Annotated in this window: 107 protein-coding genes and 1 pseudogene (1 of these 108 only partly in view); 70 read left to right on the forward strand and 38 right to left on the reverse strand. The window is 70.2% G+C overall.

Annotated elements, in window-relative coordinates:
• The 3 genes from NVS89_RS07430 to NVS89_RS07440 all read left to right on the forward strand — a co-directional run.
• Positions 1-409: the 3' portion of an NUDIX hydrolase gene (locus tag NVS89_RS07430; RefSeq protein WP_258731966.1), read on the forward strand. The gene continues 35 nt to the left of window position 1, outside the view; only the last 409 of its 444 coding nucleotides appear in the window; its start codon lies off the left edge, out of view; its stop codon occupies positions 407-409.
• A 42-nt stretch (positions 410-451) separates the two neighbouring features.
• On the forward strand, positions 452-904 hold the full coding sequence (locus NVS89_RS07435) for a TIGR02301 family protein (protein WP_258731967.1): 453 nt from the start codon (positions 452-454) through the stop codon (positions 902-904).
• A 141-nt stretch (positions 905-1,045) separates the two neighbouring features.
• A complete protein-coding gene (locus NVS89_RS07440; protein ID WP_258731968.1) occupies positions 1,046-1,318 on the forward strand; it encodes a hypothetical protein in 273 nt (90 codons plus the stop codon).
• Between the two features lie 201 nt (positions 1,319-1,519).
• Here NVS89_RS07440 and rpsU read toward each other — a convergent pair whose 3' ends face one another.
• From rpsU to NVS89_RS07500, 11 genes are all read right to left on the reverse strand, one after another.
• Positions 1,520-1,753 carry a 30S ribosomal protein S21 gene (rpsU, locus tag NVS89_RS07445; RefSeq protein ID WP_144341544.1) on the reverse strand — a complete coding sequence of 78 codons (234 nt, stop codon included), beginning with the start codon at positions 1,751-1,753 and terminating at the stop codon, positions 1,520-1,522.
• 201 nt (positions 1,754-1,954) lie between these two features.
• The gene (locus NVS89_RS22980; RefSeq protein WP_374114536.1) at positions 1,955-2,575 is read right to left on the reverse strand and encodes a DUF1330 domain-containing protein; all 621 of its coding nucleotides are present in this window, start codon (positions 2,573-2,575) and stop codon (positions 1,955-1,957) included.
• Positions 2,576-2,594: 19 nt separating this feature from the next.
• A complete protein-coding gene (pyrF, locus tag NVS89_RS07460; RefSeq protein WP_258731969.1) occupies positions 2,595-3,311 on the reverse strand; it encodes an orotidine-5'-phosphate decarboxylase in 717 nt (238 codons plus the stop codon).
• 34 nt (positions 3,312-3,345) lie between these two features.
• Positions 3,346-3,927, reverse strand: a complete 582-nt coding sequence (locus NVS89_RS07465) for an NADPH-dependent FMN reductase (protein WP_258731970.1) — start codon at positions 3,925-3,927, stop codon at positions 3,346-3,348.
• Between the two features lie 122 nt (positions 3,928-4,049).
• Positions 4,050-4,664, reverse strand: a complete 615-nt coding sequence (locus tag NVS89_RS07470; RefSeq protein ID WP_258731971.1) for a class I SAM-dependent methyltransferase — start codon at positions 4,662-4,664, stop codon at positions 4,050-4,052.
• Positions 4,665-4,845: 181 nt separating this feature from the next.
• Positions 4,846-5,985 carry a molecular chaperone DnaJ gene (gene dnaJ, locus NVS89_RS07475; protein ID WP_258731972.1) on the reverse strand — a complete coding sequence of 380 codons (1,140 nt, stop codon included), beginning with the start codon at positions 5,983-5,985 and terminating at the stop codon, positions 4,846-4,848.
• 188 nt (positions 5,986-6,173) lie between these two features.
• Complete coding sequence (gene dnaK / locus NVS89_RS07480) at positions 6,174-8,072, reverse strand: molecular chaperone DnaK (protein WP_258731973.1); 1,899 nt, start codon at positions 8,070-8,072, stop codon at positions 6,174-6,176.
• A 226-nt stretch (positions 8,073-8,298) separates the two neighbouring features.
• The gene (locus tag NVS89_RS07485) at positions 8,299-9,531 is read right to left on the reverse strand and encodes an HlyD family secretion protein (RefSeq protein WP_258731974.1); all 1,233 of its coding nucleotides are present in this window, start codon (positions 9,529-9,531) and stop codon (positions 8,299-8,301) included.
• 2 nt (positions 9,532-9,533) lie between these two features.
• The gene (locus NVS89_RS07490) at positions 9,534-9,941 is read right to left on the reverse strand and encodes a hypothetical protein (RefSeq protein WP_258731975.1); all 408 of its coding nucleotides are present in this window, start codon (positions 9,939-9,941) and stop codon (positions 9,534-9,536) included.
• A 126-nt stretch (positions 9,942-10,067) separates the two neighbouring features.
• Entirely contained in the window at positions 10,068-10,991 is a 924-nt protein-coding gene (locus NVS89_RS07495; RefSeq protein WP_258731976.1) for a sugar phosphate isomerase/epimerase family protein, read from the reverse strand.
• 161 nt (positions 10,992-11,152) lie between these two features.
• On the reverse strand, positions 11,153-11,539 hold the full coding sequence (locus NVS89_RS07500) for a VOC family protein (RefSeq protein ID WP_258731977.1): 387 nt from the start codon (positions 11,537-11,539) through the stop codon (positions 11,153-11,155).
• A 214-nt stretch (positions 11,540-11,753) separates the two neighbouring features.
• Between NVS89_RS07500 and NVS89_RS07505 the strand changes: the two genes are divergently transcribed.
• From NVS89_RS07505 to NVS89_RS07515, 3 genes are all read left to right on the forward strand, one after another.
• Positions 11,754-12,443 (forward strand): glutathione S-transferase family protein, encoded by a 690-nt coding sequence (locus tag NVS89_RS07505; RefSeq protein ID WP_258731978.1) that lies wholly within the window; start codon positions 11,754-11,756, stop codon positions 12,441-12,443.
• On the forward strand, positions 12,419-13,579 hold the full coding sequence (gene queG, locus NVS89_RS07510; protein ID WP_258731979.1) for a tRNA epoxyqueuosine(34) reductase QueG: 1,161 nt from the start codon (positions 12,419-12,421) through the stop codon (positions 13,577-13,579). The genes NVS89_RS07505 and queG overlap by 25 nt, the downstream gene beginning before the upstream one ends.
• An 85-nt stretch (positions 13,580-13,664) precedes the next feature.
• Positions 13,665-14,534 carry an NAD-dependent epimerase/dehydratase family protein gene (locus tag NVS89_RS07515; protein ID WP_258731980.1) on the forward strand — a complete coding sequence of 290 codons (870 nt, stop codon included), beginning with the start codon at positions 13,665-13,667 and terminating at the stop codon, positions 14,532-14,534.
• Here the strand turns inward: NVS89_RS07515 and NVS89_RS07520 are convergent.
• Positions 14,531-15,238, reverse strand: a complete 708-nt coding sequence (locus NVS89_RS07520) for a TetR/AcrR family transcriptional regulator (protein WP_258731981.1) — start codon at positions 15,236-15,238, stop codon at positions 14,531-14,533. The genes NVS89_RS07515 and NVS89_RS07520 overlap by 4 nt on opposite strands.
• 634 nt (positions 15,239-15,872) lie before the next feature.
• Here NVS89_RS07520 and NVS89_RS07525 point away from each other — a divergent pair.
• Positions 15,873-17,750: a potassium transporter Kup gene (locus NVS89_RS07525; RefSeq protein ID WP_258731982.1), complete on the forward strand. Its 1,878-nt coding sequence runs from the start codon at positions 15,873-15,875 to the stop codon at positions 17,748-17,750.
• 263 nt (positions 17,751-18,013) lie between these two features.
• Complete coding sequence (locus NVS89_RS07530; RefSeq protein WP_258731983.1) at positions 18,014-19,135, forward strand: putative bifunctional lysylphosphatidylglycerol flippase/synthetase; 1,122 nt, start codon at positions 18,014-18,016, stop codon at positions 19,133-19,135.
• 51 nt (positions 19,136-19,186) lie between these two features.
• Here NVS89_RS07530 and NVS89_RS07535 read toward each other — a convergent pair whose 3' ends face one another.
• Positions 19,187-19,876 carry a hypothetical protein gene (locus NVS89_RS07535; protein ID WP_258731984.1) on the reverse strand — a complete coding sequence of 230 codons (690 nt, stop codon included), beginning with the start codon at positions 19,874-19,876 and terminating at the stop codon, positions 19,187-19,189.
• A 4-nt stretch (positions 19,877-19,880) separates the two neighbouring features.
• Entirely contained in the window at positions 19,881-20,915 is a 1,035-nt protein-coding gene (gene ppk2, locus NVS89_RS07540; protein ID WP_374114537.1) for a polyphosphate kinase 2, read from the reverse strand.
• A gap of 184 nt (positions 20,916-21,099) precedes the next feature.
• Here ppk2 and NVS89_RS07545 point away from each other — a divergent pair, with 184 nt between their 5' ends.
• The 7 genes from NVS89_RS07545 (at position 21,100) to phoB (ending at position 27,989) form a co-directional block, all read left to right on the forward strand.
• Positions 21,100-22,416 (forward strand): ATP-binding protein, encoded by a 1,317-nt coding sequence (locus tag NVS89_RS07545; RefSeq protein ID WP_258731986.1) that lies wholly within the window; start codon positions 21,100-21,102, stop codon positions 22,414-22,416.
• Between the two features lie 156 nt (positions 22,417-22,572).
• Positions 22,573-23,613 (forward strand): phosphate ABC transporter substrate-binding protein PstS, encoded by a 1,041-nt coding sequence (gene pstS, locus NVS89_RS07550; RefSeq protein ID WP_258731987.1) that lies wholly within the window; start codon positions 22,573-22,575, stop codon positions 23,611-23,613.
• A gap of 250 nt (positions 23,614-23,863) precedes the next feature.
• Positions 23,864-24,841: a phosphate ABC transporter permease subunit PstC gene (gene pstC, locus NVS89_RS07555; protein ID WP_258731988.1), complete on the forward strand. Its 978-nt coding sequence runs from the start codon at positions 23,864-23,866 to the stop codon at positions 24,839-24,841.
• A 12-nt stretch (positions 24,842-24,853) separates the two neighbouring features.
• Positions 24,854-25,687, forward strand: a complete 834-nt coding sequence (gene pstA, locus NVS89_RS07560; RefSeq protein ID WP_258731989.1) for a phosphate ABC transporter permease PstA — start codon at positions 24,854-24,856, stop codon at positions 25,685-25,687.
• Between the two features lie 8 nt (positions 25,688-25,695).
• Positions 25,696-26,517 (forward strand): phosphate ABC transporter ATP-binding protein PstB, encoded by an 822-nt coding sequence (gene pstB / locus NVS89_RS07565; RefSeq protein WP_258731990.1) that lies wholly within the window; start codon positions 25,696-25,698, stop codon positions 26,515-26,517.
• Positions 26,518-26,539: 22 nt separating this feature from the next.
• Positions 26,540-27,253: a phosphate signaling complex protein PhoU gene (gene phoU / locus NVS89_RS07570; protein WP_258731991.1), complete on the forward strand. Its 714-nt coding sequence runs from the start codon at positions 26,540-26,542 to the stop codon at positions 27,251-27,253.
• 34 nt (positions 27,254-27,287) lie between these two features.
• Positions 27,288-27,989, forward strand: coding sequence for a phosphate regulon transcriptional regulator PhoB (phoB, locus tag NVS89_RS07575; RefSeq protein ID WP_258731993.1), 702 nt, complete (start codon positions 27,288-27,290; stop codon positions 27,987-27,989).
• Positions 27,990-28,037: 48 nt separating this feature from the next.
• On the opposite strand, the gene NVS89_RS07580 is transcribed toward phoB, so the two are convergent.
• The gene (locus NVS89_RS07580; RefSeq protein WP_258731994.1) at positions 28,038-28,802 is read right to left on the reverse strand and encodes an SDR family oxidoreductase; all 765 of its coding nucleotides are present in this window, start codon (positions 28,800-28,802) and stop codon (positions 28,038-28,040) included.
• A gap of 136 nt (positions 28,803-28,938) precedes the next feature.
• Between NVS89_RS07580 and NVS89_RS07585 the strand changes: the two genes are divergently transcribed.
• A complete protein-coding gene (locus NVS89_RS07585; protein WP_258731996.1) occupies positions 28,939-29,835 on the forward strand; it encodes a LysR family transcriptional regulator in 897 nt (298 codons plus the stop codon).
• Positions 29,836-29,850: 15 nt separating this feature from the next.
• Here the strand turns inward: NVS89_RS07585 and NVS89_RS07590 are convergent, their stop codons facing one another.
• Positions 29,851-31,212, reverse strand: a complete 1,362-nt coding sequence (locus tag NVS89_RS07590) for a polyhydroxyalkanoate depolymerase (RefSeq protein WP_309486526.1) — start codon at positions 31,210-31,212, stop codon at positions 29,851-29,853.
• A 256-nt stretch (positions 31,213-31,468) separates the two neighbouring features.
• Here NVS89_RS07590 and NVS89_RS07595 point away from each other — a divergent pair, with 256 nt between their 5' ends.
• Positions 31,469-32,860 (forward strand): ActS/PrrB/RegB family redox-sensitive histidine kinase, encoded by a 1,392-nt coding sequence (locus NVS89_RS07595; protein ID WP_258731997.1) that lies wholly within the window; start codon positions 31,469-31,471, stop codon positions 32,858-32,860.
• Positions 32,861-32,979: 119 nt separating this feature from the next.
• Positions 32,980-33,528, forward strand: coding sequence for an ActR/PrrA/RegA family redox response regulator transcription factor (locus tag NVS89_RS07600; protein ID WP_258731998.1), 549 nt, complete (start codon positions 32,980-32,982; stop codon positions 33,526-33,528).
• Positions 33,529-33,615: 87 nt separating this feature from the next.
• Here NVS89_RS07600 and NVS89_RS07605 read toward each other — a convergent pair whose 3' ends face one another.
• Positions 33,616-34,458, reverse strand: coding sequence for a class I SAM-dependent methyltransferase (locus tag NVS89_RS07605; protein ID WP_258731999.1), 843 nt, complete (start codon positions 34,456-34,458; stop codon positions 33,616-33,618).
• A 234-nt stretch (positions 34,459-34,692) separates the two neighbouring features.
• Positions 34,693-35,691 carry an adenosine kinase gene (locus NVS89_RS07610; protein ID WP_258732000.1) on the reverse strand — a complete coding sequence of 333 codons (999 nt, stop codon included), beginning with the start codon at positions 35,689-35,691 and terminating at the stop codon, positions 34,693-34,695.
• A 178-nt stretch (positions 35,692-35,869) separates the two neighbouring features.
• Between NVS89_RS07610 and murJ the strand changes: the two genes are divergently transcribed.
• The 20 genes from murJ (at position 35,870) to NVS89_RS07710 (ending at position 55,520) form a co-directional block, all read left to right on the forward strand.
• Positions 35,870-37,414 (forward strand): murein biosynthesis integral membrane protein MurJ, encoded by a 1,545-nt coding sequence (gene murJ / locus NVS89_RS07615; RefSeq protein ID WP_258732001.1) that lies wholly within the window; start codon positions 35,870-35,872, stop codon positions 37,412-37,414.
• A gap of 131 nt (positions 37,415-37,545) precedes the next feature.
• Complete coding sequence (gene trpS / locus NVS89_RS07620; protein WP_258732002.1) at positions 37,546-38,604, forward strand: tryptophan--tRNA ligase; 1,059 nt, start codon at positions 37,546-37,548, stop codon at positions 38,602-38,604.
• Between the two features lie 132 nt (positions 38,605-38,736).
• Positions 38,737-39,234: a universal stress protein gene (locus NVS89_RS07625; protein ID WP_258732003.1), complete on the forward strand. Its 498-nt coding sequence runs from the start codon at positions 38,737-38,739 to the stop codon at positions 39,232-39,234.
• Between the two features lie 108 nt (positions 39,235-39,342).
• The gene (locus tag NVS89_RS07630; RefSeq protein WP_258732004.1) at positions 39,343-40,296 is read left to right on the forward strand and encodes a glutathione S-transferase family protein; all 954 of its coding nucleotides are present in this window, start codon (positions 39,343-39,345) and stop codon (positions 40,294-40,296) included.
• A 134-nt stretch (positions 40,297-40,430) separates the two neighbouring features.
• A complete protein-coding gene (locus tag NVS89_RS07635; RefSeq protein ID WP_258732005.1) occupies positions 40,431-40,985 on the forward strand; it encodes a NifU family protein in 555 nt (184 codons plus the stop codon).
• Between the two features lie 103 nt (positions 40,986-41,088).
• On the forward strand, positions 41,089-41,772 hold the full coding sequence (gene tsaB, locus NVS89_RS07640) for a tRNA (adenosine(37)-N6)-threonylcarbamoyltransferase complex dimerization subunit type 1 TsaB (RefSeq protein ID WP_258732006.1): 684 nt from the start codon (positions 41,089-41,091) through the stop codon (positions 41,770-41,772).
• Positions 41,773-41,796: 24 nt separating this feature from the next.
• On the forward strand, positions 41,797-42,291 hold the full coding sequence (locus NVS89_RS07645; protein WP_258732007.1) for a GNAT family N-acetyltransferase: 495 nt from the start codon (positions 41,797-41,799) through the stop codon (positions 42,289-42,291).
• Positions 42,292-42,383: 92 nt separating this feature from the next.
• Positions 42,384-42,812, forward strand: a complete 429-nt coding sequence (locus NVS89_RS07650; RefSeq protein WP_258732008.1) for a Fur family transcriptional regulator — start codon at positions 42,384-42,386, stop codon at positions 42,810-42,812.
• 4 nt (positions 42,813-42,816) lie between these two features.
• Positions 42,817-43,596 (forward strand): lyso-ornithine lipid O-acyltransferase, encoded by a 780-nt coding sequence (gene olsA, locus NVS89_RS07655; protein ID WP_258732009.1) that lies wholly within the window; start codon positions 42,817-42,819, stop codon positions 43,594-43,596.
• Positions 43,597-43,860: 264 nt separating this feature from the next.
• The gene (gene miaB, locus NVS89_RS07660) at positions 43,861-45,285 is read left to right on the forward strand and encodes a tRNA (N6-isopentenyl adenosine(37)-C2)-methylthiotransferase MiaB (protein WP_258732010.1); all 1,425 of its coding nucleotides are present in this window, start codon (positions 43,861-43,863) and stop codon (positions 45,283-45,285) included.
• 131 nt (positions 45,286-45,416) lie between these two features.
• Positions 45,417-46,469 (forward strand): PhoH family protein, encoded by a 1,053-nt coding sequence (locus tag NVS89_RS07665; RefSeq protein WP_258732361.1) that lies wholly within the window; start codon positions 45,417-45,419, stop codon positions 46,467-46,469.
• A complete protein-coding gene (ybeY, locus tag NVS89_RS07670; RefSeq protein WP_258732011.1) occupies positions 46,466-46,984 on the forward strand; it encodes an rRNA maturation RNase YbeY in 519 nt (172 codons plus the stop codon). The genes NVS89_RS07665 and ybeY overlap by 4 nt, the downstream gene beginning before the upstream one ends.
• A 5-nt stretch (positions 46,985-46,989) precedes the next feature.
• Positions 46,990-48,282, forward strand: coding sequence for a hemolysin family protein (locus NVS89_RS07675; protein WP_258732012.1), 1,293 nt, complete (start codon positions 46,990-46,992; stop codon positions 48,280-48,282).
• A gap of 18 nt (positions 48,283-48,300) precedes the next feature.
• A complete protein-coding gene (lnt, locus tag NVS89_RS07680; protein ID WP_258732014.1) occupies positions 48,301-49,896 on the forward strand; it encodes an apolipoprotein N-acyltransferase in 1,596 nt (531 codons plus the stop codon).
• A 112-nt stretch (positions 49,897-50,008) separates the two neighbouring features.
• Complete coding sequence (locus NVS89_RS07685; RefSeq protein ID WP_258732362.1) at positions 50,009-50,419, forward strand: helix-turn-helix domain-containing protein; 411 nt, start codon at positions 50,009-50,011, stop codon at positions 50,417-50,419.
• Positions 50,420-50,552: 133 nt separating this feature from the next.
• Positions 50,553-51,746: a methionine adenosyltransferase gene (gene metK, locus NVS89_RS07690; protein WP_258732015.1), complete on the forward strand. Its 1,194-nt coding sequence runs from the start codon at positions 50,553-50,555 to the stop codon at positions 51,744-51,746.
• Between the two features lie 83 nt (positions 51,747-51,829).
• Positions 51,830-52,615, forward strand: a complete 786-nt coding sequence (gene trmB / locus NVS89_RS07695; protein ID WP_258732016.1) for a tRNA (guanine(46)-N(7))-methyltransferase TrmB — start codon at positions 51,830-51,832, stop codon at positions 52,613-52,615.
• 107 nt (positions 52,616-52,722) lie between these two features.
• A complete protein-coding gene (locus NVS89_RS07700) occupies positions 52,723-53,070 on the forward strand; it encodes a hypothetical protein (RefSeq protein WP_258732017.1) in 348 nt (115 codons plus the stop codon).
• Positions 53,070-53,543, forward strand: coding sequence for a phage holin family protein (locus tag NVS89_RS07705; RefSeq protein WP_258732018.1), 474 nt, complete (start codon positions 53,070-53,072; stop codon positions 53,541-53,543). The genes NVS89_RS07700 and NVS89_RS07705 overlap by 1 nt, the downstream gene beginning before the upstream one ends.
• A gap of 198 nt (positions 53,544-53,741) precedes the next feature.
• Positions 53,742-55,520 (forward strand): tetratricopeptide repeat protein, encoded by a 1,779-nt coding sequence (locus NVS89_RS07710; RefSeq protein ID WP_374114547.1) that lies wholly within the window; start codon positions 53,742-53,744, stop codon positions 55,518-55,520.
• A 33-nt stretch (positions 55,521-55,553) separates the two neighbouring features.
• On the opposite strand, the gene NVS89_RS07715 is transcribed toward NVS89_RS07710, so the two are convergent.
• The 3 genes from NVS89_RS07715 to NVS89_RS07725 form a co-directional block, all read right to left on the reverse strand.
• Positions 55,554-55,979, reverse strand: a complete 426-nt coding sequence (locus NVS89_RS07715; protein WP_258732020.1) for a DoxX family protein — start codon at positions 55,977-55,979, stop codon at positions 55,554-55,556.
• Positions 55,980-56,175: 196 nt separating this feature from the next.
• Entirely contained in the window at positions 56,176-56,649 is a 474-nt protein-coding gene (locus NVS89_RS07720; RefSeq protein ID WP_258732021.1) for a hypothetical protein, read from the reverse strand.
• Between the two features lie 192 nt (positions 56,650-56,841).
• Positions 56,842-58,068: an MFS transporter gene (locus tag NVS89_RS07725; RefSeq protein ID WP_258732022.1), complete on the reverse strand. Its 1,227-nt coding sequence runs from the start codon at positions 58,066-58,068 to the stop codon at positions 56,842-56,844.
• 320 nt (positions 58,069-58,388) lie between these two features.
• Here NVS89_RS07725 and NVS89_RS07730 point away from each other — a divergent pair, with 320 nt between their 5' ends.
• The gene (locus NVS89_RS07730) at positions 58,389-59,066 is read left to right on the forward strand and encodes a L,D-transpeptidase (protein ID WP_258732023.1); all 678 of its coding nucleotides are present in this window, start codon (positions 58,389-58,391) and stop codon (positions 59,064-59,066) included.
• A 10-nt stretch (positions 59,067-59,076) separates the two neighbouring features.
• Here NVS89_RS07730 and NVS89_RS07735 read toward each other — a convergent pair whose 3' ends face one another.
• Genes NVS89_RS07735 through ygfZ form a run of 4 tightly spaced genes read right to left on the reverse strand, consistent with a single transcriptional unit; the run spans position 59,077 to position 61,822 of the window.
• Positions 59,077-59,583 carry a tyrosine phosphatase family protein gene (locus tag NVS89_RS07735; protein WP_258732024.1) on the reverse strand — a complete coding sequence of 169 codons (507 nt, stop codon included), beginning with the start codon at positions 59,581-59,583 and terminating at the stop codon, positions 59,077-59,079.
• A 13-nt stretch (positions 59,584-59,596) separates the two neighbouring features.
• Positions 59,597-60,304: a YfbR-like 5'-deoxynucleotidase gene (locus NVS89_RS07740; RefSeq protein ID WP_374114538.1), complete on the reverse strand. Its 708-nt coding sequence runs from the start codon at positions 60,302-60,304 to the stop codon at positions 59,597-59,599.
• A 10-nt stretch (positions 60,305-60,314) separates the two neighbouring features.
• Positions 60,315-60,974 (reverse strand): DNA-3-methyladenine glycosylase I, encoded by a 660-nt coding sequence (locus tag NVS89_RS07745; protein ID WP_258732026.1) that lies wholly within the window; start codon positions 60,972-60,974, stop codon positions 60,315-60,317.
• Complete coding sequence (gene ygfZ, locus NVS89_RS07750; protein ID WP_258732027.1) at positions 60,971-61,822, reverse strand: CAF17-like 4Fe-4S cluster assembly/insertion protein YgfZ; 852 nt, start codon at positions 61,820-61,822, stop codon at positions 60,971-60,973. Before ygfZ ends, NVS89_RS07745 begins: the two co-directional genes overlap by 4 nt.
• A gap of 254 nt (positions 61,823-62,076) precedes the next feature.
• Between ygfZ and NVS89_RS07755 the strand changes: the two genes are divergently transcribed.
• On the forward strand, positions 62,077-62,487 hold the full coding sequence (locus tag NVS89_RS07755) for an Ohr family peroxiredoxin (RefSeq protein ID WP_258732028.1): 411 nt from the start codon (positions 62,077-62,079) through the stop codon (positions 62,485-62,487).
• A gap of 56 nt (positions 62,488-62,543) precedes the next feature.
• Here NVS89_RS07755 and polA read toward each other — a convergent pair whose 3' ends face one another.
• Positions 62,544-65,486: a DNA polymerase I gene (gene polA, locus NVS89_RS07760; protein ID WP_258732029.1), complete on the reverse strand. Its 2,943-nt coding sequence runs from the start codon at positions 65,484-65,486 to the stop codon at positions 62,544-62,546.
• 126 nt (positions 65,487-65,612) lie between these two features.
• On the opposite strand from polA, the gene truA reads away from it, so the two are divergent.
• The gene (gene truA, locus NVS89_RS07765; protein ID WP_258732030.1) at positions 65,613-66,365 is read left to right on the forward strand and encodes a tRNA pseudouridine(38-40) synthase TruA; all 753 of its coding nucleotides are present in this window, start codon (positions 65,613-65,615) and stop codon (positions 66,363-66,365) included.
• Here the strand turns inward: truA and NVS89_RS07770 are convergent.
• Together NVS89_RS07770 and NVS89_RS07775 are read right to left on the reverse strand one after the other, a co-directional pair.
• On the reverse strand, positions 66,362-67,735 hold the full coding sequence (locus NVS89_RS07770; protein ID WP_258732031.1) for a dihydroorotase: 1,374 nt from the start codon (positions 67,733-67,735) through the stop codon (positions 66,362-66,364). The two genes, truA and NVS89_RS07770, sit on opposite strands and share 4 nt — an antisense overlap.
• Before the next feature lie 72 nt (positions 67,736-67,807).
• The gene (locus NVS89_RS07775; protein WP_258732032.1) at positions 67,808-68,851 is read right to left on the reverse strand and encodes a sensor histidine kinase; all 1,044 of its coding nucleotides are present in this window, start codon (positions 68,849-68,851) and stop codon (positions 67,808-67,810) included.
• 260 nt (positions 68,852-69,111) lie between these two features.
• Here NVS89_RS07775 and NVS89_RS07780 point away from each other — a divergent pair, with 260 nt between their 5' ends.
• From NVS89_RS07780 to NVS89_RS07790, 3 genes are all read left to right on the forward strand, one after another.
• A complete protein-coding gene (locus NVS89_RS07780; RefSeq protein WP_258732033.1) occupies positions 69,112-69,930 on the forward strand; it encodes a Crp/Fnr family transcriptional regulator in 819 nt (272 codons plus the stop codon).
• Positions 69,931-70,047: 117 nt separating this feature from the next.
• Positions 70,048-70,950, forward strand: a complete 903-nt coding sequence (locus NVS89_RS07785; RefSeq protein WP_258732034.1) for a TIGR01459 family HAD-type hydrolase — start codon at positions 70,048-70,050, stop codon at positions 70,948-70,950.
• 110 nt (positions 70,951-71,060) lie between these two features.
• The gene (locus tag NVS89_RS07790; protein ID WP_258732035.1) at positions 71,061-72,011 is read left to right on the forward strand and encodes a bifunctional riboflavin kinase/FAD synthetase; all 951 of its coding nucleotides are present in this window, start codon (positions 71,061-71,063) and stop codon (positions 72,009-72,011) included.
• A gap of 73 nt (positions 72,012-72,084) precedes the next feature.
• Here the strand turns inward: NVS89_RS07790 and NVS89_RS07795 are convergent, their stop codons facing one another.
• Complete coding sequence (locus tag NVS89_RS07795; protein WP_258732037.1) at positions 72,085-72,489, reverse strand: GFA family protein; 405 nt, start codon at positions 72,487-72,489, stop codon at positions 72,085-72,087.
• Between the two features lie 929 nt (positions 72,490-73,418).
• Here NVS89_RS07795 and ileS point away from each other — a divergent pair.
• The 6 genes from ileS to NVS89_RS07825 all read left to right on the forward strand — a co-directional run bounded on the left by ileS (position 73,419) and on the right by NVS89_RS07825 (position 82,620).
• Complete coding sequence (gene ileS, locus NVS89_RS07800; RefSeq protein ID WP_258732038.1) at positions 73,419-76,493, forward strand: isoleucine--tRNA ligase; 3,075 nt, start codon at positions 73,419-73,421, stop codon at positions 76,491-76,493.
• Between the two features lie 88 nt (positions 76,494-76,581).
• Positions 76,582-77,070, forward strand: coding sequence for a signal peptidase II (gene lspA / locus NVS89_RS07805; protein ID WP_258732039.1), 489 nt, complete (start codon positions 76,582-76,584; stop codon positions 77,068-77,070).
• Positions 77,071-77,181: 111 nt separating this feature from the next.
• A complete protein-coding gene (locus NVS89_RS07810; protein WP_258732041.1) occupies positions 77,182-77,847 on the forward strand; it encodes a hypothetical protein in 666 nt (221 codons plus the stop codon).
• A gap of 732 nt (positions 77,848-78,579) precedes the next feature.
• A complete protein-coding gene (locus tag NVS89_RS07815; RefSeq protein ID WP_258732042.1) occupies positions 78,580-80,013 on the forward strand; it encodes a M16 family metallopeptidase in 1,434 nt (477 codons plus the stop codon).
• 83 nt (positions 80,014-80,096) lie between these two features.
• Entirely contained in the window at positions 80,097-81,401 is a 1,305-nt protein-coding gene (locus NVS89_RS07820; RefSeq protein WP_258732043.1) for a M16 family metallopeptidase, read from the forward strand.
• Between the two features lie 265 nt (positions 81,402-81,666).
• Complete coding sequence (locus tag NVS89_RS07825; protein WP_258732044.1) at positions 81,667-82,620, forward strand: hypothetical protein; 954 nt, start codon at positions 81,667-81,669, stop codon at positions 82,618-82,620.
• 130 nt (positions 82,621-82,750) lie between these two features.
• On the opposite strand, the gene NVS89_RS07830 is transcribed toward NVS89_RS07825, so the two are convergent.
• Positions 82,751-84,094, reverse strand: coding sequence for a DUF3422 family protein (locus NVS89_RS07830; protein ID WP_374114539.1), 1,344 nt, complete (start codon positions 84,092-84,094; stop codon positions 82,751-82,753).
• A 354-nt stretch (positions 84,095-84,448) separates the two neighbouring features.
• On the opposite strand from NVS89_RS07830, the gene NVS89_RS07835 reads away from it, so the two are divergent.
• On the forward strand, positions 84,449-85,156 hold the full coding sequence (locus NVS89_RS07835; RefSeq protein WP_258732045.1) for an alpha/beta hydrolase family protein: 708 nt from the start codon (positions 84,449-84,451) through the stop codon (positions 85,154-85,156).
• 97 nt (positions 85,157-85,253) lie between these two features.
• Here the strand turns inward: NVS89_RS07835 and NVS89_RS07840 are convergent, their stop codons facing one another.
• On the reverse strand, positions 85,254-85,661 hold the full coding sequence (locus tag NVS89_RS07840; protein WP_258732046.1) for a hypothetical protein: 408 nt from the start codon (positions 85,659-85,661) through the stop codon (positions 85,254-85,256).
• A gap of 266 nt (positions 85,662-85,927) precedes the next feature.
• Here NVS89_RS07840 and NVS89_RS07845 point away from each other — a divergent pair, with 266 nt between their 5' ends.
• The 5 genes from NVS89_RS07845 (at position 85,928) to NVS89_RS07865 (ending at position 92,502) form a co-directional block, all read left to right on the forward strand.
• Positions 85,928-87,424, forward strand: coding sequence for an FAD-linked oxidase C-terminal domain-containing protein (locus tag NVS89_RS07845; protein ID WP_258732047.1), 1,497 nt, complete (start codon positions 85,928-85,930; stop codon positions 87,422-87,424).
• A gap of 9 nt (positions 87,425-87,433) precedes the next feature.
• Positions 87,434-88,849 carry an 8-oxoguanine deaminase gene (locus NVS89_RS07850; protein ID WP_258732048.1) on the forward strand — a complete coding sequence of 472 codons (1,416 nt, stop codon included), beginning with the start codon at positions 87,434-87,436 and terminating at the stop codon, positions 88,847-88,849.
• Positions 88,850-88,856: 7 nt separating this feature from the next.
• Positions 88,857-90,104 carry an FAD-binding protein gene (locus NVS89_RS07855; RefSeq protein ID WP_258732049.1) on the forward strand — a complete coding sequence of 416 codons (1,248 nt, stop codon included), beginning with the start codon at positions 88,857-88,859 and terminating at the stop codon, positions 90,102-90,104.
• A gap of 3 nt (positions 90,105-90,107) precedes the next feature.
• Positions 90,108-91,427 (forward strand): glycolate oxidase subunit GlcF, encoded by a 1,320-nt coding sequence (glcF, locus tag NVS89_RS07860; protein ID WP_258732050.1) that lies wholly within the window; start codon positions 90,108-90,110, stop codon positions 91,425-91,427.
• A 64-nt stretch (positions 91,428-91,491) separates the two neighbouring features.
• Positions 91,492-92,502, forward strand: a complete 1,011-nt coding sequence (locus NVS89_RS07865) for an asparaginase (RefSeq protein WP_258732052.1) — start codon at positions 91,492-91,494, stop codon at positions 92,500-92,502.
• A 138-nt stretch (positions 92,503-92,640) separates the two neighbouring features.
• On the opposite strand, the gene NVS89_RS07870 is transcribed toward NVS89_RS07865, so the two are convergent.
• From NVS89_RS07870 to NVS89_RS07880, 3 genes are all read right to left on the reverse strand, one after another.
• Positions 92,641-93,246 (reverse strand): GNAT family N-acetyltransferase, encoded by a 606-nt coding sequence (locus NVS89_RS07870; RefSeq protein WP_374114548.1) that lies wholly within the window; start codon positions 93,244-93,246, stop codon positions 92,641-92,643.
• A gap of 182 nt (positions 93,247-93,428) precedes the next feature.
• Positions 93,429-94,559: a type III PLP-dependent enzyme gene (locus tag NVS89_RS07875; protein WP_258732053.1), complete on the reverse strand. Its 1,131-nt coding sequence runs from the start codon at positions 94,557-94,559 to the stop codon at positions 93,429-93,431.
• 661 nt (positions 94,560-95,220) lie between these two features.
• On the reverse strand, positions 95,221-95,460 hold the full coding sequence (locus NVS89_RS07880; protein WP_163074999.1) for a hypothetical protein: 240 nt from the start codon (positions 95,458-95,460) through the stop codon (positions 95,221-95,223).
• Between the two features lie 92 nt (positions 95,461-95,552).
• On the opposite strand from NVS89_RS07880, the gene NVS89_RS07885 reads away from it, so the two are divergent.
• The 8 genes from NVS89_RS07885 to lhpI all read left to right on the forward strand — a co-directional run bounded on the left by NVS89_RS07885 (position 95,553) and on the right by lhpI (position 102,810).
• Positions 95,553-97,163, forward strand: coding sequence for a gamma-glutamyltransferase family protein (locus NVS89_RS07885; RefSeq protein WP_258732055.1), 1,611 nt, complete (start codon positions 95,553-95,555; stop codon positions 97,161-97,163).
• A 44-nt stretch (positions 97,164-97,207) separates the two neighbouring features.
• A complete protein-coding gene (locus NVS89_RS07890; protein ID WP_258732056.1) occupies positions 97,208-98,401 on the forward strand; it encodes an alpha-D-ribose 1-methylphosphonate 5-triphosphate diphosphatase in 1,194 nt (397 codons plus the stop codon).
• A 38-nt stretch (positions 98,402-98,439) separates the two neighbouring features.
• Positions 98,440-99,132, forward strand: a complete 693-nt coding sequence (locus NVS89_RS07895) for a DUF1045 domain-containing protein (RefSeq protein WP_258732057.1) — start codon at positions 98,440-98,442, stop codon at positions 99,130-99,132.
• 17 nt (positions 99,133-99,149) lie between these two features.
• The gene (locus NVS89_RS07900; RefSeq protein WP_258732058.1) at positions 99,150-99,809 is read left to right on the forward strand and encodes a DapH/DapD/GlmU-related protein; all 660 of its coding nucleotides are present in this window, start codon (positions 99,150-99,152) and stop codon (positions 99,807-99,809) included.
• A 138-nt stretch (positions 99,810-99,947) separates the two neighbouring features.
• The gene (gene sppA / locus NVS89_RS07905) at positions 99,948-100,922 is read left to right on the forward strand and encodes a signal peptide peptidase SppA (protein ID WP_258732059.1); all 975 of its coding nucleotides are present in this window, start codon (positions 99,948-99,950) and stop codon (positions 100,920-100,922) included.
• Between the two features lie 81 nt (positions 100,923-101,003).
• Complete coding sequence (gene ihfB, locus NVS89_RS07910; RefSeq protein WP_258732060.1) at positions 101,004-101,297, forward strand: integration host factor subunit beta; 294 nt, start codon at positions 101,004-101,006, stop codon at positions 101,295-101,297.
• A gap of 64 nt (positions 101,298-101,361) precedes the next feature.
• A complete protein-coding gene (locus tag NVS89_RS07915) occupies positions 101,362-101,769 on the forward strand; it encodes a lipopolysaccharide assembly protein LapA domain-containing protein (protein ID WP_258732061.1) in 408 nt (135 codons plus the stop codon).
• Between the two features lie 69 nt (positions 101,770-101,838).
• On the forward strand, positions 101,839-102,810 hold the full coding sequence (gene lhpI, locus NVS89_RS07920) for a bifunctional Delta(1)-pyrroline-2-carboxylate/Delta(1)-piperideine-2-carboxylate reductase (protein ID WP_258732062.1): 972 nt from the start codon (positions 101,839-101,841) through the stop codon (positions 102,808-102,810).
• Between the two features lie 99 nt (positions 102,811-102,909).
• Here lhpI and cysW read toward each other — a convergent pair whose 3' ends face one another.
• On the reverse strand, positions 102,910-103,713 hold the full coding sequence (gene cysW, locus NVS89_RS07925; RefSeq protein WP_258732368.1) for a sulfate ABC transporter permease subunit CysW: 804 nt from the start codon (positions 103,711-103,713) through the stop codon (positions 102,910-102,912).
• A 158-nt stretch (positions 103,714-103,871) separates the two neighbouring features.
• Positions 103,872-104,693 carry a sulfate ABC transporter permease subunit CysT gene (gene cysT / locus NVS89_RS07930; protein WP_258732063.1) on the reverse strand — a complete coding sequence of 274 codons (822 nt, stop codon included), beginning with the start codon at positions 104,691-104,693 and terminating at the stop codon, positions 103,872-103,874.
• Positions 104,694-104,910: 217 nt separating this feature from the next.
• On the opposite strand from cysT, the gene NVS89_RS07935 reads away from it, so the two are divergent.
• A complete protein-coding gene (locus NVS89_RS07935) occupies positions 104,911-105,309 on the forward strand; it encodes a VOC family protein (RefSeq protein ID WP_258732369.1) in 399 nt (132 codons plus the stop codon).
• Positions 105,310-105,340: 31 nt separating this feature from the next.
• On the opposite strand, the gene cysP is transcribed toward NVS89_RS07935, so the two are convergent.
• Entirely contained in the window at positions 105,341-106,384 is a 1,044-nt protein-coding gene (gene cysP / locus NVS89_RS07940; protein WP_374114540.1) for a thiosulfate ABC transporter substrate-binding protein CysP, read from the reverse strand.
• 341 nt (positions 106,385-106,725) lie between these two features.
• Here cysP and NVS89_RS07945 point away from each other — a divergent pair.
• From NVS89_RS07945 to NVS89_RS07965, 5 genes and pseudogenes are all read left to right on the forward strand, one after another.
• A pseudogene (locus tag NVS89_RS07945) lies at positions 106,726-107,370 on the forward strand (phosphoribosylanthranilate isomerase); the annotation flags it as partial.
• A 108-nt stretch (positions 107,371-107,478) separates the two neighbouring features.
• Positions 107,479-108,711, forward strand: a complete 1,233-nt coding sequence (gene trpB / locus NVS89_RS07950; RefSeq protein WP_258732371.1) for a tryptophan synthase subunit beta — start codon at positions 107,479-107,481, stop codon at positions 108,709-108,711.
• On the forward strand, positions 108,708-109,547 hold the full coding sequence (gene trpA, locus NVS89_RS07955; RefSeq protein ID WP_258732064.1) for a tryptophan synthase subunit alpha: 840 nt from the start codon (positions 108,708-108,710) through the stop codon (positions 109,545-109,547). The genes trpB and trpA overlap by 4 nt, the downstream gene beginning before the upstream one ends.
• A gap of 136 nt (positions 109,548-109,683) precedes the next feature.
• On the forward strand, positions 109,684-110,646 hold the full coding sequence (gene accD, locus NVS89_RS07960) for an acetyl-CoA carboxylase, carboxyltransferase subunit beta (RefSeq protein WP_258732065.1): 963 nt from the start codon (positions 109,684-109,686) through the stop codon (positions 110,644-110,646).
• A gap of 13 nt (positions 110,647-110,659) precedes the next feature.
• Positions 110,660-112,003, forward strand: a complete 1,344-nt coding sequence (locus NVS89_RS07965) for a bifunctional folylpolyglutamate synthase/dihydrofolate synthase (protein ID WP_258732066.1) — start codon at positions 110,660-110,662, stop codon at positions 112,001-112,003.
• Between the two features lie 149 nt (positions 112,004-112,152).
• Here NVS89_RS07965 and infC read toward each other — a convergent pair whose 3' ends face one another.
• Positions 112,153-112,677, reverse strand: coding sequence for a translation initiation factor IF-3 (infC, locus tag NVS89_RS07970; protein WP_258732067.1), 525 nt, complete (start codon positions 112,675-112,677; stop codon positions 112,153-112,155).
• Positions 112,678-112,786: the final 109 nt, after the last annotated feature.

Consider the following 112,786-nt stretch of genomic DNA (forward strand, 5'->3'; position numbering starts at 1 on the left):
CGCCGTGTTCCGCGACGGGCGCGTGCTGCTGGCGCGGCGCGGCCAGCGTCCCTCGCTCGGGCTGTGGACGCTGCCGGGCGGGCGCGTCGAGCCGGGCGAGACGCTGGCGCAGGCCGCCATGCGCGAGGTGATGGAGGAGGTGGGCGTCGCCTGCGCCATTCTTGGCGTGGCCGGTGCGGTCGACGTGATCCGGCACGACGCGGCGGGCGGGCTGAGCGCGCATTACGTGGTGGTCAGCCACGCCGCGCGCTGGGTCTCCGGCGAGCCGGCGACCGGGCCGGAGGCGGCCGAGATCGGCTGGTTCGCGCCCGATGCGCTGCCGGACGACGTCACGCCCGGTCTCGCGGGCATCGTCGAGGCGGCCCATGCCCTCGCCATCGCCGACGACGCGCCCGACGCGCTCGGCTGAACCGGCCTTGACGACGCCCCGATGGGAGACCACCAATCGCTCATGACCGCCTTCCTCCCCTCACCGCTTCGGCTCGGCCCTTCCCCGCACGCGGCGCGGGTCGCGCTCGGCGCGGCACTGGCGCTCGGCTTGGTGCTCGGCCTGACGCTCGCGGGCGCGCCGGCGCGGGCCCAGACGACGGAAGGCGCGCCGCCGCCCTATGAGGGCGACCTTCTGCGGCTGTCGGAGATCCTCGGCGCGCTGCACTATATTCGCCCGCTCTGCGGCGCGGTGGAGCCGACCCGCTGGCGCGACGAGATGGCCGGAATCCTCAATTCCGAGCACCCGTCCGACGGGCGGCGCAGCCAGCTCATCGCCGCCTTCAACCGCGGCTATGAGAGCTACAAGCAGGTCTACCGGAGCTGCACGCCCTCGGCCGAGCTCGCCAGCCAGCGCTATCTGGAGGCGGGCGCGAAGCTCTCGCGCGACATCGCCGCGCGGTACGGGAGCAACTGACGGCAAAAAGCATGCGACGCAATGGCGCTCGCCCCATTTTTGCCTCACCATGTTAACCGTCCTTCAATTCTTGGGCGGAACGGCGCGGCTGGCGTGCTAGTGTCCCCCTAGATCATGTCACCGCCGCGCGGAGGAAACATTTTGTCCCAGCTTCCCGAGACGCATGACATCGATGAGAAGGCCGATCAGGCCCATGAGGACGCGCGGCACGCCGCGCTCGCCTATCTCGATGAAGCGTGGAACGAGGCGGTCTATGACGGCCTCGACGAAGACTGCCTGGCCCAGGCCGCCCTCTTCACCGCGATCCGCTCGCTGGTCGCCACCTATGGCGAGGACGCCGCCGCCGAATTCGCCGAGCGGCTGGCCGTGCGCATCCGCGCGGGCGAATACACGGTGCCCTTCAACCGCCAGTGAGCGGCGACGCCTTCTTCCCGCGCCTCTGAACCCGAACCAGCCGGCTGCCGCGAGCAGCCGTGTCTTGGCTCGTCTGGCCCGTCGGCGGTAGAGCCGGGGCTTCGCGGGCTGGCCCGGAACGACAAAAAGCGCGGCGACATCGGTCACCGCGCCTTGCGTCTCGTCAGATGAAGCGAAGCCCCGCGATGCGGGGCCGCAGGCTCAGCGGCCGGCCGGCTTCGGCTTCGAGGGAAGCAGACCTTCGCGCTGGGCGCGCTTGCGCGCCAGCTTGCGGGCGCGGCGGATGGCCTCGGCCTCCTCGCGGGCGCGCTTCTCGGACGGCTTCTCGTAGTGGCCGCGCAGCTTCATCTCGCGGAAAATGCCTTCGCGCTGCATCTTCTTCTTCAGCGCCTTGAGCGCCTGATCGACATTGTTGTCCCGAACGAGAACCTGCACGTTGCTTCCTCTTCGTGCCTTCGCTTGCGCGCATGCGTTGAATGTAAGGAGACCGGAAGCGGGCGTCACACGGGCGTGGCACCACGGGCCGACGGTCAAGGTGGCGCACTTAGCAGACCGCGCCAGACTTGTCCACATGGAGTCCGGCGCAGCGCCGCGCGTCGCTGCGAATCAGCGCCGATTCCGTTGCCTCAGGCGCCGTCAGCCGCCCTGGATGACGATCGCCTCGGCGACCGCCGACCTGGAGCGGAAGGCGAAGGCCTTCTGGTACTCGGGCGAACGGTAGCAGGCGAGCGCGGTCTCGTAGTCCTCGAAGGCGAGCACCACGTTGCGCGAGCGCGCCGGCCCGTGCACCGCCTCGTGCCGCCCGCCGCGCACCAGGAACCAGCCGCGATAGGCCTCGATCGCGACCGCGTCGGCGGCGATATAGGATTTGTACGTCTCCGGATCGTGCACGTCGATGCGCATGATCCAGTAGGCGGCAGCCGGCCCTTCCGCCGGGCCGTCGACGACGCCCGCCGCCGGCTGGTCGCCCTCATAGCCCTCGATCACCAGATGGTCCCCCTCGGAGGAGGCGAGCCGGTGCGCGTAGACGGCCTGATATTCGGGCGAATGGAAGCAGGCGAGCGCGGTCTCGTAGTCCTTGAACTCGACCACCACGTTGCGGGAGCGTGAGGTGCCTTCCACCGCCTCGAAGGCCCCGCCGCGGGTCAGGAACCGCCCGCCATGGGCGGCGATGGCCCCGTTGGCGCCCTCGATATAGGGCTTGTAGCCTTCGGCGTCGGTGACATCGAGCCGGCTGATCCAGTAGCCCTTGGCCATTTCGCACCTTTCTCACATGTCAGGAAGCGGCGAGCGCGGCGGCGATCTCCGCCTGCACCGCCCGCGCGGCGGCGGCGGGGTCGCGCGCGGCGACGATCGGCCGGCCGACGACGAGATGGTCGGCGCCGGCCCGGATCGCTTCGGAGGGGGTGGCGACCCGCTTCTGGTCGCCCGCCGAGGCGCCGTGCGGGCGTACGCCCGGCGTGACGATGGCGCGCTTCGGCCCCAGCGCCGCGCGCACCGAGGCGGCGTCGGTCGGGGCGCAGACGATGCCGTCGACGCCGATCTCGCGCGCCTGCGCCACCCGCGCGGCGACCGTGGCGTCGACGCCCTGGGCGTACCCGGCCTCCACGAGGTCGGCCTCGTCATAGGAGGTGAGCACGGTCACGGCGAGGATGCGCAGCGGGCTCGCGCCCTTGCCTTCCATCGCCGCCCGCATGGTCTGGGGATAGGCGTGGACGGTGGCGAAGCTGGCGCCGAGCGCGGCGAGGCTCGCCACCCCGCGCGCCACCGTGTTGCCGATGTCGTGCAGCTTGAAGTCGATGAACACCTTCTTGCCGTCGGCGATCAGCTCGCGGGCGAAGCCGAGGCCGCCGGCGAAGCCGAGTTCGTAGCCGATCTTGTAGAAGGTCGCGGCCTCGCCGATACGCGAGACGACGCTTTCCGCCGCCCCCACCGAGGGAAGGTCGAGCGCGACGATCAGCCGGTCGCGAGGGTCGGGGGCTGGCGCGCTCATCGCTCACGGCTCATCGTTCGAGGCTTCCTGCGACTCAGACGCGCAGACCCGCCCTGAGCGCCGCCTGCTCGATAAGCGCCCGAAGCGTCCCGCGCAACCTTTCCTGCGCGCGCTCGTCCTTGAGGTCGCCGTTCTCGGCGAAGGCCTGAGAGGCGCCGGCGACCATGGCCTGCTCGGCCAGCACCAGCGCGCCGAGGCCGAGCGCCAGCACCTGGCGCAGCATCATCGAGGCGCGATAGCCGCCGAGCGCGCCCGGCGAGGTGGAGCCGATGCAGAACACCGGCTTGCGGAACGGGTCGCCCTCGCCCTTGACGCGGCTGGTCCAGTCGATGGCGTTCTTCAGCAGCGGCGGTACGGCGGCGTTGTATTCGGGCGTCGCGATGAATACGCCGTCGGCGCTGAGAAGCTGCTCGCGCAGCAGCCGGGCGGCCTCGGGCGGGCCCTCGGCCGCCTCGTGGTCGCCGTCATAGATCGGCATCGGATAGTCGGCGAGCGAGATCAGCACCGGCTCGCATTCGAGCAGGGCGAGTTCCTTCGCCGCCAGCGCGGCAAGGCTCGCCGAATAGGAACCGGTGCGGATCGATCCGGCGAAGGTCAGGATCCTCGGGGGGCGCATGCGGGTCTCCGTGGGTGGCGCGGTCGCTCGGCTCCGCGGCGGGACGGGCCCCGCTGGACAGGTCCCGCACCGCGGAACCTCGTCACTCTAGGGCCGGGCGCGTATGGCCGCCAGCCGGCCGATCAGGCGGCGACCGCCTCGGCCTGGCGCGAGCGGTACACCCAGACCCGCGCGGGCGGCAGGTTGGCCCAGATGCGCTGGCTGCGATGGGCGTCGAGATGGCCGGCCTCGAGCGGCACCGGCGACACCACGGCATAGGTGAACTGGATGAAGGGCGCGCGCGGGCGCGAGAGCTCGAACGCCTGGCCGAGCAATTGGTGGCGCTCATGTACCGGGCGAGTGAACAGCGGCAGGCTGGAGACCACGGCGACCGCCGGCTTGCCGAGGGCGCCGTTGAGCGTGCCCTTCATGTCGTAGGCGTCGCCGCGAATGACCGTCGCCGCCGGAAAGCGCACCTTCAGCAGCTTGCAGAATTCCGGGTTGTACTCGATCAGCACCAGCCGCTCGGGCGCGATGCCCCGCGCCAGCAGCGCCGAGGTGACCGGGCCGGTGCCGGGCCCGAGTTCGATGACCGGGCCATCGGAATGGGGATCCACATAGCCCGCCATGGTCCGCGCCAGCGCCCGGCCCGAGGGCGACACCGCTCCGGTTCGTAGCGGGTTCTGCAGCCAGGACTGGAAGAAGCGGACTTCGTCGGGACGCGACTTGGAACAATCGGAGGCGGGACGATGCAACATACCACGTGGATTCCAGTGAGCCGGATGGACCTGTGTCGAGCCGGAATGCAGGTCGAGAGACTCGGTGACCCTAATGATCTTGGCGAGCGATGTTAAGACCCGGTCGTGACGACCCGATTACGATACGACAACATGACGATCACAGGACCGGCCGGCCGGGATTACCCGCGGCCCCGCCCCGCTAGTCGGTATCCCCCGCGAAGAAATCCTTTACCTTGGCGAAGAACCCGTTTGCCTCGGGGTGGGTTTCCTTCGAACATTCGGCGTCGAACTCGGCCAGCAGCTCGCGCTGGCGGCGCGTCAGGTTCTGCGGCGTCTCGACCACCACCTGCACATACATGTCGCCGCGGTTGCGCGTGCGCAGCACCGGCATGCCGCGGCCGGACAGGCGGAAGCGCCGGCTGGACTGGGTGCCCTCGGGAACCTTCACCTTGGTGGTGTCGCCCTCGATGGTCGGCACTTCGGTGGCGCCGCCGAGCGCGGCCGTCACCATGGAGATCGGCACACGGCAGAACAGGTCGGCGCCGTCGCGCTGGAAGAATTCGTGCGGGGCGATCGACAGGAAGATGTAGAGATCGCCCGGCGGGCCGCCGCGCAGCCCCGCCTCGCCCTCATTGCCGAGGCGGATGCGCGTGCCGTCCTCCACGCCCGGCGGGATCGCCACCTGGAGCGTGCGCTCCTTGGTGGTGCGGCCGGCGCCGGCGCAGGCCGGGCAGGGCTCGTCGATCACCTGGCCGCGGCCCTGGCAGCTCGGGCAGGTGCGCTCCAGCGTGAAGAAGCCCTGCGCCTGGCGGATGCGGCCCGAGCCCTGGCAGGTGCGGCAGGTGGTCGGCTGGGTGCCGGGCTTGGCGCCCGAGCCCGAGCAGGTCTCGCAGACGATGGTGGTCGGCAGGTGGATGGTGGCGTCCTTGCCGTTGAACGCATCCTCCAGCGTGATCTCCATGTTGTAGCGCAGGTCCGCCCCGCGCTCGCGGCCACGGCCCCCGCCGCCGCCCCCGCGCCGGCCGCCCATGCCGAACAGGTCGTCGAAGATGTCGGAGAAGGTGGAGGCGAAATCCGCGCCGAAGCCGGGACCGGCGCCGCCGCCCATGCCGCCATCGAAGGCCTGGTGGCCGAAGCGGTCATAGGCGGCGCGCTTCTGCGGGTCCTTGAGGACGTCGTAGGCCTCGCTGATCTCCTTGAAGCGCGATTCCGCATCCGAATTGTCGGGATTGCGGTCCGGGTGCCACTTCATGGCAAGCTTGCGATAGGAGCTCTTCAGCTCGCCGTCGGAGCAGGTCTTGGTGACCTCGAGGATTTCGTAATAGTCGCGCTTCGACATGGGTAGTTGGGCCGCCCAACGTTCGCAACCGGCTTTACCCCGCGCAGGAAGCGCGGGCACACGGTCAAGGCAGGCGGATCATGCAGGATTCCTGCCGCCACGGGCGGCGTTTCACGCATCGATCCACAATGCCGAATGAATTTCGCCCCCGGGACGGTTCCCGGGGGCGCACTGAACTCAGAAGCCGGTCAGGCCGACTTCTTCTTGTCGTCGTCGACCTCGGTGAACTCGGCGTCCACCACGTCGTCCTTCGGCGCCTCGCCGGCACCGGCGCCCTCGCCCTGCTGGGAGGCGTACATCGCCTCGCCGAGCTTGAGGGACGCCTGCGCCAGGGCGTTGGTCTTGGCGTTGATCGCCTCGGCGTCGTCACCCTCGATGGCGCTCTTGAGCTCGGCAAGCGCCGTCTCGATCGCGCTCTTCTCGGCCTCGCCGACCTTGTCGCCATGCTCGGCGAGGGCCTTCTCGGTCGAGTGCACCAGCGCCTCGGCGTGGTTCTTCGCCTCGACGGCGGCACGACGCTTCTTGTCTTCCTCGGCGTGCGCCTCGGCGTCCTTCACCATCTTGTCGATGTCGGAGTCGGAAAGGCCGCCCGAAGCCTGGATGCGGATCTGCTGCTCCTTGCCCGTGCCCTTGTCCTTGGCCGACACGTTGACGATGCCGTTGGCGTCGATGTCGAAGGCAACCTCGATCTGCGGCACGCCGCGCGGCGCCGGCGGAATGCCGACGAGGTCGAACTGGCCGAGGATCTTGTTGTCCGCCGCCATCTCGCGCTCGCCCTGGAAGACGCGGATCGTGACCGCGGTCTGCCCGTCCTCGGCGGTGGAGAAGGTCTGGCTCTTCTTGGTCGGGATGGTGGTGTTGCGGTCGATCAGGCGCGTGAACACGCCGCCCAGCGTCTCGATGCCGAGCGAGAGCGGGGTCACGTCGAGCAGCAGCACGTCCTTCACGTCGCCCTGCAGCACGCCGGCCTGGATCGCGGCGCCGATGGCGACCACCTCGTCCGGGTTGACGCCCTTGTGGGGCTCCTTGCCGAAGAACTGCTTCACCGCCTCCTGCACCTTCGGCATGCGGGTCATGCCGCCGACCAGCACCACCTCGTCGATCTGACCGGCCGAGAGGCCCGCATCCTTGAGCGCCTTCTTGCAGGGCTCGACGGTGCGCTGGATCAGGTCATCAACCAGCGCCTCGAACTTGGCGCGGGTGAGCTTCATCGTCAGATGCTTCGGACCCGAGGCATCGGCGGTGATGAAGGGCAGGTTGATCTCGGTCTGGGTCGCGCTCGACAGCTCGATCTTGGCCTTCTCCGCCGCCTCCTTCAGGCGCTGGAGGGCGAGCTTGTCGTTGCGCAGGTCGATGCCCTGCTCCTTCTTGAACTCGTCGGCGAGGTAGTTGACGAGCCGCATGTCGAAGTCTTCACCGCCGAGAAACGTGTCGCCGTTGGTGGACTTCACCTCGAACACGCCGTCGCCGATCTCGAGGATCGAGACGTCGAAGGTGCCGCCGCCGAGGTCGTAGACCGCGATCGTGCCGGCCGACTTCTTGTCGAGGCCGTAGGCGAGCGCGGCCGCGGTCGGCTCGTTGATGATGCGCAGCACCTCGAGGCCGGCGATCCGGCCCGCGTCCTTGGTGGCCTGGCGCTGGGCGTCGTTGAAGTAGGCCGGGACGGTGATGACCGCCTTGTCGACCTTGGCGCCGAGATAGGCCTCCGCGGTCTCCTTCATCTTCTGCAGCGTGAAGGCGGAGATCTGCGAGGGCGAATATTTCTTGCCGTCCGCCTCGAGCCAGGCGTCGCCATTGTCACCCTTCACGATCGAATAGGGGACGAGCTTCTTGTCCTTCTCGATGATCGGGTCTTCGTAGCGGCGGCCGATGAGGCGCTTGACCGCGAAGAAGGTGCGCTCGGGATTGGTCACCGCCTGGCGCTTGGCCGGCTGGCCGACCAGACGCTCGCCGTCCTCGGTAAAGGCGACGATGGACGGGGTGGTACGCGCCCCTTCCGCGTTCTCGATCACCTTCGGCGAGGTGCCTTCCATGACGGCGACGCAGGAATTGGTCGTGCCGAGGTCGATGCCGATGACTTTAGACATATTGTTTCTCCTTCCGGCAGGCCGGCCGGACCTTATTGAAGCACCCGGAGAGACGTGGCTGAGCTTTCACCGCACCGCGCCCCCGGACCGGCCCCCAAACAATAGGGTACGACGCTATCCGCGCCGTTCGTCGCCGATATAGGGGGCACCCGTTTCCGCCGCAAGAAGGAGCGTGCGGTTTAAGGCGGCACTCCGCAACGGCGCGCCCGCTCCCGCTCCTCGCCCCTCAATGCCCGCCGAAGACGAGGATCTGGATCGGCAGGATGACCGCCTGCAGCCGCAGCAGCAGCGCGTGCACCAGCGCCACCGCGTCGACCGCGTGGAGATAGACCGCCGTCAGCCCGCTCACCTCGCCCGAGGCGATGCGCTCGTGGTTGCTCGAATAGGCATTGGCGATGCAGCTCGAGCCCGGCGGCACGCCGTCGAGCCCGCCCTGGTAGAGCGGATCGAGGAACACGGTGATGGTGCCCGGCCGCGCGGTCTGCTGCGCGTCCTGGAGCTGGTCGGCGGCGCGCAGCTGGCCGGCGGCGATCGCGTCCTGCACGCTCGTCACCACCATCGGGATGACCACCAGCGGCTTCGACAGGCACACCGCCTCGGCGACCATGCCGACCTTCATCACCTGGGCCTCGATCTGCCCGAAGCCGGCGACGAGCTGCTCGCGGCCCGCCCCGTCGGGGATGAGGACGCCAGCCGGGCGCAGCATCGGATTGACGACGTCGCCGACCCTCAGCGTGAACTGCTCGATGCGGCCCGCCGTGCCGGCCCGCACGAGCGTCTTACCAAGTGCGACCTCGGCCTCGGCGAGGGCGGATTCGGCGCTCGCCTTCTGCGCCGGCAGCAGCACGTTGGCGCGCGCCTCCGCCGCCTCGCGGGCGGCCTGCGCCGCCTTCACGCCGCCCTCGCGCCCGTCGACCACCACCTGAAGGCGTTCGATCTCGCGGGCCGAGACCACGCCGGCATTGCGCCGCTGCAGCTCCTGCTTGGTGTCGAGCTCGTCCTGCGCCTGCTGAAGCGCCTTCTGCGCCTGCTGCACCTGGCCGTCGGCGGCGGCGATGTCGGCCCGGGCGGTGACCATCGCCGCGTCGGTCTCGGCGATGCGGCGCCGGGCGGTCTCGGCCTGGGCCTTCTGGGTCGCGTTGTCGAGCTCGAAGATCGGGTCACCCGCATTCACGTGGTCGCTCTTGCCCACGAACACCTTCGCGACCCGCCCGCCGGTCTCGGGCAGGATGGGGACGGTGCGGAAATAGGCGGTGACGTTGCTGGTCGCGGGGTGGTTGTAGAAGATGACCGTGATCAGAGCGATGGTGAGCATCAGGCACGCGGTGATGCCCCAGCGCAGCTCGTACCAGACCGAATAGAGCGTGATCTCGCGCCCGAACCGCTTGCCCTGCCCGTAGCGCCGGTAGAGGTAGTCGGGAAAGACGGTGACCAGAGAGCACAGCAGCAGTTCGAGCATGGCTAGCCCCCGGCCTGCCGGTCGCGGTCCGCCGGCTCACCGCCCGCCATCCGCTCGGCGGCGACCGCTATGCGCCGCAGCGGGCTGGCGAGATCGGGAATGTCGATGAAGGCGAGCAGCAGCGCCGCCACCCAAAACAGGTGGATGTGGGTGAACAGCGCCAGCAGGCAGAGGACGGCGACGATCTCCATCTGCAGCTTCTGCGACTTGTGGGCCATGCGCTCGGGCAGCGAGTGCAGGGCGAGGAACAGCACGCCCGCCAGCAGCACCACGATTATCAGCGTCGCGATCGCCACCCAGAGCAGCACGTCGGGGCTGCCCGGAGCGGTGATGAAAAAGGGCAGGTGCTCCACGGCGACGGGATGCTGGGCAAGCGTTTGGCCGGCGATCGCCTGTGCGGAAGGTTCCATGCGCTCCCCCGATCGCGACGCCCCTCAAAGAGGCGCCTTTACTTGCCGCGCATGAGCTATGGACCCGCGCCCTCACACTGTCAAAGCCGCTCCGTCCGACCGCAGCTGCGGGCGGGCGGCAGCGTGTCAGACCGGTTCGGCAGCGGGGCGGAAGCGGGCGGCGAGGCCCTTCAGCACCCCGACCTGATCCCGAAGCTCGCGCCAGTGGCGCGGGTCGAGCTCCATCACCGCGACCGCGCCGGGCGCCGGCTGCACCGCCTGCACCACCGCGTCCCAGTCGATGCCGCCCCAGCCGATCGGCAGATGCAGGTCGCCCTCGCCGAACGCCACCGCCTCGGCGGGCTGATAGGTCCACAGCGCGCTCGGCATGCCGAAGGAATCGTGCAGGTGGAAATGCGCCACATGCGGGCCGAGCGCGGCGATCTCAGCCAGCGGGTCAAGCCGCGCATCGGCGCAGCGCAGATAGGCGTGGCTGACGTCGAGCGTCGCCTTCACCGCGTCGTGCTCGATCGCGGCGAGCTCGCCCGCGAGCTTGGAGGGCGTCGCGGTTTCGCGGGCGCCTGCGAAGCGGAAGATGTTCTCCACGCACAGCCGGACGCCGAGCGGCGCCGCCCGCTCGCCGGCCCGGGCCAGCGCGTCGCGCTGGCGCGAATAGGCGACCTCGATGTCGTCGCCCGGATCGGTGACGAAGCCGGTGTGCATGACGAGATGCTGCGCGCCGAGAGCGGCGGCGATCTCGATATTGGCTTCCAGCACCTTCTCGTGGCGCGGCAGGCGCTCGGGAATGTCCATCAGGTTGATGGCGAGCGTGCCGTGGACCGAATAGGCGAGGCTGTGGCCCTCCAGCGCCCGGACGAGGTCCGCGACGCGCTCGTTCAGCAGGCGGCCGCCGACGATGAGATGCCAGGCATAGACCGGCAGCTCCACCAGATCGACGCCGAGGCCCTCCGCTTCGTCGAGGGCGGCGCCGATATCGTCGAATTCGGGGCTGCCTTCGCGAATGGCGTAGCCGCTGGCGCGGATCGGGGAGACCGGGATGTGCATCTGCATCGATCAGCTCTTCCTGAAACCGGGGTGGAAACGGACGCCGCGACTCACGGCCCCGCCTTATGCGCGCGATTTATGGCACGCGGATTACAATTCGGCCGAATCCGATGCCGTACCAATCGTTTAGGGCGATGACGGCGCCGCCGGACATGCCTGCCGATGGGTCACATCTGCGGCGAAATCCACCCCGTGACGGCCCCTTCCGTATCGCTCACGACCGCGATCCGGCCGACGCCCGGCACGTCGAAGGCCGGGCGCAGCGCCTCGCCGCCCGCCGCTACCGCCTTTTCCAGACGCGCGTCGACGTCATCGACCGCGATATAGGAGAACCAGTGCGCGGGAAGCGACCCGAACGCCGGCCCGGCCAGCGGGAACAGCCCGGCGACGCGGGTTTCGCCGAGCCAGGCGATGAAGTAGGCGCCGCCGTCCTCCATCGGCATCGGCTCGAAGCGCCAGCCGAGCGTGGCGCTGTAGAAGGCCATGGCCTTCTCCGGGTCGCGCGAGTTCAGTTCGTTCCAGACGAAGACGCCGTGCTGGGGCGTGGCTGCCATGACACCCTCCTCGAGGCGATGGTTCGGCGGGGGCCGCTCGCAGTGATCCTCGCCTTAACGATCAGGAAAGGATAGCGCGCGGAATCTGCCATCGAGCGCCGCCACGGCAAAAGCCCGGCGCCATGAAGGCGCCCCGATGGCTTGCGATGTGGCATGAACCCTTCTAGACCCATGCATCAGGCCGCCCGGCGACGGCCACGGTAACCTCCCGAAAATGCAGCTTTATCATCATCCTTTCTGTGCTCATTCGCGGCTCGTACGCCTCGCTTTCGGCGAGATGGGCATCGAACATCTCCTGATCGAAGAGCGTGTCTGGGAGCGTCGGCCCGAATTCCTGACGCTGGATCCTGCCGGCACCACGCCGGTGCTGGTGGAAGACGACGGTTTCGTCATACCGGGCATCGACGTCATCACCGAATATATCGACGAGACCCGCGGCGCGGTGCTGGGCGATCGCCGCCTGCTGCCGACCGACAGCCTGGGCCGGGTCGAGGTCCGCCGGCTGGCCGGCTGGTTCAACCACAAGTTCTTCGCCGAGGTCTCCGAGCCGCTGATCCGCGAGAAGGTCTACAAGCGCTACATGCCGCGCGAACTCGGCGGCGGGCCGCCCGACATGGCGGTGATCCGCGCCGCGCGCTCGAATATCCGCTACCATATGCACTATATCGGCTGGCTGCTGAAGGCGCGGAACTGGCTGGCGGGCGACCGCATGAGCTACGCCGACCTCGCTGCCGCCGCGCATATCTCCTGCGTCGACTATCTGGGCGACGTGCCATGGGAAGAGGACGAGGGAGCGAAGATCTGGTACGCGCGCATCAAGTCGCGACCCGCCTTCCGGCCCCTGCTGGCGCTGACCATGGCGGGCATGCCCCCGGCCCCGTGCTACGCGGACCTCGACTTCTAGAGCCGGCGGCGGCGAAGGCGTTCCTGTTCGAGCTTGCCCGCGCCGAAGGCTTCGACGCGATGGGCGTGGCGGCGCCCGGCGCCATCCCGCAGGCCGGCCCGCGGCTGCGGCAATGGATCGCCGAGGGCGCCCATGGCGACATGGACTGGATGCCCGAGACCGCCGAGCGCCGCGCCGCGCCCGGCAATCTGTGGCCCGAGATAAGCTCCGTGGTCATGCTCGGCCTCAATTACGGGCCGGACGAGGACCCGCGCACCGCGCTCGCGCACCAGAGCGCGGGTACCGTCTCGGTCTATGCCCGCGGCGACGACTATCACGAATTGATCAAGGGCAAGATGAAGCGCATCTGCTCGCGCTTCGTCGCCCGCACCGGCGGGCCGGAAGCCGTGCGGGTGAAGGTGTTCGTCGACACCGCGCCGCTGATGGAGAAGCCGCTCGCGGAGGCCGCCGGGCTCGGCTGGCAGGGCAAGCACACAAACCTCGTCTCGCGCGAGCGCGGCTCCTGGCTGCTGCTCGGCGCCATCGCCACCGATCTCGCCCTGCCGCCCGACGCGTCGGGCGACGACCATTGCGGCTCCTGCCGCGCCTGCCTCGACGCATGCCCGACGCAGGCCTTTCCCGCGCCGTACCGGATCGACGCGCGACGCTGCATCTCCTACCTCACCATCGAGCACAGGGGCCCGATCCCGGTCGAGCTGCGCCCGCTGATGGGCAACCGGATCTATGGCTGCGACGACTGCCTCGCCGCCTGCCCCTGGAACAAGTTCGCCGCGCTGGGGCGCGAAGCCCGCCTTGCCGCCCGCGAGGAGAACCGCGCGCCCCCGCTCGCCGAGCTGGCCCGGCTCGACGACACCCGCTTCCGCGCCCGCTTCACAAAGAGCCCGATCAAGCGCACCGGGCGCACGCGCTTCCTGCGCAACGTGCTGATCGCCATCGGCAATTCGGCGGACGCCCGGCTCGCCCCGGAGGCCGAGCGCCTGCTCGCCGACGAGGCGCCGCTGGTGCGCGGGGCGGCGGTGTGGGCGCTCTCGAAGCTGCTGCCGCCCGCCGAAGTTGCCCGGCTCGCGATGCTCCACGCGAGCGAGCCCGATGCCGGGGTGCGCGAGGAGTGGCGGCTCGCTAGACTGGCCGCATGAGACAGCCCAGGTCCCACCGCATCGATCGGCGCCGTGCCGCGGCGTCGCCGGCTGCCACCTTGCCGACCTCGACCAAGGCGCCGGCATGACCACGCTGCTGTGCCTCGGCCTCGGCTATTGCGCCCGCCATTTCATCGCCCGCCACGGCCGGCGCTTCACCCGCATCGTCGGCACCAACCGGACCGGCGCGCCCCATCCCGGCGTGGAGGTCCTGCGCTTTGACGGCGGCACGGCCGACCCGGCGCTGCTCGCCGCCGCCGGCGCCGCCGATATGGTGCTGGTCTCCGCCGCGCCGGGCGAGGACGGCGACCCCTTCCTCGGCGCGCTCGGCACCGCGCTGATCGCCGCCGGGCGGCGCGGGGCGATCGTGTATCTTTCCACCATCGGGGTCTATGGCGACCGTGGCGGTGCCTGGGTCGACGAGAGCGCGAGGCCGCAGGCCAGCGCGCCGCGCACCGTGCGCCGCGTCGAGACCGAGGCGGGCTGGCGCACGCTCGGCGAACTGGCCGGACGGCCGGTGGCGGTGCTGCGGCTTGGCGGCATCTACGGGCCGGGCAGAAACCCGCTGCGGGACGTCGCCGCCGGCACCGCGCGCTGCATCGAGCGCGAGGGGCAGGCATTCAATCGCATCCATGTCGACGACATCGCCGACGCGATCGATGCCGCCCTCGCGACCGGCCATGACGGCACCGTCAACGTGGTGGACGACGAGCCCTCGCCCTCCTGCGCGCCGGTGCGCTTCGCGGCGGAGCTGCTCGGGCGGCCCGCGCCCGAGGCGGAGCCCTATGAGGAGGCGGCCCGAACCATGTCGGCGATGGCGCGCTCCTTCTGGGCCGACAACCGGCGGGTGAGGAACGATCGCCTGCATGCCCTGCTCGGGCACGGCCTCGCCCATCCGAGCTATCGCGAGGGGCTCACGGCGCTGTTCGCTGCCGGGGAGGGCCGCGCGTCCTAAGGAAGCGGCGCGAAGGCGCGCAGGAAGGACGAGACGGTGTGGCCGACGACCCGGTCGATGCAGGCGGCATCCGGCCGAGGGGCGCCGCCGAACAGCATCGACGTCACGATCATGGAATGGCAGCCGATAATGAACTGCCAGGCGGCCAACTCGACATCGTCTATCTCGAGCTCGCCGCGCTCCATCTTGACGCGGAGCCAAGCCGACAGCCGCTCGACCGCCGCCTGCTGCCCGGCCGAGATGAACTCGCGGCCGATATCGGGCAGCTTCTCCACCGTGCCGAGCACCATGCGCACCGTCGCCAGATGCTCCGGCTGGACCATGGCCTCGACATAGAGATGGCCGATGCGGGTGAGGGCGTCGCCCACCTCGTCATTCTCGTCGAGCACGAAGAAGCGTTCGGCGACCTGCCCGCAGGCCTCGCCCACCATGGCGCCGAACAGCTCTTCCTTGGAGGGGAAATAGAGATAGAGCGTGCCCTTGGAGACGCCGGCGGCGCGGGCAATCTCGCCCATGCTGGCGCCGTCGAAGCCGCTGGAGAGGAAGACGTCCCGCGCCCCGTTCAGGATCTGCCGGCGCTTTTCCGGGCTCGACCCGGCGTGGCCCGCCTCGAGCGAAGCGAGGCGCCGTCCTTCATCCCGCGCGACCGCAAGTCCCTGCAGGGAGCAGACGGGTTCGGTATCGGCGAGGCGGCGGCGGGCCATGAGGCGAACATCATCCATACACGACAGAAGCTGGCCGCGATGCACGAACCGCGTGCGGCGATGTGTTCGTTTCATCGCGTAACGCCCCAACATGGCACGCTCGATCGGGTTCCCCAAGTCCCCGAGATAAAAAATGACCAAACCGTTCGGTTTTTATTGCGCCGCGTCCAATGGGGCCCTATAGATCACTCACCTGCGGTGATGCTGTGGAGGTTCCCGCAAACCTCCACTGGGCCATGCCGATAGGCGAGGGAGGAGGGTTATTCCGCCCCCCAAATCCTCCTCCCTCATCTTCTTCCCCGATCGGCGTGGCACCGGCAGTGCCCGCGCCTCGGGCGAGCGGACCACCTCTCCCCGGAACCGACCCCTTCCGCATCCCATAGGCGCCCGCGGCCGCGGGCGCCCTGCACGCCTGCGCATGCATGGCCGGGCGGCGCAGGAGCCCGTCTCTGTGCGAGAGGGCGCGAACGGGTCTTGGCACTAACGGGTCTTGGCGCGAGCGGCAGGGCAGAGTATTGCTCGCTTTCCGGACATCAGGCGCGCGTGCTTCCCATTTCCATGCCCCGACACGGTCCCAGTCCCCGCCGGGGCAGATATCGCCCGACCCATATTGCGGCGCGGAAGGTAGCCCTGCATGGCTGAACCCAGACCCGCCCGCGCCCTGCCCTTCGCCGCCGAGACCGCCGCACTGGGCGTGGTGTTCGGCGATATTGGCACCAGCCCGCTCTACGCCTTCAAGCAGGGCCTGCTGGCGGCGAGCGGCACCGGCAGCCTCGATTCGAACGTGTTCGGCCTGCTCTCGCTGATCACCTGGGCGGTGATCCTGTCGGTCACCATCAAATACGTCATGCTCGTGCTGCGGGCCGACAACGACGGCGAAGGCGGCATCCTCGCGCTGGTGACGCTGCTCGACCTGCACCGCAGCGCCACCGGCCGGCGCCTTCTGCTGCTGGCAGCCGGCCTCGTCGGCGGCGCCATGCTGATCGGCGACGGCGTGCTGACGCCGGCGATCTCGGTGCTCTCGGCGATCGAGGGTCTCGAGGTGATCGCCCCGCCGCTCGACCACTGGATCGTCGCCGTGACCGTGCTGGTGATCCTGATGGTGTTCGTCTCGCAGCGGGCCGGCACGGACCGGATCGGCGCCTTCTACGGCCCGGTCATGCTGATATGGTTCGCCACCCTCGCCGGCCTTGGCATCTACGGCATCGCGCAGGCGCCCCAGGTGCTGTTCGCGCTCGATCCGCGCCATGGCATCGCGCTTGTGGTGCTGCATCCGGGGCTTGCTGGCGCGGTGCTCGGCGCGACCTTCCTCGCCATCACTGGCGGCGAGGCGCTCTATGCCGATCTCGGCCATTTCGGACGGCCGGTCATCACCCGCGCCTGGCTGTTCGTCGCCATGCCGGCGCTGCTGCTGAACTATTTCGGGCAGGGCGCGGACGTGCTGATCCACCGCGAGGCGGTGCGCAACCCGTTCTACGACCTCTCGCCCGACCCGATCGACGTGCCTCTGCTGATCCTCGCCACCGCCGCGACGGTGATCGCCTCGCAGGCGATCATCACCGGCGTGTTCTCGCTCGCCAAGCAGGCGATCGAGCTCGGCTACCTGCCGCCGATGCGCATCCGCTACACCAGCGAGCACAACGACCAGCACATCTATATCGGCCGGCTCAACTGGATCATGATGCTCGCCTGCGCCGCCATCGTGGTGTCGTTCGGCTCGTCGGATCGGCTCGCCTCGGCCTATGGCATCGCGGTGGCGATGGCCATGGTGGCGACCACCATCCTGTTCATCGCCTATGTGCGGCGGAGCTGGCAGTGGCCGGTGCCGGCGCTGGTCGCCCTCGCCTGCGGGCTGTTCGCCATCGACCTGCCCTTCGCCGTCGCCAACCTCACCAAGCTGCCGGACGGCGGCTGGCTGCCGGTGGGCATCGCCGCCATCGTGCTCGTCATCATGGTGTCCTGGCGGCGTGGGCTCGAAGGGCTCGGCCTGCAGCAGCGCCGCTTCACCGAGCCGCTGGACGACTTCGTCGCCCGCGGGCGCCCGTCCGCCTGCGCCATCAGCCCGCGCACGGCGATCTTCCTCTCGCGCGGCGGGGCGGTGACGCCGGTGGCGCTGGGGCGGCTTTCGGACCTGCTCAACGTGCAGTTCAGCCGGTCGGTGATCGTCTCGGTGTGGATCGCCGCACGTCCGCGCGTGCCGGTCGACGAGCGGGTGCGCGTGCTCACCCTCGATCCCGTCCATGTGCGGGTCGACGTGCGCTTCGGCTACATGCAGCAAATCGACGTGCCCTCGGTACTCGGCCCCGCGCTCTATGCTCAAGGCATCGACCCGGACGAGGCGGTCTATGTCATCGGCCACGAGCGGGTGATCCCGCCCGACGGCATCGGCGGGGTGCGCGACGCGCTCGCGCATCTGTTCGCCTTCCTCGCCCGCAACGCCGAGCGCTCGGTCGACCGCTTCGGCCTGCCGCGCCCGCGTACCATCGAGATCGGCTATCCGGTGCGGCTGTGAGCGGGGCGGGGTGGAATCCTCCGGCCGCCCGCCGCCACCGCCCGATCACGCCCTTGCGAGCGTTACGGCAATGTCACGTCGGCGCCTCTATCTGGGAACACAAGCCACGGCGCGAGACGTCGCCGGCGATACGGGCGAGGCCATCCCTCCTGCGGTTTTGCGGCCCGCCGGGCCGATATGCGGTTCCGAAAGGCTTCGAGGTCTGCTAGGCGTCGCTGCGCATGGCCGAGGGAGGCGGTGGAAGGTATGATGGTGAAGGTGTGATGAAGGGGCTGAAAGCGATCACCGGCTGGCTGCGTGCGCATGTCGGCTGGCATACGCTCGGCCTGTTCGCGAGCCTCGTCATCATCGCGATCGCGGCGGTCGTGCTCTACGAGATGCTGCGCAACATCCATCCCGGCCAGGTGCTCGACGCGCTGACGGGAACGGACCCGTGGCGCGTGGGGCTGGCGGCGCTGTTCGTCGCCGCGGCCTATTTCACCCTCACCTTCTACGACTGGTTCGCGCTGCGCTCGATCGAACGGCCGGACATTCCCTACCGCGTCGCCGCGCTCGCCTCCTTCACCTCCTATTCGGTCGGCCACAATGTCGGCTTCTCGGCCTTCACCGGCGGCACGGTGCGCTACCGCATCTATTCGGCGCACGGGCTCGGGGCGATCGAGGTGGCCAAGCTGTGCTTCGTCACCGGCCTGACCTTCTGGCTCGGCAACATCGCCATTCTCGGGCTCGGCATCACCATCGAGCCCTGGGCCGCGAGCGCCGTCGACCAGCTGCCGCCCTGGATCAACCGCTTCATCGGCATCGCCCTGCTGGCGGGCCTCGCCGGCTATGTGTTCTGGGTCGGGCTGAAGCCGCGCCGGATCGGCGTCGGCGAGGGGCACTGGGCGGTCACCCTGCCGGGCTCGAAGCTGACGCTGATGCAGATCGCCATCGGCATCATCGACCTCACCTGCTGCGCGGCGGCGATGTATGTGCTGATGCCGCAGACGCCCTTCATCGACCCGATCGCGCTCGGCGTGGTGTTCATCTCCGCGACGCTGCTCGGCTTCGCCAGCCACGCGCCCGGCGGGCTCGGCGTGTTCGACGCCGCCATGCTGGTCGCGCTGCCGCAGTTCGAGAAGGAGGCGCTGCTCGGCGCGCTGCTGTTGCTGCGCCTGCTCTATTATGTGACGCCCTTCGCCATCGCGCTCATCATCCTCGGCATCCGCGAGTTCCTAGTGAACCGCGCCCACCGCCGCGCCCTTGGGATGGAGACGGCCGAGACGGCGGGCTCGCCCTACGAGGCGGGCAAGGCCGAGCTCGCGAGCGGAAGCACGCCGGTCGCCGCCGACCCGAGTTCGCCGGCCGAGCCCGAACTTCCGCCCCGCCGCCGCGCCACGGGCTGACGGACGGCCGATTCGGCGCGGCCTCTCGGCCCGAACGGCGGCCGGGATCGTTCAGGGCGACAGGCCGCCACCCGGCACCATGTCCTGCAGGCTGGGCGGCACACGCTGCACACGCACGCCCTCCGGCACGTCGAACGCCGCGGGATCCTGCGGCCCGCGCTCGAGTTCCGTCGCCTCGAATGCCACTTTGAGGCCCTGCCGCGTGGTGGCCTGTACCCGCAGGGGAATGCCGTCCACGGTGAAGCAGGCCTGCACCGGCGTGCCGAGATCCGGATCGGTTCCGCGCCAGACCTCGCACGGCTCGGTACTGACGGTGTCGAAGCCGATGCGCCGGCTGTCCGCCGGCATGGAGACGAATCTAAACTCCGGCGGCAGGTCCATTTCGAACGCCACGCTTCCCATGCCCGGCAGGTCGGGCAGCACGATGATCGTGTGCGCCTCGGGATCGACCAGGCCGACCATAATCCTCTCGGCGCCGTGGAAGATCTCGACGCGCAGATGCCCGTCCCGATAGGCGAACGTCGCCTCGCCCTTCGGCGTCACCGTACCGCGCACGGAAAAATCGGAGGACGGCAAGGGCGGGCGTTCGTCCGGCGCGGAACGCTCCCGCGCCGGCGGCTTCGGCTTGGATACCTGCTGCGCCAGCGCGCCGGACGATACGGCGCCTCCAACCAGGGCGACAACCGCAATGCCCGCCATCCCCCTTGCGAGGACGCCGGGCCGACCGTTCGTGATGTTCATGATGCTACCGGGCCGCACGACCATTGGCGGCCGCCGGCCGCGTGACCTGATCCAGGAAACGATGGCCGTCAAGCACGATGGCCGGGTCCGGCACGCCGACGACCTTGTCGTCGCGCCCCGCATAGGGAAGCTGGGCCAGCACACGCCTTATGGCGCCGAGGCGGGCGCGCATCTTGTCGTTGGCCAGGACGACCGTCCATGGCGTGCTCGCAGTGTGGCTCGCCTCGATCATCGCGTTGCGGGCGGTCGAGATCGCGCCCCAGCGCGCGGGCGCGGACAGGTCGACGGGCGAGAGCTTCCAGCGCTTCAGCGGGTCCTTGTGGCGCTCATGCAGGCGCTTGAGCTGCATCTCGCGGCCGATGTCGAGCCAGATCTTGAACAGGCGGATGCCGTCGTCGACCAGCATCTTCTCGAACACCGGCACCTGGTCGAGGAACTGCGTCGTCTGCTGCGGGGCGCAGAAGCCCATCACCGGCTCGACCACGGCCCGGTTGTACCAGGAGCGGTCGAACATCACGATCTCGCCGCGATAGGGAAGATGGGCCACGTAGCGCTGGAAGTACCACTGCGCCGATTCGACGTCGGTGGGCTTGTCGAGCGCCACCACCCGCACATAGCGCGGGTTGAGATGCTGGACGAAGCGGTGGATGGTGCCGCCCTTGCCGGCCGCGTCGCGTCCCTCGAACACGATGACGATCCGCTCGCGCGCGCTCTTCACCCATTCCTGCAGCTTCAGGAGCTCGATCTGCAGCTCGCGCAGCTCCTTCTGGTAGAGCTTGCGCTTGGGACGGTCGGTGTAGGGATAGTCGCCGCTGCCATAGGCGCGCGAAGAAATCACCGCCGCCAGCGGCTCGTCGACCGAGAAGGCGGCAAGCGCCTTGGCAAGTTCGCGATCGTCGTCGCCGGACGAGTCCACGGGTGCGGACTTCACCCCGGACGAGGCAACCTTCTTGGCTGAAGAGGAACCCTTCGAAGACCTTTTAGCTGGCGTTTTTCCCGCAGATTTCTTGACCGACGACTTGTCCGGCTTCTTCGTCATATGGAAGCCTCTCATACGTAACATAAGGAAGATAAGGTACGTTCCTTGAGTCTTCCCTGGATTCGCGGCACGCAAGCCCCATCTCGATCTCGCGCCGTGTGCAGGAAGCATAGCGAATAAGACGCCGAATGGCACGGTGGCTGGCAACAGCCGGCAACAAACATTTGCAGGAAGCGGTCCGGCGATGGCCCCGGTGGAGACGACCTACCCTGAAGAGACGCTGCGCCAGAGGCTCGCCGGTGCGCGGTGGATTCTTGCCGTCGCCGCGGCCGGCCTCGCCGCGACGGTGTGGGCCGACATGCTGGCGCCGCTGCCGGCCGCGGCCATCGGCCTCGCCATCCTCGCGGCCGCCGCGCTGCCGGCCTCGCGCCGCCCGCTGGTGGTGATCGCAAGCGCCCGCCGGGGCGAGCCGAGCCCGGTGCGGCTCGGCGTCGAGGAACGACTCACGGCGCTGGTGCGAGCCCTTCCCGAGGCCGCGCTGCTGCTCGACCCGCGCGGCACCGTGCTGGTCGCCAACGCCCGCGCCATCGGCATCGCCGCCAGCGTCCGGGTCGGCGACCCGGTCTCCTTCGCGGTGCGCGTGCCCGAGGTGCTGGAGGCGATCCGCGCCGCCACCCGCGACGGCGTCCCGCACCGGATCGAATTCGCCGAGCGGGTGCCGATCGACCGTTGGCTGCGCGCCGACATCGTGCCCATCCGCTCCGGCGACGGGCGCGAGGGCAAAGCCACCGAGGCGCTGCTGGTCAGCTTCGTCGACCTGACGCAGCAGCGGCGCGTCGAGCAGATGCGGGTGGACTTCATCGCCAATGCCAGCCACGAGCTGCGCACCCCGCTGGCCTCGCTCTCCGGCTTCATCGAGACGCTGCAGGGGCCGGCCAGGAACGACGCGCATGCGCGCGAGCGCTTCCTCAAGATCATGGGCGAGCAGGCGCGGCGCATGTCGCGGCTGATCGAAGACCTGCTCTCGCTCTCGCGCATCGAGCTCAATGCCCATGTCATGCCGGAAGCGGCAGTCGACCTCGTCGCCGTGGTCGGCCATGTGCGCGACACGCTGAGCCCGCTCGGGCACGAGCGCGGCGTGGAGATCGGCTTCGCCAACTCGGTCGGCCCGGTGACGGTGCGCGGCGACCGGGACGAGCTGATCCGGCTGTTCGAGAACCTGGTCGAGAACGCGATGAAGTATGGCGGCTCCGGCGGGCGGGTGGAAATCTCGATCGGCCGCGCCGAGAACGACGTGGTGGTGGGCGTGCGCGACTTCGGCCCCGGCATCGCGCCCGAACACGTGCCACGCCTCACCGAACGCTTCTACCGGGTCGACACCGCCCATTCGCGCGAGCAGGGCGGCACTGGGCTGGGGCTCGCCATCGTCAAGCACATCGTCGCGCGCCACCGCGGCCGGCTCGGTATCGAGAGCACGCCGGGCGAAGGCGCGACATTCTCCGTCCGGCTTTCCGGGCAGTTTCATCAGGACGAAAAAAGCGACGTCGGAACAGCGGCTTAAGGTGTCATCAAGACGTCATTCCGACGTCATAGAACCTTGGTGCCGGGGCGATAGAAGTCCCCCTGTACACTTTAATCCGCTGCCCCTCCGGCCAACAACGCGCCCCGTTTTCTCGTATGCGGGTGCGGCCGGTCTCCCGATCCAAGGAGAAGACCTTTGAAACTCACCCATATCCTCAGCGCCGCCGCGCTGTCGTTCGCGTTTTCCGGCGCCGCCTACGCCACCGACATCAACGGCGCCGGCGCCTCCTTCCCCGCTCCGGTCTATCAGGCCTGGGCCGCGGCCTATAAGGAGAAGACCGGTAACGGGATGAACTACCAGTCGATCGGCTCGGGCGGCGGCCAGAACCAGATCGTCAACCGCACGGTCGACTTCGGCGCCTCCGACGCCCCGATGGCCGACGACAAGCTCGCCAGCAACAACCTGCTGCAGTTCCCGACCGTGATCGGCTCCGTCGTCCCGACCGTCAACCTCGACGGCATCGGCGACGGCCAGCTCACGCTCTCCGGTGCGGTGCTCGCCGACATCTACCAGGGCAAGATCACCAAGTGGAACGACGAGAAGATCGCCGCCCTCAACAAGGGCGTGAAGCTTCCCGACACCGCGATCGTGCCGATCTATCGTTCGGACAGCTCGGGCACCTCCTTCGTGTTCACCTCCTACCTGTCCGCCGTCAGCCCGGACTGGAAGTCCAACGTCGGTGCCGCCACCTCGGTGCAGTGGCCGGCCGGCGCGGGCGCCAAGGGCAATGAGGGCGTTTCGGGCATGGTGAAGAACACCAAGGGCGCCATCGGCTACGTCGAGTTCGTCTATGCGGCCGCCAACAGCCTGCCGACCACCAACCTGGTCAACAAGGCCGGCAAGGTCGTGAAGCCCTCCGTCCCCGCCTTCATGGACGCCGCTGCCGCGGCCGACTGGGCCGGCGCGAAGAACTTCGCCGCCTCGATGATCGACACCGCCGGCGACAGCGCCTGGCCGATCGTCTCCGCCACCTACATCCTGCTGCCGAAGAACCCGAACAACGCCGACCAGTCGGCCGCCGTCATCAAGTTCTTCGACTGGGCCTACACCGCCGACGGCGACGCCATCGCCGAGAAGCTGCACTACATCCCGCTGCCGGACTCGGTCGTCGCCAACATCAAGAAGGCGTGGTCGAGCGAGGTCAAGGTCGACGGCAAGGCCGTCTGGACCAACTGATCGGGTCCGTCTTCCGCTTCCGCCGGAAGACCTCGAACAAAGCGGGGCGGCCGTTACGGCGGCCGCCCCTTCTCGTCTGCGCCTCTTCTCGTCTCCGCCCCCGGCCTGTAGCCTGACGGCGAGCCGGCATGGGCGAGTGCCGCGCAGACCCATTGACAAACACCGACGCCGAGCCCTGAAAGCCACGCCCTGAAACGCCGACCCGCGGGCCGCGACGCCGCGGGGAAGACGGGTCCGAGGATCACACGACATGGACGCCACTCTCAGTGGAACCGAGGCGACCACCGCCCTGAAAGCCGCGCACAAGCCGACCGGCCGCATCAGCGATCCCATCTTCGTCGGCATCCTGTGGGGCTGCGGACTGCTGGTTCTGCTGCTGCTCGGCCTGATCATCGCCATGCTGTTCGAGGGCGGGCTGCCGGCGCTGCGCGAATTCGGCATCTCCTTCCTCTGGTCGACGAGCTGGAACCCGGTCACCGAGAAGTTCGGCGCCGGCGTCATGGTGTTCGGCACCGTGTTCAGCGCCGTGATCGCGGTCATCGTCGCGCTGCCGCTCTCCTTCGGCATCGCCTTCTTCCTCACCGAGATCGCCGCCGGCCCGCTGCGCCGCCCGATCGGGGTGGCGATCCAGCTCCTCGCCGCGATCCCCTCGATCATCTACGGCATGTGGGGCTTCTTCATCGTCGTGCCGCTGATCGCCGCCTATGTGCAGCCGCCCCTCATCGAGTGGCTCGGCCCGATCCCGCTGCTCGGCGCGCTGTTCCAGGGCCCGCCGCTGGGCGCGGGCATGCTGACCGCCGGCCTGATCCTGGCGCTGATGATCCTTCCCTTCATCACCGCCATGTTCGTCGAAGTGCTGGAATCGGTGCCCCCGATGCTGAAGGAATCCGCCTACGGCGTCGGCGCCACGACCTATGAGGTCTATCGCAACGTCTCCGTCCCCTATGGCCGCACGGCCATGGTCGGCGCGGTCATGCTGGGCCTCGGCCGCGCGCTGGGCGAGACCATGGCGGTGACCTTCGTCATCGGCAATGCGACCCGCATGTCGGCCTCGCTGTTCGCACCGGGCGCGACCATCGCCTCCACCATCGCCAACGAGTTCCCCGAAGCCTCCATCGGCTCGCTCAAGCTGCAGTCGCTGATGCAGCTCGGCTTCATCCTGTTCGTCATCTCCTTCATCGTGCTTGCGCTGTCGCGCATGCTGGTCCGCTCGAAGCTCGAGGGCTGAGGAAGACAGATCATGGCATCTCTCGCCCGTCGCCGCGCCACCGACTACACGGTCAAGGCCCTCTCCACCGGCTTCGCCGCGCTCTCGCTCGTGCTGCTGGCCTGGATCCTGTGGACCCTGCTGGCGCGCGGCCTTCCCGCGCTCGGCCCGCATGTCTTCACCCGCATCACCCTGCCCCCGGGCGCCGGCGGCGGCCTGCTCAACGCCATCGTCGGCTCGCTGATCCAGATCGGCGTGGCGCTCATCATCGGCACCCCGATCGGGCTGATGTGCGGCACCTTCCTCGCCGAGAACGGGCGCAACACGCAGGTCGGCAGCGCGGTGCGCTTCGTCAATGACGTGCTGCTCTCTGCCCCCTCGATCCTGATCGGCCTGTTCGTTTACCAGCTCCTGGTGGTGCCCTTCGGCGGCTTCTCCGGCTGGGCGGGCTCGATCGCCCTCGCCATCCTGGTGATCCCGGTGGTCGTGCGCACCACCGAGGACATGCTGAACCTGGTGCCGATCGGCCTGCGCGAGGCGGCCTTCGCACTCGGCGCGCCGCAGTGGAAGGTGGTGACGATGATCACCTGGCGCGCGGCGCGCGCGGGCATCGTGACCGGCATCCTGCTATCGCTGGCGCGCGCCGCCGGCGAGACCGCGCCGCTGCTGTTCACCTCGCTCGGCAATAATGGCTGGTCGGTCAGCCTCGACGCGCCGATGGCCTCGCTGCCGATCGCGATCTACCAGTACGCCGCCTCGCCCTTCGAGGACTGGGTCGCCCTGGCCTGGGCGGGTGCCCTGCTGATCACCGCCGGGGTTCTGGCCCTGAACGTCGTTTCCCGCCTTGTCCTGGCGAAGATGAAGTGAGACGAACCATGAATTTCGCACCCGAGACGTCGATCGACATCGCCTCCGCCGTCAACCGCGCGACCGCGCCGTCGGCCGAGCCCAAGCTCAAGGTGGACAAGCTCAACTTCTACTATGGCGACAACCACGCGCTGAAGAACATCAATTTCGAGATCCCCGAGAAGCGCGTCACCGCGATGATCGGACCCTCGGGCTGCGGCAAGTCCACGCTGCTGCGCATCTTCAACCGCATGTACCAGCTCTATCCGGGCCAGCGCGCGGAAGGGAACATCTGGTTCGACGGCGTCGACCTGCTCGGCAAGGACCTCGATTCCACCGTGGTGCGTTCGCGCATCGGCATGGTGTTCCAGAAGCCGACCCCGTTCCCGATGTCGATCTACGACAACATCGCCTTCGGCGTGAAGCTGCACGAGAGCCTGAACAAGGCGCAGATGGACGAGCGCGTCGAGTGGTGCCTGCGCAAGGCCGCGATCTGGGACGAAACCAAGGACCGCCTGCACACTTCCGCGCTCGGCATGTCGGGCGGCCAGCAGCAGCGTCTGTGCATCGCCCGCACCATCGCGGTGCGCCCGGAAGTGATCCTGCTCGACGAGCCGACCTCGGCGCTCGACCCGATCTCCACCTCGAAGATCGAGGACCTGATCGACGAGCTGAAGCAGGAATTCACCATCGTCATCGTCACCCACAACATGCAGCAGGCGGCGCGCTGCGCCGACATCACCTCCTTCTTCTATCTGGGCGAGCTGATCGAGGTCGCCGCGTCCAACGAAATCTTCACCAATCCGCGCGAAGCGCGCACCCGCGACTACATCACCGGCCGCTTCGGCTGAACTGGCGGCGGAGGATCATCCCATGACCGAACATATCGTCTCCTCCTTCGACAGCGACCTGAAGGACCTCTCGCGGCGCGTGGTCGAGATGGGCGGGCAGGCCGAGCGCCTGGTCGCCGATTCGGTCATGGCGCTGGTGAAGCGCGACACCGAGCTGGCGCAGAAGGTGATCGTGCTCGACGGGCCGATCGACCTGCTGCAGCGCGAGATCGAGGAGAAGGCCATCCTCACCATCGCCCGCCGCCAGCCGCTCGCCATCGACCTGCGCGAGATCGTCGCCGCGATGCGCATCGCCAATGACATCGAGCGCATCGGCGACCTCGCCAAGAACACCGCCAAGCGGGTGCTGGCGCTGACCGGCGAGTTCCACCCGCAGAAGCTGGTGCGCGGCGTCGAGCACATGTCCGGCATGGTGCTCGAGCAGCTCAAGAGCGTGCTCGATTCCTACGCCAGCCGCGACGACGCGCGCGCCCTAGAGGTGTGGAAGCGCGATGGCGAGGTCGACATCCTGTACACCTCGCTGTTCCGCGAGCTCCTCACCTACATGATGGAAGACCCGCGCAATATCTCGCTGTGCACGCATCTGCTGTTCTGCGCCAAGAACATCGAGCGCATCGGCGACCACGCCACCAACATCGCCGAGACGGTGCACTACCTCTCCACCGGCCAGCTGCTCGCCGACGAGCGGCCCAAGCAGGATACCAGCAGCCTGACGACGGTCCCGTTCCCGGCCTGAGGCGGGCGGCGACCGTCCTCAACCGAGAAAAGCAATGCCGACCAACATCCTGATCGTCGAGGACGAGGAGCCGCTGACCCTGCTCCTGCGTTACAACCTCGAGTCTGAAGGCTATGCGGTGGAGAGCGTCGCCCGGGGCGACGAGGCGGAGACGAGGCTGAGGGAAAGCGTCCCCGACCTCGTCATCCTCGACTGGATGCTGCCGGGGCTTTCCGGCATCGAGCTGTGCCGGCGCCTGCGGGCGCGCCCCGAGACGGAGCGCATGCCGGTGCTAATGCTCACCGCGCGCGGCGAGGAGGCCGAGCGTGTGCGCGGCCTCGCCACCGGCGCCGACGACTACGTGGTGAAGCCGTTCTCGGTGCCGGAGCTGGTGGCGCGGGTCCGCGCGCTGCTCCGCCGAGCCAAGCCGGACCATATCTCCACCTTGTTGCGGGCCGGTGACATCGAGCTCGACCGCGAGACCAAGCGCGTGCATCGCGGCGGGCGGGAGCTGCATCTCGGGCCGACCGAGTTCCGGCTGCTCGAATTCCTGATGCAGTCCCCGGGGCGGGTCTATTCGCGCGAGCAGCTGCTCGACGGGGTGTGGGGCCAGGACGTCTATATCGACGAGCGCACCGTGGACGTCCACGTCGGCCGCCTGCGCAAGGCGCTCAACCGCCCGCGCCAGCCCGACCCCATCCGCACCGTGCGCGGCTCCGGCTATTCCTTCAACGAGATGTTCGCCCGCGCGCACTGACGGGCGGGCGAACATCGGAAGGCGGACGAACGGCCCGCCTCTCCCGCCTCAGGTGCGGGTGATCGACAGCCCGCCATCGACGAGGTGGGCGGTGCCGGTGACGAAGGACGAATCGTCCGAGGCGAGATAGAGCACCGAGCGCGCCAGCTCCTCCGGCGCGCCCACGCGCTTCAGCGCGTGCAGGCCGGTGAGGAAGGCCTTCGCCTCCGGCGTGTCGTTGGCCTCGCGATACATCTCCGTCTCCACCGCGCCGGGGAGCACCGCGTTCACCCGGATGCCCTGTGGACCGAATTCGGCGGCGAGGGTCTGTGTAAGGCCGATCAGCCCCGCCTTCGAGGCGGCATAGGCGGCGAGGCCCGGGAAGGCGGCGGTGTAGCCGACGAAGGTGGAGGTGAAGATCACCGAGCCGCCGCCGGTCTTCAGCATCTCGGCGATCTGGTGCTTGGCGCCGAAGAAGGAACCGGTGAGGTTCACCGCCAGAGCGTCGTTCCAGCCTGCCGCCGAAACGCCGGTGCTGGGCCCCTTCTCGCCGAGCGTGCCGGCATTGTTGAAGGCGACGTCGAGCCTGCCGAAGCGCTCGACCGCCAGCGCGACCAGCGCCTTGGCATAGTCCTCAGAGCTGACGTCGCCCGCCAGCGCCACGGCCTCGCCGCCCTTGCCGGCGATCTCGGCGACGAGCGCGTCGAGCTCGCCCTTGCGGCGCGCGCCGACCACGACCTTCGCGCCTTCCTGCGCGAACAGCAGCGCGGTCGCCCGGCCGATGCCCGAGCTGGCGCCGGTGACGATCGCGACCTTTCCCGAAAGCCTGTCCATATCGAATTCTCCATCATGCTATCGGGCGGGCAGGCCGTCATGGCCCGCCGCCGCCCTGTCGCAGATGACTATGGGCAAGAGGCATCGTCCGAATTAGCCTGAAAATGATGGAACTCGCATCCGGAAAGACCGAACGATGAAACTGGACGGCATCGCCGCCTTCGTCGCCATCGCCGAAGCCGGCTCGATCAGCGAGGCGGCACGGCGGCTGCGCCTGTCGAAATCCGTGGTCAGCGAACGTCTGGCAGGGCTGGAACGCAGCCTCGGCGCCAGCCTGGTCCACCGCTCCACCCGCAAGCTCTCGCTCACCGACGACGGCGCGGCGTTCCTCGCTCGCGCCACCGGGGCGATGCGCCAGCTCGACGCCGCGGTGGCGGACCTTGCCGAAAGCCGCAGCACGCTGTCGGGACCGCTGCGGATTTCCGCGCCGGTGGCGTTCGCCCACCTGCATCTCGGCCCGGCGCTCTATCCGTTCCTGCTGCGTCATCCGGAGGTCGAGCTCACCCTCGACCTCGACGACCGGCGGATCGAGGTCCAGGCCGAGAGCTATGACGGCGTGGTGCGGCACGGGCCGCTGACGGACAGCCGGCTCATCGCCTGGCCGCTGGCGCGCAGCCGGCGCGTGCTGGTGGCGTCGCCCGGCTATCTCGAGCGGTACGGCGCGCCGCGCAACCTCGACGAACTCGATGGTCACCGGGGCGTCTTCTACACCCATCGCGGAATCGCCGACTGGCGCTTCGTGACGCCGCAGGGCGTGGTCAATGTCCGCGCCCGCCCCGGGCTGCGGGTGAACAATGGCGAACTGATGCGCGATGCGGCCGCGGCGGGAATCGGCATCGCCCTGCTGCCGCTGTTCATTGCCGGCCCTGCGGTCCGCGCAGGCACGCTGCGCGTCGTCGATGTCGGCGCCGAGACCGAGGCCGAATTCATCTATGTCGCCCATGCCGAGGCGCGCCGGCCCTCGGCCAAGCTGCGCGCCTTTGCCGAGTGCCTGCGGCAGGCGTTCGGCGATCCGCCCTATTGGGACATTTAGCCGGCGTCTCGGCCGTCAGCCCTTGCCGCGCGGCGCGTTGTCGCCTTTCCGCGGCCAGTTGTGGCTCATCACGAAGTCGGCGATGCGCGGGGCGATGTCGGCGCGGAAGCGCGAGCCGTTGAACACGCCGTAATGACCGACCGTCGGCTGGAGGTAGTGCACCCGCATGTCGTCCGGCAGGCTGGAGCACAGCTTCTGCGCTGCCCGGGTCTGGCCGACCCCGGAGATGTCGTCATTCTCGCCCTCGATGGTGAGCAGGGCGACGTTGCGGATCTGCGAGGGATCGACCTTTTCGCCGCGATGGGTCAGCTCGCCCCTGGGCAGGGCGTGGTCGATGAACACGGCCTGCAGCGTCTGCAGGTAATATTCCGCCGGCAGGTCCATCACCGAGAGATACTCGTCATAGAACTCCCGGTGCTTGGCGGCGGAATCGCCGTCGCCCTTCACCAGATGGCGGAACATATCGGCATGGGCCTGGAGATGGCGCTCCAGATTCATCGCCATGAAGCCGTGAAGCTGCAGGAAGCCGGGATAGACCTGGCGCATGAAGCCGCCATTCGGCCAGGGCACGGTGGTGATGACGTTGCGCCGGAACCAGTCGAGCCCGCGCTCCTCGGCGAAGTGGTTCACGGCGGTCGGGCTCTCGCGGGTGTCGATCGGCCCGCCCATCAGCACCATGGAGGCGGGAACGTCCGGATCGCCCATCGCCTCCATGCGCGCCACCGCCGCCAGCACCGGCACCGCCGGCTGGCACACGGCGAGCACATGCACGCCGCCGCCGAGATGGCGGAATATCTCGATGACGTAGTCGATATAGTCGTCGAGATCGAAGCGCCCGGCGGAGAGCGGCACGTTGCGCGCGTCGGCCCAGTCGGTGATGTAGATGTCGTGGTTCGGCAGCAGCGTCTGCACCGTGCCGCGCAGCAGCGTCGCGTAATGGCCCGACAGCGGCGCCACGATCAGCATGCGCGGCTGCGGCCGGCGCGGCGGGTTGGGAAAGTCGCGCACGAAATGCAGCAGCCGGCAAAACGGCCGCTCCCATTCCACCTCGATCGTTACCGGCACATGGGTGGCGCCGACCACGGTCTCGTCGATGCCCCATTCCGGCTTGCCGTAGCGCCGCGTGGTGCGCTCGAACATCTCGCACGCCGCCGAAATCGACTTGCCGAGGCTGGTATGCGCCAGCGGATTCGCAGGATTGCGGTAGTAGAGCCGGTTGGCATCGGCGATCACGCGAAGCGGATCGAGCGCCGCATGGCCCATCTCGAACATCCAGTAGAGCGGCTTGGAAAAGGCCGATGCCGTCTCGACCGTCGCCTCCGGCGACTCGGCCGCCTGTTCCGCGTCGGGCAATTCACCAAAAACGCCGATTGCCATAAGAGCCTCCGTCTTCAATGCCCGCCATTTGCGTCCCTCCCGCCGCCGAACCGGCCGTGGACGCCGCCCTCGGGGCACTTTCGGCGCATTTTTTTAACGCGATCCTTCCGAAGCGTTACGTGTCGCGCTTCGGCCTTCGCGCAGCTTGTGCGCTGCAACATAAATAGACCCTCGGGCGCGAACGTCAACGAAACCGGTGTCTCGCGCTTTGGTCGTATCTGCGGCTATAGAGAAGATACGGAACGGAAGGACGACGATGCTCTCGCTCGAACATCCTATCGGCGAACGCTATTTCGGCCTTCGGCTCGACACGCTGATCCGGCTGCGATGGCTCGCCATTGCCGGCCAGACGCTGACCATCGTCATCGTGCACTGGCTGCTGGCCTTCACGCTGCCGATCGGCGCCTGCCTCGCCGTAGTGGCGCTGTCGGCCTGGCTGAACCTCGCGCTGCGCCTGCGCAATCCAGGCGCGCGGCGGCTCTCCGACATCGAGGCCGCTTGGCTGCTCGCCTACGACATCCTGCAGCTCGCGGCGCTGCTGTTCCTCACCGGCGGCCTTTCCAATCCCTTCGCCTTCCTGTTCCTCGCCCCCGTGCTCATCTCGGCGACCGCTCTGTCGCCGCGCACCACGGTGCTGCTCGGCGTGCTGGCGGCAAGCTGCGCCGCCGTGGTCGGCCTGTGGCAGATGCCGCTGCCCTGGTCCGACCAGGTCGCGCTCGGCAACGAGCCGGAGCTGCCGGCGGTCTACCTCGCCGCCATCTGGTGCGCGCTCGCCATCTCCATCGCCTTCATCGGCGTCCATGCCTGGCGGGTGGCGGAGGAGACGCGCGAGCTTTCCGAGGCGCTGGCGGCGACCGAGCTGGTGCTGGCGCGCGAGCAGCACCTGTCGGCGCTCGACGGGCTCGCCGCCGCCGCCGCGCACGAGCTCGGCACCCCGCTCGCCACCATCACCGTGGTCGCCAAGGAGCTTGTCCGCGCACTGCCGGCCGACAGCCCGATGGTGGACGACATCGGGCTGCTGCGCGAGCAGGCCGAGCGCTGCCGCACGATCCTGCGCACGCTCACTTCGCTGGGCGGCGGCGAGGCGCCGTTCGACCGCATGCCGATCTCGCACATCCTCGAGGACGTGGTCGCGCCGCACCGCAATTTCGGCATCGCCATCGAGGTGACGCTGCCGGACCGCGGCGGCGACGAGCCGATCATCGCCCGCAATCCGGGCCTGCTCTACGGGCTCGGCAACATCGTCGAGAACGCGGTCGACTTCGCCAATGGGCGCGTCGACATCGTCGCCAACTGGACCGACGCCGAGCTGAGCGTGACGGTGACCGACGACGGACCTGGCTTTCCCCCGGAGCTCATCGATTCGATCGGCGCACCCTACGTCACCAGCCGCGGGCGCCACCGCTGGCGGCGCGACATGGAACCCGAAGGCGAGGCGCTCGTCGGCGACGGGCTGCGGGTCAGCGAAGGCCTACGCGAGGGCCTCGGCCTCGGCGTCTTCATCGCCAAGACTTTGCTCGAGCGCTCCGGCGCCGAACTGAGCTTCCTGAACCGCGCGCTGCCCGCCCATGGCGCCTCGGTCTCGGTGCGCTGGCCGCGCCGGGCGATCGATATTTCGGGAGAAGGGCACGATCGCCATGGGGCCTGATCGAAAAGCACGATCGCCCCATGTATGCGACAATTTTGCACTGCCGGAGGGGGATGGTGTAATCTCCCCGCAAAATCGAACGGAGAGCTCGCGTCCCGCGGCGCTCGGAAAGACGCCAGATGCTTGATACGACGTCGGAAATTACGGACCGCACGCTGCTGATCGTGGATGACGACCGTCCGTTCCTGCAGCGCCTCGCGCGCGCCATGGAATCGCGCGGCTTCACCGTGACCACGGCCGAGACGGTGGCCGACGGCCTCGCCAGCGTCGAAGGCAGCGCCCCTGCCTATGCGGTGGTCGACATGCGGCTCGGCGACGGCAACGGGCTCGACGTCATCTCCGCGCTGAAGCGCCGGCGCCCCGAGGCGCGCGGCATCATCCTCACCGGCTACGGCAACATCGCGACCGCCGTGAACGCAGTGAAGATGGGCGCGGTGGACTATCTCGCCAAGCCGGCGGACGCCGACGATATCTATGCTGCGCTGAGCGCGCAGGGCGACTACAAGCCCCAGCTTCCCGAGAACCCGATGTCGGCCGACCGCGTGCGCTGGGAGCATATCCAGCGGGTCTACGAATTGTGCGGACGCAACGTGTCGGAGACTGCGCGGCGGCTCTCCATGCATCGGCGCACGCTGCAGCGGATTCTCGCCAAGCGCGCGCCGCGCTGAACGGTCCCGGCGCGGCAAAGCTCCCGCCGGGAGGGCCGGCTGTGGCGGCCGGAGGCGATTTTCGGATTTCCGACGGTCTTTTGCGCTTCAGGGCGTATCGCGTAAGGCGATCGGGCTCTGTCGGTCGCGCAGCGCGATCAGCGCCTGCGATTCGATCACTTCCGTGAGAACGCCATCGGGAGCCAGCGCCGCCAGGCCGGCGCGCAGCTCAAGCTCGAACGCCTCGCGCTCCATGCCGAGCGTGGCGGGCGAGGTCACCGAGCGCGAGAAGGCGCGGCCGATGACGTCTTCGATGTCGATGCGCCGCTCCATCACCCGGCCCATCCGTTCGAGACGGTGGAAGGGTGAGGCCAGCAGCACCGCTTCGTGCGGCACGTATTCGGTGGAACGGCGGCGGTTGCGGTCCTCGAGGCGCGGGCCGGCATGGCGCTCGGTAGTGAGTTCCAGCACCGGGCGCCAGTCCGGCATGGCAAAGATCTGCCGATCGCCGAACAGCACGACCGCCCCGTCGGGATCGACCATCCGGTCCAGCGTCGCCAGCGTCGCCTGCCGGTCCATCCAGTGGAAGGAGCGGCCCATCACCACGGCGCGGAAACGGCCGAATACCGGGTTGTCGAGCCCGTAGGAGGAGCCCTGCACCAGCGTCAGCTCGACGCCGGCCCAGGACGCATCGGCTCGCGCCGCGTCCAGCATGGAAGGCTCGGGGTCCATCGCCGTCACCCGTGCGCCGAGCCGGGCGAAGGCGATGGCGAGCGGGCCCGGCCCGCAGCCGAGGTCGAGGACCCGGTCGCCCGGGCGCAGATCGATGCGTTGCGCCACGTCGGCGATGAGCGATTCCGGGTAGGGAACGCGATAGCGGCTGTAGAACTCGGCGGTTGATCGAAAACGCGCCGGCTCGAAGGGGATGGTCTGTGGACTGATGACGTTCACGGCCGTGGCCCGATATGGCGAGAGTTCTGTTGCACTGCAGCGTTGAGCATGGGCGCTCCCCCGTCAACCCGGGATCATCCCTAATTTACCGTCGCTGCTTACTGTGACGCTAACACCTGCACTCAACGTATCATGGCATAAAGTGGTATTCCAGTCGGGCCCGATCACCTCAAAATGATCGTTTCGGACGCCGAGCCGCCAACGTCAGGTTGCGGCGACGATTCCGCCGCCGGCTCACACCCGCAGCTCGTTCTCCTCGGCGAGCTCCTTCAGCCCCCTCTCGGGACGGGCCCCGATATGGCTGATGATCTCGGCCGCCGACAGGGCGCCGAGCCGGAGCGACTCCTCTGCGCTGAAGCCGCGCGAGAAGCCGTGCAGATAGCCGGCGGCGAACAGGTCGCCGGCGCCGGTCGTGTCCACCACCTTCGCGACCGGATAGGCCTCGACCGCCACCAGCTCGTCGCCGGCCACGGAGAGCGCACCCTTCTCGGAGCGCGTCACCACCGCGCGCCGGGCCTCGCGGCGCAGCGCGGCCAGAGCGGCGTCGAAGTCGGTCTCGTAGAGCGAGGTCAGCTCCGCCTCGTTGGCGAACACCAGGTCGACCGTGCCCTCGCGGATCAGCTTAAGGAACTCGTCGCGGTAGCGCCCGACGCAGAACGCGTCCGACAGCGTCAGCGCGACCGTGCGCCCCGCCCCGTGGGCGATGCCCGCAGCCTTCAGGAACGCCTCCTTGGCGGCCGGCGGGTCCCACAGATAGCCCTCGAGATAGGTGACGGTGGCGCTGGCCACCATCGCCTCGTCGACATCGACCGGGGAAAGGCCCTGCGCCGCGCCGAGATAGGTGTTCATGGTGCGCTCGCCATCGGGCGTCACCAGGATCAGGCAGCGCGCAGTGGTCGGCCCATTCGCGGCGGGCGGGGTCGCATAGGCGACGCCGGCGGCGCGGATGTCATGGGCGAAGATGCCGCCGAGCTCGTCGTCGCGCACCTTGCCGATGAAGCCGGCGCGCCCGCCCAGCGCCGCGACGCCGACCATGGTGTTGGCCGCCGAGCCGCCGGAAATCTCGACGCCCGGCCCCATGGCGCCGTAGACGGCCTCGGCGCGCGGCTCGTCGATCAGCGTCATGCCGCCCTTGCGCATCTCATGGGTGTCGAGAAAGGCCTCCTCGGCGCGGGAGATCACGTCGACGATGGCATTGCCGAAGCCGATCACATCGAGCTGCTGGGCGGTCACGGGGCGGCCTTTCGCTGGTGGAAACAAGCCCGTTGCCGGTAGCAGAGCGGGGCGGCGCCCGCAACGCGCCCGAGGCGTGAAAAGTGCCCGCAATGTGCGCTTTTGGCCGTGCGGCGCCACGCGGATGCGTGCCGGCAACATGCCTTGCGCGCCGCCGGGGAGCGTCTATTGCTAGCCCATGGCTCTCCTGCGCCGCGCCTCGACCGTCGCTCTCATCACCCTCGGTTCGCGCGGGCTCGGCTTCGTGCGCGACGCGATGGTGGCGGCGCTGTTCGGCACCGGGCTGGTGGCCGACGCGTCCGTCGCCGGCCTCGCCTTGCCGCAGCTCGCCCGGCGCCTCCTGGGCGAGGGCGCGCTCAATGCCGCGATCCTGCCTGCGCTGGTGCGCGCGGAGACGGACCGGCGGGCGCGGCTGGCGGGCGCGGCGCTGGTGCTGTTCGCGCTGGCCGCCTTCGCCGCGGGCCTCGTGCTGTTCGTCTTCATGCCCGTCGTCATCGGCGTGCTGGCACCGGGCTTCGAGCTGACGGGGCCGCGCGGGGCCGGCGCGGTGATGGTGGGGCGGATCGCGGTGGTGTGCGTGCCGCTCGCCTTGCTCACCGGGGTGCTGGCGGCGCTCGCCAACGCGGCGGGCCGCTACGCGGCCCCCGCCTTCGGCCCGGTCGCAGGAAATGTCGCGGTGATCGCGCTGGTCACGGGGCTCATCCTTGCCGGCGGGCGGAGCATGGCGATGGATGCCGCCCTCACCTGGCTGGCCGTCGCGGCGATCGCGGGAGCGGTAACACAGTTCGCGCTGGTGGCCTGCGCCGTACCGCGCGGCGCGCTGGCGATGCCGCACCAAGAGGACCTCGCCCGCGCCTTGCCGATGCTCGGAGCGGCGCTGCCGAGCCTGTTCGCCGCCGCACTGCCGCAGCTGCGATTCCTCGTCGCCGCCGCGGCCGCATCGGGCATCGCCGGCGGCGTCGCGGCGTTGTTCTACGCGACGCGGCTGGTGGAGCTGCCGCTCGGCCTCGTCGGCGCCAGCGCCGGCGCCGTGCTGCTGCCGGCCCTCGCCGGGCATGATGGCAAGGGTCGAGCCGGGGCACGCAGCGTCGGCGCCGGCGGCATCGAAGCGGCGCTGGCGCTCTCTCTGCCGGCCGCGCTGGGCCTTGCCGTGCTGGCCGAACCCGTCGTCGCGGTGCTGTTCCAGCGCGGCGCCTTTGATGCCGAGGCGACCCGGCTGACCGCCACCGCCATGGCGCTCCTCGCCCTCACCCTGCCGCTGCAGGCGAGCGAGAAGGTGCTGGCCGCCATCGCCTTCACCGAAGGGTTGTCGCGTCTGGTGGCACGCTGCGGCGTCGCGGCGCTGATACTGGGCGGGATCGCCGGCTTTGCCGGCACGCCGTGGCTCGGCATCGCAGGCCCCGCGCTGGGCGTGCTGGTCTCCAGCGCGGCGAGCCTCGCCGGGCTCGCGCTCGGCCTCGGCCGGCGGCGGCTGGTCGCAATCGAGGCTGAAGGCCGGCGGCGCCTGCGCGGTCTCGCCGGCGCGGCGCTGGTGATGGCGGGCGCGGTGGCGCTGGCGCGGCTCTGGGCCGCGCCCGCCCTCGCGGCGGGCGGCCTTGCGGGCGCGGCGGCGCTCGCCCTGCTCGTCGTGCTGGGCGTCGCCGTCTATGCGGGCGCGGCGCGCCTGCTGGGAGGCATCGCCGTCGGCACGCTGAGGAGCGCGCTGAAGGGCGACCCGCGCTGAGGCCGCCGGAACGCACGCCGCGCCAGCGGTCCCGCCGCTTGCCCCCACGGGACATTGATGCGATAGCCGCGCACGCGCGGCACTCAGGCGCGCAGCGCCTTCGCCGCGAAGGGCTATCGGGACGTTACGACATGGGCTTCAAGGAACGCGTCTTTTCCGGCGTCCAGCCGACCGGAAATCTCCACCTCGGCAATTATCTCGGCGCCATCAAGCGCTTCGCCGAGCTGCAGGACAGCTATGAGTGCATCTATTGCGTGGTGGACATGCATGCCATCACCCAGGACATGCGCGTGTGGGGCGGCCCGGAGGAACTGACGCGCTGCATCCGCGAGGTCACGGCCGCCTATCTCGCCGCCGGCATCGACCCGGAAAAGCACATCGTGTTCAACCAGAGCCAGGTCTCGGGCCATGGCGAGCTCGCCTGGGTGTTCAACTGCGTCGCGCGCCTGGGCTGGCTCAACCGTATGACCCAGTTCAAGGAGAAGGCGGGCAAGGACCGCGAGAACGCCTCGGTCGGCCTTTATGCCTATCCCACGCTGATGGCGGCGGACATCCTGCTCTACCGCGCCACCCATGTGCCAGTCGGCGAGGACCAGAAGCAGCATATCGAGCTCACCCGCGACATCGCGCAGAAGTTCAACAACGACTTCGCCGCCTCCATCGCCCGGCTGGGGCTGGGCGACGCGGCGCTCGAGGGCGGCTACTTCCCGCTCACCGAGCCGCTGATCGGCGGGCCGGCGGCGCGGGTCATGAGCCTGCGCGACGGCTCGAAGAAGATGTCGAAATCCGACCCGTCGGACCTCTCGCGCATCAACCTCACCGACGACGCGGACGCGGTCGCCTCCAAGATCCGCAAGGCCAAGACCGACCCCGAGCCGCTGCCCTCCGAGCCCGAGGGGCTGAAGGGACGGCCGGAGGCGGAGAATCTGGTCGGCATCTATGCCGCGCTCTCCGGCGAGCCGAGGGAAGCCGTGCTGGCGAGCTTCGGCGGCGGCCAGTTCTCGACCTTCAAGGCGGCGCTGGTCGACCTCGCGGTGGCGCGGCTCGGCCCGATCGGGGGCGAGATGAAGCGGCTCGTCGCCGATCCCGGCCATATCGACGCCATCCTGCGCGACGGCGCGAACCGGGCCCGCACGCTCGCCGACGCGACGATGGGCCAGGTCAAGGACATACTCGGCTTCGTGCGCTGAGGGACTGCGCCCCTTCTATCCGGTTGCGCGGGCGGCGCGGGCGCCTTCCCTTCCGCGCGGCGCGATGTGGTATGACCCCGGGGTAGCGAGCGGCCTCGGCTTGCGAGCGCCATTCATCCCGGGGACGATCCCATGCCGCGCAGACGCCAGAGTCACGAGCCCGGCCATCGCCGCAAATTCCTGATCGTGATCGACGATACGCCCGAATGCGACCGCGCGGTGCATTACGCCGCGCGCCGTGCCGCGCGCACCGGCGGGGCGCTGGTGATGCTGAGCGTGCTGGAGCTCGCCGAGGTGCAGAGCCAATGGCTCGGCGTCGCCGACCTGATGCGCGCGGAGGCGACCGACAAGGCCGAGCAGCGCCAGGAGCATTTCGCCGCCCGGGCGCGGGCGCTGGCCGGGATCGACTGCGAGCGGATCGTCGCCGAGGGCGGCATCGGCGAGGAGATCATCAAGCTGGTCGAGGCGGATCAGGATATCGCGATCCTCGTGCTCGCTACCGGCACCGGCAAGGAGGGACCGGGCCCGCTGGTCTCGGCGCTCGCCTCCGGCGGCTGGACGGGCCTCTCCGTGCCAATCACCATCGTGCCCGGCGGGCTCTCCGACGAGGACATCGACGCGCTGGCCTGACGTGCCCCCGGGCGCGATTGCAAGCGCGGGCGTGCGCCGACGCCTGCGACAGGCGGTGCGGGCGGGGGTTAACTCGTCGGGCGGATCGTCCCGCGTGCGGAGGTTACCATGCTCGTCGACGGCAAATGGGTGGAGAACTGGCAGCCGGTGCAGGCCACCGACGCCAAGGGCGGCTTCGTGCGGCAGGTCTCGAGCTTCCGCAACTGGGTCACGCCCGACGGTGCGCCGGGCCGTACGGGCACGGGCGGCTTCGCGGCGGAAGCGGGCCGCTATCACCTCTATGCCGCGCTGATCTGCCCCTGGGCCTCGCGCACGCTGATCGCGCGCCGGCTGAAGGGTCTGGAGGAGGTCGTCACCCTCAGCGTGGTCGAGCCGGCGCTGACGGAGCAGGGCTGGCGCTTCGGCAGCTATCCGGGCGCCACCGAGGACACCGTCAACGGCGCCACCTATCTGCACGAGCTCTACACCCGCGCCGATCCGCATGTCAGCGGCCGCGCGACCGTGCCGGTGCTGTGGGACCGGCAGCACGGCACCATCGTCAACAATGAATCGGCGGACATCGTGCGGATGTTCAATTCCGGCTTCGGCGCGCTGGCGCAGGGCGACATCGACCTTTACCCGCCGGCGCTGCGCGGGGACATCGACGCGTTGAACGAGCGGATCTATCCGCGCCTCAACAACGGCGTCTACCGCGCCGGCTTCGCCACCACGCAGCAGGCCTATGAGGAAGCTTTCGCCGATGTGTTCGCCATGCTGGACGAGCTCGAGGGGCGTCTCGGCGAAGGGGGGCCCTTCCTCCTCGGCGAGGCGCTGACCGAGGCCGATATCCGCCTGTTCGTGACGCTGGTGCGCTTCGACGCGGCCTATCACGGCCTGTTCAAGTGCAACCTGCGCCGGATCGCCGACTATCCTGCCCTCTCCGCCTATCTCGCCCGCGTCATCGGCCTGCCGGGCGTGCGCGAGACGGTGAACATGGACCACATCAAGCGCGGCTATTACTCGATCACGGCGCTGAACCCGAACGGCATCGTGCCGCTCGGCCCGGAGCTGCCCTGGCTGTGAGGCACGGCGCGCGCCGGCCGGTTCGCGCCCCGCACTTTCCCTCGCCACTTCCCCTTCGGTCGCCGAAAGCTTATCTAAATTCCAAATCCCTCTCGTCGCCGGGGCCTTTAACCCCGGTGGGCAAGGAGCATCCCATGTTCATCCAGACCGAAGCCACCCCGAACCCCTCCACGCTGAAGTTCCTGCCCGGCCGCAGCGTGCTCGGCGAAGGCACATTCGAGGCCCGCGATGCCGGCGAGGCGGCGCGCTCGCCGCTGGCGGCGCGGCTGTTCGAGATTCCCGGCGTCACCGGCGTTTTCTTCGGCTCCGACTTCGTGACCGTGACCAAGGACCAGGCCGAGTGGGCGCATCTCAAGCCCGCCATCCTCGGCGCCATCATGGAGCAGTTCGTCTCCGGCCAGCCACTGCTGCCGGACGATCACGAGCACGCGGCGGACGAGGCCTTCTACGAGGAGAAGGACGCCGGGCTGGTGGACACGATCCGCGAGCTGATCGACACCCGGGTACGCCCGGCGGTGGCCAATGACGGTGGCGACATCACCTTCCGCGGCTACAAGGACGGCGTGGTCTTCCTCGCCATGAAGGGCTCCTGTTCGGGCTGCCCCTCCTCCACCGCGACGCTGAAGAACGGCATCGAGAATCTTCTGCGCCACTTCGTGCCCGACGTGGTCGAGGTGCGCCCGGTCTGAGGCCGCGCGGACGGTTTCCTCGTCCTCCGGCTCGCATCGGCCCGCCGGCGGCTTTTCTTATGCCGCCCGGCATGTGCATGGTGAGGAGACGACAGGACGACCCATGCTGATTCTCGCCATCGATACCGCCCTCGACGCCTGCGCCGTCGCGCTTCACGACGTCAGCACCGACAGCACGCTGTCGGCCGCGCGCAAGGTGATGGCGCGGGGCCATGCCGAGGCGCTGGTGCCGATGGTCGACGGCGTGATGACGGCCGGCGGCCGGCGCTTCTCCGACATCGACGCCTTCGCTGTGACGGTCGGCCCGGGCAGCTTCACCGGGCTGCGGGTGGGCCTGTCCGCCGCGCGCGGCTTCGGCCTCGCCACCGGCCGGCCGGTGATCGGCATCTCCACGCTCGCCACGCTGGCGGCGCCGGTGCTCGCGGTCGACGACGAGATCCCCGTCGCGGCGGCGATCGATGCGCGCCACGGCAACATCTATCTGCAGATGATCGGGCCCGGCAGCCGGGTCCTCGTCAGCGCCCGGGCGATGGCGCTGAAGGATGCCGCGCGCGCGGTGGCGATCGGCCCGGTGCGGCTCGTCGGCTCCGGCGCGGCGCTGCTGGCGGGCGCCTGGCCCTCGGGCGAACGTCCGCCGCTCGAGGTCGACGCCGAGGCGACGCCCGATCCGGTATGGGCCGCGCGTCTCGCCAGCGTGACCGATCCCGCCAAGGCACCGCCCCGCCCGCTCTATCTGCGCGAGGCCGACGCGAAGCCGCAAACCGCGGCGCGGATCGCGCGGCAATGAGCGCGAAGCGCTGAGCGGCGCGCCGTGAGCGGCCTGTTCGATCGCTTCGGCTTCGGGCGGCGCGAGGTCGCGCTGCGCCCGGCGCGCGCGGCCGACGCGGAGGCGATGGCGCGGCTCCATGCCGCCTCGTTCCGGCTCGGATGGGACAGTGCCGAATTCGAGCGGCTGCTCGCCAACCGGCTCGCCCGCGCCTGGGTCGCGACCCGGGGACCGAGCGGCGCGGTGCTCGGCTTCATCCTGCTCAGCGGCGTGTCGCCGGAAATCGAGATCCTGTCGATTGCCGTCGCGCCGTCCGCGCGCGGGCACGGCGTCGGCCGCCGGCTGGTCGAGGCTGCCTTCGGCGCGCTGGCAGCGGAAGGCTTCACCGCGGTCTTCCTCGAGGTGGAGGAAGGCAACCGGGCGGCGCTCAGCCTCTATGCGCGAAGCGGTTTTCGGGAAATCGGCCGCCGCGAGGGCTATTATCGTACCGGAACGGGCCAGCCCGCCGCCGCGCTGACCATGCGCCGCGACATCGCCTGAGCGGGTGAACGGTCCGGGGAGGGTGGGGACGAATCGATTGCCCTTCGCCCCTCCCATGAGCGATAAGGCGGGACAAGACGGAGACCGCGCGGATGAACGAAAAACCGACGGCCATCGAGGAAGCCTGCATGACGCTGGGCCTGCGCATGACCGACCAGCGCCGCGTCATCGCGCGCATCATCGCCGACGCGCAGGATCATCCCGATGTCGAGGAACTGCACCGGCGCGCGGCGGCGGTGGACGACCGCATCTCCATCTCGACCGTCTACCGCACGGTGAAGCTGTTCGAGGATGCCGGCATCATCGAGCGCCACGACTTCCGCGACGGGCGCTCGCGCTACGAGCCGGTGCCCGACGAGCACCATGACCATTTGATCGACCTGCGCTCGGGCCATGTGGTCGAGTTCCGCTCCGAGGAGATCGAGCACCTGCAGGAGGAGATCGCCCGCAAGCTCGGCTACCGGCTGGTCGGCCACAGGCTGGAGCTCTACGGGGTGCCGCTCGACAAGTCCAAGAGCTGAGCCCGTGCGCGCCTGGCTGGTGCTGCTGCCGGTGGTGCTGGTCACGCTCGTCGGCATTCCGCTGCAATGGGCCTCGGTGGCGCTTAGGCTGCCGACCCGCCGCACCATCCCGGTGGTCTATCACCGCATCCTGCTGGCGCTGATCGGCGTGCGCGTGAGGGTCGTCGGCGCGCCGGCGGCGGTGCGCCCGCTGCTGATCCTCTCCAACCACGTCTCCTGGCTCGACATCCCGGTGCTCGGCTCGCGCCTGCCGCTGTGTTTCGTCGCCAAGAGCGAGGTGGCGCGCTGGCCCGGCATCGGCCTGCTAGCGAAGCTCCAGCGCACCATCTTCGTCGATCGCGCAGCGCGCGCCGCCACCGGCCGGGTGGCGGGCGAGATGGCGGCGCGGATGAACGGCGGCGACGCGGTGGTGCTGTTCGCCGAAGGCACCTCGAGCGACGGCAACCGCGTGCTGGCGTTCCGCTCGGCGCTGGTCGGCGCGGCGGGGCAGGCGGTCGGCACCGAGCGGCCGGCGACGATCCAGCCCCTCGCCATCGCCTATGTCGGCCAGGCCGGCATACCGCTCGGGCGCGCGCGGCGGCCGATGGTGGCGTGGTATGGCGACATGGAGCTCGCCCCGCACCTGATGAACCTGCTCCGCCACGGGGCAATCGACGTCGAGCTGCATTTCGGCACCGTGATCGAGGCCGACAACCGCAAGGCCGCGACCCTGGCGGCCGAACGGGCCGCGCGCACCATGCTCACGGGGGCGCTGACCGGCCGGGCGCCGCTTCCGCCGGGCTGAAAGCTCCCTTTTCGAGCACGCCGACTCTCGGGTGCCGCATTCCCTTTTGGCGGGAATCCCGCTACACAGGAAGCAAGGTGTCACCAGTGGAGACGTAGACGATCTCGACCTCGGCCAATGCGAGTTGGGAACGAACCGCGATTTGCGACGGCGCCTCGGCACGGGCGCGCCGGAAATGCGCCGGGTTTCCAACGGAATGGGCCGCCGGCCTCCTTGCGGGGCAACGTCCTTCATGGACAGGCGGTTGAGGTCGATCGACACGCAATGAGCGAGCCGCGCAAACTTTACGTCCGCTCCTTCGGCTGCCAGATGAACGTCTATGACGCCCAGCGCATGACGGACACGCTGGCGAAGGAAGGTTTTGTCGAAACCGACACCGCCGAGGACGCCGATCTCGTCATCCTCAATACCTGCCACATCCGCGAGAAGGCGGCCGAGAAGGTCTATTCCGAGCTCGGCCGGCTGCGCGTCGCGCAGGAGGAGGCCGGCCGCCGCCAGATGGTCGCCGTCGCCGGCTGCGTCGCCCAGGCCGAAGGCGCCGAGATCCTGAAGCGCGCCCGCGGCGTCGACCTCGTGGTCGGCCCGCAGAGCTACCACAAGCTGCCCGAGCTGGTGGCCGATGCCGAGCGGCGCGGCAGTAACCGGCGCGCCGGCATCGTCGAGACCGAGTTCCCGGTCGAGGACAAGTTCGACTTCCTCGCCCCGCCGAGCCGACAGGCCATCGCCAGGCGCGGTCCCACCGCCTTCGTCACGGTGCAGGAAGGCTGCGACAAGTTCTGCACCTTCTGCGTCGTGCCCTATACGCGCGGCGCCGAGGTCTCCCGGCCGGTGGCGAAGATCCTCGACGAGGTGGCGCGGCTCGCCGATGGCGGCGTGCGCGAGGTCACGCTGATCGGCCAGAACGTCAACGCCTATCACGGCGCCGATGCGGGCGGTCGCCCCGCCGGCCTTGCCGAGCTGGTGCGCAAGGTCGCCGAAGTGCCGGGCATCGCCCGGGTGCGCTACACGACCAGCCATCCGCGCGACATGGACGACGAACTGATCGCCGCCCATCGCGAGCTGCCGGCGCTGATGCCCTATCTGCACCTGCCCGTGCAGTCCGGCTCGAACCGCATCCTCGCGGCGATGAACCGCAAGCACGACCGCGAGCTGTTCTTCGCGACCGTCGAGCGGGTGCGTGCGGCGCGTCCCGACATCGCCTTCTCCTCCGATTTCATCGTCGGCTTCCCAGGCGAGACCGACGAGGATTTCGCCGACACGATGGACCTCGTGGAGCGGGTCGGCTTCGCCGGCGCCTTCTCGTTCAAATATTCATCGCGCCCCGGCACGCCGGCGGCGACGATGGAGGTGCAGCTTCCCGAAGAGGTGAAGTCGCAGCGCATCTACGCCCTGCAGGCGCTGCTCGACCGGCAGAAGGCGGCCTTCGACGCGGCCTGCCGCGGCCGGCGTTTCGAGATCCTGCTGGAGAAGCCGGGCCGCTTCCCGGGCCAGCTCATCGGCCGCTCGCCCTATCTCCAGTCGGTGGTGGTCGAGGCGCCGCGCGAGGCGATCGGCACCCTGGCGACGGTTGAAGTGCGGGCCGTCAGTACCAAGAGTCTTTCCGGCGACATCATTGGCGGCGAGTTTTTCGCCGGCGGCGCCGGTGTCGAACCGCGTTTGGTGGGGCAGAGTGAGACGGTGGAGGCGTGAGCGTGCGTCGACCTGGTTCTTCCGAGAACGAACGTGCCTTGCATTCCCCCCGCACCGGCGGATCCGGCGGAACGACGCAGACCGCGCCGCGCCCTGCCGCGTCGTCGCGGCCGGCGGCGAACTGGGTCGACATCCCCGAGGATGGACCGAACCAGATCGTGCTCGCCTTCGACGACAATCGGCTGGCGAGCCTGCTGTTCGGCCATTACGGGCAGAACCTCGCCTTGATCGAGCGACGGCTCGAGATCGTCGCCGAGCAGCGCGGCAACCACGTCACGCTGGAAGGCCCGCGCGAGGCCTGCGAGCAGGCGCGCCATGTGCTCGAGACGCTCTATGCCCGTCTGAAGAAGGGCGGGGAGCTGGTGCCCGGCGACGTCGAGGGCGTGATGCGCGAGGCCGCCTCGCAGGGCTTCCTGTTCGATTTCGACCCCGCGACCAAGCGGCAGAGCTTCGACGAGATCCAGCTCCGGCGTCGGCCGGTGCGGGCCCGCACCGCCGCGCAGGACGCCTATATCCGCGCGCTCAAGCGCCACACACTGGTGTTCGGCGTCGGCCCGGCCGGCACCGGCAAGACCTGGCTGGCGGTCGCCTATGCGGTGCACCTGCTGGAGCGGCGCGTGGTCGACCGGCTGATCCTCTCGCGCCCGGCGGTGGAAGCGGGCGAGCGGCTCGGCTTCCTGCCCGGCGACATGAAGGAGAAGGTCGATCCCTATCTGCGCCCGATCTACGACGCGCTGCACGACCTGATGGACCGTGCCTTCGTCGAGCGGGCGCTGACCTCCGGCGAGATCGAGATCGCCCCGCTGGCCTTCATGCGCGGGCGCACGCTGGCCAATGCCTGCGTGATCCTCGACGAGGCGCAGAACACCACGTCGATGCAGATGAAGATGTTCCTGACCCGCCTCGGCGAGAACTCGCACATGGTCGTTACCGGCGATCCGAGCCAGGTCGACCTGCCGCCGGGCCAGACTTCGGGCCTTGCCGAGGCGGTGGACCTGCTCGGCAATGTCGAAGGGGTCGAGGTCTGCCGTTTCAGTGCCGCCGACGTGGTGCGCCACGAGCTGGTGGGCCGCATTGTCGCCGCCTATGACAGCAAGCTGGCCGGCGGAAGGCCGGCGGGCGCTTCCGTCGGCGCGCCGTCGGAACCCGCGGTCCCGGCCGAACCGAAGGCACCGCCGCGATGAGCGAAGGCGAGCCGATAGAGGTCGACATCCTCGTCGAGGCCGGCCCGTGGCCGAGCGTGCCCGACGCTGCCGGGCTTGTTACCCGGGCGGTGCGCGCGGCCTGCCTCGGCGCCGCCGAGGATTACGAGATCGCGCTCGACGGCGCCGAGATCGCCGTGAAGCTGACCGACGACACTGCCATCCGCACGCTCAACCGCGACTGGCGGCACAAGGATTACGCGACCAACGTGCTGTCTTTTCCCACGCCGGAGGTGGCGCGCGCCGCGGGCGCGCCCCATCTCGGTGATATCGCCATTGCATTCGAGACGCTGGAGCGCGAGGCGGCGAGCGAGGACAAGACCTTCGCCGACCACCTGAGCCATCTGTCGGTGCACGGCACGCTGCACCTGCTCGGCTTCGACCACGAGACCGCCGAGGAGGCGGAGGAGATGGAAGCGATGGAGCGCCGCGTGCTCGCGACGCTCGGTGTGCCCGACCCCTATGCCGAAACCGAACCCGTTCACCAAGCCACCTGAAGACGATGTCCGAGCCTGTTTCCAACCCGCCGCCCCCCGCACAGAGCAGCGACGGCCCAAGTACTACCATCGGCGGTTCGAGTAGGACCGCCGGGCCGGACGGCCCGGCCGATTCCCGTTCCGCCGACCCCGACCCGCGACCCGGCCTATTCGACCGGCTGCGCAACTTCATGGGCGGCTGGCGGACCTCCGGCTCGCTGCGCATGGACCTCGCCGAAGTCCTCTCCGCGACCAATGCGGATGTCGGCACCGACCTCTCGGCCACCGAACGCTCGATGCTGAAGAGCGTTCTCGGCCTGCGCGAGCTGCGCATCGGCGACGTGATGGTGCCGCGCGCCGACATCGTCGCGGTGCAGAAGGACATTTCGCTCGGCGAGCTGCTCGCCGTATTCGCCAATGCCGGCCATTCGCGCCTCGTGGTCTATGACGACACGCTCGACGACCCGGTCGGCATGGTGCACATACGCGACCTCGTCGCCTATCTGACGCAGCGCGCCATGATCACGCGGAGCGCCAAGGAGCCGCGCACGAGCGCGGAACCGGGCGCCGACGCCGCCCGGGGCGAGGCCGGTCCGGCCAAGGATGCCGGCAAGACCAATGGACGAGGCAACGGCAAGACCCTGCCGGGCTTTAACCTCAAGGCCATCGACCTCGGCACCTCGCTGAGCGCGGCGAAATTGATCCGCCGCCTGCTCTTCGTCCCGCCCTCCATGCCCTCGATCGAGCTCCTGGCCAGCATGCAGGCGAGCCGCATCCACCTCGCCCTCGTCATTGACGAATATGGCGGCACCGACGGCATCGTCTCCATGGAGGACCTGGTGGAGGAGATCGTCGGCGACATCGAGGACGAGCACGACGACGACGAGATGCCGATGATCGCGCTCCAGCCGGACGGGTCCTACATCGCCGATGCGCGCGCCAGCCTCGAGGAGGTAGCGGAGACGGTCGACCCGGCCTTCGCGCTGGGCGAGGAGGCCGAGGAGGTCGACACGCTGGGCGGGCTGCTGGTGACGCTCGCCGGGCGCGTGCCGGTGCGCGGCGAGATCGTGCGCGGGCCCGACGATTTCGAGATCGAGGTGCTCGATGCCGATCCGCGCCGGGTCAAGCGGTTGCGCATCACCCCCGCCCGCAACGGCACGGCGCGCGAGGCGACCGGCGAGGTCGCGCCCTCCCCCATCGGGGCGCGGCGCGAACGCCGCCGCGACGAGCGGGCCGGCGGCGCCAGCCTGCCCCCGCCGGCCGAGCAGAACAACGGCTATGGCGGCCGGGCCGCGCGCGATCCCGATGCCGCTGCCTGAGCGAGCGCGGACGGCCTCATGACGCTGCCGGACCGTCTGCGTCTCGCGCCGCGCCGGTTGCGCGCGCTCGGCTCCTTTCTCGCCGGCGCGTTGTCCGCGCTCGCCATGGCGCCGGTCGATGCGTGGCCTATCATGGCGCTCACCCTGCCGGCGCTGGTGCTGCTGCTCGACCGGGCGATCGAGGATGCCGCCCCGTCCGGCCGGTGGCGGCGCATGCGCGCGGCCTTCGGCACCGGATGGCTGTTCGGCATGGGGTACTTCCTCGCCGGGCTGTGGTGGATCGGCTCGGCCTTCCTGGTGCAGGCCGACACCTTCGCCTGGCTGATCCCCTTCGCCGTGCTGCTGCTGCCGGCCGGGCTCGCGCTCTATGTCGGCATGGGCTGCGCCCTCGCGGCGCTGTTCTGGAGCCGGACGGCGGAACGGATACTCGTCCTCGCGATCGCGCTGACCGCGACCGAATGGCTGCGCGGCACGCTGCTGACCGGCTTTCCCTGGAACAATTTCGGCTACGCGCTGGCGAGCGACCTCGCCTTCGCGCAGTCGGGTGCCGTCGTCGGCATATTCGGGCTATGCTTCGTCGCCCTCGCCGCGCTCGCTGCGCCGGCGACGCTGTTCGACGCGCCGGGCCGCGGGCGCTACCTGCCGGTCGTCCTCGCCGGCCTGACCCTCGCGGCCATGTGGGGCGCGGGCGCCTGGCGGCTCGCGACCAGCGAAGTCGGGCACGTTCCCGGCGTCATGCTGCGCATCATGCAGCCCGACCTGCCGCAGGACCAGAAGTTCCGTTACGACGCCCGCGACCAGGTGATGGACCTCTACGTCTCGCTGAGCGAAGGCAAGGACGGGCTGAAGGGGATCACCCACCTGTTCTGGCCGGAATCGGCCTTCCCCTTCTTCCTCGAGCGCGAGCCGGGCGCGATCTCGCGGATCGCGGCGATGCTGCCGCCCGGCGCCACGCTGATCACCGGCGCGGTGCGGCTCGAACAGGTCCCCGGGCAGACCCGGCCCAAGGCCTATAACAGCATTCGCGCGCTCGGCGACGAGGGGGCCTTCCTCGCCGTGGCCGACAAGGTCCATCTCGTTCCTTTTGGCGAATATCTGCCGTTCCAGGAAACGCTGGAGAGCCTCGGCATCCAGCAGTTGACACAGTATCGCGGCGGATTCAGTGCCGCCGACAAGCGCACGCTGATGCGCATTCCCGGCCTGCCGACCGCCGTGCCGCTGATTTGCTACGAGGCGATCTTCCCCAGCGAGATCATGCCCGCGGGGCTTTCGCCCGACCAGCGCCCGGGCGTGCTGCTCAACCTGTCGAACGACGTCTGGTTCGGCATGACGCCCGGCCCCTACCAGCATTTCGAGCAGGCGCGCATGCGCGCGATTGAGCAGGGCCTGCCTTTGATTCGCGGCACAAACGACGGAATTTCGGCGATTGTCGACCCGCTCGGGCGAATAGAGGAAATGCTACCCCTGGGTGCAAGAGGCACGCTCGACGGTAAACTTCCGACTGCACTTCCGCCGACGCTTTATTCCATGTTTGGCAATTCGATACCGTGCGTTCTGCTGGCGGCCGCGATATTGGTCGTCTTTATGCTGCGTTGCCGAACAATACACGCGTAGATTGATCGACGGTATCGTGGCCTTTGCCTAGACTGCTGCGCAGCTTAGGCATCGCTTCCCTCCGCCCAACGTGGCGGAAGGGGAGTCTTTTTTGTTCGAGTCGGGGCCGATGATGACGAAGAAATCTCCCAATCCCATCGACAAGCATGTCGGCAGCCGCGTCCGCATGCGCCGCATGATGGTGGGCATGAGCCAGGAGAAACTGGGAGAAAATCTCGGCATCACCTTTCAGCAGATCCAGAAATACGAGAAGGGAACCAACCGGATCGGCGCCAGCCGTCTGCAGAACATCTCGAACGTACTGGGTGTTCCGGTCTCGTTTTTCTTCGACGGCGCGCCCACCGTCGGCGCCGGCCCGGCGGGCTTTGCGGAAGATGCCTCCCCCGCCTTCGTTTCCGACTTCCTCGCCACGTCGGAGGGCATCGCTCTCACCCGCGCCTTCCTGAAGATCACCGACTCCAAGGTGCGCCGGCGCATCGTCGACCTCGTCGAGGCCCTCGCGGGTTCCGAAGAGACCAACTGAGACGACCGGGTCACACCGCGTTCTTTTTTCCGAACGATTTCGTCCTATATTCTTGACCTGAGCAGCCGGTGCCGCCAAAAATGCGCGCGCCGGGTGCCCCTTGGTGCGCCGGGCGACAATCGAGGAGCCGCGCGTGTCTCGCCAAGCATATCTCTTTACTAGCGAATCCGTTTCCGAAGGCCATCCGGACAAGGTCTGCGACCGCATCTCCGACGAGGTCGTCGACGCGTTCTTCAGGACCGGCCCGGAATATGGCTGGGACCCCAGCCATCTGCGTGTCGCCTGCGAAACCCTCGCCACGACCAACCGGGTCGTCATCGCCGGCGAGACCCGCGGCCCCGCCGAGCTGACGAAGGACTTCATCACCCACATCGCGCGGCTGGCGATCAAGGATATCGGCTACGAGCAGGACGGCTTCCACTGGGAGACCGCCGACATCGACGTGCACCTGCATGCGCAGTCGGTGGACATCGCGGCCGGCGTCGATTCCGCCAACAACAAGGATGAAGGCGCCGGCGACCAGGGCATCATGTTCGGCTATGCCTGCCGCGAGACGCCCGAGCTGATGCCCGCGCCGATCTACTACGCGCACAAGATCCTTAAGCGCCTCGCCGAGGCCCGCCATTCGGGCGAGAGCACGGTGCTCGGCCCGGACGCCAAGAGCCAGGTCACGGTGCGCTACGAGGACGGCAAGCCGGCGGAGGTCACGCAGATCGTGCTCTCCACCCAGCACCTCGACGCCGACCTCTCCTCCCACGACGTCCAGAATATCGTCGAGCCCTATATCCGCGAGACCCTGCCCGCGGGCTGGATCACGGAAGGCACGATCTGGCACGTCAATCCCACCGGCAAGTTCGTGATCGGCGGGCCGGACGGCGACTGCGGCCTCACCGGCCGCAAGATCATCGTCGACACCTATGGCGGCGCGGCCCCCCATGGCGGCGGCGCCTTCTCCGGCAAGGACCCGACCAAGGTCGACCGTTCCGCAGCCTATGCCGCGCGCTACCTCGCCAAGAACGTGGTGGCGGCGAATCTCGCCGAGCGCTGCACCATCCAGCTCGCCTATGCCATCGGCGTGTCCGATCCGCTCGCAGTCTATGTCGACCTGCACGGCACCGGCGAGGTCGAGGAGGCCAAGCTCGAGAAGGTGCTGCGCGAGGTGATGAACCTGCGTCCGCGCGGCATTCGCGAGCATCTCGGCCTCAACAAGCCGATCTATGCCCGCACCTCCGCCTACGGCCATTTCGGCCGCCGGCCGGAGGACGATGGCGGCTTCTCCTGGGAGCGCACCGATCTCGCCGACGCCATCAAGGCGGCGGTGGCCTGACCCGGACGCCATTGCGCCGATCCGGTCAGTCGAGGATAAGCAGGGGCGGACGGCAGCGTCCGCCCCTTTTCATTGCGCATCCGATGATCGATTCCGCCGACAACGACCACGACACGTCTACCCGCGGCACACCCGGCCGCGAATCGTCCGCGAATGCCGCGCCGCGCGAGGCCGCCTTCTTCGGGCGGCGCAAGGGCAAGCCGCTGCGCGCGGGGCAGGCCGACCGCCTCGCCCGCGCCCTGCCGCACCTCGCCATCGACCTCGCCGCGTTGCCGGCTCCCGCGAGCCCCGGCACACCGTCACCAGGCGGCCCGCTTGCCGCGCTGTTCGGTCAGCCGGTGCGGGCGGTGCGGCTCGAGATCGGCTTCGGCGGCGGCGAGCACCTGCTGTCCGAGGCCCGGAACCACCCCGACATCGGCTATATCGGCGCGGAAGCCTTCCTAAACGGCCTCGCCAAGCTCACCTCGGCCCTCGCCGAGGCGGAACTCGGCAACGTCCGTCTGCATGGCGACGACGTGGTGCCGCTGCTCGACCGCCTGCCGACCGGCTCGCTCGAACGCGTCGACCTGCTCTATCCCGACCCTTGGCCGAAGCGCCGCCACTGGAAGCGCCGCTTCGTGCAGCCCGACAACATCGACCGCATCGCCCGCCTCCTGGCGCCGGGCGGGCACTTCCGCTTCGCCACCGACGTCGAGGACTATGCCGGCTGGACGCTGCGGCACCTGCTCGCGGACGAGCGGTTCGTCTGGACCGCGCGGCGCGCCGACGACTGGCGCCGGCCCTGGGCGGGGTGGCCCGGCACGCGCTACGAGGCGAAGGCGATGCGGGCCGGCCGGGTACCGGGCTATTACGAGTTCCAGCGCATCTGACTACCGCATATGATGGGGAACCGCAGCGACGAACGCGGCGTTGTCGAGGGCTCGCTCAACGCGCGGCCAGGCGGCCGCGGCCGAGGAAACGCACAGGAGACCGACCCATGGCCGACCCGAATCCCCAGGAAGATTTCGCCAAGCTGTCCGCCGATCTCGCCGTGCTGCGCGCCGATGTCGCGCGCCTCGCCGATACGCTGACCACCTTCGTCAAGGCGGAAGGCGAAGCCGCCGCCGAAGCCGTGACCGGCCGGCTGCGCGAAGGCAAGGCGCGCGCGGAAGCGACGGCCGCGGGCCTCATGGATGAAGGCGCGGCCGCACTCGACGAGGCGCGGCTGCGTGCCAAGGCGGCCGGGGGCGAGCTCGGCGCCGCCATCGAGCGCAACCCTCTCGGAGCGGTGAGCGCCGCGCTCGGAATCGGCTTCGTTCTCGGCCTTCTCACCCGGGGACGCTGATGCTCCGCTTCCTGCTGAGCCTCGCCCGGATCGAGATTCGCCGTACGGCCCAGCGGGCCGCGACGACGGCGTTTCTGCTGCTGTTCGCCGCCCTTTTCCTGGCCGGGGCGATTCTCGCTTTCCTCATCGCCGCCTTCGTGCTGCTGGCCGATCGGTTCGGTCCGGCGGGGGCGGCGCTGATCCTGGCGGGCATCTGCCTGTTCCTCGCGCTCGTGCTGCTGCTGGTCGTCTATATCCGCACCCGGCGCCGCGCGCGTCCGGCCGGCAATGCCCTCCATGGGGCGCTCGGCGGCGCGATCGGTGGCATGATGCCGCCCCAGCCGGCGCCAGGCGTCGCGCCGACCGGGCTTGGTCCGCCTCCGCCAGGACAGACGGTGCCCCCGGTCGCGCCCGCCAATCCGTCGAGCTCGACCGTGATTGCGATTGCCGCGGGGGCGGCGCTTCTCGGCCTTATTCTTGGCCGACGCATATGAAACCGTGCCGACTCGGCCCGCTGCGGTTTGAGTCGGTCAGCCGTCCCTCTTTGTTGCGAGGGCCGGCAAAAAGGCCCAATCTGCCGGCGGGATCCAAAGCCGCGAGCCACGGGGCCGTGGTCCGTCTGGGTGCCGCTGGAGGTTTCCAACTTGACGTTCCGACGTTTGTCGCTGCGGCCGGGTGCGGCCATTCTCGCCATGCTCACCGCGCTCGGCACCGCGCCTGCGGCCTTTGCCGACGCGCCGCCGCCCGATGAGATCGCGCGCACCTCGCCGGCCGGCAACTATCTCGCCGCCCGCCTCGCCACCGCCGAGCACGACACGCCTGCCGCCGCCGCCTATTACCGCGCGCTGGTGCAGGTGTTCCCGAACAATGGCGAGGTGGTCGAGCGCGCCTTCCTGGCCCTGCTCGCCGAAGGCTCGATGGACGAGGCCACCGAGATGGCCCGCCGCCTCGTGCGCATGGACCCCGAGCACGGGCTCGCGCGTCTCGTCCTCGGCGTGAAGGCGATCAAGGACAAGAAGTACATCACCGCGCGCAGCAATCTGCGCCGCTCCGGGCAGGGCGCGATCGCCGAGCTCAACTCGACGCTGCTCACCGCCTGGACCCAGTTCGGCTCCGGCAACCCGCGCACCGGCGTCGCCGCGATCGACGCGCTGAAGGGCCCGGAATGGTATTCCGGCTTCCAGGATTTCCACGCCGGCCTCATCCTCGAGGCGGCCGGACGCAAGCGCGACGCCGGCAAGCGGCTCGAGGACGCGCTGAAGATCGACCCGCATACGCTGCGCGTGGTCGATGCCTATGGCCGCTGGGCCTCGCGCTCGGGCAAGAAGCAGCTCGCCATCGACACCTATGAGGACTTCGACAAGCTCTCGCCGAACGACCCGCTGGTGACGCGCGAGATCGACCAGCTCGAGGCCGGCAAGACCCTTCCGGCGCTGGTGACGACGCCGCAGGCCGGCGCGGCCGAGGTGCTGTACGGGCTCGGCGCCGCGCTCGGCCGGCAGGGCGGCGAGGACCTCGCCCTGATCTACCTCCAGCTCGGCCATTGGCTCGATCCCTCGCATCCGCTGATCGAGATCACCCTCGCCGACCTGTTCGAATCGATGAAGCGCAACGACGACGCCATCGCGCTCTATCGCAGCGTGCCGGCCGACTCGCCCTTCTACACCAGCGCCCAGATCCAGCTCGGCCTCAACCTTGATGCCGAAGGCGACCACAAGGACGCCCGCAAGACGCTGGAGGCCGTGGCCACGAAGAACCCGAAGGACCAGCGCGCGCTGATGGCGCTGGGCGACGTGCTGCGGGCGAACGAGGACTTCGCCGAGGCGGCCAAGATCTACACCAAGGCGATCAACCAGCTCCAGGCGCCGACCGGCAACAACTGGATGCTCTACTACTTCCGCGGCACCGCCTATGAGCGCACCAAGGAGTGGGACAAGTCCGAAGCGGACCTGAAGAAGGCGCTCGAGCTCAAGCCCGACCAGCCCCATGTGCTGAATTATCTCGGCTATAGCTGGGTCGACCAGGGCGTCCACCTCGACGAGGGGCTGGACATGATCCGCAAGGCGGTCTCGCTGCGTCCCGACGACGGCTTCTTCATCGACAGCCTCGGCTGGGCCTATTACCGGCTCGGGCGCTATGACGACGCGGTGCGCGAGCTGGAGCGGGCGGTCGAGCTGAAGCCGAGCGAGGCGGTGATCAACGACCATCTCGGCGACGCCTACTGGAAGGTCGGGCGCAAGCTGGAGGCGCGGTTCAAGTGGAACCATGCCCGCGACCTGAAGCCCGATCCCGACGAGCTCAAGCAGATCGACCTCAAGATTGCGCTCGGCCTCGACGCGGCGGAAAAGGCCAAGGACGGTCCCGGCAACGAGATCCACAAGACCAGCATCGACACCTCGACGACGCCGGCGAAGAAGGCCGCGGCCGAACCGCCGGCGCCCTCGAGCGAGAAGCAGGGCGGGGGCGGCTGAGCCGCCCCACCCCGTTCCACCCGGTCGTAGGCTTCAGGCCGCGACCGGGCGCCCGACGAACAGAAGCGGGCGCGAGCGCAGCGCGAAGGCGCCGTCGCCGACCAGCCACAGCACGAACGACGTTGCGATCAGGAAGGCGGGATATTCCCAGCCGCCATTGGCGCTGGAGAACACCCAGCCATTGGGGATGTGCACGCTCATCGCGCCGGCCATGAGCGGGATGAGCAGAAGCGCGACGTGGCGCGCATAGACGCCGGCGATGATGAGGATGCCGCCGGTCAGCTCGGCGAGGACGATCGGCCAGGCGAGCGCCGAGGGAAAGCCGACGCTTCCCAGATAGCCGGCAAAGCCGGGAACGGTGAAGACGAAGAGCTTCAGCAGCGCGTGGGACATCCACATCGCGCCGAGCGACAGGCGCAGCAGGAAGACGCCATAGGGCGCGGTATTCACGTCGATCATGTCAGCCTCCAACGGGTTCAGGGCGGCGATGCCCTCTGACCCCGAGTAGGCCGCATTCACTCATGCACGGCCATAGCCGCAATTACCGTTACGGTATTGCGTCGGCGCAATTCAGCTCTTCGTCGATATTAGTTTCGTCCCGCGCATGCGCAGCCGCCGGCGCACGACGCCACGCGCCTCTCGCCGCGGCCGGATGTCAGCGCTGGTCGGAAACCTGGTCGGCGCGGGCGGTGCGCGTCGTGTCGGTGCCGCGCTCGGCGAGGCGGGCCCGCCCGCTGCCGCCGCGCTTGAACTCGCACCACAGCCGGCTCGCGCCGGCGAGATTGCCGCGGAAGCTGGTGGCGCCGGTCTTTTCCAGCTCGAAGCAGGGCTGGAAGGCCAGCCCGCCGAGCTTGGCGCAGACCGCCTCCCCCTTCACCAGAATGGTGCCGGCGGGCAGCGTCACATAGCGCGCCGTGCCATGGCCGCGCATCTGGATGGTGCCGGCAACGGAGCCGTCCTTCAGGACCCGCCCGGAGCCCACCGTGCCCTCATAGCAGGTGTAGGAGAAGGTCCGGCCCATCACGAAGCGCTGGGCGTCCTGCGCCGACAGCGGATCGGCGAGCGCGCCCGGCGCGGCGGCGGCGCCGGACACACATGCAGCAGCCAGAAGAGCGGTCGCAAGGCGCATCGCAAAGGTCCATCGGTCGGATAGGGGGCTACGATGCCCCGTCAGGGCCGGCTCTTGTCAAGGCCGGACGGCACCCGGAAGGCCGTCGGACGGCCATCCTGCCGCCAGCCTGTGGCCCCGGCGCAACGCTTTCGGCACCACGGCACCTAAGGTGAAGGAGGAGAGTTAACGCCGCGCAAACGCGCTCTCGCTTCAGGCCGGCTTCAGCCCGCGCTCCACCGGCCGCTCGACGATCGGCAGGTTGATGACCGCCGAGGCGAAACTCAGCGCGACCGAGAGCCACCAGACGAGGTCGTAGGAGCCGAGCGCCTCGTACAGCACGCCGCCAAGCCAGACGCCGAGGAAGCCACCCACCTGATGGCTGAAGAAGGCGAAGCCATAGAGCATGGCGAGGTAGCGCGTGCCGAACATCAGCATGACCAGACCCGAGGTCGGCGGCACGGTCGACAGCCAGAGCAGGCCCATCACCACGCCGAAGCCGATCGAGGTCACGGGCGAGGCCGGCAGCAGCACGAAGGCCATGATGGCCAGCCCGCGCGCGAAATAGATGCCGGCCAGAAGATAGCGCCGCGGCATGCGCGACGAGAGCCAGCCCGACGCCAGCGAGCCGACCATGTTAGCGAGCCCGATGACCGCCAGCGTCCAGCCGCCGACGCTGATCGAGAGCCCGCGGTCGATGAGATAGGCCGGCAGATGCGTGGTGACGAAGGCGAGCTGGAAGCCGCAGGTGAAGAAGCCGAGTATCAGAAGCACATAGGAGCGGTGGCCGAACGCCTCGCCGAGCGCCGCCGCGATCGACTGCTGCGGCAGGTTCGCGGTCTTCGAGGCCGCAGGCGAGTTCGCCAGCGCCAGCGAGAACGGGATCACCAGCAGCATGACGAAGCCGAACACGATCAGCGTCTCGTGCCAGCCGACGCTGGCGTTCAGCCCGGCCGCGAGCGGGGGGAACAGGAACTGGCCGAAGGAGCCGGCCGCCGTCCCGGCGCCGAAGGCGAGCGGGCGCCAGCGCTCGGGCAGCATCTTGCCAAAGGCGGCGAGCACGATGTTGAAGGAGGAGCCCGAAAGGCCGAAGCCGACCAGCGCGCCGGCCGACAGGTGCAGCAGCAGCGGGGTGGAGGAATAGGCCATGAGGATCAGCCCCACCGCATAGAACAGCGCACCGACCCACAGCACCCGCATCACCCCGAACCTGTCGGCGATGGCGCCGGCGAAGGGCGTGCCGAGGCCCCAGACCAGGTTCTGGATGGCGATGGCGAGCCCGAACGTGTCGCGCCCCCAGCCATAGGTGCTCGTCATGGGCAGCAGGAAGAGGCCCGAGGAGGCGCGCGGGCCGAAGGTCACCATCGCGATCAGGCATCCGCACAGCACGACCAGGAGCGGGGCGCGCGCGGCGAGGGAGGGACGGGCTGCGGCGCTCATGTCGGACTCCGGATCCAGTCGGCGGCGCATGTCTTGCCGGTCGCGCCGCCTGCGGTTGGCGGCCATGTGACGGAACGAGAGCACCTGCCGCAAGCTAGCAATAGGGCGGCAATCCGCGGCTCGAAAAGCGAATATTATTGCGGATCACGATCATGAATATTGATGGATGGCGTTCGCCGGGAGGCCGATCTGGGGCGTTCGGGCCACAGCTTCGCACTCTCTTGCGCGCATAACGCCACCGTGAACCGGACGGGAGACCGAATTAACCGGGAGCGCTTATAGGAAAGGGCATGCCTTTCCACCCGCGAGTTTTCCTCCCCATGATCGATCGCCGCCTGTTTCTGCTCGCCGCGCCCGTCGCGCTCGCCGGCTGTACCACCACCGGCACCAGCAATCCGCGCCTCAGCGCGCTGCCGCCCACGCTCGACCCGCAATATGTGAAGATGTATGCGGCGATCAACGACGAGCCGTTCCCCGTGCCGGCGGTCGACATCTCGCAGATCGACCCGCGCTTCCTGCGCCAGGAAGTGGCCTACAGCACCCGCGAGCAGCCGGGCACGATCGTGGTCGACCCCAATGAGCGGTTCGCCTATCTGGTCCTGGCCAACGGGCGGGCGCTGCGCTACGGCGTGGGCGTCGGCAAGCAGGAAGGCTTCAACTTCCGCGGCGCCGGCACCATCGCCCGCAAGGCCAAATGGCCGCACTGGACGCCGACGCCCGACATGATCCGCCGCGAGCCGGACCGCTATGGCCCCTATGCCAGCGGCATGCCGGGCGGCGAAGGCAACCCGCTCGGACCGCGCGCGCTCTACATCTACAAGGACGGGCGCGACACGCTGTACCGCCTGCACGGTACGGTGGAGCCGTGGACCATCGGCACCATGGTGTCGTCGGGCTGCATCCGCTTCATCAACCAGGACATCATCGACCTCTACGGCCGTGTGCCCGTCGATACCAAGGTCGTGGTGCTGCCGGCGACCGGAGCGGCGGTGAGCTGACCCCGCTTGGTCAGTCGAGCGCCAGCTCGAAGGGCACGTTCTCCATCGCCTCCTCGCCCCGGCCGATGGCGGCGATGGCTTCGACCATGCGCCCCTTTCGCCCCAGTGCCTCGTCGGCGAGCGCGACCAGCAGCGCGTTCGGCGTGGCGATGGGCGAGGCGAGCCGCAGCGCGCGGGCGATGCCCGCCTCGTCGCGCCCGGGGTTGAGCGCGCAGGCGGCGATATAGGCCGAGGCGGTCGAGCGGCTGATGCCGGCAAAGCAGTGCACCACCAGCGGCGCCCGGCGCGGCCAGCGGCGGGTGAAGTTGAGGATGGCCTCGACATGCTCGGCGGCGGGATGGATCAGCCCGTCCTGCGGCGCGGTGATGTCGTTGAAGCCGACGAACAGATGGTTGCCGGGCGCGACGCAGGCCGGCAGCGCGACCGGCGTGCCGGTATTGATCACGCTCAGCACATGGCCGGCGCCGGTGCGCGTCACCGTCTCCTCGAGGCGCGAGAGCGGACAGACGTAAATCATCGGGACCTCCAGGTCATCGGCCGGCGCGGGCCGGGGCTGGCCGGGGCGCGGATGCGCCGCCCTCCTCGGCAAGCTCGGCGAAGCGGGCGAGGAACCGGGCTGCGGCCTCGTCCGCGCTCCAGGGCGCCAGATAGCTGCGCTCCTCGGCCGCGTCGAGCGGGAAGGGCTGGCCGAAGAAGCTCTTCGCCTCGGCGAGATCGAAGCCGGCGAGGCGCGTCGCCTCCAGGAAGGCGCTGGCCCGGTCGGCCGACTTGACCAGCTTCACCAGGGCCGCCGGCCAGTGCGCGGGAAGGCCGAAGCGCAGGCTCACCGCCGCGAGCAGGCGCTCTTCGACCTCGCGGTAATTGCCGCCGAGCACGGCCTTGAACGGGCTGATCATATCGCCAACCACATATTCGGGCGCGTCGTGCAGCAGCATGGCGAGCTTCCAGCGGCGATCGAGTTCCCCCCCGCGCGCGCCGGCCTGACGGCGGGCGATCACCTCCACCAGCACGGAATGCTGCGCGACGGAGAAGATGTGCGGCCCGTGGGTCTGCCCGTTCCAGCGCGCGACTCGGGCGAGGCCGTGGGCGATGTCCTCGATCTCGATGTCGAGCGGCGACGGGTCGATCAGGTCGAGCCGGCGTCCCGAGAGCATGCGCTGCCAGACGCGGGCAGGCTTTTTTCGCAGCGACTTGGCAGGGGCGGTGCCGGTGCCGACGGCGGTGACGGGAGCGGTCATCGACGGCGCCTCACGCACGCTCGCCCGGCACCGGGTCGCCCGCGGCCGGCGCGCCAAGCGTTACCTTGCCGGAAGCTCCCTTGCCGGCCCCGCCCTTGCCGTGGCGATGGCAGGAGACGACGTGGTCATCCACCATGCCGACCGCCTGCATGAAGGCGTAGACGATGGTCGGGCCGACGAAGTTGAAGCCGCGCTGCTTCAGCTCCTTCGACATGGCGGCCGCGACCGGCGAGGTGATGATCGGCGCGTCGCCCGGCGCGCGGCGATTGTCGAGCACCGGCCCGTTGATCTCCCACAGCAGCTTCGAGAAGCCCGGCCCCTTCTCCATGATGTCGAGCCATGCCTGCGCCGAGCGCACGGTCGAGACGATCTTGGAGCGGTTGCGCACGATGCCGGGGTCGGCCATCAGCGCCTCGATCCTTTCGGGCGTGTACCGGGCGATGATCTCCGGCTGGAAGCCGTCGAAGGCGCTCCGGAACCCTTCCCGCTTGCGCAGGATGGTGATCCAGGCGAGGCCGGCCTGGAATCCGTCGAGGATCAGCTTCTCGAACAGCGCGCGGTCGTCATATTCGGCCACGCCCCATTCATTGTCGTGATAGGCGACGTAGAGCGGGTCGGAGCCGCACCACGAGCAGCGGGTGACGCCGTCTGCATGCAGAAGCTCGCTCACGCCGCGCTCTCCGTTCCCGGAACGGCGAAATGCGCCCATTGCGGCCGCTCGGCCACCAGCGCGGCGCCATCCGCCTCCACCACCTGGCCGCCGGCGCGCGCATCCTCGAGCCGATCGAGGCGCACCAGGCCGAGCGCGCGCCCGTCGACGCCCGAGCCGAGGCGGCCGATGGTCTTGCCGCCGGCGAGGATGGGCGTGCCCTCCGCCGGCGCCGGGCCGCACAGGGCGAAGGGGATGATGCGGGTGCGCGCGGTGCCGCGATGCTGCATGCGGCTGACGATCTCCTGGCCGACATAGCAGCCCTTGTCGAAGTCGATGCCGCCGAGCTGGTCCATGTCCGCCTCGTGCGGGAAGGCGTCGCCATAAAGGAAGTCAGTGCCGCCCTCCGGCACGCCGAGCGCGATGCGGTGCGCCTGCCACTCGGCCTCCGGCACCATCTCTATGTTCGCCGCCTCGGCCGCCGGCAGGAGGAAGCGCCGCCCCAGCGCGGCAAGGCGCGGGTCGTCATAGGCGAAGGCGTCGACCAGCGGCTCCGATCCGCCCCAGGCCACGGCGACCACGAGATCGTCGAGGGCGCCGATCTCGACCTTGGCCCGCAGACGGTAGAGCTGGAGCCGCTTCAGGAGGTCAGCCAGCGCGAGGCGCGGCACGTCGAGGCGGAAGCCGCCTTCGGTCGCCACGACGATCATGTCGGCGACGATCTTGCCCTGCGGCGTCAGCAGCGCACCATAGCGCGCCGCGCCCGGTTCGACCGGGGTGCGGGCGGTGATCAGATTGTCGAGGAAATGGGCGGCATCGGCTCCCGCGACGCGGGCGAGCGCGCGTTCCCTCAGGACCGCGATGGGCATCGGACGGATTCCATGGGCGCTGTGGTCGAACGGATGGGCGTGCCCGCAAGCGGGCACCGGCGATGCCTAGAGGTAAGCCCTGCGACAGGTCCGGGCAAGGCCAAACTGAAACAAAGAGGGAACATGCCGACGACCTCAACCCTATTCCATGCGGATCGGCAAAATATATCGTGCAAGACATTGTTTGGTCGCCCTGTCGCACCATTTTTGCGGGCGACCCTCACATTGAAGGTCCCAACAGCAGGAGACAGCCCATGTCCACCGTCCTCTTCACCGGTACCGCCACCTGCGTCGGCGGGCGCAACGGCCATTCCCAGACCAGCGACGGCTCGGTCTCGGTCGATCTCGGCATGCCGAAGAACGGCGCGCTCGAAGCCGGCAAGACCACGCCCGAGCACCTGTTCGCGACCGGCTATGCCGCCTGCTTCGGTTCCGCCGTGGAGCTCGTCGGCCACCAGAAGAAGCTCGACGTCACCGGCGCCGCCGTGACCGTGGCGGTCTCGCTGGTGAAGGGCGACGACGGCTTCAGCCTCGCCGCCAAGCTGTCGCTGAAGGCGCCGGCGCTTACGCCCGAGCAGACCAAGGAAGTGCTCGAGGCGGCCCACCAGGTCTGCCCCTATTCCAAAGCCACGCGCGGCAACATCCCGGTCGAGCTCGCCAGCTGAGCGGCTGTTCCGGCCTCTCCCCCGGAGGGAGAGGCCGACCCCTCACTTCGACCCTCTCAGTGCGCCTCTTCCCAGTTCAGCGCCGCGCGGGCGTCGACCTTCAGCGGTACCTTGAGCGCGACGGCAGGCATGGGCGCATGCTCCATCACCCGCGTCACCACCGGGATTGTCGCCTCGATCTCCTCGTCCGGCACCTCGAAGATCAGCTCGTCATGCACCTGCAGCAGCATGCGCGCTGACAGGCCGGCCTTGGCGAGCGCCGCTTCCATGCGCGTCATGGCGCGGCGGATGATGTCCGCCGCCGAGCCCTGCAGCCGCGCATTGATCGCGGCGCGCTCGTTGAAGGCGCGGATCGAGGGATTCTTGGCGGCGATGTCCGGGTAGTGGCAGCGCCGGCCGAACAGCGTTTCCACATAGCCGTGCTCGCGGGCGAAGGCGCGGGTCTCGTCCATATAGGCACGGATGCCGGGGAAGCGCTCGAAATAGCGCTTGATGTAGGCGCCCGCCTCCTCGCGCGGGATCGAGAGCTGGTTGGCGAGGCCGAAGGCCGAAATGCCGTAGATGATGCCGAAATTGATCGCCTTGGCGCGCCGGCGCACCTCGCCGGGCATGCCCTCGACCGGCACGCCGAACATCTCCGACGCCGTCATGGCGTGGATGTCGAGCCCGTCCTGGAACGCCTGGCGCAGCGAGGGCGTATCGGCGATCTCGGCCAGCAGCCGCAGCTCGATCTGCGAATAGTCGGCCGAGATCAGCTTGTGCCCGCGCTCGGCGATGAAGGCGCGGCGGATCTTGCGGCCCTCCTCCGTGCGCACCGGAATGTTCTGCAAATTCGGCTCGGAGGAGGAGAGCCGGCCGGTCGTCGTTGCCGCCAGCGCGAAGGAGGTGTGCACGCGCCCGGTCTCGGGATTGACGTAGGTCGGCAGCGCGTCGGCATAGGTCGATTTCAGCTTCTGGAGCTGGCGCCAGTCGAGGATGCGGCGCGGCAGCTCGTGGCCCGCCTCGGCCAGCTCCTCCAGCACGTCGGCGCCAGTGGACCAGGCCCCCGTCGGGGTCTTGCGGCCGCCGGGGATCTGCATCTTGCCGAACAAGATGTCGCCGAGTTGCTTGGGCGAGCCGGGGTTGAAGGTCTCCCCCGCCATGCCGGAAATCTCCGCTTCCAGCCGTCCCATGCCCTGCGCGAACTCGCCGGACAGGCGTGAGAGCATCTGCCGGTCGATCATGATGCCGCGCGCCTCCATGCGGGCGAGCACGGTGACGAGCGGGCGCTCCAGCGTCTCGTAGACGCCGGTCTTGCCCTCGGCGACGAGGCGGGGTTTCAGCACGCGCCAGAGCCGGAACGTGACGTCGGCATCCTCGGCGGCGTAGTCGGTCGCGCGGTCGATCGCCGCCCGGTCGAAGCAGATCTGCCCCTTCCCCTTGCCGCACACCTCCTCGTACTTGATCGGCGTATGGCCGAGCCAGCGCATGGAGAGCGGGTCCATGCCGTGCGGCGAGGCGCCGGCGTCGAGCACGTAGGAGATCAGCATCGTGTCGTCATAGGGGGCGAGCTCGATGCCGAGCCGCTTGAAGATCAGCCAGTCATATTTGAGGTTCTGGCCGATCTTCAGGACGCCCGGATCCTCCATCAGCGGCTTCAGCGCCGATATCGCCTCCTCGAGCGGGATCTGGTCCGGCAGCAGCCCCTCGCTGAACAGCCCCTCGTCGCCACCCTTATGGGCGAGCGGGACGTAGCAGGCCTCGTTCGGCGCGGTGGCGAGCGAGAAGCCGACGATCTCGGCCTGCATCGGGTCGAGGCCGGTGGTCTCGGTGTCGACCGCGACCGTGCCGACCTCGTAGCCGCGCGCCACCCATTGGCGCAGCCGCTCCAGCGTCGTCACCGTCTCATAGGCCGAGCGGTCGACCGGGGTCGCGGTCGCCTCGGCGATGCGCGCGGCGGAGAGCGCCGCCGGCGTGAGCGCACGCTCGGCGGTCGGGGTCGCCTCGACGTCGCCCGGCACGGCGGAAGTGCCGGTCTCCGGGTCGAGCCCGGCCATGAGCTGGCCGCTCTCGCTGCCACCGGTCTTGAGTTCCGGGTCCGGGTCGACGGCGCCGGCGTCGATCTCGTAGGCGTCGGCGACGCGGCGCGTGAGGGTGCTGAACTCCATCGCCTTCAGGAAGGCGATGAGCCGCCTGCCCTCGGGCTCCACCACGGCGATGTCGTCGAGCGGCACGTCGAGCGCGACGTCGCGCTTCAGCGTCACCAGCTCGCGCGACAGGCGGGCCTGGTCGGCGAACTCGATCAGGTTCTCGCGCCGCTTGGTCTGCTTGATCTCGCCCGCGCGCGCGAGGAGCGTGTCGAGGTCGCCATATTCGGCGAGGAGCTGGGCCGCGGTCTTCACGCCGATGCCGGGCACGCCGGGCACGTTGTCCACCGAATCGCCGGCGAGCGACTGCACGTCGACCACCTTTTCCGGCGCGACGCCGAACTTCTCGAACACCTCCTCGGCACCGATCGCCCGGTCCTTCATCGGGTCGTACATGCGCACCCGCTCGTCGACGAGCTGCATCAGGTCCTTGTCGGAGGAGATGATGGTGACCAGCGCGCCCTTGGCCTTGGCCTGCTCGGCATAGGTCGCCATCAGGTCGTCGGCCTCGAAGCCGTCCTGCTCGACGCAGGCAAGGTCGAACGCCCGCGTCGCCTCGCGGATCAGCGGGAACTGCGGGACGAGGTCCTCCGGCAGGTCGGGGCGCTGCGCCTTGTAGAGCGGGTAGATCTCCTTCCGGAAGGTCTGCTCGGACTTGTCGAACACCACCGCGAGGTGGGTCGGCGCCGGGGAGAAGCCCTGCGCGCGCACCAGCTTCCACAGCATGTTGCAGAAGCCCGCCACCGCCCCGACGGGCAGCTTGTCCGAGGTGCGGGTGAGCGGGGGCAGGGCGTGGTAGGCGCGGAAGATATAGGCGGAGCCGTCGATCAGGACGACATGATCGCCGGCTTCCAGAGGATCGTGCTCGGGCATGGGGGGCTCCGGTTCGGCCGCGCACGATGCCCGAAGCGCCTGCGCGCGGCAACCGTCGCGACGGCGCGGAACCGATGCGCAGGCCGGGGGAGATGACGGGCGGCGCGCGGAAGGCTAGAGAGCGCCATGCCCCGTTACAAGCTCACCATCGAATATGACGGCACGCCCTTCGTCGGCTGGCAGATCCAGGCCGAGGGGCTGAGCGTGCAGGGACTGCTCGCCCGGGCGGCGGAGCGCTTCGCCAGCGAGCCGGTCGCGGTGCACGGCGCCGGACGCACCGATGCGGGCGTGCACGCCACCGGGCAGGTGGCGCATGTCGAGCTCTCGCGCGACTGGCGGCCCGACACGGTGCGCGACGCCATGAACGCGCATCTGCGCCCGCACCCGATCGCGGTGCTGGCGGCGGAGGCGGTCGCCGACGATTTCCACGCCCGCTTCTCGGCCACCGGCCGGCGCTACGTCTACCGCATCATCACCCGCCGGCCGGACCTCGCGCTCGAGCGCGACCGGGCCTGGCGGGTGCTGCGCCCGCTCGATGCGGAGGCGATGGCGCAGGGCGCGGCGCGGCTGATCGGCCGGCACGACTTCACCACCTTCCGCGCCGTCGGCTGCCAGGCCGCTTCGCCGCTGAAGACGCTCGATCGGCTGGAGGTGGAGCGGGTGGCGATCGAGGGACCGGGGATGGAACTGCGCGTCCATGCGCAGGCGCGCTCCTTCCTGCATCACCAGGTCCGCTCCATGGTCGGCACGCTGGTGAAGGTCGGCGAGGGCGCGTGGACGCCGGACGACGTCACCGCCGCGCTGGAGGCGAAGGACCGCGCGCGCTGCGGGCCGATGGCCCCGGCGGCGGGGCTCTATCTCGCCGAGGTGACCTACTAGCCGAGCCGCTCCAGCAGGGTGGGCGTGCGCTTCGGCGCGGCGGCGCCGAGCGATTCGAGGAAGCGCACCGGCGTCCCGCCCGACGGGGTGACGAGCTCGCCCTCCCACATCACCCGGCGGCCGCGGATGAAGGTGCCGACCGGCCAGCCGGTGACCTCGACGCCGTCATAGGGCGTCCAGCCGGGCCGGGAGGCGATCCAGCCATTGCGGATGGTCTCGCGGCGCTTCATGTCGACGATGGTGAAGTCAGCGTCGTAGCCGACCGCGATCCGGCCCTTGGTGGCGATGTTGAAGATGCGCGCCGGGCCGGCACTCGACAGGTCGACGAAACGCTCCAGTGTCAGGCGCCCAGCATTCACATGGTCGAGCATGATCGGCACCAGCGTCTGCACCCCGGTCATGCCGGAGGGGCTGTCGGGATAGGGCTTGGCCTTCTCCTCCAGCGTGTGGGGCGCGTGGTCGGAGCCGAGCACGTCGACCACGCCCTCGGCCAGCGCCTGCCACAGCAGCGGCTTGTGGCGCGCCTCGCGCACCGGCGGGTTCATCTGGACCAGCGAACCGAGCCGGCCGTACCAGTCCGCATCCATGGTCAGGTGATGCGGCGTCACCTCGACGGTGGCGACGTCCTTGTGCTCGCGCAGGAACGCCATCTCCTCGGCGGAGGTGACGTGCAGCACGTGGACGCGCTTGCCCTCCTCGCGGGCGAGGTTGACGAGGCGGGTGGTTGCGGTCAGCGCCGCGATCTCGTCGCGCCAGACCGGGTGCGAGGAGGCGTCGCCCGGCACGCGCAGGTGCCGGCGCTCGGCGAGGCGCGGCTCGTCCTCGCAGTGGAAGGCGGCGCGGCGGCGGATCACCTTGAGGATCGCGCGCACGCCGGGATCGTCGGCCACCAGCAGCGAGCCGGTGGAGGAGCCGATGAACACCTTCACCCCCGGCACGCCGGGCAGCATCTCCAGCTCCGGCAGGTCCTTCACATTGTCATGGGTGCCGCCGACGAAGAAGGCGAAGTCGCAATGCATGCGCCCGGTGGCGCGGGCGAGCTTGTCCTCCAGCGCACCGGCCGAGGTGGTGAGCGGGCTGGTGTTGGGCATCTCGAACACCGCCGTCACGCCGCCCATCACCGCCGCGCGCGAGCCGGTCTCCAGGTCTTCCTTGTGCTCCATTCCCGGCTCGCGGAAATGCACCTGGGTGTCGATGACGCCGGGCAGGATCGTGAGGCCGGTGCAGTCGAGGGTCTCGCCGGCCTGGGTGGCATCGAAGCTGCCGATGCCGGCGATGCGGCCATTGACCACGCCGACGTCGCGGGCGCCGACGCCGTCCGGATTGGCCACGGTGCCGCCCTTGAGCAGGAGATCGAAGGTCTGGGTCATGGAATCCTCGGGCTGGTTTCGTGGCGGCGATCGCCGAGCCGGTTCGCCGCCTTCTAGCAGACCTCGCCCGGCCTATTCGACCCTGAATTCGACATGGGCCGCCGTGCCGGAGCCGCCTTCCAGCCGCAGCGTGCCGCCGAGCTGGGCCGCCAGCCCCTGGATGATGCGGAAGCCGAGGCTCGAACGCGAGGAGGGATCGAAGTCGACCGGTATGCCGCGCCCGTCATCGGTGATGGCGAGGTCGTAACGGCCGGCGCCGAGCGGGGTGATGGCGACGTCGATCCGCCCCGGCTGGCCGGGCGCGAAGGCGTGCTTGAGCGAATTGGTCACGATCTCCGCCACCAGCATGGACAGGGTGGTGAGCTGGGTGATGCGCAGCCGAAGGTCCGGCGCCTCCACCGTGCAGGTGATCTCGCGCGCGCCGGCGGCATCGATGAGGTCGCGGCACAGCTCGCGCAGATACTGGCCGGTCGGCATGTCGAGCTGCTCGGGCGCGTAGAGCCGGCGATGGATGCGCGCGACGGTCTCGAGCCGGATGCCGGCATCGTCCAGTACGGTGAGCGCGACATTGGGGTCCGCCGCCGCCTGCCGCCGGTGCAGGGTGAGCAGCGCCGCCACGAACTGCATGTTGTTGGCGACCCGGTGCTGCAGCTCCTGGAACATGATGCGCAGGCTGCCATTCAGCCGGGCGCTGGTCTCGCGCTCGGCGCGCAGCGTGTCGGCGGCGGTGAAGGTGAAGTGGATCAGCACGATGTCGAGGGCGGCGATGCCGACGAAGAAGGCGAGCGCCATCAGCGCCTGGCCGTTGTCGAGCCGCATGCCGACCGAGGGGCCGATGAAGAAATGCCAGGCGGCAAAGGTGGAGAGCGCGGCGCAGGTGATGCCGGGCCGCAGGCCGCAGAAGAAGGTGGTGAGGATGACCGCCGGGAAGAAGGTGAGGAAGGGAAAGCCCGGCGGCAGGATGCCCTCGAGCGCGAACCGCAGCAGGAGGGCGGCGCCGAACATCGCCACGCCCGCCGCGTCGCCGCGCCAGGGATGCTCGCGCAGCGGCCGCGCCAACCGGACCAGCCGCCAGAAGAACGGATCGGAAGCGGCGTCGCCGGCCGGCTCAGCCATGGGCGTATGCCGGCACGGCTGCGAGGCCGCACCCGGCCCTGCCGGCAACCCACGCGACGACGGCGCCGGAACCGGCGCCTGCGGCAGCCCGCCCCACCCGCATCGCCACCGCGCCCTCGATGATGACCGTCTCCGGCACCCTGCCCACTCCCGAAAATCGATCACTCTTCTAGGCGTCCGGCACGGTGAGTTCTGCGTACAAGTGAACATTTTGCTCCCCTCCGCGTTGGAGACGCGCGGACGGTGGAGGAGTGGAAGCGATGCGTCGGAGCGAGGAAGCGAGCGGCGAAGAGCACGACAAGAGCGGTGAGCCGTCGTCGGGCGGCAACAATCTGCTCGGGGCGTTGCGCCCGGCGGATTTCAACCTTCTCAAGACCCATCTCAGGCGCATCGACCGGCGCCCCGGCGCGGTGCTCTACGAGCCCGGCGACGAGGTGCGGCACGTCTATTTCCCCTGCGGGCCGACGCTGATCTCCTTCATGGTGGTGCTCGACGAGGGCCGGCCGGTGGAGATCACCCCGGTCGGGCGCGAGGGCGCGGTGGGCGGCATCGTCAGCCAGGGGCGGCTGCCGGCCTATGCCCGCGCCGTGGTGCAGATCGGCGGGCCGATCCTGCGCCTCGACACGGTGGAACTGGAGCGCGCCAAGAGCGCCTCGTCCAGCCTGCGCAACCTGTTCGCGCGCTATGCCGACTGCCTGCTGGCGCAGGTGTTCCAGTCGGTCGCCTGCAACGCCGCGCACAGCATCGAGCAGCGCACCGCCAAATGGCTGGTCGCCGCGCTCGACCGCACCGGCGGCGACGATGTGCGCCTCACCCAGGAGCAGCTCGCGTCGATGCTGGCGGTGGGGCGCTCCTATATCGGCCGGGTGATCCAACAATTGCGCGACAGCGGGGCGGTGGAGCCGCGCCGCGCGCGGCTCGTCATCCGCGACCTGCCGAAGCTGCGCGCCATGAGCTGCGGCTGCGACGAGACCGTGCGCCGGCATTTCAACGACGTGCTGAGCGGGGTCTATCCCGCCGGCAACGAGGTGCCCGGCCACGGCATGGTGGTCACCAACGGTCCGCTGTTCCGCCCCTGAGCGAGAGCCGCCGGACCGCGATGGACGGCGGCATGCGGGCGTGACGCCGGCGCCGCGCATGGCCGGGCCGCGCCGGAGCGGCTTGTGCGCGCCCCGCGCTCGTGGCAATCCCCGGCCATGACATCTGATCCGCGCCCCGCCTCCCGCCCCGGCGACATCCCGCCGGTCATCACCTCCTTCGCCGGACTCGCGCCGGGCTACGACGTCATCCTGTGCGACGTCTGGGGCGTGCTGCACAACGGCGTCGCCGCCTTCGCGCCGGCAGCGGACGCGCTTGAGTGCGCCCGCGCCGCGGGGGCCACGGTGATCCTGGTCTCCAACGCGCCGCGACCGCGCGAGGGGGTGGCGCGCATCCTCGACGGGCTCGGCGTGCCGCGCACGGCCTACGACACGATCGTCACCTCCGGCATGGTGACGAACGCGCTGCTGGCGGAGCGCCCGGGGGTGCGGATGTGGCACCTCGGCCCGGAGCGCGACCTTGGCATCTATGACGGGCTCGACCTCAGCCTGACCGGGTTCGAGGCGGCCGAGCTGATCGTCTGCACCGGCCTGTTCGACGACACGGTGGAGACGCCGGACGACTATGCCGCCACGCTGAAGGAAGCGAAGGCGCGCGCGCTGCCCTTCATCTGCGCCAATCCCGACATCGTGGTCGAGCGCGGCGGCGACCTGATCTGGTGCGCCGGCGCCATCGCCGAAGCCTATGAAGCGCTGGGCGGCGAGGCGGTCTATTGCGGCAAGCCGCACCGGCCGATCTACGACACCGCCTTCGCCACCGCCCGCGCCCTGCGCGGCACCGAGACCGCACCCGGGCGCATCCTCGCCATCGGCGACGCGCTGCGCACCGACCTTGCCGGCGCGCTCGGGGCGGGCATCGACTGCCTGTTCGTCGGCGCCGGGATCCATGCCGGCGAGCTCGGGCTCGAGCACGGCGCCGAGGTCGACCCGAAGGCGCTGGCGCGGTTGCTGGCCGACGGGCCGGGGCTGCCGGTCGCCGTCACCACGCGGCTCGCCTGGTAGCGCGCGGGGTTACTCCGGATTGACGCGGGCCGGCGGGCGCGCCAGTTATGCGCCATGGCGCGGGCCGGCGTGGCCCGCCTTCCGATGCCGCGTGCCCGCCTGTCGCCGAGATGATGCAGCCGATCCACCGTTCCCATCCGTTCCGCGTGCTGAGCGGCAGCGAGGCCCTGCCGGCCGAGCTCGCCCATCCCGTGGTCGCCATCGGCAATTTCGACGGCGTGCATCGCGGCCACCGGGCGGTGATCGGCACCGCGCTGGAGCAGGCCCGCTCGCTCGGACGGGCGGCGCTGGCGGTGACCTTCGAGCCGCATCCGCGCTCCTTCTTCCGGCCCGACGAGCCGGTGTTCCGCCTCACCCCGGCGCCGATGAAGCTGGCCCGGCTGGCCGAGACCGGGCTCGACGGCGCGGTGGTGCTGGGCTTCGACGCCGCGCTCGCGGCCAAGGACGCGGAGGCCTTCGTCGCCGACATACTGATCGGCCGGCTCGGCGTCGCCATGGTGGTCGCCGGCTACGACTTCCATTTCGGCAAGGGCCGCGGCGGCTCGCCGATCTTCCTGCGCGAGGCCGGTCGGCGCCACGGCTTCCCGGTCGAGATCGTGCCGCCGCTGCTGGACGAGGGGGCGCAGATCTCCTCGAGCGCGATCCGCGCCGCGCTGGAGCAGGGCCGGGTCGAGCAGGCGGCCGACATGCTGGGCGCGCCCTGGGCGGTCGAGGCCGAGGTGATCCACGGCGACAAGCGCGGGCGCGAGCTCGGCTACCCGACCCTCAACATGCGTCTCGACCCGGCGATCACGCTCGCCCACGGCATCTATGCGGTGACGGTCGAGATCGACGGCACGGTGCACAAGGGGGTGGCGAGCTTCGGCCGCCGGCCGACCTTCGACGACGGCGCGCCGCGGCTCGAAACCTTCGTGTTCGACTATGCCGGCGACCTCTATGGCCGGGTGCTGCGGGTCGCCTTCCACGCCTATCTGCGCCCGGAGCTGAAGTTCGACAGCATCGAGGCGCTGATCACGCAGATGGACGAGGACAGCGCCCGCGCCCGCGCCGCGCTGGGCTAGGGCTCGCCCGCGCAGGGTGGTCGCCGAAGCGGGCTTGCGGCGGCCGTCGTTGCCAGGGCCGCCGGCCATAGGCTTATTCCCCGATGATCCGGGCCGGCCGCACATAGTCGAAGCCGCCTTTGCCCGGCCAGGATCGCCCGTCGGGATAGCGCAGTTCCGTTCCGGCGAGGTCCTTCTCGTCCGCGAGGCGCATATTGACGCCCATCTGGCTGTTGCCGAACCGTGAGACGGCACTCGCGGTCAGGACGAAGTGCGTGGTCGACCCGCAAGTCGGGCAGAAGTGGATTTCGGCCGCCGGGTCTTCCTTGTCTTCCCGGCTATATCCGTTCGTCACCCCTTCGACGCCGACCTCCGACGGGCTGAAATAGGCCCATCGGGCACCCGATTTGCTGCAAAGGGTGCAGTTGCACGCGTTGATGAACGCGGGCGGCGCTGGAATATCGACGCGGACACGGCCGCAGAGGCAGAAAAATGTCATCGTTTTCGATCCCGTCAGACGGTGCCTTGTTTCACAGCCGCCGCCGGCATTCCACCACGCCCTGACCTCCGCGCTCCTTCCCCCACCCAGCACCGAACCCCCGCACCCCTCGCGGGGCCGGGCGGATGACGGCACGGGGCGCCCTCCAGGAGGGCGCGCGGGGCGCCGGGGCGGAACGCTCCGGCGGTCGCCTGCACCGTGTGGGAAAAGGTGGTGCAAGCCTTTAGTCAACCGTCCGACGCGCCGCTCCCGGCGCCCCGCACGCGGTGTTTGAGGCTTGCTCCCTGCGGCCCCCGGAGGACTTACCGTTGCTATCCTCCGCTGTGGCGCGGCACGCCGCCCGGTGGACCGCGGTGATGCGGCCCGGGAACGCAAGGCTTGGGCCGCCACGGGCCGAGGGTGCGTTATCCCTTTTCCCATGGCCACCGCCCCCGTCCCGCGCGAGCCGGCCGCTCCGGTTGCGCCCCCTTGCCGGGACAGGTGCGGGCATTATCGCCCCGCCCCTGGGGGGTGCGGATAAGTTTCTCTGGGAGGGGATGGGAGGCCGGAGCTGCGGCTGTCCGACTGGTAAGGGATCGGAGACGGCCCACGCCGGGTGAGGATGCGCGCTACAATCCCACCCGGCCTTCAACCTCGCCCGCCGCCGTGGGGCGACCCCGCTCCAGCGGGAAGAGGTGGGGGAAGGGGCAGGCCGGCCCGCTCCCGCGCCGCACCCCGGTGCCACCCCGGTGACGGGAGGGCACGCGTCGCCACCCGCCGGCCCCGAGCCGGCGTGCGGCGACCGTCACCCATTCCGTCTTCCCTGCCGCCCCTACGCCGTTCGCCTGACCCCTCCGCGCGCGCTCCGCCTTCCCGGTAGCGGCCTCCGCACCGCCCTTGCACCGCCTTGCGGCTGCGCTTAAACCGGGCGGCGAGTGAAGGAGCGCGCGATGACGAGCCGCAACAGCGACGGTCGTACCGACAAAGAACCCGCCGGCGAGGCCGCGGCGCATGACTATTCGTCGACCCTGTTCCTGCCGCAGACGGAGTTCCCGATGCGCGCCGGCCTGCCGCAGCGCGAGCCGGAGCTGCTGAAGCGCTGGGAGCGGATCGACCTCTACGGCCGGCAGCGCCAGGCCGGCGCCGGGCGCCCGCGCTTCGTGCTGCATGACGGCCCGCCCTACGCCAACGGCAACATCCATATCGGCCACGCGCTCAACAAGATCCTCAAGGACGTGGTGGTGCGCTCGCAGGGCGCGCTCGGCCACGATTCCAACTACGTCCCGGGCTGGGACTGCCACGGCCTGCCGATCGAGTGGAAGATCGAGGAAGAGAACTACCGCAAGAAGGGCAAGGTGAAGCCCGACTTCGCCGACGCCGCCGCCATGGTCGCCTTCCGCCAGGAATGCCGCGCCTATGCCGAGCACTGGCTCGACGTGCAGCGCGAGGAGTTCAAGCGGCTCGGCGTCGAGGGCGACTGGGCCCATCCCTACGCCACCATGGCGTTCCCCGCCGAGGCGCAGATCGCCCGCGAGATCATGAAGTTCGCCGCCAACGGCCTGCTCTATCGCGGCTCCAAGCCGGTGATGTGGTCGGTGGTGGAGAACACCGCGCTCGCCGAGGCGGAGGTCGAGTATCACGACCACACCTCGACCACGATCTACGTCAAGTTCCCGGTCAAGGGCTACCGCAAGAGCGCGGCCACCGCGGGCGGCCTGCCCAAGGGGCTGGAGCCGGCCGACAAGGCCGACGACATCCACCTCTTCCCCTCCTATGAGGGCGCCTCGGTCGTCATCTGGACCACGACGCCCTGGACCATTCCGGGCAACCGCGCCATCGCCTTCTCGCCGGACGTCACCTACGCCGTCTACGAGGTGACCGAGGCGCCGGCCGACAACTGGGCCAAGGTGGGCGAGCACTTCATCCTCGCCGACAACCTCGCCGAGGAGGTGTTCAAGGCCGCGCGCGTGACCGGCTACGAGCGCCACAAAGAGGTCGACCCGACGCACCTCGTCTGCGCCCATCCGCTGGCGGGGGTGAAGGGCACCAAGGGCTATTTCGACTTCCCCGTGCCCGTGGTCGCCGGCGACTTCGTGACCGACGACACTGGCACCGGCTTCGTGCACATGGCCCCCGGCCACGGCGCCGACGACTTCAACCTCTACATCTCCGCCAAGCTCGGCGAGGTGCCGCACACGGTCGGCCCCGACGGCTACTACTACGACCACGTGCCGCTGTTCGGCGGCCACCGGGTGATGGACGACAAGGGCAAGGACGGCGACGCCAACGACGTCGTCATCAAGGCGCTGGCGGCGGCGGACAGGATCATCGCCCGCGGGCGTCTGAAGCACCAGTATCCGCACTCCTGGCGCTCCAAGGCGCCGATCATCTTCCGCAACACGCCGCAATGGTTCATCGCGATGGACAAGGACATCGCGGCGGCGGACGGCTCGGCGACGGCCGGCGACACGCTGCGCGCGCGGGCGCTGGGCGGCATCGCCGGGGTCGAGTGGGTGCCCGAGACCGGGCGCAACCGCATCAACGGCATGATCGAGAACCGCCCCGACTGGGTGGTCTCGCGCCAGCGCGCCTGGGGCGTGCCGATCGCCGTGTTCGTGAAGGACAAGGGCGACGGCACGGTCGAGATCCTGCGCGACGACGAGGTGAACCGGCGCATCACCGAGGCCTTCGAGGCCGAGGGCGCCGACGCCTGGTACAAGGACGGCGCGGCGACCCGCTTCCTCGGCAACGAGTACAGCCCCGAGGAATGGCGCAAGGTCGACGACATCCTCGACGTCTGGTTCGATTCCGGCTCCACCCACGCCTTCACGCTGGAGGTGCGCGAGGACCTGAAGGTCGACCGCGCCTTCAATGGCGGGCCGGACCGGGTGATGTATCTCGAGGGCTCGGACCAGCACCGCGGCTGGTTCCACTCCTCGCTGCTGGAGAGCTGCGGCACCCGCGCGCGCCCACCCTACGACGTGGTGCTCACCCACGGCTTCGTGCTCGACGAGCAGGGCCGCAAGATGTCGAAGTCGATCGGCAACGTGGTCGCCCCGCAGGAGGTGATCAAGGCTTCCGGCGCCGACATCCTGCGGCTGTGGGTGTGCGCCTCGGACTATTCGGACGACCTGCGCATCGGCCCGGAGATCCTGAAGACCACGGTCGAGACCTACCGCAAGCTGCGCAACACGCTGCGCTGGCTGCTGGGCTCGCTGCACCACTACCGCGAGGCCGAGCGCGTCGCCTATGCCGACATGCCGGCGCTGGAGCGCATGGTGCTGCACCGGCTCCACGAGCTCGACGGCGTGGTGCGCGAGGCCTATGCCGGCTTCGACTTCAAGCGCGTCAACGCGGCGCTGACCGCGTTCATGACCACCGAGCTCTCGGCGTTCTATTTCGACGTGCGCAAGGACGCGCTCTACTGCGACCCGATCTCCTCGGTGACGCGCCATGCGTGCCTGACCGTGCTCGACGAGGTGTTCCAGCGCCTGGTGATCTGGCTGGCGCCGATCCTGCCCTTCACGGCGGAGGAGACGTGGCTCGCGCGCTTCCCCTCCGAGGAAGATTCGGTGCACCTCCAGACCTTCCCGCAGACGCCGGCCAAGTGGCGCAACGACGCGCTCGCGGACGAATGGCGCAAGATCCGCCAGGTGCGGCGCGTCGTGCTCGGCGCGCTGGAGGTGGAGCGGGCGGCCAAGCGCATCGGCTCCAGCCTCGAGGCGGCGCCGGCGATCCACGTCACCGACCCGGCGCTGTTCGCGGCGGTGAGCGCGGTGGACCTCGCCGAGGTGTGCATCACCTCCGACGCCCATCTGATGCCCGACGAGGGACCGGCGGACGCGTTCCGGCTCGACGAGGTGCCGGGCGTCGCGGTGGTGCCGGTGCGGGCGCAGGGGCGCAAATGCGCGCGCTCCTGGAAGATCTCGCCGCTGGTGGGCACCGACCCGGACTATCCCGACGTGACCCCGCGCGACGCCATGGCGCTGCGCGAGCTCGCCAGCGCCCGGCGCGCCGCCGAGTGAGCGGGCCCGCGCGCGCGGCGCCGTCCTCCGGTACGCCGGAGGCACGCGCGCGCCGGTCCTCGATGACGCCGCACCGGAAGCCGCCCGCATGAAACTCCGCCTCGCCGGCCCCCGGACCCTCTACGGGGCGGGCTTCGCCCTCGCCGCCCTCGTCATCGACCAGGCCTCGAAGCTCGCCGTGCTGCACGGGGTCGACTTCGGCGATGCCGGCATCGTCCACATCACGCCGTTCCTCGATTTCGTCGAGGCGTGGAACACCGGCATCAGCTACGGGCTGTTCGCGCAGGGCCCGCATGGCTGGTGGATTCTGGGCGGGGTGAAGGTGATCGCGGCGGTGCTGTTCTGGCTCTGGCTGGCGCGGGTCGACCGAAGGCTGGAGGCGGCGGCGCTGGGGCTGCTGATCGGCGGGGCGCTCGGCAACGCGATCGACCGCGGGCTCTACGGCGCGGTGTTCGACTTCGTGTCGCTGCACGCCTTCGGCTTCTACTGGTACATCTTCAACCTGTCGGACGTGGCGATTGTTGCCGGGGTCGGGCTGCTTCTGTATGACTCCGTGCGTGGCGGCGCCGCAAATTAGCCGCCCTGCCGTGTTAACCGCCCATCGTCCGGGCATGTGCGCGCTTCCGACCGTCTTCGCGCGCCGGCCCGGGAAGCCCGGCCCGACGCCGTGCCCTCAGGAGACGATCGGATGATGAAGCGACCCCTTTCGACGCGCGCCGCCCTTCTCGGCGGAGCTCTCGGCGTCGCCCTTGCCATGGCCGGCACACCGGCTTCCGCCCAGGAACAGAGCTTCACCGAGCAGCTCTTCACCAGCTTCGGCCTGGTGGCGCCGACGCCGCCGGAGATCGACTATCGCGAGCGCGCGCCGCTGGTGGTGCCCCCGGCCGACGACGTGCTGCCGCCCCCGCGCAACGCCAACGCGCTGTCGCAGAACCCGGCCTGGCCGAAGGACGTGGACGTGCAGCGGCGCAAGGCCGAGCTCCAGGCGGCACGCACGCCGGTGAACTTCAGCGACCGCGACGCCACCCGCGCCCTCACCCCGGCCGAGGTCGCGCGCGGCACCAACCCGAACTCGACCTATCGCGGCGCGATGATGAAGAACAACGCCGAGCGACCGGACTGGCTGAAGCCGACCGAGGGCCTCGGCTTCCTCGGCTGGGACAAGAAGCAGAAGGAAAAGCCGATGGTGTTCCAGGGCGAGCCCGAGCGCACCTCGCTGACCGAGCCGCCGCCCGGCTTCCAGACCCCCGCGGAAGGCGCCGCCTATGGCGTGGTCGCCGAGCGCCCGGACGAAAAGGAATGGAAGCTGCCGAACTGGTTCGACCGGACGCAGAGCAACAACGACCGGCACTGAGCCCGCGTGTGGGCCGGCGCGTGAGCCGGTTCGCGTGAGGCGGGTGGTCTGACGCGCGCGGCGGGCGTTACCCGGCGCGGCAGGCCGTGCCCGGCGGGCTTACCGGCAAGGGTCGGTACTGCCGGCCCGCGCTTTCCGAGGCCGGCGTGTCGTCGGGTTGTCCACGCCGGCTTGAGGCTTCACCGGCCGAGCTTCCCGGGACTAGGCTTTCACCGGCGATGGCTTTGCGGACCGGGACTCGCGGGATCGCCATTTCGCAGGCCCGACGGCCTCCGGGACCGTGTCCCGGCCGGCTCCCGACGTCGCGGAATCAAGGGCGCGCGCGGCGCACCTCACAGGGGAGTGATCCGGCGCGACATCGCGTGGCCATGATCTGTGGCAGACTCTCGCGCGAGAGCTGCGCGCCGCTCGCGCCACGCGGCGGCGATCCGGCCGCCCCTTCGCGCGGCGTTCCCCGCGCCGACCGACGCCCGTCTCGCGGAGCCCCCCGTTCCGCGCGACGTTCCGCCCTTCTGCACGACGCCCGGCCGCGACCGCTCCGGCCCGTGGGGCGCCCGTTTCAAGGCCCCTGCCGGCGCGATTCCCTCCGGCGCCGTCCGGGCCGCCGGGCGGCTTGCGTCATCCGAGGCCGATGCCGGCTATGGCTGAAGCCCGCCCGCGAGCCTATATCATGGCCTCGATACGGATATTGTGACCGGAATGCCATCTCGAACCCTGTCGACTGGAAAGCTGATGTCCGCCGTGATGCTGATCGCCGCGTCCCTCGCCTCGAACCGCGCCAGCGGCTCCGAAGCCGCCGAGTTCACCCTCGACAACGGCCTGCAGGTGGTGGTGGTGCCCGACCATCGCGCCCCGGTCGTCACCCACATGGTGTGGTACCGGGTGGGCTCGGCCGACGAGCAGCCCGGCAAGTCCGGCATCGCCCATTTCCTCGAGCACCTGATGTTCAAGGGCACGGCCGAGCATCCCGCCGGCGAGTTCTCGCAGGTGGTCGCCAAGCTCGGCGGCCAGGAGAACGCCTTCACCTCGCAGGACTACACCGCCTATTTCCAGCGCGTGGCCAAGGAGCATCTCGGCACGGTGATGGCCTTCGAGGCCGACCGCATGACCGGGCTGGTGCTCACCGACGAGGTGGTGCTGCCCGAGCGCGACGTGGTGCTGGAGGAGCGGCGCATGCGCACCGACAACGACCCGGCCGCGCAGCTCTCCGAGGCCGCGCAGGCGGCGATGTTCGTCAACCACCCCTACGCCCACCCGATCATCGGCTGGGAAGACGAGATCCAGAAGCTGAACCGCGAGGACGCGCTCGCCTTCTACAAGCGCTTCTACACGCCCAACAACGCCATCCTCGTGGTGGCGGGCGACGTCGAGCCGGACGAGGTGAAGAAGCTCGCCGAGGAGACCTATGGCAAGGTGCAGCCGCGCGCGCAGACCGCCGAGCGGGTGCGCCCGCAGGAGCCGCCCCCGCGCGCCGCGCGCCGCCTGACGCTCGCCGACCCGCGCGTCGGCCAGCCCAACCTCTCGCGCGCCTATCTCGTGCCCTCCTATCGCAACGACAAGCAGGAGAGCGTGGCGCTCGACGTGCTGGCGCAGGTGCTGGGCGGCGGCTCGACCGGCCGGCTCTACCGCACGCTGGTGGCCGAGAAGGGCCTCGCCGCCGGCGCCGGCTCCTGGTACCAGAGCACGGCTCTCGACGAGACGCGCTTCGCCATCTCCGCCTCGCCGCGCCCGGAAGTCACCATGGAGGCGCTGGAAGAGGCGCTCGACGCGGTGATCGGCGACCTCGCCGCCAACGGCCCCGGCGCCGAGGAGCTGGAGCGCGCCAAGACCCGGCTGGTGGCCGAGGCGATCTACGCCCAGGACAACCAGGCGACGCTGGCGCGCATCTATGGCGCGGCGCTCGCCACCGGCTCGACCCCGGCCGACGTCTCGGGCTGGCCGGACATGGTGAAGACCGTGACCGCCGACGAGGTGCGCGACGTGGCGCGGCGCTACCTGCTGCCCGCGCGCTCGGTCACCACCGAGCTGCTGCCGGCCAAGCCGAACCCGACCGCCGCGAAACCCGCTGCCGCGAGCCCCGGCACCGCGGGCGAGCCAGCGCCGGCCGCGGCCGACCCGGCCGCCGACCCCGCGAACGGGAGCGGCGCCCCGGAGAAGCGTTCATGAACGTGGCCCGGCGCAGACCGTCTTCCGGCCCACCCCGCCGCGGCCCGATCCGCCCTCTCCTCCACCTCGCCGCCAGTGTGATCATGACCGTCGCCCTGCTCCCCGTCGCCCCCGCCCAGTCCGAGACCACGCGCATCCAGCGCGTCGTCAGCCCGGGCGGCATAGAAGCCTGGCTCGTCCACGACACCACGCTGCCCCTGGTGGCGATGGAGGTCGCCTTCATCGGCGGCGCCTCGCAGGACCCCGCGGACAAGCCGGGCGTGGCCAATCTCGCCGCCTCGCTGCTCGACGAGGGCGCGGGCGAGCTCGACGCCCAGGCGTTCCAGGACCGGATGGCGGAGAAGGCGATCGAGCTGCGCTTCGACGCCTCGCGCGACCAGGTCTCCGGCTCGCTGCGCACCCTCTCCGACAATGCCGGCGAGGCGTTCGAGCTGATGCGCCTCGCCGTCACCGAGCCGCGCTTCGACGACGAGGCGGTGGAGCGCATCCGCCAGGGCCAGCTCGCCGCGCTGCGCCGGCGGCTGAACGACCCCTCGACGCTGGCGAGCCTGGGCTGGTCGGCCCGCGCCTTCCCGAACCACCCCTATGGCCGGCCGGTGATGGGCACGCTGGAGAGCGTGCCGACCATTTCGCGCGCCGACCTGAAGGGCTTCGTCGCGCACGACCTCGCCCGCGACAACCTCAAGATCGCGGTGGTGGGCGACATCACGGCCGAGGCGCTCGCCCCGGCGCTCGACGCCATGTTCGGCGCGCTGCCGGCGAAGGCCGAGCTCACCCCGGTGCCGGACGTGACCCCGCAGGGCCTCGGCACGGTGGTGGTCAAGGAGCTCGACGTGCCGCAGACCTCGATGGTGTTCGGCGGCATCGGCCTGAAGCGCAACGACCCGGACTTCATCCCCGCCTTCGTGCTCAACCACATGCTGGGCGGCTCGGCCTTCTCCTCGCGCCTGTTCCGCGAAGTGCGCGAGAAGCGCGGCCTCGCCTATTCGGTCTACAGCCACCTCGCCCCGCTCGACCATGCGGCGCTAATCCTGGGCGGCACGGCGACCAAGAACGAGCGCGCCGGCGAGACCATCGACATCATCAAGGGCGAGTGGCTGAAGCTGCTGGAGGAAGGGCCCACCGAGGAGGAGCTGGCGGATGCCAAGAGCTACCTCATCGGCTCCTTCGCGCTGCGCTTCGATTCCTCGACCAAGGTGGCCGCGCAGCTGCTGCAGATCCAGATCGACAATCTCGGCATCGACTATATCGACGTGCGCAACCAGCTCGTCGGCGCAGTGACGCTCGATGACATCAAGCGGGTCGCGGCGCGGTTCCGGAACGACCCGGCCTGGCTGTTCAGCGTGGTCGGCCGCCCGGACGGCGTGAGCGCCGGCGACGGCGGCTGAGCGCGGGCGAGGCGACGGGAGGTCGGTGCGGACCTTGGTCGGCGACATGGACGAAGATTTGGGCGATGCGCGCGGGCATGTTCCCAGCGCACGATCGCCTGCTATAAGTGCCTCCGCATGAAGGCGGAGCTCGACAGAGCCGGCCGGGCGCGGATGGGGGAAGACCGCGCGACCGGGTCAGGCGGGGAGTATGCGTATGTGTGTTGAGAAGCTGCGGAACCGGGTCCCTGAAGCGAGGCCGGCGGTGCCGCGCGGGCGGCTGTTGATGGCCGTTCCGGCGCTGGCGCTGCTGCTGGCGGGATGCGCCAACGGGATAGGCGGCGGCGGGGGCGATGTCGGCCCGGGCGGGACCGGCAATGCCGACCAGCAGGGCCTGTTCGGCTCCAGCATGCAGACGACGACGGTGCGGCCGGACGGCACCAGCACCGCGGCCGGAACGCCCGCCGCGGGCACGCCGGCCACCGGGACGCCCGCTGCGGGCGGCACCGCGGCCGTGGCGGCGACCACGCCCGGCGCCGGCGCGGACTCCGACTTCTCCTGCCCGCGGGTCGAGGTGCGCGGCGGCGCCGCCGCCTGGCAGGTTACCGAGCCCACCGACGGCGCGCTGCGCTACCAGGCGACGCTGGGCCAATTCGCCCGCGACTGCCGCTTCACCACGCCCGACATGAACATGCGCATCGGCATCCAGGGCCGGGTGCTGCTCGGCGCCAAGGGCGGCCCGGGCAAGGTCGACGTGCCGATCCGCCTCGCCGTGGTCGAGGAAGGCCCGGTGCCGAAGTCGATCTGGACCAAGTTCTACGCGGTGCCGGTCGAGATCGGCGAGAACGTGCTGCAGGTCGATTTCAGCATCCTCGCCGACGACGTGAACTTCCCGCGCCCCGACGCCGCGACGCTCGACCGCTATGTGGTCTATGTCGGCTTCGACCCGCAGGGGGCGAAGGAGGCCAAGCCCGCGCGGCCGCGCCAGACCACCACCCGGCCGAAGCCCGCGCGGCCCAAGCCCGCCACGCCCAAGCCCGCGGCGAGCGCCGCGCCCGCGCCGGTGCAGAGCGCGCCCGCGCGCACCGCGCCCGCCGCGCCGACCCCGGCGGTCTCGGCGCCGAGCACCACCGCCCCGGCGAGCACCGCCCCGGCGGCCACGAGCCCGGCCCCGGCGCAGGACAGCCAGAACCAGTGGATCGGCGCGCCCGCGCCCTCGACCGGCGGCTTCTCGCAGTAGCGCACGCTCCGGCGGGCAAGGGGGACGGCGGGCGCACCGCCGTTCCCGATCCGCCATCGATCGATCCAATTAGTCCGTACGGCCTGGGCCGGCGCTGCGTGCTCTTGTCGTGCGGGCCGCCGGGCCTGCCTCAGCCCTCGTCGGCGTGGCCGCGGCGGATGCGGCGGACCACCGACCAGATCAGCAGCGCCACGAACGGCACGGCGAGCGCGGTGGCGATGCCGACATTGACGTGCAGCCCCGCCTCCTCCAGCGCCGGGTGCACGCCCTCCAGCACATAATGCACGAGGCTGACCACGTAGTAGGAGATGGCCGCCACCGACAGGCCCTCGACCGTCTGCTGCAGGCGCAGCTGCATGCGCGCGCGCCGGTTCATCGAGGACAGCAGGTCGCGGTTCTGCTGCTCCAGCTCGACATCGACCCGGGTGCGCAGCAGGTTGGCGGCGCTGGTGAGCTTGACCGACAGGTTGGCCTGGCGCTGCTCGATCGCCTGGCAGGTGCGCATGGCCGGCTGCAGCCGGCGCAGCAGGAACTGCTGCCAGGTCGGGTAGCCCGAGATCGGCCGCTCGCCGATGACCTGCAGCCGCTGGGTGACGATCTCCTCATAGGCGCGGGTGGCGCCGAAGCGGAACAGCGCCGCCGCCGCGTCCGCCTCGAGCTCGGCGGCGAGCGAGGTCAGCGCGCCAAGCAAGCGGTTATTGGCGACCAGGCCCTCGCTCTCGCGCATCTCGCGGGTGATGGCGCCGAGCTCGTTCTCGATCTTGGCGACGGTGGGGGCGAGGCGCTGCGCCTCCGGCAGGCCGAGCAGCGCCAGCGTGCGGTAGGTCTCGATCTCCAATACCCGCTGGATCAGCGCGCCCGAGGCGTCCGACGTCATGCCGCGGTCGCGCACCAGGATGCGCACGAAGCCGGACGGGTCGGGCTGGAAGTCGGTGGCGATCTCGGCGAAGCCGTCCTCGACGTCCGAGCGGGCGAGGCTGGAGCGGTCGAACAGCCGGTCGAGCGCCAGCGAATCGGCGGTGTCGGTGACGAGCTGGAGGTCGACCGCCACCAGCAGCGGGCCGGGCTGGGGAAGCTGAGCCAGCGTGCCCACCAGCGCCCCGGAGGCGGGATGGAAGGGCAGGCCGCCGTCGATCAGGTCCTCGCTCGGCAGCTCCCAGGTATAGGTGGTGAACTCGGCATGGCGCTCCCAGCGCAGGATGGCGCCGCCGAAGGCGACGCGGTGCTGCTTGGCCTCGCGCGCCGGCCCCGGCTGGCCGCGCGCCGCGCACAGGCCGGCGAAGGCGGCGCGGTCGGCGGCCGCCTGCTCGCGGTCGACCAGGAAGGCGACGTGCAGGATGCGCGCCGGCGTCGCCACCGGCAGGAAGGGGCGCGCATGCAGCTCGGCGAGCACCGGCGCGCGCAGCGGATGATCCTGGAACACCGCCGCGCCGGCGGGGCTGGTCTCGCTCCTCGGCGGCTTCGTCTCGACCACGCGTCCTGCTCCCTTTCGCGGGGCCGGCCCGCGCCGGCATCCCGTATCGCCCCACCACCGGATGCGCCCGGTTCCGTGCCGGTGCGCCGCCGCCCGCTACCAATGCGGCGGAACCATGGGCGCCCCAGTCGGTTGCATGATGAGCAACGACTGGCAAGGGTCCCGGTCGCGCGAGGTTAAGCCGGAGGGACGGGGCGGGAAAACCGGCTTGTCATTTCCGGTGGGGCAAGTCTTTCCTGGCCTGTTGCGTATTCGCATCATGCGCGACAGGAAACAGGAGCGAATCAAATTTCGTTTGCCTTGGTCGTTGTGGCGGATGCATGAAGTTTATTGGTTGTTTTCGGGATTCGTGACATGAAGCGTGTGCGGTTTTGGACGTTGTGCCTGCTTGCGGCTTTCGCGGTCGCCCTCGGCGGCCCGGCCTACGCGAAGAGCAGCTCCAACGCCCCACGCGTTTATCTGCTGCGCGGTCTCGCGAACATCTTCTCGCTCGGCATGGACGACCTGACCGAGAAGCTGAAGGCGCGCGGCATCGACGCCAGCGTGCACTCCTATGTCGACTGGAAGACCCTCGCCGACCAGGCGATCGCCGAAGCGAAGGAGAACGGCTCGCGGCGCCGGCCCGCACCGGTGATCATCATCGGCCATTCGCTGGGCGCCGACGCGGCGGTCTATATGGGCAACAAGGTGAGCGCGGCCGGCGTGCCGGTGCCGCTGGTGGTCACCTTCGACCCCGTCACCCCCACCGTCGCCTCGGCCAAGATCGGCAAGGTGGTGAACTATTATCAGGGCGGCGGCTCGGGCAAGCCGGTCTCCGGCCCGCGGGTCGACAATATCGACCTCACCGGCACGCCCTCGCTGAGCCACTTCACCATCGACAAGGCGGCCGACCTGCACGCCAAGGTCATCGCCATGATCGTGAAGAGCCCGCGCCAGGTGGCGCGCCGCCGGCCGCTGCCCAAGAACCCGCCCATGCCGACGCCCATGCCGACCGCCGAGACCGCCTCGGCCCCGCCGGTCCCCTCGGTCGCGGTGCCGGCGGTGCAGCGCACGCCGAACTGAGCGCCCGCAGGCTGCCGGACGTCGCGGATCTCGCCGGTCTTGCCGGCGATGGCGCCGGCAGTGTCGATCCCGCCTGACGGCTGACGACACCGGCCGTTCAGGCCGGCTGCACCGAGAACACGACGAAGGTGTGCATCACCCCGTCCTCGTCGCGCAGCGAGACATATTCGCCCGGCGCGAAGGCGTGGTCGCCGAAGCGGTAGCCGGCCTCGTCGTCCTCGCTCTCCCCCTCCTCGTAGTCGAACACCCAGGTCGCGCCATGGGCGCCGCCGGCGCGGCGCACCAGCCGGCCCTGCTCGGGCTCGTCATTGCCCCAGAAGCGGGTCACGGTGCAGCGCTCGCGCAGGTCCTTCCACGCCTCGAGGTCGATATGGCCGGCGGCGTCGAGCGGGGCGACGAACTCGTAGCCGTGCCGCGCGCTGCCACCGGGAAATTCCTTCGAGCGGGCGAGATGAAGCCGGATGCGCTGCAGCGCGTCGGCGTCCGGTTGCACCGTGTCGTTCATGGGGCGTCTCCTCCTGTCCTTCGTTCCCGTGCGCGCCGGGCGGCAGCCCCGCCCGGCTCCGGGCACGCTTAAACCATAGCTGGCGCGCATCCTTGATCCGGCGCAAGAGCCCATCCCGACCTGCCTTCGCGGCAGGCCTTCGGGCTTAAGGCGCCGGCTCGGCTCCGAAATCTTCCTGTTGGTCTGTTTTTTTTACCATGGAAGGCGGCGGCGCTTTTCCCTAGAATGGGTCGAAAGCACATTGTGAACGCGCCGGAGGAAGCGCCATGTCCGGGCTCGTCATGCCGGAACCCAAGGCCGATCTGATCGCCCGCCGCACCGAGATCATCGCCGCGCTGCGCACCATAGTGCCCGGCGAGGGCGTGATCGACAGCGAGACCGAGATGCGGCCGTTCGAGAGCGACGGCGTCACCGCCTACCGCCAGCTCCCGCTCGCCGTGGTGCTGCCCTCGACCACCGAGCAGGTCTCGAAGGTGCTGGCCTATTGCAACGCGAACGGCCTTCCCGTCGTGCCGCGCGGGGCCGGCACCTCGCTCTCGGGCGGGGCGCTGCCGCTGGCGGACGGCATCCTGCTCGGCATGGGCAAGTTCAACCGCATCCTCGACATCGACTTCGCCAACCGCGCCGTGGTCGCCCAGCCGGGCGTGACCAATCTCGGCATCACCACCGCGGTCGCCCATGAGGGCTTCTATTACGCGCCCGACCCCTCCTCACAGATCGCCTGCACCATCGGCGGCAATGTCGGGGAGAATTCGGGCGGCGTGCACTGCCTGAAATACGGGCTCACGACCAACAACGTGCTCGGCGTCGAGATGGTGCTGATCACCGGCGAGATCGTGCGCATCGGCGGCAAGCACCTCGATTCGGGCGGGCTCGACCTGCTCGGCATGGTGGTCGGCTCGGAGGGGCTGCTCGGCGTCGTCACCGAGGTGACGGTGCGGATCCTGAAGAAGCCGGAGACCGCGCGCGCGGTGCTGGTCGGCTTTCCCTCCTCCGAGGCGGCGGGGGCGTGCGTCGCCGCCATCATCGCGGCCGGCATCATCCCCGGCGGCATGGAGATGATGGACCGGATGATGATCCACGCCGCCGAGGCATTCGTGAATGTCGGCTACCCGCTCGACGTCGAGGCGCTGCTGATCGTCGAGCTGGACGGGCCGGAGGCGGAGGTGAACCACCTGATCGAGCGGGTGGCCGAGATCGCCGGCGGGCTCGGCTGCCTGACGCTGCGCGCCTCCACCAGCGAGGAGGAGCGGGTCGCCTTCTGGGCCGGGCGCAAGGCCGCTTTCCCGGCGGTGGGGCGCATCTCGCCGGACTATCTGTGCATGGACGGCACCATCCCGCGCAAGGCGCTGCCGCAGGTGCTCACCCGCATGGAGGAGATGTCCGAAAAGTACGGCCTGAAGTGCGGCAACGTCTTCCACGCCGGCGACGGCAACCTGCACCCGCTGATCTGCTACGACGCCAACCAGCCGGGCGAGCTGGAGAAGGCGGAGGCGTTCGGCGCCGATATCCTGCTGCTGTGCGTCGAGGTCGGCGGCGTGCTCACCGGCGAGCACGGGGTCGGCGTGGAGAAGCGCGACCTCATGCCCTCCATGTTCGACGAGACCGACCTCGCCCACCAGCAGCGGCTCAAATGCGTCTTCGACCCCGATGCGCTGCTCAACCCCGGCAAGGTGTTCCCGGTGCTGCACCGCTGCGCCGAGCTCGGGCGCATGCATGTCAGCGCCGGCAAGCTGCCCTTCCCGGACATTCCGAGGTTCTGAGCCCCGCCCGTGACCACGCTGCTCGCCCGCAACGCCACCGTGCTCGTCACCATGGACGGCACCCGCCGCGAGATCGCGGGCGGTGGGCTGTTCGCGCGCGACGGCATCATCGAGCAGGTGGGCCCGGGCGAGAGCCTGCCCGCGACCGCCGACGAGGTGATCGACCTCTCCGGCCATGTCGTGCTGCCGGGCCTCGTCAACGCCCACCACCATCTCGACCAGGTGCTCACCCGCGCCCTGCCGGTGGCGCAGGACATCAACCTGTTCCGCTGGCTCACCGCGCATTACCGGCTGTGGGCGGCGCGCACGCCCGAGGCCTCGCGCACCGCGACGCTGGTCGGCCTCGCCGAGCTCGCTCTGTCGGGCTGCACCACCTGCTTCGACCACGCCTATATGTTCCGCAATGGCTGCAGGGTCGACGACCAGATCGGCGCGGCGCGCGAGATCGGGATGCGCTTCATGGTCTCGCGCGGCTCGATGTCGCTCGGCCAGTCCAAGGGCGGCCTGCCGCCGGACGAGTGCGTCGAGGACGAGGACGACATCCTCAAGGACAGCGAACGCGTGATCGGCGCCTATCACGACGCCGCGCCCGGCGCGATGCTGCAGATCGCGCTCGCCCCCTGCTCGCCCTTCTCGGTGACGCCGGGGCTGATGCGCGACAGCGCGGCGCTGGCGCGGGCGAAGGGAGTGCGGCTCCACACCCATCTCGCCGAGACGATCGACGAGGAACGTTTCACGCTGGAGCGCTTCGGCAAGCGGCCGGTCGCCTATATGGAGGCGCTCGGCTGGCTCGGCGACGACGTCTGGTTCGCCCATGGCGTGCATGTGAACGACCACGAGATCGGCTGCTTCGCCGCCACCGGCGCGGGCGTGTGCCACTGCCCGTCCTCCAACATGCGGCTCGCCTCCGGCATCGCGCCGGTGATGAAATATCGCCGCGCCGGGGTGAAGGTCGGGCTCGGCGTCGACGGCTCGGCCTCGAACGATGGCAATAACCTGCTGGGCGAGGCGCGCCAGGCCATGCTGCTGGCGCGACTGCAGATCGCGCTGCGCCCGCCCGAGGGGCCGGACACCACGCTCTCCACCGCCGACCCCTCGCGCGACCATGAATGGATGAGCGCCCGCCAGGCGCTGGAGCTCGCCACGCTCGGCGGCGCCGCGGTGCTGGGGCGCTCCGACATCGGCGCGCTGGAGCCGGGCCGGTGCGCCGACTTCTTCGCGCTCCGGCTCGACGACGTCGCCTTCGCCGGCGGCCTCGCCGACCCGGTCGCCGCCGCCCTGTTCTGCACGCCGGGCCGCGCCGCCTTCACCGTGGTGCACGGGCGCCCGGTGGTCGCGCATGGCGAGATCGTCACCATCGACCTGCCGGCCGTCGTCGCCGAGCACAACAGACATGCCGCGCGGCTCGCCGCGCTTGCGGAGTGATCGAGACATGACCGAGGCCAGTACCGGCGACCGCCTGTGCCCGCGCGACGAGGCCGACATCGTCGAGGCGGTGCGCTGGGCGGTGGCGCAGGCGCGCACGCTCGACGTCGCCGGCTCGCGCTCCAAGGCCGGGCTCGGCCGCCCGATCCAGACCGACCTGACACTGGAGCTGAAGGGGCTGACCGGGGTCACGCTCTACGAGCCCGAGGAGCTGGTGCTGAGCGCGAAGGCCGGCACGCCGGTCGCCGAGATCGAGGCCACCATCGCCGCCTCCAGCCAGATGATGGCGTTCGAGCCGATGGATTACGGCCCGCTGTTCGGCCGCCCGGCGGGGCTCGGCACGCTCGGCGGGGTGATGGCCTGCAACCTCGCCGGACCGCGCCGGCCGAGCGCGGGCGCGGCGCGCGACCATGCGCTGGGGCTGCGCGCCGTCTCCGGGCGCGGCGAGGCGTTCAAGGCCGGCGGGCGGGTGGTGAAGAACGTCACCGGCTACGATTTGCCGCGCGGGCTCGCCGGCTCGCACGGCACGCTCGCCGCCTTCACCGAGCTGACCATCAAGGTGCTGCCGCGGCCCGAGACGGTGGAGACGCTGCTCGTGCTCGGCCTCGACGCGGGCGCCGCCGCCGGCGCCATGAGCGCGGCCACCGGCTCCTATTACGACGTCTCCGGCGCCGCCCACCTGCCGGCCGAGGTGGCCGCGCGGGTCCCGGCCGTCGCCGGCAGCGGGCAGTCGGTCACCGCGCTGCGGCTGGAGGGCGTGCTGCCCTCGATCCTGCACCGGCGCGGCAAGCTGGAGGAGATGCTGCGCGCGAGCGGCACCCTCGCCCATCTCGAAGCCGCCGATTCGCGCGCCTTCTGGCAGGCGGTCCGCGACGTGGCGCCGTTCGCGCTGCCCGAGGGGGGCGACGCGGAGAGCGCGCCGGCGGTGTGGCGGGTCTCGGTGGCGCCGATGGCGGGGCCGGGCATCGGCGCGGCGCTGACGCAGGCGAGCGCGCGCTGCTTTTACGACTGGGCCGGCGGGCTGGTGTGGATCGAGATGCCGGACGGGGCGCCGCACACCGCGCTGGTGCGCGGGGCGGTTGCGGCGGCAGGCGGCGGCCACGCCACGCTGGTGCGCGCGCCGCGCGCGACCCGCGCGGCCGAGGAGGTGTTCCAGCCGCTCGACCCGGTCACCGCCATGCTGGTGAAGCGGATGAAGGACGGTTTCGACCCGGGCCGGGTGCTGAGCCCCGGCCGCATGTATGCGGGGATGTGAGCGATGCAGACCAATTTCTCCCTGGCGCAGCTCGCCGACCCGCAGACCGCACGCTCCGAGCAGGTGCTGCGCGCCTGCGTCCACTGCGGCTTCTGCACCGCCACCTGCCCGACCTATGTGCTGCTGGGCGACGAGCTCGACAGCCCGCGCGGGCGCATCTACCTGATCAAGGACATGCTGGAGAACGACCGGCCGGCGACGGCCGAGGTCGCCAAGCATGTCGACCGCTGCCTCTCCTGCCTCTCCTGCATGACGACCTGCCCCTCGGGCGTGCACTACATGCACCTGATCGACCATGGGCGCGACCATGTGGAGAAGACCTATCAGCGCCCGCTCGCCGACCGGCTGGTGCGGGCGCTGCTGGCGCGCGTGCTGCCGAGCCGGCGGCTGTTCCGCCTGTCTCTGGCGGGGGCGATGCTGGCGCGGCCCTTCGCCGGGCTGATCGGCGCGCTGCCGGGGCTGAAGCCGGTCGAGGCGATGCTGAAGCTCGCCCCGGCGCGGCCCGCCACCCGCTCGCCGAGCGAGGGCGAGCGGCGCTTTCCCGCCATCGGCCCGCGCCGCGCGCGCGTCGCCCTGCTCGACGGCTGCGCCCAGCCGGTGCTGCGCCCGGCGATCGACGAGGCGGCGATCCGCCTGCTCACCCGCATGGGGGTGGAGATCGTGCGCCCGGTCGGCGGCGGCTGCTGCGGCTCGCTGACCCACCATATGGGCAAGGAGGAGCTGGCGCTCGCCAATGCCCGCGCCAATGTCGACGCCTGGAGCCGCGAGATCGAGGGCGAGGGGCTCGACGCCATCATCATCACCACCTCGGGCTGCGGCACCACCATCAAGGATTACGGCCACATGCTGCGCACCGACCCGGCCTATGCCGAGCGGGCGGCCAAGGTGTCGGCGCTGGCCAAGGACGTCAGCGAGTTCCTCGCCGAGCGCGAGCTGCCGGTGCCGGTGATCGATGCCGGCATCCGCGTCGCCTACCACTCGGCCTGCTCGCTGCAGCACGGCCAGAAGGTGCGCACCGCGCCGAAGAGCCTGCTGGCGAAGGTCGGCTTCACCGTGCTGGAGCCGGCGGAGGGGCATCTGTGCTGCGGCTCGGCCGGCACCTACAACATCCTGCAGCCGGAGATCGCCGAGCGGCTGAAGGAGCGCAAGGTCGCCAATATCGAGCGCACGAAGCCGCAGATCATCGCCGCCGGCAATATCGGCTGCATGACGCAGATCGGCGGCGGCACGACGATCCCCGTGGTGCACACGGTGGAGCTCATCGACTGGGCGACCGGCGGGCCGGCGCCGGCGGGGCTTGACGCCATGCCCTCGGCGGCCTGACACAGGGCGCACGATTCCCGCGCGCCCGCGCGGTTCCTCTGCGCTCTGATCCCGGCAGGTTTAGATGACACGCCCGCGCCTTCTCGTCCTGTCGCTCGGCGGCACCATCACCATGACCGCGGCGGACCCCGCCGCCGGGGCGGGGATCACGCCCACGCTCGGCGCCGCCGATCTCGTCGCCGCCGTGCCGGGGCTCGGCGAGGTGGCGCAGATCGAGGCGCGCTCGCCGCAGCGCCTGCCCAGCGCCTCGCTCGGGCTCGACCATGTGGTGGCGGTGGCGCAGGAGATCCGCGCCGGCTTCGCGCAGGGCTTCGACGGCGCCATCGTGATCCAGGGTACCGACACGCTGGAGGAGACCGCCTTCGCGCTCGACCTGCTGCTGCGCGAGGAGCAGCCGGTGGTGGTGACCGGCGCCATGCGGGGCGCGCAGGCGCCCGGCGCCGAGGGGCCGGCGAACCTGCTGACCGCCGCCATCGTCGCGGCGAGCGCGGAGGCGCGCGGGCTCGGCGCGCTGGCGGTGCTGAACGACGAAATCCACGCCGCGCGGCTGGTGCGCAAGGCGCATTCGGCGCTCGCCAGCGCCTTCGTCTCCGACAATGGCGGGCCGCTGGGCGTGGTGGCGGAGGGCCGGGCGCGCCTTCTCACCCGCGTCGGCCGGATCGGCCTGCCGGCCTTCGCGCCGGCCGCCGCCAACCCGAATGCCGCGCTGCCGCCGGTGGCGCTGCTCAAGATGGCGATGGGCGACGATGGGCGGCTGCTGCGCGCCGTGCCGGGGCTTGGCTATGCCGGGCTCGTCCTCGAGGGCATGGGCGCGGGCCATGTGCCGGCCGACCTGGCGGAGGACGTGGGCACCATCGCCGCCGCGCTGCCGGTGGTGCTTGCGAGCCGGACGCTGGCCGGGCCGGTGTTCGAGCGCACCTATGGCTATGCCGGGTCGGAGATCGACCTGATCGCGCGCGGGCTCGTTCCTGCCGGCTTCCTCACCGGCCCGAAGGCGCGGCTGCTGCTGACGCTGGCGCTGGCCTCGGGCTGGGACGCGGCGGCGATCCGCGCGGCCTTCGCCGCCTACGGGTGAACGAGATAGAGGCGCCGGCCGGAGGGGCTGGGGAAGCGGGCGCGCTCTGGACACGTCGCCGCCTCGACCCGGGCCGCACCTCCGGCCGGCGCATCCGGCCGATCGCGTTGCCGCCGTGCCGGATGGTCCGTACGCAACTCAGGCGGAGCGTCGGAGTTCCGCGATCGCGGCCGATGCGTCGCCCTGGCTGGCGATCAGATCGGCGAGGTTCGGCGTCTCGGCGAAGGCGCCGGTCGGGCTGACCAGGCCGCGCGCGCCATCAAGCGCGCCCGGGGCGAGCTCGAGCGCGAGGAAGCGGGCGCGGTCGAAGGCGCCGGGCAGCCACAGCCCGCCGGTCGGCGCGGCGGAGAAGCCGAAGCGCGCATAATAGGGCGCGTCGCCCACCAGCAGGATCGCGCCATGGCCGAGGCGGGCGGCCTCGCAGATCGCCGTGTTCATCAGCGCGGCGCCCAGCCCCCGGGCGCGGAACCACGGGTGCACGGCGAGCGGGCCGAGCAGCAGCGCGGGACGCTCCGGGCCGGCGGCGACGTGCCACAGGCGCAGCGTGCCGACCACACGGCCATCCGCGCCATGGGCGGCGAAGGCGAGCCCTTCCGCCGGCAGACGCCCCTCGCGCAGGCGCTCGGAGGTCTTGGCGAGGCGCGCGGCGCGGCCGAAGGCGAGGTCGAGCAGCGCCTCGCGCTGGGCGACGTCCTGCGGGCGCTCCAGCGAGATGGCGGGCGCGCGGCCGGCGAAGTCCGGCACGGCGACCGGGGCGGCGGGGAGGAGATCGGCGACGTGTTCCAAGGTGGCCTCCAAAACCCGGATCGGCCGGGAAAAAGAGGTGGAAGGGAATTGTGAAGGCAGGGTGCGGCGGCCGGCGGCCTCCCGTTCCCCGCCGCCGGTCGCCCGGCCGCGGGGGAGGGAGGAGCCGGCGTGCGGCCGGCTCAGATCACGTAGGATCGCAGCGGGTCGAAGCCGTTGAAGGCCACCGCCGAATAGGTGGTGGTGTAGGCGCCGGTGGCCTCGATCAGCACCTTGTCGCCGATGGCGAGCGACACCGGCAGCATCACCGGGGTCTTCTCGTACAGCACGTCGGCCGAATCGCAGGTCGGACCGGCGAGCACGCAGGGCTCCACGGCGTCGCCGTCATGGGAGGTGCGGATCGGGTAGCGGATCGCCTCTTCCATCGTCTCGGCGAGACCGCCGAACTTGCCGATGTCGAGATAGACCCAGCGCACCTCGTCCTCGGCCGACTTCTTCGAGATCAGCACCACCTCGGCCTCGATCATGCCGGCCGCGCCGACCATGCCGCGGCCCGGCTCGATGATGGTCTGCGGGATGGCGTTGCCGAAATGCCGCGAGAGCGCGCGGAAGATGGCTTCGCCATAGGCCTCGGCCGCCGGCACGTCCTGCAGGTACCTGGCCGGGAAGCCGCCGCCGAGATTGACCAGCGACAGGTGGATGCCCCGATCGGCGCAGGCGCGGAAGATCGCGGAGGCGGAGGCGAGCGCGGAGTCCCACGCCTCGACGTTCTTCTGCTGCGAGCCGACGTGGAAGGAGACGCCATAGGCGACAAGGCCCTTGCGGTGGGCGTGCTCGAGCACGTCGACCGCCATTTCCGGCACGCAGCCGAACTTGCGCGACAGCGGCCATTCGGCGCCGGCGCCGTCGCACAGGATGCGGCAGAACACCTTCGCGCCGGCAGCGGCGCGGGCCACCTTCTCGACCTCTTCCTCGCAGTCGACCGCGAACAGGCGCACGCCGAGCTGGAAGGCGCGCGCGATGTCGCGCTCCTTCTTGATGGTGTTGCCGAAGGAGATGCGGTCCGCCGTGGCGCCGGCCGCGAGCACCATCTGGATCTCGGGCACCGAGGCGCAGTCGAAGGAGGAGCCGAGCTCGGCGAGCAGGGTGAGCACCTCCGGCGCCGGGTTCGCCTTCACGGCGTAGAAGACGCGCGTGTCCGGCAGCGCCCGGGCGAAGGCGTTGTAATTGGCGCGCACCACGTCGAGATCGACGACGACGCACGGGCCGTCCTCACGTCGGTTGCGCAGAAACTCGCGAATACGGTCGGTCATGGCGCTCTCCCATCGACCAGAAGCTTCGGACCCAGGTGATGCGAACACGCGATGCGAACACTCGCCCGCGGCGCCAATGCGCCGCGCCGATGGCGAAAATTCGCATCCGTTCGCCGGCCGCACGGCATTTTGCCGCAAGGCCGTCTGCAGGAGCCGTGGCACGGACAGGTTCGCGAGCGCCTGTGGAGAACGCTCTCGGCCGATCGGTGCCTTCGCTTGGTACGGGAGGACCCGACCGCACGCCCGGCAAGAAGTAGTGCCTCTTTAGTGTCGCCGACCTTTGGAGGGCCGACCGAGACCAAAAAAGCCCGCTACGTCGTTGCTTCAAGCCACGTTCCCCGCTGAGAGCGGAGTGCGCCGGTTTCGCCTCCGGCTACCGATCTTCCTGGCGACTTTCCGGCCTCTTGTCCGGACTTCCGCCGATCGGCACGCGACCACAGGCACGTGCGAAATTGGGCGAGACGCGATGTAGGGACATTCGCCGTCACATGCAAGCGGATCGTGGGATTTTTTATCTTACACGCCCGATTTCCGGGCCGGCGGCCGCGCGCACGGCGCAATGAGCCGGCAAAGCGCATGCCTGCTGGTTTCCCGGCACCGTCATAGCCGGCAACCGGGTGGAAATCAGAGGGTCTTGGAGAGGCCGCCCGCGCGGCTGGAATCAGCCCTCGACAAAGGGCTCGATGCTCTTCGCCTTCATGACGAAGCGGTAGATGCCGTAGAGCGCCAGCAGGCCGAACACGGCCTCGAAGCCGACCTCCCACTCCCAGCTCGCTTCGAACAGCGCCGCGACCGCCCAGCCGGCGGCGAGGCCCGCGCCGATCAGTTCGGCGCCGAGCAGGATGGCGGCACTCACCACCGTGCTCAGATGGTCCCAGCGGATGCGTCGGCCCGTGCTCATCGTCTCAATCCGTCTTATTCGGCGCGGCGCAACCTGCTATGTCGCGCCGCGCGGGTCAAGCCGCACGGTTCGCAGGCAGGCAGGGACGGTCCATGGCAGATCACCTTCACGAAAGCGTACGCGCCGGGCGCGGCATCGTCGCCGCTCCGCATCATCTGGCGGTCGAGGCCGGGCGCGCGGTGCTGGAGGAGGGCGGCAATGCTCTCGAGGCGACGCTCGCCGCCGCCGCCGCGATCGCCGTGGTCTACCCGCACATGACCCAGATCGGCGGCGACGGCTTCTGGCTGATCCGCGACCCGAAGGGCCGGGTCGGCTACATCGAGGCCACCGGCTATGCCGGGGCGAAGGCGACGCAGGCCTTCTACCGCGACCGCGGCCACGACGTCATTCCCCCGCGCGGGCCGCTCGCCGCGCTGACCGTGCCGGGCCAGATCGGCGGCTGGCAGCTCGCGCTCGAGACCGCCGCCGCGCTCGGCGGGCGGATGCCGATGCGCCGGCTGCTGGAAGCGGCGATCGACCACGCCCGCGCCGGCGTGCCGGTCTCGGCCTCGCAGCACCGGCTGACGCAGGAAAAGCGCGCCGAGCTCACCCCGGTGCCGGGATTCGCCGAAACCTTCCTCGACGCCGAGGGCAAGGTGCCCGAGCCCGGCGCGCGGCTTCGCTTCGAGCGGCTCGCCGACACGCTGGAGCATCTCGGCCGCGCCGGGCTCGACGATTATTACCGCGGCGATGTCGGGCGCGAGATCGCCGCCGACCTCGAGCGCGCCGGCAGCCCGGTGACGCGCGAGGACCTCGCCGCCTACCGCGCGCTGCGGCGCGAGCCGCTGAAGCTGAAGCTCGCCAATATGGAGCTGTGGGCCTCGCCCCCGCCGACCCAGGGGCTGGCGACGCTGATCATCCTCGGCGTGTTCGAGCGCCTCGGCGTCGCCGCGCCGGAGGGCTTCGCGCATCTGCACGGGCTGATCGAGGCCACCAAGCGCGCCTTCCTGATCCGCGACCGGGTGGTGACCGACTTCGACCACCTCACCCGCGACCCGGCCGCCTTCCTCACCCCGGCGGCGCTGGCGCGCGAGGCGGCGGCGATCGAGCCGCGCCAGGCCGCGCCCTGGCCGCATCCCACCCGGCGCGGCGACACGGTCTGGCTCGGCGCCACCGACCAGAGCGGCATCACCGTCTCCTACATCCAGTCGATCTACTGGGAATTCGGCGCCGGGCTGGTGCTGCCGGGTACCGGGATGCTGATGCAGAACCGCGGCACCTCCTTCTCGCTCGACCCGCGCGCGCGCAACCCGCTGATGCCGGGCCGGCGCCCGTTCCACACCCTCAATCCCGGCATGGCGCAGCTCGCCGACGGGCGCGTCGTCGCCTATGGCACGATGGGCGGCGAGGGTCAGCCGCAGACCAATGCGGCGGTTATGAGCCGCTACGCCATGTTCGGCGTGCCGCTGGGCGAGGCGGTGGCGCGCCCGCGCTGGGTGCTGGGCCGCACCTGGGGCTCCGACCTCGTCAATCTGCGGGTGGAAGGCGCGATCGACAGCGCGGTGGCCGAGGCGCTGGAGCGCGCCGGCCACGACGTCGAGGTGCTGCCCGAAGCCTATTCGGACATGATGGGCCATGCCGGTGCCGTGGTGCTGCATCCCGAGGGGGCGGGGGTGGAGGGCACCCACGACCCGCGCGCCGATGGCGGGGCGGCAGGGGTCTGACCCGCTTCACGGAACGGTCACATCAACATGCGACAGGCGCGGCGATGGAAACGATTCTGACCAATGCCCGCCTCGTCCTGACCGACCGCGTCGTCGAGGGCACGCTGGTGCACGAGGCCGGCGTGATCCGCGCGCTCGACGAGGGCCGCTCGCAGCTTCCGGCGGCGGTGGACTGCGAGGGCGCCTTCATCGCCCCCGGCCTGATCGACCTGCATACCGACGCGCTGGAAGGCCATTTCGTGCCGCGCCCGAAGGTGATCTGGCCGGATGCGCGCGCCGCCGCCCTCGCCCATGACGCGCAGATGGCGGCCTCGGGCATCACCACGGTCTACGACGCGATCTGCGCCGGCGCCTTCGACCAGGCCAAGGCCGACCGGCGCGCGCTCTACGAGGTGATGCTGGAGACGGTGCACCAGGGCGGGGCGCGCGGCATGTTCCGGGTCGAGCACCGCCTCCACCTGCGCTGCGAGCTGACCGACCCGAACCTGCCGGAGCTGGTGGAGATCGCCCATGACCGGGCGGCGGTGCACCTCGCCTCGCTGATGGACCACACGCCCGGCACGCGGCAGTGGCGCAATGTCGAGCATCTCAAGGTCTACCTCACCGGCATCGGCAAGGGCGGCGACGACATCGACCGCGAGGTGGCCTGGCGCATCGAGCGCGCGCGCGACGCGGTGGCGGGCAACCATGCGCGCATGGTCGCCGCCTTCGCGGGCTCCGGCATCGTGCTGGCGAGCCATGACGACACCACGCCCTCCCATGTCGAGGAGGCGGTGGCGGCGGGCTGCACCATCTCCGAATTCCCGACCACCATCGACGCCGCGCGTGCGGCGCGCGGCGCGGGCCTCGCCACCATCGGCGGCGCGCCCAACGTGGTGCGCGGCGGCTCTCATTCGGGCGGGGCGTCGATGCGCGAGCTGGCGGGCGAAGGACTGCTCGACGCCCTCGCCTCGGACTATGTGCCCGCCAGCCTGCTACAGGCGGCGCTGGCGCTGACCCGGCCGGCCGGCGCGGACGGGCAGGCGGAACCGGATGCGGCTACTGAACCCGATGCGCCTGCCGCACTCGATCTGCCCGCCGCGCTGGCGCTGGTGAGCGCGGTGCCGGCGCGCCTCGCCGGGCTCGACGACCGCGGGCGGCTGGAGAAGGGGCTGCGGGCCGACCTCGTCGCCTTCCGCCTCGTCGACGACACCCCGCTGGTGCGCGAGGTCACGCGCGGCGGCCGGCGCGTGTTCTGATACCGTGCGTGCCTCCAACCCGTGCGTGTCCTGATTCCATGAACCAGCCCCGCTATGCCGTCTATTACGCCCCGCCGGCACAGAGCCCGCTCTGGCGCTTCGGCTCCAGCGTGCTCGGCTACGACGCCGAGACCGGCGAGGAGTGCGCCCTTCCGGCGCTGCGCCGCTTCGACGCCGAGCGCTGGCGCGAGATCACCAGCGAGCCGCGCCGCTACGGCTTCCACGGCACGCTGAAGGCGCCGTTCCGCCTCGCCGACGGCCGCAGCGAGGCCCAGCTCGAGGCCGCCTGCGCCCGCTTCGCCGCGGCGCGCGCGCCCTTCGCCTGCACCGGCATCCAGCTCGCCGTGCTCGGCCGGTTCCTGGCGCTCAGGACAGTGACGCCCTGCGCCGCGCTCGACCGGCTTGCCGCCGGCGCCGTGACCGCCTTCGACGATTTCCGCGCGCCGATGAGCGAGGCCGAGCGCGAGAAGCGCCTGCGCGCCCCGCTCACCCCGCGCCAGCAGGACCAGCTCGCCCGCTGGGGCTACCCCTATGTGCTGGACGATTTCCGCTTCCACATGACGCTGACCGGCGGACTGGACGAGGAGGAGCGGGGTCTCGCCGAGGCCGAGCTCGCCGCCCAGCTCGCCGGCAGCGGCGCCGACGGGCCGCTGATCGTCAGCGAGGTCGCGCTCTACAAGCAGGAGAACGGCCCGTTCCGGCTGATCGGGCGCTACGCGTTCGGGAGCTGACCGGCGGAGGACGAGGCATGACGGAGCCTGAGACGACGGAGCCGGGAAGGACGGAGACGCGGAAGACCCGGCTCGGCGTCGAACCGCTGGTCGACCCGAGCGCTGAGCTGCGCCAGTGCACGCTCGGGCGCTACACCGAGATCGGCCCGCGCACGCGGCTGCTCGAGGTCGAGCTCGGCGATTATTCCTACGTGGTCAATGATTGCGACATCGCCCATGCGCGCATCGGCAAGTTCGCCTCGATCGCGGCGATGAGCCGGATCAACCCCGGCAACCACCCGATGGAACGGGCGAGCCAGGCCCATTTCACCTACCGCGCCGGCGACTATTTCGAGGACGCGCAGGACGAGCCCGGCTTCTTCGAGCGGCGGCGCGCGCAGCCGGTGACGATCGGCCACGATGTGTGGATCGGCCACGGCGCCATCGTGCTGCCCGGCCGCAGCATCGGCGACGGCGCGGTGATCGCGGCGGGCGCCGTGGTGACGAAGGACGTCGCGCCCTATGCCGTGGTGGCGGGCGTGCCGGCGCGGGTGGTGCGCCAGCGCTTCGCGCCCGGGATCGCCGCGCGCCTGCAGGCGCTCGCCTGGTGGGACTGGGACCATGCGCGCCTGCGCGCCGCGCTGGAGGATTTCCGCACGCTGGAGATCGAGGCCTTCCTCGAACGGCACGGCGGCTGAAGCGCGCGGCGTCCCACCGTCGCGGGCGGTTCGCGGCGCGGTCACGCCCGCGTGTCGGCACGGTGCCGGCGGCGTCTCGACCCTTGCGCCGGCCCGAGCCCGCCGCTACGGCTTGGGCGCGAGACCGAGGAGAGCCGCATGGCGGGAACTGCGATCGAGGTGGACGAGCTGCTGGCGCGGCGGAGGCTGCGGCGCAAGCTGGTCTTCTGGCGCGTGCTCGCCCTGCTGATCCTGCTCGCCGCCGGATTCGGCGCGTTCTTCTGGCTCAGCAACGGCGCCTTCCTGCCGGGCAACGCGCCACATGTGGCGCGGGTGAAGATCGGCGGGCTGATCCGCAACGAGCGCGAGCGCACCAAGCTGCTGGAGGCGATCGGCCGTTCGGGCGCGCGGGCGGTGATCCTTTCCATCGACAGCCCCGGCGGCACGGTGGTCGGCTCGGCCGCGCTCTATGACGAGCTGCGCGCGCTGGCGAAGAAGAAGCCGGTGGTCGCGGTGGTCGAAGGCATGGCGGCCTCGGGCGCCTATATCGCGGCGATGGGCGCCGACCACATCGTCGCCCCGCGCAATGCGCTGGTGGGCTCGATCGGCGTCATCTTCCAGTTTCCCAACTTCTCCGAGCTGATGAAGACGGTCGGCGTCTCCTATGAGGAGATCAAGTCGAGCCCGCTCAAGGCGGCGCCGAACATGTTCGATCCGCCCACCGAGGAGGCGCGCGCGGCGATCCGCTCGCTGGTGGAGGACAGCTATGGCTGGTTCAAGGACCTGGTCTCGCAGCGCCGGCTGATCACCGGCGACAAGCTGGCCGAAGCGTCGGACGGTCGGGTGTTCACCGGCCACCAGGCGCTGCCGCTGCGGCTGATCGACGAGATCGGGGACGAGGATACCGCGCGCGACTGGCTGGAGCGCGAGCGCGGCGTGCCGAAGAGCCTGCCGGTGCGCGACTGGCACACCGAGCGCGCCGGCGACGAGTTCGGCTGGCTGTCCGGTATCGCGATCCACCTCATGTCCCTGATCGGGCTGGGAGACTTCGCTCATGCGATTATTGACCCGACGGGCGGGGTCGCGGCACAGGCGCGCCTTGACGGTCTGTTGGCCCTCTGGCACCCTCGCTGAGGCTAGACGGGCCAAGAGCTTCCAAAATATGATCTTTTCTGGTTTTCCGACAAGCCGGACAAAAAAAGGGGCGGGGCGTCGATGATCAAGTCCGAGCTTGTTCAGCGTATTGCGGAAGCCAATCCGCATCTATACCAGCGCGATGTCGAAAACATCGTCAATGCGATACTCGACGAGATCGTCTCGGCGCTGGCGCGTGGCGACCGGGTCGAGCTGCGCGGCTTCGGCGCCTTCTCGGTGAAGGCGCGCCCGGCCCGCACCGGCCGCAACCCGCGCACCGGCGCCCATGTGGCTGTCGACGGCAAGGCGGTGCCCTATTTCAAGACGGGCAAGGAAATGCGCGAACGCCTGAACGACGGCGTCGACCTCGAATGATGCAAGCGGGCGGCGCGCACGCCGTGCCGCCATCGAAACGAACCGAACTGCCGAGGAGCCCCGCGTGCTGCGCCGGATCGTCCTGACCCTCATCCTGGTTCCCGTCTCCGTGGCGGTGATCATGCTCGCCGTCGCCAACCGCCACGCGGTGCCGCTGATGCTCGACCCGTTCGCCGGCGCGTCCGGCATGAGCGTCGAGCTGCCGCTGTTCCTCGTGGTGTTCGCGGCGCTGATCCTCGGCGTCGTGCTGGGCGGCGTCAGCGTATGGCTGACCCAGGGCCGCTACCGCCGCGACGCCCGGCGCAACCGGCGCGAGGCGCAGCGCGCCAATGTCGAGGCCGACGCGCTGCGCGGCGCCCTCGCCGCGCGCACCGCACCGGCCGGGACCTCTTCCGCGGCCAAGCCGGCCAGCCTGTCGCTCGCCTCCAGCCCGCAGACCCCGGCCCTCGCCGACCGCCGCAGCGCGGCCTGAGCGGGCCGCGAGACCGGCGATGACACGCCCCGCGCGGCGCTGCACGTTTTGCCCCATATGGCGGCCGCGATGAGCGAGCTGCGCTTCGTGACCGCCGGCGAGATCGCCGGCCTGCTCACCTTCCCCGCCCTGATCGACGCGCTCGACGCCGCCTTCCGCCGGCGGATCGAGGTGCCGGTGCGCCACCATCACGCGATCAAGCGGCCCGAGGGCGAGGCGACGCTGCTGCTGATGCCGGCCTGGACCGCCGAGGGGACCGAGGACGACGTGCTCGGCACCAAGCTGGTCACGGTGTTTCCGGCCAATGGCGCGCGCGGGCTCGACAGCGTCACCGGCCTGTTCATCCTCAACTCGGCGGCGACCGGCTTTCCGCTGGCGGTGATGGACGGGCGCGCACTGACCCTGTGGCGCACTGCGGCGGCCTCGGCGCTGGCCGCGCGCTACCTCGCGCGCGCGGATGCGAGCCGGCTCGCGGTGATCGGCGCCGGCGCGCTGGCGCCTTATCTCGCCCGCGCCCATGCCAGCGTGCGGCCGATCCGCTCGATCGCGGTGTGGAACCGCACCCATGAGAAGGCCGAGGCAATGGCGGCTGCGCTGCGCGCCGACGGCTTCGAGGCCGAGGCGGTGAGCGACCGGGGCGCGGCGATCGGCGGGGCGGACATCGTCGCCTCGGCGACGCTCTCGCCGCAGCCGCTGGTCGAGGGGCGCTTTCTCGTGCCCGGCCAGCATGTCGACCTCGTCGGCGGCTTCACCCCGACCATGCGCGAGGCCGACGACGAGGCGATCACCCGCGCGCGGGTCTATGTCGACACCCGCGCCGGGGCGATGAAGGAGGCGGGCGACATCGTGATCCCGCTGGCGAGCGGCCTGCTGCGCCGCGAAGGCCCGGGCGGGGTCGAGGGCGACCTGTTCGAGCTCGCCGCCGGCACCGCGCCGGGGCGCGGCTCGGCGAGCGAGATCACCCTGTTCAAGTCGGTCGGCACCGCGATCGAGGACCTCGCCGCCGCCGAGCTGGTGTGGAAGGCGCTGAAGGCGACCTGACCGCCGGTGATGCTCGCCCTCGGGGAGAGGCAGTTTCGGCAATCGTGAAGAGCCGGGACCGGCGACCTGGTCCGCCCGCCCTCGCGGGGGAGAGCGCCGTCAGTGGCCCGGGCGGCCGGCGGTGCGCTCGCGGGCGGCGTCGAGCCGCTCGATGATCGCCTTGGCGACCAGCGTCACCAGCGCCACGCCGGTGAGGATGGTGGCGACCGCGAAGGCGGCGACCGCGTTGTTGTCCTGGTAGAGCAGCTCGATCTGAAGCGGCAGCGTGTTGGTCTGGCCGCGGATGTTGCCGGAGACGATCGACACCGCGCCGAACTCGCCCATGACGCGCGCATTGCACAGCGCCGCGCCGTAGAGCAGGGCGAAGCGCACATTGGGCAGGGTGACGAGGCGCAGGATGCGCCAGCCGCTGGCGCCAAGCGTCACCGCCGCCTCCTCCTCCTCCGAGCCCTGCGCGATCATCAGCGGGATCAGCTCGCGCGCCACGAAGGGCGCGGTGACGAACAGGCTGGCGAGGATGATGCCCGGCACCGCGAACATGATCTTGATGTCGTGCGCCTCGAGAAACGGCCCGAGCAGACCCTGCGCGCCATAGACGAACAGGTAGGACACGCCGGCGATGATCGGCGAGATCGAGAACGGCAGCTCCACCAGCGCCACCAGCAGGTTGCGGCCGGGGAAGGCGAACTTGGCGATGCACCACGCCGCGGCGATGCCGAAGCCGATATTGATCGGCACCACGATCAGCGCCGTGAGCACGGTCAGCCAGATCGCGTATTGCGTGTCGGACGAGGCGAAGGAGGCGGTGTAGGCGGCGATGCCCTGGCGGAACGCCTCGGCGAAGATGGCGGCGAGAGGCGCCACCAGCGCAAGCAGGGTCACCACCAGCACCACGGCGATCATCACCCGCCGCGTCGCCGGCCCGTCGCCGACCCGGATGCGGCGCGGCGCATGGTTCGCGCCCGGCGCGCCGGAGGCGAGCGGGTCGGTGAGGAGGGGGTCGGGCAGCAGCGGGGCGGGCACTTGAGGCTGCGGTGTCGAGGTGGGTTCCGAAGCCATGCTCAGTCTCCCGTCCCGATCCGGCGCTGCTGCCAGAGCTGGATCATGTTGACGACGAACAGCATCACGAAGGCGAGGCCGAGCAGCGTCGCGGCGATGGCGGCGGCGGCCGGGTAGTCATATTCCTCGATGCGGATGAAGGTGAGCAGCGAGACCACCTCGGTCTTCATCGGCCGGTTGCCGGCGATGAAGATGATGGCGCCGAACTCGCCCAGCGAGCGCGCGAAACCGAGCGAGGCGCCGGTGAGGAAGGCCGGGAAGATGGCCGGGAAGATCACCCGCGCGAAGATGCGCAGATCCGAGGCGCCGAGCGTGGCGGCGGCCTCCTCGACATCGGCGGCGAAATCCTCCAGCACCGGCTGCACCGTGCGCACCACGAAGGGGATGGAGGTGAAGGCCATCGCCACCGCGATGCCGATCGGCGTGTAGGCGACCTCGATGCCGAGGCCGGCCAGCGGGCCGCCGAACCAGCCGTTCTTGGCGAACAGCGCCGAGAGCGCGATGCCGGCCACCGCGGTCGGCAGGGCGAAGGGCACGTCGACCAGCGCGTCGAGCAGGCGGCGGCCGGGAAACTCGTAGCGCACCAGCACCCAGGCCAGCGCCAGCCCGTAGACGGCATTGAACAGGGTGGCCAGTGCCGCGGTCGTCAGCGTCACCTCGAAGGCGGCGAAGGTGCGCGCGCCGGTCAGGATGGCGAGGTAGCGCGACCAGCCGATATCGGTCGCCTGCCACACCAGCGCGGCCAGCGGCAGCAGCACGATCAGGCTGAGATAGAACAGGGTGATGCCGAGCGAGAGCGCAAAGCCCGGGACGACGCGGTTCAACGTTTCGGCTCCTCTGCCCGCCCGGTTTCGCGACATGGCCTAAAGCCGCAGGAGCTTCGGGCATGCCGCACACTCACATGAATGTCCAGTTTTATCGGGTATTCACATTCAAGGCGCGGTGAAGCGGTCATCTTGCCCGTGCGCCGGTGACGGTCGACACAGGCGGACGACCCCGTGCCGCGATTCCCGCCCGAAGGAGGCTCGCCTGCTCGACCATATCTTCCTCACCGTGAGCGACACGGCGCGCTCGACCGCCTTTTACGAGCGGGTGATGCCGATCCTGGGCATTACCGCCCGGCACGACTATGACGGACGCCAGGGCCCGGCGGGGCATCCCGATCTGACGGGGTTCGGGGCGAAGGGCCGGATCTTCTTCTGGCTGCGCCCGGGCACGCCGTCTCCCGACGCGGTGCATGTCGGCCTTGTCGCCGATTCCGAGGCGATGGTGGACGCGGCCTATGCCGAGGCGCTGGCGGCGGGCGCGCAGGCGATACACCCGCCCGGCCCGCAGCTTCACTACGATCCCCGCTATTACGCGGCGCAGGTCCGCGACCCGGACGGCTACAGCCTCGAATTCGTGTTCAAGAGCTGGCAGCACGCCGACCGCGCGGACTGACGCCGGCGCCCGGGGGCGCCGGCAAGGCCGGTCACTGGCCGACGAACAGCTCGTCGAGCTTGCCGCCGGAGGCGAAATGGTCCGCCTGGACCTTCTGCCAGCCGCCGAACACGTCCTCCACCTTGACGAGGCGCACGGGCGCGAACTTCGACTTGAACTCCTCGGCGACGGCGGCGTCGGCGACCCGGTTGTTGGCCTCAGCGGCGATGCGCTGGCCCTCGGGCGAGTAGAGCCAGGTGAGGTAGTCGGTCGCGATCTTGCGCGAGCCGCGCTTGTCCACGACCTTGTCGACCACCGCCACCGGGAACTCGGCGAGCAGGCTGACCGGCGGCACCACGACCTGGAAGTTCTTGTCCTTGTACGCGTCCTTCACGCTGATGACCTCGGCCTCGAAGGTGATCAGCACGTCGCCCTGCTCGCGCTCGACGAAGGAGGTGGTGGCGCCGCGCCCGCCGGTGTCGAACACCACGACGTTGGAGAACAGCTTCTTCACGAAGGCGTCGGCCTTGGCGGTATCGCCGCCGAACTTCTCCAGCGCATAGGCGTAGGCGGCGAGATAGGTGTAGCGCGCATTGCCCGAGGTCTTCGGGTTGGGGAACACCAGCTTGACGTCGTCGCGCACCAGGTCATCCCAGTTCTTCACGCCCTTCGGGTTGCCCTCACGCACCAGGAAGGCGGGGAAGGAGTACCAGGGCGAGGAGGCGTTGGGCAGGCGCGACTGCCAGTCCTTGGCGACGAAGCCCTTGTCGACCAGGAACTGGATATCGGTGATCTGGTTGAAGGTCACGACGTCGGCGGCGAGGCCCTCGACGATCGAGCGCGCCTGCTTCGAGGTGCCGGCGTGGCTCTGGTCGACCTTGATGTCCTTGCCGGTCTTCTCCTTGTAGGCCGGCTCGAACTGCTTGTTGATGGCCTCGAACAGCTCGCGGGCGATGTCGTAGGAGGCGTTGAGGATGGTGGTCGGCTCATCCGCACGGGCCGCGGTGGCGAAGCCCGGCAGGGCGAGCGAGGCCAGGGCGGGCGCCATCACGGGCGCGGCCATGGCGGAGAGGAACAGGCGGCGCGAGAGGCGCATGGCAATTCTCCACTTGTCGCAGCCGGCGCGGCGCGGCCAACACGGGCGCCGATCACCATTTGCATTAGAATTATGTGAAATAAGATATTTCACATTGCATTTCGTGTAGCATGGACAATTTCGCTGCGGAAGAGGGATAATGGTGATCCGCCGCTTGGGCCGGCCCCAAGCTGCGCTCTCACCCGGCAACCGTGCCGCGCGGATGACGTCCGGCGGGCGCCGCAGCCGCAAAGTCCGCCGGACGTCGCGTTTGCCTGCCCCCGGTGTCGGGTCCGCCGGCCATCAAGACCTCGCCTCGCGCGCCCGATCCGTGCTAGTGGGCTCTGTTCGAGGAGACCGCCTTGTCGCTTGAGATCAAGATATGCGGGCTCAGCACCCTCGAGACGCTCGACGCCGCGCTCGGCGCCGGGGCGGACATGGTGGGTGTCGTGTTCTTTGCGCCGAGCCCGCGCAACGTCGACCTTGCCACTGCGCGCCGGCTCGCCGGGCACGCGCGGGGGGTGGGTGCGCATGCTCGCGTCGCCGCACTGACCGTCGACGCCGAGGACGAGGCGCTCGCCGCGATCGTCGAGGCCGTGCGCCCGGACCTGCTCCAGCTTCACGGCCGCGAGACCCCCGAGCGCGTCGCCGCTGTCCGCGCCCGTTTCGGCCTGCCGGTGATGAAGGCGGTCGGCATCGCCACGCGCGCCGATCTTGGCCGGCTCGGCGCCTATGAGGGCGTCGCCGACCGGCTGCTGCTCGACGCCAAGGCGCCCAAGGGCGCGGCGCTGCCCGGCGGCAACGGCGTGCCGTTCGACTGGGCGCTGCTGTCCGGGCTCGAACTTCGCGTGCCCTATATGCTCTCGGGCGGGCTCGACCCGTCCAATGTCGGCGCGGCGCTGCGCCTGGCGCGCCCGTCCGGCGTCGACGTCTCCTCCGGCGTCGAGAGCGCGCCCGGCCTCAAGGACCCCGCGCGCATCGAGGCCTTCATACGCGCGGCCCGCGCTGCCGAGAGCGAGGCGCGCGAGGCCGGCACGCACGAAATCACCGGCCGCCCGGCCGATCCCAACCCGGCCGGCGACGGCCTCCCCAGCCAACCAGACGAGCCCTGCGTCGTGACTGTTCTGAACTCCTTCCGCACCGGCCCCGACGAGAACGGGCATTTCGGCATATTCGGCGGACGTTTCGTGGCCGAAACGCTCATGCCGCTGATCCTCGACCTGCAGAAGGCCTATGAGGAGGCCAAGGCCGATCCCGCCTACAAGGCGGAGATGGATGCCGGGCTGAAGCATTATGTCGGCCGGCCGAGCCCGCTCTACTACGCCGAGCGCTTCACCGAGCACCTGCGCGCCGGCGCGGGCGAGGGGCTCGGCGCCAAGGTCTACTTCAAGCGCGAGGAACTGAACCACACGGGTTCGCACAAGGTGAACAACGTGCTCGGCCAGATTCTGCTCGCCCGCCGCATGGGCAAGGAGCGCATCATCGCCGAGACCGGCGCGGGCCAGCACGGCGTCGCCACCGCAACGCTGTGCGCGCGCTATGGGCTGAAATGCGTGGTCTATATGGGCGCGCTCGACGTCGCCCGGCAGGCGCCCAACGTGTTCCGCATGAAGATGCTGGGCGCCGAGGTGGTGCCGGTCGAGGCCGGCGCCAAGACGCTCAAGGACGCGATGAACGAGGCGCTGCGCGACTGGGTCACCAACGTCCACGACACGTTCTACTGCATCGGCACGGTGGCGGGCCCGCACCCCTACCCGGCCATGGTGCGCGATTTCCAGAGCGTGATCGGCAACGAGACCCGCGAGCAGATGATGGAGGCCGAAGGGCGCCTGCCCGACAGCCTGATCGCCTGCATCGGCGGCGGCTCCAACGCCATGGGCCTGTTCCACCCCTTCCTCGACGATCCTTCCGTGAAGATCTGGGGCGTGGAGGCCGCCGGCCACGGCATCCCGAGCGGCGAGCACGCCGCCTCGCTGACCGGCGGGCGCCCGGGCGTGCTGCACGGCAACCGCACCTACCTGCTGATGGACGATGACGGGCAGATCATCGAGGCGCACTCCATCTCCGCCGGCCTCGACTATCCCGGCATCGGCCCCGAGCACGCCTGGCTGCACGACACCGGCCGCGCCACCTACATCTCCGCGACCGACAAGGAGGCGCTGGCCGCCTTCCAGCTCGTGTCGAAGCTCGAGGGCATCATCCCGGCGCTGGAGCCGGCCCACGCGCTCGCCAAGGTGATCGAGCTCGCCCCGACCCTGCCGAGGGAGCACCTGATGGTGGTCAACCTGTCGGGCCGCGGCGACAAGGACATTCCGCAGGTGGCGGAGATTCTGGGGACCAAGATATGACCACCCGCCTCGCCACCCGTTTCAAGGCCTGCGCCGAACAGGGCCGCGCCGCGCTGGTGACCTTCATCACCGCCGGCGACCCGGACCACGACACCTCGCTCGCCCTGCTCAAGGCGCTGCCGGGAGCCGGCGCCGACGTGATCGAGCTCGGCGTGCCCTTCACCGACCCGATGGCCGACGGCCCGGCGATCCAGGCTGCGGGGCTGCGCGCGCTCAAGGCCGGGCAGACGCTGGCCAAGACGCTCGCCATGGTGCGCGAGTTCCGCGCCGGCGAGGCGGACACGCCGGTCGTGCTGATGGGCTACTACAACCCGATCTACATCTACGGCGTCGAGCGCTTCCTGAAGGACGCCAAGGAGGCCGGGGTCGACGGGCTGATCGTGGTCGACCTGCCGCCGGAAGAGGACAACGAACTGTGCCTGCCGGCGCTCAAGGCCGGGCTCGACTTCATCCGCCTCGCCACCCCGACCACCGACGACCGGCGCCTGCCGGCGGTGCTCGCGAACACGGCGGGCTTCGTCTACTACGTCTCCATCACCGGCATCACCGGCGCGGCGACGCCCGACGCCGACGTGGTCGGCCAGGCGGTGGCGCGCATCAAGCGCCACACCGGCCTGCCGGTCGCGGTCGGCTTCGGCGTGAAGACCCCGGCCCAGGCGGCCGCGATCGCCGCCGGCGCCGACGGCGTGGTGGTCGGCTCGGCGCTGATCGACGCGCTGCGCGGCTCGCTCGACGCCGGGGAGCGGGCGACGCCCGCCACCGTTCCCGCCGTCACCGGCCTCGTCAGCGCGCTCGCCGAGGCGGTGCGCGGGGTCGCCCGGGCGGCGGCCGAATAGGGACGGCCTTTTCATCGCCCCGCTTGAGGCTTAGATGAGGCTCACACGAGCCTTGGGTGGGCCCTCGACGCGAGGGGGCCTGGATCGGGTCGGCGGACCGCCGCCGGCCTTTTCGCTTTCTTCCGGAGCCACACCGTTGAACTGGATCTCGAACGTCGTCCGCCCGAAGCTGAACAGCTTCCTCAACCGCCGGGACGTGCCGGAAAATCTCTGGGTGAAATGCCCCGAGACCGGGCAGCTCGTGTTCCACAAGGACCTCGAGGCCAACCTGTTCGTGGTCCCGAACTCGGGCTACCACATGCGCATGGAGCCGGCCGCGCGGCTGCGCTCCATGTTCGACGGCGGCAAGTGGTACGACGTCGCCCTGCCCTCGGTGGCGGCGGACCCCCTGAAGTTCCGCGACGAAAAGCGCTATGTCGACCGGCTCAAGGACGCCCGCGCCAAGACCGGCGCGCAGGATTCGCTGAAGGTCGGCTACGGCAAGCTCGACGGGCTGCCGGTGACCATCGCGGTGCAGGATTTCGGCTTCATGGGCGGCTCGCTCGGCATGGCGGCGGGCGAAGCCGTCGTCACCGGGCTCGAGACGGCCGCCTCGCGCGGCACGCCCTTCATCATGTTCGCCTGCGGCGGCGGCATGCGCATGCAGGAGGGCATCCTCTCGCTGATGCAGATGCCGCGCACCACCTGCGCGATCCAGGAACTGCGCGAAGCGCGGCTGCCCTACATCGTGGTGCTGACCAACCCGACCACGGGCGGCATCACCGCCTCCTACGCCATGCTGGGCGACGTGCAGATCGCCGAACCCGGCGCGCTGATCGGCTTCGCCGGCCCGCGCGTGATCGAGCAGACCATCCGCGAGAAGCTGCCCGAGGGCTTCCAGCGCTCGGAATATCTGCGCGATCACGGCATGGTCGACATGGTGGTGCACCGCCACGAGATGCGCGACACGCTGGCCCGGCTGTGTCGGCTGATGATGCGCGCGCCCGCGCCCGGCGCGGACCAGCCGGCCCCGGCGGCGCCGGGCACCGAGGCGCCGCGCCCCGCACCCGAGCCGGCCGCCGAGGGCGCGACCCCGCCCGCGGCGCCCGCCGGCGCCTGACCCGGAGACCGAGATGGCCGTCGGGTCCGCCACCGGCGCTTCCGCACCCGGAAGGCGCCCGGTCGAGGATATCTTCGCCCGCCTGCTGGCGCTGCATCCCAAGCTGATCGACCTGTCGCTGGACCGCATGTGGCGGCTGCTGGAGCGGCTCGGCCACCCCGAGCAGCGCCTGCCGCCGGTGATCCACGTCGCCGGCACCAACGGCAAGGGCTCGACCGTCGCCTTCATGCGCGCGGTGCTCGAGGCCGCCGGCCAGCGGGTGCACGTCTACACCTCGCCGCATCTGGTGCGCTTCAACGAGCGCATCCGGCTCGCCGGGCGCCTCGTCGACGACGAGACCCTGAGCGAGGCGCTGGCCCGCGCCGAGGCGGCGAACGAGGGCGAGCCGATCACCTTCTTCGAGATCACCACCGCCAGCGCGCTGCTGCTGTTCGCCGAGGTGCCGGCCGACGTGCTGCTGCTGGAGGTCGGGCTCGGCGGCCGGCTCGACGCCACCAATGTGGTCGACAAGCCGCTGGTCAGCGTCATCACCCCGGTCTCGATCGACCATGTGGACTTCCTCGGCGAGACGGTGACCGAGATCGCCGGCGAGAAGGCCGGCATCCTGCGGCGCGGCGTGCCGGCGGTGCTCGGGCGCCAGCCGGCCGACGCGCTGAGGGCGATCGAGCGCCGGGCGGCGCGGCTCGCCGTGCCGCTCACCATCCAGGGCGAGCAGTTCCAGGCCTATGAGGAGAACGGGCGGCTGATCGTCGCCGACGAGCAGGGGCTGCTCGACCTGCCGCGCCCGCGCCTCGTCGGCCCGCACCAGATCGACAATGCCGGCCTCGCGGTGGAGGCGCTGCGCATCGCCGGGCTGAGACTGGCGCCGAGCGCCTATGAGCAGGGCATGCGCGCCGCCGACTGGCCGGCGCGGCTGCAGCGGCTCGGCCCCGGCCCGCTGACCCAGCGCGCGCCGGAGGGCGTCGACGTCTGGCTCGACGGCGGGCACAACGCCGCCGGCGGGCAGGCGCTCGCCGCCGCGCTGGCCGATCTCGAGGACCGGGTGTCGCGCCCGCTGGTGCTGATCGTCGGCATGCTGGGCACCAAGGATTCGGGCGCCTTCCTCGCCCCCTTCGCGGGGCTCGCGCGCGAGCTGATCGCGGTGCCGGTGCCGGGCGAGCACAAGGCGCAGCCGCCCGAAGCGGTGGCCGCCGCCGCGGCACTGCACGGCATCGCCGCCTCGACCGCGCCGAGCGTCGCCGCGGCGCTGGACGGGCTCCGGGACTACCCGGTCGGCCCGCCGCCGCGGGTGCTGATCACCGGCTCGCTCTATCTCGCCGGCGCGGTACTGGGCGAGAACGGCAGCCTGCCGGACTGACGCCCCCTCTTCCCGCATCGGCGGAGCGGCGCCGGCGCGCTTTTTCGGGCCCGGACACGAAAACGCCTCCCGGCCGAAGCGGCGGGAGGCGTCCTGAATCCAGTCGGGCGGGCCGAAGGCCGCGCCGGGAGCCGTGAGGGCCAGCCCGCTCAGCGCGGGGCCAGCACCATGATCATCTGCCGGCCTTCGAGCGAGGGCTCGGCCTCGACCTTGGCCAGCGTCGCCAGCTCTTCCTTGACCTTGTTCAGAAGCTTGTAGCCCAGCTCCTGATGGGCCATCTCGCGGCCGCGGAAGCGCAGGGTGATCTTCACCTTGTCGCCTTCCTCGAAGAAGCGGTGGATGGCCTTCATCTTCACCTCGTAGTCATGGGTGTCGATGCCGGGGCGCAGCTTGATTTCCTTGATCTCGACGATGTGCTGCTTCTTGCGCGCCTCGTTGGCCTTCTTCTGGTTCTGGTACTTGAACCGTCCGTAGTCGAGGATCTTGCAGACCGGCGGGACCGAGTTGGGAGCGATCTCGACCAGATCGAGGCCCGCGTCCTGCGCCATGGTGATCGCGTCGCGCGTCGGAACGACGCCACGATTCTGCCCATCCTGGTCGATGAGCTGCACTTCGCGGATGCGGATGTCTTCGTTGACGCGCGGGCCTTCCTTTTCCGGCGCGACGGGTCTCATGGGGCGACGAATGGTGGTCTTCTCCTCTGCCATTGCAGGATAGCTTGCGGGGTCGTCGTCTCACCGCGCTTCGAGGGTGCCGGCCGGCTCAGTCTGCCGCGCGCATAAA

This window comes from Ancylobacter mangrovi (assembly GCF_024752355.1).
Lineage (GTDB): Bacteria > Pseudomonadota > Alphaproteobacteria > Rhizobiales > Xanthobacteraceae > Ancylobacter > Ancylobacter mangrovi.

Bases quoted from the DNA above. Each gene is read 5' to 3' on its own strand.
- NVS89_RS07435 (WP_258731967.1), top strand. From the start codon at position 452: ATGACCGCCTTCCTCCCCTCACCGCTTCGGCTCGGCCCTTCCCCGCAC.
- NVS89_RS22980 (WP_374114536.1), bottom strand. From the start codon at position 2,575: ATGGCCAAGGGCTACTGGATCAGCCGGCTCGATGTCACCGACGCCGAA.
- pyrF (WP_258731969.1), bottom strand. From the start codon at position 3,311: ATGAGCGCGCCAGCCCCCGACCCTCGCGACCGGCTGATCGTCGCGCTC.
- NVS89_RS07465 (WP_258731970.1), bottom strand. From the start codon at position 3,927: ATGCGCCCCCCGAGGATCCTGACCTTCGCCGGATCGATCCGCACCGGT.
- NVS89_RS07470 (WP_258731971.1), bottom strand. From the start codon at position 4,664: ATGTTGCATCGTCCCGCCTCCGATTGTTCCAAGTCGCGTCCCGACGAA.
- dnaJ (WP_258731972.1), bottom strand. From the start codon at position 5,985: ATGTCGAAGCGCGACTATTACGAAATCCTCGAGGTCACCAAGACCTGC.
- dnaK (WP_258731973.1), bottom strand. From the start codon at position 8,072: ATGTCTAAAGTCATCGGCATCGACCTCGGCACGACCAATTCCTGCGTC.
- NVS89_RS07485 (WP_258731974.1), bottom strand. From the start codon at position 9,531: ATGCTCGAACTGCTGCTGTGCTCTCTGGTCACCGTCTTTCCCGACTAC.
- NVS89_RS07490 (WP_258731975.1), bottom strand. From the start codon at position 9,941: ATGGAACCTTCCGCACAGGCGATCGCCGGCCAAACGCTTGCCCAGCAT.
- NVS89_RS07495 (WP_258731976.1), bottom strand. From the start codon at position 10,991: ATGCAGATGCACATCCCGGTCTCCCCGATCCGCGCCAGCGGCTACGCC.
- NVS89_RS07500 (WP_258731977.1), bottom strand. From the start codon at position 11,539: ATGGCAGCCACGCCCCAGCACGGCGTCTTCGTCTGGAACGAACTGAAC.
- NVS89_RS07505 (WP_258731978.1), top strand. From the start codon at position 11,754: ATGCAGCTTTATCATCATCCTTTCTGTGCTCATTCGCGGCTCGTACGC.
- NVS89_RS07515 (WP_258731980.1), top strand. From the start codon at position 13,665: ATGACCACGCTGCTGTGCCTCGGCCTCGGCTATTGCGCCCGCCATTTC.
- NVS89_RS07520 (WP_258731981.1), bottom strand. From the start codon at position 15,238: ATGGCCCGCCGCCGCCTCGCCGATACCGAACCCGTCTGCTCCCTGCAG.
- NVS89_RS07525 (WP_258731982.1), top strand. From the start codon at position 15,873: ATGGCTGAACCCAGACCCGCCCGCGCCCTGCCCTTCGCCGCCGAGACC.
- NVS89_RS07530 (WP_258731983.1), top strand. From the start codon at position 18,014: ATGAAGGGGCTGAAAGCGATCACCGGCTGGCTGCGTGCGCATGTCGGC.
- NVS89_RS07535 (WP_258731984.1), bottom strand. From the start codon at position 19,876: ATGAACATCACGAACGGTCGGCCCGGCGTCCTCGCAAGGGGGATGGCG.
- ppk2 (WP_374114537.1), bottom strand. From the start codon at position 20,915: ATGACGAAGAAGCCGGACAAGTCGTCGGTCAAGAAATCTGCGGGAAAA.
- NVS89_RS07545 (WP_258731986.1), top strand. From the start codon at position 21,100: ATGGCCCCGGTGGAGACGACCTACCCTGAAGAGACGCTGCGCCAGAGG.
- pstC (WP_258731988.1), top strand. From the start codon at position 23,864: ATGGACGCCACTCTCAGTGGAACCGAGGCGACCACCGCCCTGAAAGCC.
- pstA (WP_258731989.1), top strand. From the start codon at position 24,854: ATGGCATCTCTCGCCCGTCGCCGCGCCACCGACTACACGGTCAAGGCC.
- pstB (WP_258731990.1), top strand. From the start codon at position 25,696: ATGAATTTCGCACCCGAGACGTCGATCGACATCGCCTCCGCCGTCAAC.
- phoU (WP_258731991.1), top strand. From the start codon at position 26,540: ATGACCGAACATATCGTCTCCTCCTTCGACAGCGACCTGAAGGACCTC.
- phoB (WP_258731993.1), top strand. From the start codon at position 27,288: ATGCCGACCAACATCCTGATCGTCGAGGACGAGGAGCCGCTGACCCTG.
- NVS89_RS07580 (WP_258731994.1), bottom strand. From the start codon at position 28,802: ATGGACAGGCTTTCGGGAAAGGTCGCGATCGTCACCGGCGCCAGCTCG.
- NVS89_RS07585 (WP_258731996.1), top strand. From the start codon at position 28,939: ATGAAACTGGACGGCATCGCCGCCTTCGTCGCCATCGCCGAAGCCGGC.
- NVS89_RS07590 (WP_309486526.1), bottom strand. From the start codon at position 31,212: ATGGCAATCGGCGTTTTTGGTGAATTGCCCGACGCGGAACAGGCGGCC.
- NVS89_RS07595 (WP_258731997.1), top strand. From the start codon at position 31,469: ATGCTCTCGCTCGAACATCCTATCGGCGAACGCTATTTCGGCCTTCGG.
- NVS89_RS07600 (WP_258731998.1), top strand. From the start codon at position 32,980: ATGCTTGATACGACGTCGGAAATTACGGACCGCACGCTGCTGATCGTG.
- murJ (WP_258732001.1), top strand. From the start codon at position 35,870: ATGGCTCTCCTGCGCCGCGCCTCGACCGTCGCTCTCATCACCCTCGGT.
- trpS (WP_258732002.1), top strand. From the start codon at position 37,546: ATGGGCTTCAAGGAACGCGTCTTTTCCGGCGTCCAGCCGACCGGAAAT.
- NVS89_RS07625 (WP_258732003.1), top strand. From the start codon at position 38,737: ATGCCGCGCAGACGCCAGAGTCACGAGCCCGGCCATCGCCGCAAATTC.
- NVS89_RS07630 (WP_258732004.1), top strand. From the start codon at position 39,343: ATGCTCGTCGACGGCAAATGGGTGGAGAACTGGCAGCCGGTGCAGGCC.
- NVS89_RS07635 (WP_258732005.1), top strand. From the start codon at position 40,431: ATGTTCATCCAGACCGAAGCCACCCCGAACCCCTCCACGCTGAAGTTC.
- tsaB (WP_258732006.1), top strand. From the start codon at position 41,089: ATGCTGATTCTCGCCATCGATACCGCCCTCGACGCCTGCGCCGTCGCG.
- NVS89_RS07650 (WP_258732008.1), top strand. From the start codon at position 42,384: ATGAACGAAAAACCGACGGCCATCGAGGAAGCCTGCATGACGCTGGGC.
- miaB (WP_258732010.1), top strand. From the start codon at position 43,861: ATGAGCGAGCCGCGCAAACTTTACGTCCGCTCCTTCGGCTGCCAGATG.
- ybeY (WP_258732011.1), top strand. From the start codon at position 46,466: ATGAGCGAAGGCGAGCCGATAGAGGTCGACATCCTCGTCGAGGCCGGC.
- NVS89_RS07675 (WP_258732012.1), top strand. From the start codon at position 46,990: ATGTCCGAGCCTGTTTCCAACCCGCCGCCCCCCGCACAGAGCAGCGAC.
- lnt (WP_258732014.1), top strand. From the start codon at position 48,301: ATGACGCTGCCGGACCGTCTGCGTCTCGCGCCGCGCCGGTTGCGCGCG.
- NVS89_RS07685 (WP_258732362.1), top strand. From the start codon at position 50,009: ATGACGAAGAAATCTCCCAATCCCATCGACAAGCATGTCGGCAGCCGC.
- trmB (WP_258732016.1), top strand. From the start codon at position 51,830: ATGATCGATTCCGCCGACAACGACCACGACACGTCTACCCGCGGCACA.
- NVS89_RS07700 (WP_258732017.1), top strand. From the start codon at position 52,723: ATGGCCGACCCGAATCCCCAGGAAGATTTCGCCAAGCTGTCCGCCGAT.
- NVS89_RS07705 (WP_258732018.1), top strand. From the start codon at position 53,070: ATGCTCCGCTTCCTGCTGAGCCTCGCCCGGATCGAGATTCGCCGTACG.
- NVS89_RS07710 (WP_374114547.1), top strand. From the start codon at position 53,742: ATGCTCACCGCGCTCGGCACCGCGCCTGCGGCCTTTGCCGACGCGCCG.
- NVS89_RS07715 (WP_258732020.1), bottom strand. From the start codon at position 55,979: ATGATCGACGTGAATACCGCGCCCTATGGCGTCTTCCTGCTGCGCCTG.
- NVS89_RS07720 (WP_258732021.1), bottom strand. From the start codon at position 56,649: ATGCGCCTTGCGACCGCTCTTCTGGCTGCTGCATGTGTGTCCGGCGCC.
- NVS89_RS07725 (WP_258732022.1), bottom strand. From the start codon at position 58,068: ATGAGCGCCGCAGCCCGTCCCTCCCTCGCCGCGCGCGCCCCGCTCCTG.
- NVS89_RS07730 (WP_258732023.1), top strand. From the start codon at position 58,389: ATGATCGATCGCCGCCTGTTTCTGCTCGCCGCGCCCGTCGCGCTCGCC.
- NVS89_RS07735 (WP_258732024.1), bottom strand. From the start codon at position 59,583: ATGATTTACGTCTGTCCGCTCTCGCGCCTCGAGGAGACGGTGACGCGC.
- NVS89_RS07740 (WP_374114538.1), bottom strand. From the start codon at position 60,304: ATGACCGCTCCCGTCACCGCCGTCGGCACCGGCACCGCCCCTGCCAAG.
- ygfZ (WP_258732027.1), bottom strand. From the start codon at position 61,822: ATGCCCATCGCGGTCCTGAGGGAACGCGCGCTCGCCCGCGTCGCGGGA.
- NVS89_RS07755 (WP_258732028.1), top strand. From the start codon at position 62,077: ATGTCCACCGTCCTCTTCACCGGTACCGCCACCTGCGTCGGCGGGCGC.
- polA (WP_258732029.1), bottom strand. From the start codon at position 65,486: ATGCCCGAGCACGATCCTCTGGAAGCCGGCGATCATGTCGTCCTGATC.
- truA (WP_258732030.1), top strand. From the start codon at position 65,613: ATGCCCCGTTACAAGCTCACCATCGAATATGACGGCACGCCCTTCGTC.
- NVS89_RS07770 (WP_258732031.1), bottom strand. From the start codon at position 67,735: ATGACCCAGACCTTCGATCTCCTGCTCAAGGGCGGCACCGTGGCCAAT.
- NVS89_RS07775 (WP_258732032.1), bottom strand. From the start codon at position 68,851: ATGGCTGAGCCGGCCGGCGACGCCGCTTCCGATCCGTTCTTCTGGCGG.
- NVS89_RS07780 (WP_258732033.1), top strand. From the start codon at position 69,112: ATGCGTCGGAGCGAGGAAGCGAGCGGCGAAGAGCACGACAAGAGCGGT.
- NVS89_RS07785 (WP_258732034.1), top strand. From the start codon at position 70,048: ATGACATCTGATCCGCGCCCCGCCTCCCGCCCCGGCGACATCCCGCCG.
- NVS89_RS07790 (WP_258732035.1), top strand. From the start codon at position 71,061: ATGATGCAGCCGATCCACCGTTCCCATCCGTTCCGCGTGCTGAGCGGC.
- NVS89_RS07795 (WP_258732037.1), bottom strand. From the start codon at position 72,489: ATGACATTTTTCTGCCTCTGCGGCCGTGTCCGCGTCGATATTCCAGCG.
- ileS (WP_258732038.1), top strand. From the start codon at position 73,419: ATGACGAGCCGCAACAGCGACGGTCGTACCGACAAAGAACCCGCCGGC.
- lspA (WP_258732039.1), top strand. From the start codon at position 76,582: ATGAAACTCCGCCTCGCCGGCCCCCGGACCCTCTACGGGGCGGGCTTC.
- NVS89_RS07810 (WP_258732041.1), top strand. From the start codon at position 77,182: ATGATGAAGCGACCCCTTTCGACGCGCGCCGCCCTTCTCGGCGGAGCT.
- NVS89_RS07815 (WP_258732042.1), top strand. From the start codon at position 78,580: ATGTCCGCCGTGATGCTGATCGCCGCGTCCCTCGCCTCGAACCGCGCC.
- NVS89_RS07820 (WP_258732043.1), top strand. From the start codon at position 80,097: ATGACCGTCGCCCTGCTCCCCGTCGCCCCCGCCCAGTCCGAGACCACG.
- NVS89_RS07825 (WP_258732044.1), top strand. From the start codon at position 81,667: ATGGCCGTTCCGGCGCTGGCGCTGCTGCTGGCGGGATGCGCCAACGGG.
- NVS89_RS07835 (WP_258732045.1), top strand. From the start codon at position 84,449: ATGAAGCGTGTGCGGTTTTGGACGTTGTGCCTGCTTGCGGCTTTCGCG.
- NVS89_RS07840 (WP_258732046.1), bottom strand. From the start codon at position 85,661: ATGAACGACACGGTGCAACCGGACGCCGACGCGCTGCAGCGCATCCGG.
- NVS89_RS07845 (WP_258732047.1), top strand. From the start codon at position 85,928: ATGTCCGGGCTCGTCATGCCGGAACCCAAGGCCGATCTGATCGCCCGC.
- NVS89_RS07855 (WP_258732049.1), top strand. From the start codon at position 88,857: ATGACCGAGGCCAGTACCGGCGACCGCCTGTGCCCGCGCGACGAGGCC.
- glcF (WP_258732050.1), top strand. From the start codon at position 90,108: ATGCAGACCAATTTCTCCCTGGCGCAGCTCGCCGACCCGCAGACCGCA.
- NVS89_RS07865 (WP_258732052.1), top strand. From the start codon at position 91,492: ATGACACGCCCGCGCCTTCTCGTCCTGTCGCTCGGCGGCACCATCACC.
- NVS89_RS07875 (WP_258732053.1), bottom strand. From the start codon at position 94,559: ATGACCGACCGTATTCGCGAGTTTCTGCGCAACCGACGTGAGGACGGC.
- NVS89_RS07880 (WP_163074999.1), bottom strand. From the start codon at position 95,460: ATGAGCACGGGCCGACGCATCCGCTGGGACCATCTGAGCACGGTGGTG.
- NVS89_RS07885 (WP_258732055.1), top strand. From the start codon at position 95,553: ATGGCAGATCACCTTCACGAAAGCGTACGCGCCGGGCGCGGCATCGTC.
- NVS89_RS07890 (WP_258732056.1), top strand. From the start codon at position 97,208: ATGGAAACGATTCTGACCAATGCCCGCCTCGTCCTGACCGACCGCGTC.
- NVS89_RS07895 (WP_258732057.1), top strand. From the start codon at position 98,440: ATGAACCAGCCCCGCTATGCCGTCTATTACGCCCCGCCGGCACAGAGC.
- NVS89_RS07900 (WP_258732058.1), top strand. From the start codon at position 99,150: ATGACGGAGCCTGAGACGACGGAGCCGGGAAGGACGGAGACGCGGAAG.
- sppA (WP_258732059.1), top strand. From the start codon at position 99,948: ATGGCGGGAACTGCGATCGAGGTGGACGAGCTGCTGGCGCGGCGGAGG.
- ihfB (WP_258732060.1), top strand. From the start codon at position 101,004: ATGATCAAGTCCGAGCTTGTTCAGCGTATTGCGGAAGCCAATCCGCAT.
- lhpI (WP_258732062.1), top strand. From the start codon at position 101,839: ATGAGCGAGCTGCGCTTCGTGACCGCCGGCGAGATCGCCGGCCTGCTC.
- cysW (WP_258732368.1), bottom strand. From the start codon at position 103,713: ATGATCGCCGTGGTGCTGGTGGTGACCCTGCTTGCGCTGGTGGCGCCT.
- cysP (WP_374114540.1), bottom strand. From the start codon at position 106,384: ATGCGCCTCTCGCGCCGCCTGTTCCTCTCCGCCATGGCCGCGCCCGTG.
- trpA (WP_258732064.1), top strand. From the start codon at position 108,708: ATGACCACCCGCCTCGCCACCCGTTTCAAGGCCTGCGCCGAACAGGGC.
- NVS89_RS07965 (WP_258732066.1), top strand. From the start codon at position 110,660: ATGGCCGTCGGGTCCGCCACCGGCGCTTCCGCACCCGGAAGGCGCCCG.
- infC (WP_258732067.1), bottom strand. From the start codon at position 112,677: ATGAGACCCGTCGCGCCGGAAAAGGAAGGCCCGCGCGTCAACGAAGAC.